Genomic DNA, 107,968 nt, shown 5'->3' with positions numbered 1-107,968 from the left:
ACCTTTGAACTTCAATAGTGAACGAGTAATCTAGTAATTATTGGCGGTATCAGCCGTTATCTGAACTTGAGCAATCTAGAAGGAGATACGTCTAGATTGGAACAAGGGTGGAACCACGAAAACACATTCGTCCCTTTCCTAGGGATGAGTGTGTTTTTTATGGTATAAGAGATTGAAAATTTAAAATAATTAAAAAATAGTATTGATTTTGTTTTTTATGCGAGTATAATGAGTTAACAAATAAACATGAACGAAAAAGTAACGATAAGGACACGAAATCATTTTTACGGTTTACAGAGAGGGAAGCCAAGGGTGTGAGCTTCCTAACACGAGAAATGATTTTACCACCTTTGAACTTCAATAGTGAACGAGTAATCTAGTAATTATTGGCGGTATCAGCCGTTATCTGAACTTGAGCAATCTAGGAGGAAATACGTCTAGATTGGAACAAGGGTGGAACCACGAAAACACATTCGTCCCTTTCCTAGGGATGGGTGTGTTTTTTTACTTTGAAAGGAGGTGCGGTAATATGAAACGATTTATAAGTACGGAAATAACCACCACCTGCATGACAAAAAAGCAGAGTAAGGTGATTTATAGATGTAACAATTAAACTTTTAGGAGGAGATTAGAAGATGAATAACGTTATAAATGTTGGGGTATTAGGTTTAGGTACGGTCGGAAGTGGTGTTGTTCATATTTTGAAAGAACATTATAAAAAAATCGCACTTGATACAGGATACGAAGTGAAAGTGAAAACAGTCGTTGTACGTGATTTGGAAAAAGAACGCGATGTTTGTATTGATGGAATTGCAGTAACAAGTCATGCAGATGAAGTTCTAAATGATTCAAATATTGATATTGTAGTAGAGGTAATGGGCGGAATTGAAGAAGCAAAACAGCATATTGTTAAGGCTTTACGAAATAAAAAACATGTCGTAACAGCAAATAAAGATTTAATGGCTGTATATGGTGCAGAGCTTCTTCAACTGGCGAACGATAATGATTGTGATTTATGTTACGAAGCGAGTGTAGCGGGCGGTATTCCAGTGTTAAGAGGACTAACTGATGGGTTAGCATCAGATCAAATTGAAAAAATAATGGGAATTGTAAATGGTACAACAAATTATATGTTAACAAAAATGAGTCAAAATGGATGGTCTTATGAAGAGGCTTTACAGGAAGCACAAAAATTAGGCTTTGCAGAATCGGATCCGACAGCAGATGTAGATGGACTAGATGCGGCGAGAAAAGTAGCAATTCTTGCAAACTTAGGTTTTTCGATGAATGTTTCATTAGATGATGTGCAAGTAAGAGGGATTCGAAAGGTCGAAAAAGAAGATTTACAAATGGCTGAAAAGTTAGGATTTACTATGAAGTTAATTGGTAAAGCTGAAAAACAAGGACCAGCCATTCATTTAAGTGTAGAACCGACGCTTTTACCGAGCCAGCATCCATTATCAAATGTGAATAATGAATTTAATGCGGTGTATGTCCATGGCCAAGCGGTAGGAGAAGTGATGTTTTATGGACCCGGAGCTGGGAAGTTACCGACTGGTTCTGCTGTAGTAAGTGATATTATTTCAATCGTTAAAAATATGAATCAAGTTCCGAAAAATAAAAGTGCGTTAAAAGAACCAGTTCCTTATGAATTACAAGGTGATGAAGAAGTAGTTTCGAAATATTTCTTACGCATTTCATTACAAGATGAGCCTGGGATGTTACAAAAAATAACAGAATGTTTCGTTAATTATTCTGTAAGTTTAAAAGAGGTTATTCAATTACCTTTAAACCGTGAACTGGCAGAAGTCGTTGTTGTGACACATCGAACTTCCAAGTATCAATTTGAACGAGTTTTAGAAGCGATAGAAGCTGTCGCAAGTGAAATAAACAGTTACTACATTATTGAGGAGGAAAAACAATATGTATAAAGGACTATTAAAACAATATGCGTCTTATTTACCGGTGAATGAAAATACACCTGATGTCAGCTTAATGGAAGGAAACACACCACTTATTCCATTATTAAATATATCAAAACAATTAGGGATTCAGCTATATGGTAAGTACGAAGGAGCGAATCCGACAGGTTCTTTTAAAGATCGTGGTATGGTCATGGCAGTTGCTAAGGCGAAAGAAGAAGGTTCAGAAGCAATCATTTGTGCATCAACAGGTAATACATCAGCGTCAGCTGCAGCATATGCAGCACGTCTTGGGATGAAATGCATTATCGTAATACCAGAAGGAAAGATTGCACATGGAAAATTAGCGCAAGCGGTCGCTTATGGAGCTGAAATTATTTCAATAGAAGGGAATTTCGATGATGCGCTTAAGGCTGTAAGAAATATTGCTGCAGAAGAGCCGATTACGTTAGTAAACTCAGTAAATCCTTATCGAATTGAAGGGCAAAAAACAGCAGCGTTTGAAATTTGTGACCAATTGCAAAATGCACCAGATGTTCTAGCTATCCCTGTTGGGAATGCAGGGAATATTACAGCGTATTGGAAAGGCTTCTGTGAATATGAGAAAGAAAAAGGTTATAAAAAGCCAAGAATTCATGGCTTTGAAGCGGAAGGAGCAGCTGCAATTGTAAAAGGGCATGTAATTGAAGAGCCTGAAACAATTGCAACAGCGATTCGCATCGGTAACCCAGCAAGTTGGTCGTATGCAGTAGAGGCTGCCGAGCAGTCTCGTGGTGAAATAGATATGGTATCAGATGAAGAAATTTTACATGCGTATAGGTTATTAGCAAAAACTGAAGGAGTTTTCGCTGAACCAGGATCAAATGCTTCATTAGCCGGCGTAATTAAACATGTTCAATCTGGGAAAATCAAAAAGGGAGAAACAGTTGTTGCGGTATTAACTGGAAATGGTTTGAAGGATCCTGATATCGCTATTTCTTCAAATCAACTAGACATCGCAAGTGTGTCAAATGATATAGAACAAATTAAAGATCATATTAAAGGGGTGATTATGTCGTGATACCATTTAGCGTTCGTGTCCCTGCTAGTACGGCGAATGTTGGTCCTGGATTTGATTCAGTTGGAATAGCTTTGTCATTGTATTTAGGTGTGGTGGTTAAAGAAAAAGCTGATAAATGGCAAGTAATCCATTCCTTTGCAGAATCAATTCCGACAGACGATAAAAATTTAATCGTTAGCACGGCATGTAAAGTATGTCCTTCTATATCACCCCATATAATAGAAGTTACTAGTAATATCCCATTAACGAGAGGGCTAGGAAGTAGTGCATCAGCGATTGTAGCTGGGATAGAGCTTGCGAATCAACTAGGCAATTTGAACTTAACTGCTGATCAAAAAGTTCAAATTGCTACAAATTTTGAAGGACATCCTGATAATGTTGCTGCTTCTATATTAGGTGGAACTGTAATTGGAGCACTTGATGGAAAGGATGTTTCCGTCGTAAGAATTGAGAGCAAGGAATTGGGTGTAATTTCTCTCATTCCGAATGCAGAATTAAATACAGATGAAAGTCGATCTGTATTACCAAAGATGTTTCCGTTTCATGAGGCAGTTAAAGCTAGTGCGATAAGTAACGTATTAGTAGCTGCATTATGTCAAAAGCGGTGGGAAGTTGTAGGTGAAATGATGGAGAGAGACCATTTTCACGAGCCATATCGTTTAGAACTCGTACCGTTATTACCATCTATTCGTAAATGCGCAAAAGAATTTGGTGCGTACGGCACAGCACTTAGCGGTGCGGGACCATCTATTTTTATATTAACACCATATGAGAAACGTCAAGAAATCGCTGAGCAATTAGCGAGAGTATTTACAGATATGAAAGTATGTGAGCTTGAAATCGACCATAAAGGTATTATTGTAAATAAGGAAGAGCATATTGGATCGTAAAGAAAGCTGGCATGGCTAGCTTTCTTTACGTTGCAAACCTATTTTAAATTAGGTTTTTTCGGAAAAATATAAAACAAATGTTGATTTTGAATAATGGAAGTAAAGAGTGCATTCATTTTGGAGGTGATTAAATGAATAAAGAGTCACCAGAAGAAAAAAGAGAGCGTATGAGACAAAGTGAATTAAAAAGTAATCCTACGGGTTCTTTACGTGACGGACTCAATAGAGCGGAAACGGGTAGTCCAGTTGATATAGCAGGCGGTATGAATTGGAAAGGTACAGGAATAATCATTTTAGTACTACTTTTAGGATACATTGTATACACTTATTTTTTCAGTTGAAGAATGCTTGTTAAAATTTTGATTTGTTTAGTTTCATAATTGTTGAGAAAAAATGCAGTTACTGTATTACATATCTTCTAAGCGAATTATAGTTGTTCATATCAACTTTTAATACTCCAAACAGAGCTAGCAAAATGCTAGCTCTATTATTTTTTGCCACATTCCTGTAACAAAGCATCTGTATATTCATTGGTGGAGGTGCAGAGGATGAAAAAAATGATAGCGATATGTCTTCTTACAACTATGTCGTTTTCGACTTTAGTCGGTTGTGACGTAAAAGGTAGTAATGCTGTACAAGAGTCTAAAATAAAGAAAGCGACGTATAAAGATTTTACTTATGATGTAAATCCAGAAACATTCACATTAACTGTAGAACATGAGGGGGTAAAGGAACAGGCATCACAACCCCTACCGAAAATGAAGGTATCGAATGTAAAAAAAGAAAAGGATCGTACATCGTGGGAATATCCAGATCAAAAAGTAAAAATAAAATTAGAAAAGAAAAAAGACCACTTAAACATTGAAGTGGAATCGACTGGTGCAGAAAGCTTTACATGGCCGAAAGTAGAAGCTGAAAATTATACACTTCCGTTATGGGAGGGTAAGCAAATTCCGAGCAATGATGAGAATTGGAAGAAGTTTTTAAAGGATGATGCATATTCATTTGCTGAATCATTTTCTATGAAGTTTTTCGCATTAAATGGTTCGAAATATTCAATTGTATATATTGCAACGAATATGTTTAATAATGAATTGAAATTTCATTCGGATCCGAAAATAGGATTTGATTTTACACATGAATTTCCGAGCATAAATAAAAATAAAACATATGGATTTCAATTATATGTGACAAATAATGATGCGGTAAGCATTGCTAAACTGTATAAGGATGATATTGTTCGAAAAGGTGAATTTAAAACATTACAAGAAAAGGCTAGAAAAAATAAAGAAATCGAAAAGTTATATGGAGCGGCGCATTTTTATTTTTGGAATCAAAATGGTTTATTAGAAAATAATATAAATTGGCCAAAACTAAGGGAGCAAATAAATAGCCCGCTGTTTAGTCATATAAAAGAACTTATTCAAAAGAATAGTTCCGAGCCTGGGGAACTGAATGTATTGGATCAAGTAAGTAAACAAGATTTCATTGATAAGTATCAAAAAAATGTTATTTTACGTTATATAAACGAAGTATTATCGATGAAGGAATTTTATAAAGAGGATATTTTTCAAAACGTTAATCAGGAAGCTAGTGTGCTATTAAAGAAAGGTGTAGGTCACTTAACGAATACAGAATTGTATAGCTTAAATAAGCATTTATTAAAGTCGCTACTTGGTGATGCGGTTGAAGAGGTAAGTAAATGGGGTAATGCAGATGGAACGGATATATTAAAGGAAATGAAAGAGGCAGGAATAGAAAAAGCGTGGATTGGTCTGCCGAACTGGGAACAAGGATTTATGCAACCTAATTTCGTGACAAAAGCTAAGGAAATGGGGTATTTAGTTGGTCCGTATGATTCGTATCATTCCATTCACGAAAAAAGTGATGAAAATTGGAACACAGCATCCTTTAATGACCCGTCATTATACGAAGAGGCTACTGTAACGAAGAAAAACGGAGAAAAGGTGCAAGGCTTTTTAGGAAGAGGTCGCAAGTTAAATCCGACTTTATCGCTGCCTAGTGTAAAGGAACGCATGAATGATATATTACAAAATGGTCCTAAATATAATTCATGGTTTATTGATTGTGATGCGACAGGTGAAATTTACGATGACTATTCAGCGAAACATATAACGACGCAAGAGCAAGATTTAAAAGCACGTTTAAAACGAATGGACTACATTGCGCAAGAAAAGGGTATGGTCGTTGGTTCTGAAGGCGGAAATGATTTTGCTAGTAGTACGATTGCATTTGCACACGGAATTGAAACACCTGTTATTAAATGGGACGATGAAGATATGCGGAAAAATAAAACAAGTCCGTATTATGTCGGTGGATATTGGTCACCAAATCAAAATGTGCCTGAAAAATATGCAAAACAAGTACCATTGAAAGAAGAATATAAACAAGTATATTTAAACCCAGTATATTCGGTACCATTATATAAATTAGTATACAATGATTCCGTTATTACAACGCATCATTGGGAATGGGGAAGTTTAAAGGTAAAAGATGAAGTTGGAAATCGAATGCTGTCTGAATTATTGTATAATGTTCCTCCGTTGTACCATTTAGATGAAGTAGAGTGGAATAAGCATAAAAAAGAAATTACAGAGCATCTAAAAGTTTGGAATGAAGTTCATGAAAAAGCAGTAAAAGAAGAGATGACGAATTTTGCGTATTTGTCAGAAGATAAGCTAGTACAATCTGTTTCTTATGGAAAAGATATTAAAATCATTGTGAACTTCTCAAATGAAGACATGGAAGTAGAAAAAACGAAAATAAAAGCAAAGTCGGCTTACATTGATAATCAGGGGAAGAAAAGTGTGTATACGCCGTTTGAGAAATAATAAAGTTAAATATACTGTATTCATAGAGATTTTATAATTAGCTGGATTCTTTATTCATATCGTTTGTTAGGAAAAAGACATTCTAATTTAAAATGAAAGAGTTAATAAATTTGTAAATCCGTATGTTGCGAAGTGTTAAATTTTTGAAATTGGTAAATAGTGACTTGCCAAAAATAAGTACGAGAGTATAATGTGAAATGGAATACGTATTGGGTTTAAGTAGTAACCTTACAAAATTGTAAGGTTAGTGAAAGGAAATTCAATATGAAGATAAATAGACTTACATTATACTTGGTAAAGAGAAAGAGAGGCGAATGGGTATGAGCTCTGAATTAGAACAAAATACGAGAAGTAATAAAAAGCGTTCTAAAAGAAAGTCAATAAAATGGTTCATATTAATTCCATTTTTCCTACTTATTTTTGGAGGAGTAGGATATGGTTCGTTTATATATAATAAAGCAAAAGCTGTTGTAAATGATGCGTATGCAAAAATTGATAAGTCATCAAAGCGTGATAAAGAAGTTGAACCTTTAAAGGATAATATTTCAATATTAATCATGGGTGTAGATGGAAGTGAAATGAGAAAAAGCCAATATGGCGAAGCAGTTCGAACAGATGCACTTTTATTAGCAACAATTAATAAAGATGATAAGTCTGTTAAGCTAGTAAGTATTCCACGTGATTCACGTGTTTACATTCCAACTAGAAAAAAATTAGATAAAATTACTCATGCTCACGTATTTGGTGGCGTAGAAAGCACACGTGATACGGTGGAAAGATTTTTAAATGTCCCTGTTGATTATTATGTGAAGTTTAACTTTGAATCATTCGTACAAATTGTCGATTCAATTGGTGGTATTGATATTGATGTACCAGTTACTTTCACTGAACAAGATAGTAAAGACCAAGCTGGTATGATCCATTTAGAAAAAGGTTACCAACATTTAAATGGAGAACAAGCACTTGCACTTGCAAGAACGCGTAAAATTGATAGTGACGCAATGCGTGGACAGAGACAGCAACTTGTAATAGAAGCAATTGCTAAAAAAGCGATGTCTGTTCAATCAATTAGCAAAATGGGCTCTTTACTGGATGCGGTTGATAAAAATATGAAAACGAACTTAACATTTGACGATATGCTGGCCATTACAAAAAATATGGCAGGATCTAATTTGGAAATGGAAAAAATGCAAATAGAAGGTACAGATAAACGTATCGGTGGTATTTATTATTACATTCCAAATGAAAAAAATGTAAAAGACATTTCCAAAAAATTAAATGATCATTTAGGTGTAACGCCAAAATCAGTCCGAAACGAATAATAAAAAAAGATTGGCTTTTGCCAATCTTTTTTTATGGGAATGTATTTGTAACTTTTCTGTAACGATTTTTTAGTTTAGAAAAATTATACTCATATGTATGAGTATAATGGATAGGTAAAAAAGTAAAAGGACATATTCAAAATTTGTGGTAAGGAAAGATATCATATGCAGAAATGGTTAAGCATGATGGGAATTATCTTTATATTGACTGGATGTAAAATGTCTGAGGCTCCAACAAGTCTAATGGAAGCTCCTACAAATGAAAAATGGATTAATGAATTAAAGGAACAAATTGATAAAGATTTACCTGTTAATTATCGCTTACTTACTCCAATGTCTAACAAAGATAAACAGATGATTTGGTCAATGAATTTTAAACAAGATAATAAGAAAGAAGCCATCTTATTTTATAAATTGCCGAATGAAGATCATAGCGTATATTTAGCCGTATATGAAGAAATCGGAAATGGCTGGAGAATAAAGTCCACACATAAATTTGATGGAGGAGATGTAGATATCGTTGAAGTCGGTGATTTTACAGGGAACGGGAAGAGAGAGTTGTTAATCGGAATCTCTGTAAATCGTGAATCGTTAGAACATGTTATGTATGTTTTTTCGGAAGAAAATGAAGAGATGAAGGAAATATATAATCGAAGTTATACGAAGTTATTCATAGAGGATCTAAATGAAAATGGACTGAAAGATATAAGCCTTGTTACATTTGAAAAAGATGAGAAGCTGACAGTTGAGTTCATGGAACAATTTAAGACTTTATCTGAAGTGTCATACGATCCATTTATAAATAGTATTCAAAGAATACAAATGGGTCGTATATCTAAATCACTAAAGGCGGTAGTAATTGATGCAGGAGTTGGCGCTCATTCAGGTATAACTTATGTAGCAAAATTTGATCAGGATCATTATGAAGTATTACCTATAGATGGGAAAGAAGATTTATTTAATGAATATGTTGTAGAAAGTAAAGATGTTAATGAAGACGGCATTATTGAATTTGTTCGTACTGTACGTCCAAAAGGTTGGGAGGATAAATCACATGGCGATAGTCCGCTTTTTGAACGTTACATACAGTGGAGTGAATCTGGAATTAAACCAATTGAAGAACGATATATAGATATAGAAAAAGGATATTATGTGAAAATTCCTAAAGAGTTAATAGGGAAAATTACAATACCAGATCAGCAAAAAGAATCAAATTCTCAAAAGTTTTTGGATACAAGAACAAATGAAATATGGCTTGAAGTTCATATTTTTAAGCGGAAAGAATGGTTCAATATAAAAGGCTACAGCGCAGCAATTAAAACAGCTTCTCACGTATATGCAGTACCGAAGCAATCGAAATTTGAAAAAGTGAAAGAATATATAAAACCGCTAGCGGATTATCAACAAGAGTAGGAGGTGGGAATTATGTCAAAAATTTTAGTTTTAGAAGATGAATTAACAATCCGTAGCTTTATTGTTTTAAATTTAAAACGTGCTGGATTTTATGTAATAGAAGCTACTACTGGAGAAGAAGCGTTACAGATTTTGAGTGAACAAACTGTTGATATAGCACTGCTGGATGTTATGTTACCGGGAATTGATGGTTTAGAAGTTTGTAAGGCTATCAGGAAAGAAAATGAAAAAATGGGTATTATTATGTTAACCGCACGTGTACAAGATGAAGATAAGGTGCAAGGACTAGGAATAGGGGCAGATGATTATATTGCAAAACCGTTTAGTCCAGTAGTATTAACTGCACGTATACAGTCTTTATTAAGAAGAATAGAAGTACATGAAGAAAAAACGAATATTGTTACGTCAGGTCCATTTTCGTTAAATATTATAGAAGAAAGATTGTATAAAGATGGACAATTAGTCGATTTAACACCTACAGAGTATATGATATTACAGTATTTAATGAATCAGGCTTCAAAGCCAGTTTCGCGTGATGAAATTTTAAATATGATTTGGGGAACCAATTACGTAGGTGAAACGAAAGTAGTAGATGTAAATATGAGACGGTTACGTCAAAAAATAGAATGTAATCCATCAGAACCTGAATTTATTCTTACGGTGTGGGGAAAAGGATATGTGTGGAAGGAAAGTATAAGATGAAACGGAAAGTGACTCTATATTTTATGACGGTCATTACACTTATGCTTGTATTATTTGAAGTTGTATTTTCAGTTTCAATTTATCGATACTATTATAATGGTATTGTGCAATATATAGAGTCTCATGCGAAAACGAGTACACGTTTTTTTTCAGAATACAATTCACTATACTTTATTCGATTACAAGAATATAGTGGTGACATAATTAGTAGCTTTCAATTAGAAGGAACAGAATTACAGTTAATTGATCGTCACGGCTCGGTTATACAATCTTCAAGTGGTGAAAAGGTAGAAGGTAAAGTGAATATTCCACAATCATTATTAGAAGGTGAAATGTATAATCAAGTTACTACGAAAGGTAATAAAAAACAACTAGAGGTGCTAAGCCCACTTATACATCAAGGACAAACTATTGGTGTTTTAAAATACACGACTGCTTTAACAAATGTAAATAAAAAGATTATTGAAATTATTACGTTTACTATTTCTGTAGGTATTGTTATTTCAGGAGTTGCCTTCTTAATTAGTAGACGTTTGGCAAATTCATTTGTTGAGCCAATTGAATCCATTATTCAAGCCTCTTCACAAATTGCAGAAGGCACATTAAAGCAAAAAATTAAAGAAGATTATCCTGGAGAATTAGGTGACTTGGCACATAGTTTAAATTATATGGCCTATAAAATAGATAAGGCTGAGCAGATGAAAAATGAATTCATTGCTTCTATTTCGCACGAAATACGAACGCCTTTAACAGGAATTAAAGGTTGGAGTGAGACGTTAAAAACAGTAGATCATTTAACAGAAGAAGAAATAAAGCAAGGTATGGGCATTATTTCAGGTGAGACAGATAGGTTGATTCATTTAGTAGAAGAATTGCTAGATTTTTCAAGATTACAATCAAATCATTTTAATTTATATAAACAAAAGGTGCAATTGTACGATATACTAGAGGAGACGATTTGGCAATTAACTCCTAAATCGGAAGAGAAGGAAATTCAATTTATTACTACTATAGACCGAATTGAATTGATGGGAGATCGAAATAGGCTAAAGCAAGTTTTCTTGAATATTGTTCAAAATGCAATTAAGTATTCACATGAAAAAAGCACAATACACATTGAAGCGACTAAAATAGAAGGACAAGCAGTGATTAAGGTAAGAGACGAAGGGATTGGAATTGCTAAAGAACATTTACCATATATTGAGCAATCATTTTACCAAATTAATAATCATGCTGCAGGTGCAGGTATTGGTTTAGCTATCGTTAAAAAAATGGTAGAGCTTCATGGCGGTGCGCTTAGTGTTACAAGCAAAGAAGGAATAGGAACAACAATTTTGATAAAACTCCCATTATAATACAAATAAAATCTATTTATATGGTGAAATAAAAATAAATAGATGTATAATTATATTGGGCGATTTATATATAAGATTAATAGGGAGAGGAATTCGATAGAATGGAAAAAGCTTTAAAAATTAAACAAATAGTAGTCGTTTTAATAGCGATTGCCGCAGTAGCTATTGGGTATTACATGTTTCAATCAATTACTTCACCAGCAAAAGCTGTTGCGAAACAAGAAAATGTAGTGCAGCTTGCAAGTGAACAGCCGAAAGTTGAAATGAATAAAACGGCACCAAGTCGTTTTAATGGAAAAGAAAGAAAAGTTGCTTATCTTACATTTGACGATGGGCCAGGGAAATATACGGCTGAATTATTAAATACGCTAAAACAACATGATGCGAAGGCGACGTTCTTTTTAATTGGAGCGAATGTAAAAGAATTTCCTGATTTAGTGAAACGTGAAAATGCTGAGGGTCATTATGTAGGCATGCATAGTATGACACATAATTTCGCAAAGTTATATAAAAATGGCGAGTATGTAAATGAGATGAAAGAAGATCAAGGTTTAATCGCTAATATTATTGGGAAATCACCTAAATTAACACGTCCTCCATATGGTTCGATGCCTGGATTAAATGAAGGTCTTCGAAATAAAGTGGTAGAAGGCGGATTTAAAGTATGGGATTGGACAATTGATTCATTAGATTGGAGATACAATAAAATGCCAGTTGATGCAGCTGCAGCACAAATTGCTCAAAATGTATTAACAAACGCAACAAAACCACAAGAAGTAATTTTAATGCATGATATTCACCCGCAATCAGTTGCTGCTGTGCCAGCAATTTTAAAAGGGCTAAAAGAAAAAGGTTATGAGTTCGAAGCTTATCATGAAGAAAGTCACTTCCCAGTGAACTTCTGGCATGATAACCGTATGTAATGGAGGAATGAACGTTGAAGTATGGAAAAGTAGCAGTAGTTGGAGCATTATCAGTAGGACTTTTAACAGGTTGTTTCGGTGAAAAGCCAGAAGAAAATCTATATACAGCTTTTGAAACAGCAGCAACACAAGAAAAATCTTTAGTGGATGAAGCAAAAAAATTAGAGCAGTTAGAGAAACAAGGGCAAGAATTATATGCTCAAATTTTGCAAGAAGGTAAAGATCATAATGAAGCAGTTGTGAAGAAAATAGAGCAAGCTACTGCAAATGTAGATGATCGTGAAAAAGTATTGAAAAGTGAGAAAGAAATGCTAGAAAAAGCACAGAAGGAAACGAAATCTGTTCAAAGTAATATAGAGAAGATTGAAGATAAGAAGTTACAAAAACAAGCAAAAGCAGTAGAAGAGTCGTATAAGAATCGTTATGATGCATTCCAAAAGATGAATGAAAATTACACGAAAGTGTTAGCGACTGAAAAAGAACTGTATGAAAAATTAAAAGTAAAAGAAACGAAATTAAAAGAAATCGGTGAAAAAGTTAAAACTGTTAATGAATTAAATGTGGAAGCACAAAAGTCGAAAGAGCAGTTTAACAAATTTACAAAAGAGTATAATGACAGTAAATTAGCATTCTACAAAGATGCAGAAATTAAGATTAAAGATCAGAAATAAAGAAGAATCTAAAGTGTAATAAAAAGCCGGAGAAACATCGTTATAAATGTTTTTTCGGTTTTTTACGTTAAATGAATAGAAAAGACTGGAATTGATATCATAAAAGAGTTATAGTGAGTTATTCTAAGGGAAACATTGTAAAGTAAGGAGAATGGGAATATGTCATATGAATTTTTACTCAAATTAGGTTTAGCACTCTTTTTAGGATTATTCATCGGGATAGATAGGCAGCTAAAGAATAAACCACTGGGTGTGAAAACAAGTATGGTTATTTCTGTAGCAAGTTGTTTAATTACGATGGTTTCAATTGAATCTGTGCATGTATATTCTGTTCCAGGACATACAAATATGGATCCGATGCGACTGGCCGCTCAAATTGTTAGTGGAATTGGTTTTCTTGGCGCAGGTGTCATTTTACGAAGAAGTAATGACGTTATTTCTGGATTAACAACAGCTTCTATGGTGTGGGCTGCTTCAGCTTTAGGGATCGCAATTGGTGCAGGATTTTATTTACAAGCGACAGTTGCTATGGTTTTAATTATTTTAGCGATTAATGTACTTCCGCAACTTGTGAAAATTGCAGGACCGTATTCATTAAGACAAAAGGATTTATCTATAAAAATTACTGTTAAAGAGCATCATGAGTTAGATGGTATATTTAAGCAAATTAAAAATTTAGGCATGCATGTGAAACGCGTGAAAATTAAAGATATAGATAGTGGAGCATTTCAGCAACTGGAGATGGTTATTTTAGCTCCAGAAGATTTATATACAACAGAGTTATATAGTTCCCTGAAAGAGATTGATCGAGTAGTTTCAGTTGAAGTGGAAAGTAGATAATTGTGATAAAAAAGAGTGAAGTTCAAATTCACTCTTTTTTATTTGGATTTTTAAGGAATGAAATTGATATAATGATGAGTAATAAGGGGGGAGAAATGATGGGAATACATATTAGAAGAGCAATAAAGGATGATATACCAGGTATAGCAAAGGTGCATGTTGATAGTTGGAAGACAGCGTATAAAGGGATATTTGCTGACGAAATTCTAGATAATATAGCATATGAGAAACGAGAAAAACAATGGGAAGATATTTTTCAAAAAGAAGGTAATCATCAATTTAGATTTGTAGCAGAGAATTTAAATGGAGAAATAGTTGGATTCATCGATGGGGGAGTAGAAAGAACTGGTACATATAATTGTGATGGAGAATTATATGCAATCTACCTTTTACAACAGTATCAAGGAATGAAAATAGGACAAAAGTTATTTCAAGCTTTATTATCGGATTGTATAAACAATGATATGCAATCACTTTTAGTTTGGGTTGTTACGAATAATCCTTCTAAAAAGTTTTATGAAAAATTTAACCCTGAAAAAATTGATACGAAATTTTTAGAGAGAGTAAGGGTAGAAGAAACAGCGTATTGTTGGAGAGATTTAAATTTGTTACAAAAACAAACAGCTATATAGATTTATACATATAATAATATTATGTAAACATATCATAGGGAAAGGTATACCTCATTTGGTGTACCTTTTTATTAATCCATCAAAAAATGGATTAATAAAAAATAGTAGGTAATTAGTTTGAAAGCAAGAAATTTTCTAGTGTACTTTTAACTAGATTAAAGAAAAGAAAGAAAAAAATAAAAATTTAATTTGATAAAAAATTCCGAAATATACTCTTGAATTGAATATCATTATCAATTAGAATCAGGATTGATAACGATATTCAATTATCGTTTATTATATAAAATTTCGATAGCTTTAATATAAAGAGGAGGACCAACATGCAGCATGCGAAACAAATCGCAGAACATGCAACATTACAAAGCTTTTTAAACTGTTATTTAAGAGAAACAGGGAGTGGAGAATGGATTACAGAGGATGAAAGAATGAAAAGTATCTTCAGTAATACGTTGAATAGAGATACAGTCCCCACATATTTATGTTGTCGGCTATCGGCACAGAACGTTACTTTGTATGGAGAAGTTATATATAAATCATCAACAGATCGCCATTTGTTTGGAGAACAATTTTATTATCAAATTGGAGATAGTAATTCCGTTATTACAGCAGATTACGTTACAGTTATTACGTTTTTAATAAAAGAGATGTCGATCAACTACGGAGAAGGAACGAATCCTGCGGAACTTATGCTTCGAGTTATCCGCAGTTGTCAAAATATTGAGGAATTTACAAAAGAGAGAATAGAAGATACATCCGCATTATACGGTTTCCATACAACTTTTATAGAAGCGGAGCAGTCTTTATTATTTGGGCATTTAACTCATCCTACACCAAAGAGTAGACAGGGGATATTGGATTGGAAAAGTGCAATGTATTCTCCAGAATTAAAAGGGGAATGTCAGCTTCATTATTTTCGGGCACATAAAAGTATAGTAAATGAAAAATCATTATTATCAGATTCTACAACAACGATTATAAAAGAAGAATTAAGTAATGATGAGATGGTTAGTAAGGAATTTATAGCGAAGTACTGTAAGGAAGATCAATATGCATTAATTCCAATTCATCCGCTTCAGGCAGAATGGCTCTTGCATCAAGCTTACGTACAAGATTGGATAATTCAAGAATTGCTTGAGTATATTGGTCCTGTAGGTAAGTATTATATGGCAACATCATCACTAAGGACGCTATATCATCCCAATTCGAAGTATATGCTTAAGTTTTCATTTCCGGTGAAAGTAACGAATTCAATGCGTATTAATAAACTGAAAGAACTTGAGAGTGGTCTTGAAGGGAAGGAAATGTTAAATACGGCTATTGGTGAAGTACGAGAAAGATTTCCAGGATTTGATTTTATTTGTGATCCAGCCTTTATTACATTAAATTATGGAACACAAGAATCTGGATTTGAAGTGATTATTCGTGAGAATCCTTTTTATAGTGAACATGCAAACGACGCAACATTAATTGCTGGGCTAGTTCAAGACGCTATACCTGGGGAGCGTACGCGGTTATCGAATATTATTCATCGCCTAGCAGATTTAGAAAGTAAAAGCTGTGAAGAAGTAAGCTTAGAGTGGTTTAGACGATATATGAATATTTCTTTAAAGCCAATGGTATGGATGTATTTACAGTATGGTGTTGCATTAGAAGCTCATCAGCAAAATAGCGTTGTTCAGCTAAAAGATGGTTATCCGGTCAAATATTATTTCCGTGATAATCAAGGATTTTATTTCTGTAATTCAATGAAAGAGATGCTTAATAATGAATTAGCTGGTATTGGAGAACGTACTGGAAATTTATATGACGACTATATTGTGGATGAGAGATTTCGTTACTACTTAATTTTCAATCATATGTTTGGCCTCATTAATGGTTTTGGCACAGCAGGATTAATTAAGGAGGAAATTCTTCTCTCGGAATTAAGGTCTGTACTTGAATCATTCCTTCCATATAACCGGGAACCTTCTACATTTTTAAGAGAATTATTGGACGAAGATAAGTTAGCGTGTAAAGCAAATTTACTAACGAGATTTTTCGATGTCGATGAGTTAAGTAATCCATTGGAGCAAGCTATTTATGTGCAAGTACATAATCCACTCGTTAGAGAAGTGGCTGTTCGTTCATAAATAACGTTAAAATTTCACGTAATACAAATAATGGTATTTTGTCATAAGGTGGAGGGTTTTATGAGAGTGGACATGTATCATACGAAAGTATTGAAGGCGCTCGAATCAGAAGATTACATTTCAGTACGAAGAAGAGTGCTACGTCAATTAGTAGAATCGTTAATTTATGAGGGGATTATTACACCGGTTCGCATAGAAAAAGAAGAACAACTTCTTTTTCTAATACAAGGACTTGATGAAGAAGGCAAAAGTGTCACGTACAAATGCTATGGCAGGGAACGGATGACATTTGGACGTATTTCGTTAGACTCATTAATAGTAAGAGTTCAAGATGAACAGCAAGAAATACAATCTGTCTCGCAATTCCTAGAAGAAGTTTTTCGGGTTACTAGTGTAGAACAAGCTAAATTAGATTCTTTTATACACGAATTAGAACAAACAATATTTAAAGACACGATTGCACAATATGAAAGAAATAATAAGAGAGAATATACTCAAAAATCTTACGATGAGTTTGAAAGCCATTTAATAGACGGCCATCCATATCATCCTAGTTATAAAGCACGTGTTGGATTTCAATATCGTGACAATTTTCAATATGGTTATGAATTTATGCAGCCAATAAAACTCATATGGATTGCAGCGCATAAGAATTATGCGACTGTAGGTTATGAGAATGAAGTGATGTATAACAACCTTTTAAAAGAGGAGATTGGCGATCGTAAATTAGAAGAGTTTATGGAACGAATTCGTAATAAGGGATGTAATCCAAAACAGTACGTGTTTATACCTGTTCACCCATGGCAGTGGGTGAATTTCATCATTTCAAATTATGCGGATCATATACAGGGGAAATTTATTATTTATTTAGGAACATCTGAGGACGATTATTGCGCGCAACAGTCAATGAGAACATTAAGAAATATTACGAGTCCAAAGAAACCGTACGTTAAATTATCGATGAATTTACTCAACACTTCAACACTTCGTACGCTGAAACCATACTCTGTTGTGAGTGCACCAGCAATATCAAATTGGTTAAATGATGTTGTAAGTAATGACGCCTATTTAATGGATGAAGCACGTTTAATCTTGTTAAGTGAGTTTTCAAGTGTAACGTATGACACGAATAAAAAAGCTATATATGGTTCATTAGGATGTATTTGGCGCGAAAGCATTCATAAGTATTTAGATGCACAAGAAGATGCAATTCCTTTTAATGGTTTATACGCTAAAGAGAAAAATGGTACACCAATTATTGATGCGTGGTTGAATAAATATGGAATGAAGGATTGGCTACAATTACTTATTCAAAAAGCGATAATACCAGTTATACATCTTGTTGTAGAGCATGGCATCGCACTGGAATCACATGGACAAAATATGATTCTAGTCCATAAAGAAGGGGTGCCTGTTCGTATTGCGTTAAAGGATTTTCATGAAGGGCTTGAGTTTTATCGTCCATATTTGAAAACGGTTGACAAATGTCCCGACTTTACTAAAATGCATAAAACATATGCGAATGGAAAAATGAATGATTTCTTTGAAATGGATCGCATTGAATGTTTGCAAGAGATGGTGTTAGATGCACTATTCCTGTTTAATTTAGGAGAATTAGCATTCGTACTTGCGGATGAATATGGATTGAAAGAAGAACATTTTTGGATGATGGTTGTTGAAGAAATTGAAAATCATTTAAGAATATATCCACATTTGAAAGGTAGATTTGAAAATATTCAATTATATGCACCTACATTCTATGCTGAACAATTAACGAAACGTCGATTATATATGGATCTGGAATCGCTTGTTCATGAAGTTCCAAATCCATTGTATAGAGTAAGACAACTTATGAAACAAAAATCAGCTGTTACAGGGGGAAATTATGCTAATCGTTAATAAACAAGAGTATAGCAAAAGTGATTTTAAATCGAGATTACAAGTTTATGAGGAAATGGAACAATTTAAAGAAGCAGAAGGAAATAGATTTGCACTTTGTCTGAAAGATCCATTCGATATTATTACGATTGTGTTTTTCTTAAAAGAAAAGAAATCATCAGTATTACTTATACATGAAGATACACCAAAAGAAACAGCTATTGAAATGGCAAAGCGTGCAAATTGTGTAGGAATTTTATATGGAGAATATGGCGATTTTACAAAATTAGAAGTAGGGAACTTTTTACTAGAAGAGCCTTCTTTATTGCAATATAGTTCTGGAACTACAGGGGAACCGAAACTAATTCGTAGAGCATGGACGGAAGTTGATACGGAAATTACCGCTTATAATGAAGCTTTAAACTGTGAAGTAGATGAAGTGCCAATCGTTATGGCTCCTGTTTCACATTCATACGGACTAATATGTGGTACTTTATCAGCAATTAAGAGGGGGAGCCAGCCTGTAATCATTACGAATAAAAATCCTAAATTCGCATTAAATATAGTTCGCAATATAGAGAAACATATTATATATGCAGTACCACTTATGTTACACATTATGGGGAGTTTTCCATTAGGAACGTTCCAGTTTCATAAAATTATGACATCAGGATCGCCTTTGCCAGAAGCACTATTTTATAAACTAAAAGAAATGACAACATATATGATGCAGCAATACGGTTGTTCTGAAGCAGGTTGTATTAGTATATGTCATGATATGAAGAGCCATTTAGATTTAGGAAACCCTTTACCTCATGCGAGTATAAGCATAGGTTCAGATGAAAATGCACCGGAAGAAATCGTCGTGAAAATGAATGATAAGGAAATCTTCACGAAAGATTTAGGGTATAAATCTGAGCGTGGCATTCATTTTATGGGGCGTATGGACGATGTAATTAATGTTTCGGGATTAAAAGTCTTTCCTATAGAGGTAGAAGAAACGATGCTTCGATTGGAAGGTGTTCAAGAGGCAATTGTATATCGAGGGAAACATCCTGTCATGGGCGAAATAGTTAAAGCGAAAGTGATCTCTCATGTTGATCCAGTACAAATAAGAGAATGGTGTATTCAGCACTTACCTTCTTATAAAGTTCCCCATGAAATTGAAAGTGTAAATGAAATTCCTAAAAATAAAACTGGAAAAGTAAGTAGAAAGTTACTAGAGATGGGAGAGGTTACAACATGAGACGGGAAGCGTTAAAGAATGCCGTGTTAAAAATTATGATAGAAAAAATGGAACTGAAAAATGTAACGCATTTAGAAGAAACGATGCGCTTAAATCAAGATTTATATATAGATTCGGTAATGATGTTACAGCTTATTGTATACATAGAAATGGATATAAAGCTATGCGTTCCAGAGGATGAGGTAGATCCAAAGGCATTTCTTACTGTAGGATCTTTGCTTGATTTTATGGAGGAGTTACAAGAAGTAAATGTGAATAACTAACCTTTAGGAAAGTGGATGAGAGTATGACTTCAATAAAAGTGCACTGTTTAGTGAGTTGTTTTTGTGAAATTATAAAAAGGCGTAGCGACATTGATTTTCGTCCATTTTATTTTGGACTATGGGATGGAGATTTTGATATAACAGAAGGCGGAATTATTTCATATCACTCTGAAAACATTAACCATGATCATTATTTACTTTGGTTTGAAAAATTGTACGGTATTAAAGTAAACGAATGGTATGATCATGCAAAAGATAAAGATAGCAATGTAGAAACGTTTTTAGAATTAGTAGAAAACAAGCCGGGAAATCGTTATGTCATTGTAATGGTTGATATGTCTCTATTACCAGAGAGGGAAAATAAATTTCATCAAAAACCGTTTCCACATTATTTAATGATATCAAAAACAGAGAAAGAAGAAGAGTGGTTCATGCTAGATCCTGATTTTCGTTGGGAAGGAAATATGGAAAGAGAAAAAGTACTTCACTCTATTCAAGATAACCCATTTGGTGGAGGGTATTTCATTGATATAGAAGGAATTGGGGAGCCAACGCAAGAAACAGTAGCTAGTTATTTCACAGAAACATTCAAAAAGAACGACAATGAACTGACTATGGAGCTGAAAAATTTAATTGTAAAAATGGCAAATGAGGAAGAAGGATATGCGCTTTCTGGACTTGTAGCAGCAGTAAAACAAATACCAGTACTTGCAATTCGTAAATATAGTTATGAGCATGCCTTTGCATACTTCCGTGAAACGTTGCAATATTCGGAGCAAGAATTTGATTATTGGTGTGATCGGGTAGAGGATATTGTACAAGGATTTACAAATGTACAGTATCGTGCAATTAAAATGGCAATGACGAATAATAAAGGTATGCTAGTATCGATTATTGAAAAACTGGATGAAATGAATGCGATTGAACTGCAAATTAAGAAGGAATTAGAGAGACAGTTTCTATCATGGAAAGGTATGAAAACAAATCAGTCTGTCGCAACTTTTTAATAAGCTAACTGAATTTAAGATAGGGGAGTTTAATGCTATGAAATATTCGCTATGTACCATTTCATTTCGTCATCAATTAATTTCATTTACTGATATTGTTCAATTTGCATATGAAAACGGTTTTGAAGGAATTGAATTGTGGGGGACTCATGCACAAAATTTGTATATACAAGAACGCGAAACGACAGAACGAGAATTGACTTTTCTAAAGGATAAAAACTTAGAAATTACGATGATAAGTGATTACTTAGATATATCATTATCAGCAGATTTTGAAAAAACGATAGAGAAAAGTGAACAACTTGTAGTACTAGCTAATTGGTTTAATACGAATAAAATTCGCACGTTTGCTGGGCAAAAAGGGAGCAAGGACTTCTCGGAACAAGAGAGAAAAGAGTATGTGAAGCGAATACGTAAGATTTGTGATGTGTTTGCTCAGCACAATATGTATGTGCTGTTAGAAACACATCCCAATACACTAACGGACACATTGCCTTCTACTATAGAACTATTAGAAGAAGTAAATCATCCGAATTTAAAAATAAATCTTGATTTTCTTCATATATGGGAGTCTGGCGCAGATCCAATAGACAGTTTCCATCGATTAAAGCCGTGGACACTACATTACCATTTTAAGAATATATCTTCAGCGGATTATTTGCATGTGTTTGAACCTAACAATGTATATGCTGCAGCAGGAAGTCGTATTGGTATGGTTCCGTTATTTGAAGGTATTGTAAATTATGATGAGATTATTCAGGAAGTGAGAGGTACGGATCTTTTTGCTTCCTTAGAATGGTTTGGACATAATGCAAAAGAGATATTAAAAGAAGAAATGAAAGTATTAATAAATAGAAAATTAGAAGTAGTAACTTCGTAATGTGAAATGATGTGAGAGTCTCGTTTTAGAGGCTCTTTTTTTATGGTAAAAAATAACCAAAAATTTCCATGTATTTTAATTTGAATTTAACACAATTTATATATAAATAAGGAGGTGATTGGTAATGGCTAGAAATCGTAATTCTAATCAATTAGCATCACATGGAGCACAAGCAGCTTTAGATCAAATGAAATATGAAATTGCACAAGAGTTTGGTGTACAACTTGGCGCTGATACTTCTTCACGTGCAAACGGTTCTGTAGGCGGTGAAATTACAAAACGCCTTGTAGCGATGGCAGAACAACAACTTGGTGGCGGATATACTCGCTAATTGTAGAAGGTTATAGGAGAAAGGAAGGATTCTTCCTTTCTTTTTTTTTCAATTAATTGGTATGGATATATTGTGAACTGGATTCGAAGAATAGGAATAATACTATAATTTCCCCAATTTCTTTTGTTGTGAATGGGAAGTAGTAAAGATGTAATAGCCCTGGTGGAATGAAAAGTTACGTTCCAGCGGGGCTATTATATGGTAAGAAATATATGATGAAAGGTTTCGAAGCCAACATGTTAAAAAAAGAAAACTGTTGTTTAATTGCGCTTGCATCAGTTCCACTTGTTATGACATTAGGGAATTCAATGCTCATCCCAATTCTGCCGACTATTGAAAAGAAATTACATATTTCATCGTTTCAAGTATCCATGATTATTACAATTTACTCTATCGTAGCCATTCTACTTATACCGATTGCTGGTTATTTATCAGATAGATGGGGACGAAAGATGGTAATGGTTCCGAGTTTGCTGATTGCAGCTATAGGAGGAGCGATAACTGGTTGGGTATCTTGGAAAGTTGATAATCCCTACAATTGGATATTGATTGGTAGAGCGATTCAAGGTATTGGTGCTGCTGGTGCAATGCCAGTTGTTATACCGTGTGTTGGTGATTTATACAAAGACGAAAAACAAGTTAGTACAGGTTTAGGAATCATAGAAACATCCAATACATTTGGGAAAGTGCTGAGCCCTATTTTAGGGTCTGCTCTTGCTGCCGTTGTATGGTTCTTACCATTTTGGGCGATTCCAATTTTATGCGTAGTATCAATTGTTTTATTACTTGTTCTAGTAAAGGCAAAGAAACAAGAAGGAGAAGTACCACCACTTAAAGAGTTTATAAAATCTATTCTGTCTACGTTTCGAGAAAAAGGAAGATGGTTAATTGCCATTTTTGCATTAGGTGCAATTATTATGCTTATTTTATTCGGAATTCTCTTTTATTTGTCGACTATACTGGAATCAAAGTATGACATTCATGGTATATGGAAAGGGTGTGTGCTTGCTATCCCGTTACTTGTACTGTCACTTAGTTCATATATGGCCGGTAAAAAAATTGGAGATAATCAAAATGTTATGAAGAAGTGTATCTATATTGGTTTTTTAATGGCAGCTGCATCAGTCATCATTCCTTTATTTATAAAAGGGATTTATTTACTACTTCTTTGTCTCGTTATTATGGGGATAGGGATTGGTATGGCACTCCCATGTTTAGATGCCCTCATTACACAAGGAATTGAAAAGGAGCAAAGGGGAACAGTTACGTCATTTTACAGTTCAATGCGATTTATCGGTGTAGCAGCTGGACCACCTTTATATTCTTTTTTCATGAAAGGGGCGGACCATGAAGTGTTTTATTTGACTAGTATTTTCGCTGCCATTGGTGCTGTCATAGCAATCATTTGGATTAAACCAGCAAAGGATGCAAAGGCGGTAAAACAGAAACCGGAACCTACTTCATAATTTGTAAGAGAATTGCATGATGTTTTGAGTAACATGCAATTCTCTTTCGTTCATTAAGAATAAATAACTTGTTTTAACATATAAAGTGCGACACCCCATATGATGAGACCAGAAAATTTATTTAATAATAAAATTGTCTTTCCGGTTGAGTCTAGTCTTTTTAGAAATTTCCCCGCTAAAGCTAAGCTTATAAACCAAATCCAAGAAACGATAATAGTTGCAAGTGTGAAAGCCCATTTTTCACTTCCTATGTATTGAATAGAATTTGTTCCAATTACACCGATTGTGTCTAAAATAGCATGTGGATTTAATAACGAAACTGATGCTGCGAAAAGGATTTGCTTTTTTAAGGGCATACTTTTTTCTTGTGTTACATCGTTGGAAGGGCTACTTCTCCAAATAACAAAGCCCATGTATAGGAGAAAGAAAAATCCAATTATATATAATGAGTTAGTTAGCCAAGAAAAAGTAAGGAGTACAAGGGAGACACCTTGCACTGCAATCAATATGAGTAACGTATCACATATAGAGGCAGTTAATACTACAGGGGCTGCCCTCCAAATGTTTGGTTGGCTCGCACCTTGGTTAAAGATAAAAACATTTTGTACACCTAATGGAATGATAAGTCCAAATGCAAGAATGATACCATGAATAATTGCTTCACTCATCATATTACCTCCTATTTTAATTCATTATGATAGTGTATATTGTATAGAAGAAATGAAAATTTGTATCCATCCATATGGTTGGGGAGGTTACCAACCAAAAAGAATATAAGGTGATATGATGGAAAGATTCGTTTGGAAACCGGATATGTCTCTAGCGACGCCGCTGTATAAACAAATAGAAACGTATATAAAAGAAAGGATCGTTAATGGAGAATGGACCGTTGGAACGAAATTACCTTCACAAAGAGATTTGGCCCATACATTTGGTGTGAATCGAAGCACAATTGTAATGGCTTTCGATGAACTAGTTGCGAAGGGATATATTGAAGGGAATGGCAGGAAAGGAACAATTGTTGTAAATAATAATGAGAATGTTTCAACTTACGCACCCCCGCCTAATTGGCAGTCTTATGTAGAAACAGGACTTCATTATCCGAATCTCCCAGCTATTCAAGAGATTAATCAAGCTGAATTTTACCCACATGTAATTCGGTTAGGAACAGGTGAGCTCGCGCCGAGTCTCTTACCTGAGAAAAAGATGAAAGAAATTATGAATAACCTTTTAAAGTCAAATGTGACGCTTGGGTATGAAGAGCCGAAAGGAAATCTTTATTTAAGGGAAAAGATTTCCGAATACTTAAAGGAGCATGGCGTATATGTATCTCCTGACTCTATATTAATTGTTTCAGGAGCAATTCAAGCGCTGCAACTTATTTCTATGGGGCTTCTTTCGAAAGGGGCATCAATCTTATTAGAGAAACCATCCTATTTATATTCGCTTAATGTTTTTCAATCAGCAGGAGTACGTTTAATTGGAATCCCAATGGATGAAAGCGGGTTACATACATCATATATTAAGAAATATAAGAAGCAATTTAATGCCTCTATTTTATATACAATCCCGTCTTTTCATAATCCAACGAACTTTAGTATGAATGCGAAGAAACGAATAGAAGTGATGGAAATATGTAATGAAATTGGATTACCTATTATAGAGGACGCAGTGTATCAAGACTTATGGTTTGATGCACCTAGTTCGAAACCTTTAAAAGCCTATGATAAAAATGGAATCGTACTACATATTGGAAGCATGTCCAAAGTAATTAGTCCAGGTTTAAGAATTGGATGGATTGTTGGACCCGAGCCAGTAATTCAAAGATTGTCAGACATAAAGATGCAAACAGATTATGGTTCAAGCACTATATCCCAGCAAATTGCAGCAGAGTGGTTTACAAATGGTCTATATGATGAGCATTTGCGATTTGTAAGAAGGGAATTGAAAAAACGAAGAGATTTTATGTTACTAATGTTAGATAAATATCTTCGTGAAATAGCAACTTGGCATGAACCAACAGGCGGGTTTTATATATGGGTACATATAAAAGTACCCATTTCATATCGCAGTTTATTTGATAAAGCTCTGCAAGAAAAGGTTTTATTAAACCCAGGTACTTTATATGATAGAAGTGCAAATCAATTTTTGCGCCTATCGTATTCATACGCAACGTTAGAAGAAATTGAAATAGGTATAAAAAAACTTGCACAACTAATGAAAAAGTAAGAGGAGAAAGTAATGAAACAATATGTAATTTGCCAAATGATCAATGGAGAAAAATATTTAGCTGCTTATGCGGAGACGAAGCAAGAGGCGATTGAAAAAGCAGAACTGTTAGGATTAAGAACGGGAAATCGTTACATAGTTATAACTGCAGAAGAAGCCGAAGGCTTAACGTATCCTTAAACAATGTATGAGATTATATAGGAAGTAAATAAGTCTAGTAATATAAGAATTTACTAGGCTTATTTACTATTAAGTTGTTAAACGTTCTCGTATTTATACGCAAAGTAATAATATTATGAGTCAAGTTGACGAAAAAATCGATTTGTCTTTCGGTCTTGATTTCCTTTTCTATACTCATCAATATATTGCCTAAAGTTCCAAGCTTGTAAAAATTTATTAGCAGAGTTATAACCAGAATTGTAAAGCCAGTCTTTTTCTTCCTTCGTCAGTTCAAAATTAGTACTTGTAATCGTTCCTGTTGGAATTGTAATCGTTCTTGCTTTTGATTCTTTATCTAAATGACGTAAATCATGAGCTTGCATCATTGTTTTAAATAGTCCTTTGAACATAGAAATAGGCTCGTTATAGTGAGCAGGGTCAGCTTGAATCTCATCTTTTACAAAATGAAATCCGAAAGTCGGCCAGCGAGGAGCGGTAGGTGAATCGAAGATCCAAATTGGATAATTACTTAGAATTCCTCCGTCAACCATATAACAAGGCTGCTTCCATTTTGGAGTTCTCCATTTTACGGGTTCAAAGAAGAAGGGGATTGTACTACTCATTCTTACCGCTTTAGCGATAGAGAAGCGATAATTTAAAAATCCATAGTTTGGTAAGTCGTCAGGAAAGACAACCATTTTACCATTACTAATATCAGAAGCGATGATTTTGAGTTTGTTTAGATCCGGTAAATCAGTAAATAAATGAACACCTTTTTTTCGAAGTAATTCTTCAATCCATTCTTCTATAAATACATTAGAGTATATACCTAGAGTAGTCCATGCACTTAGTCCTTTTCCGATAAAGGGGATTTTGTCAATAAAGGTTTTCTTCGTAAATTTGTTATAATCGATATCAGTTATAATGGTTTTTAGCTCTGAACAAGAATATCCTGCAGCTAAAAGTGCCGCGATAATTGCACCAGCTGATGTTCCAGCTACACGTTCCCATTCATAACCTTTTTCGGCTAACGCGCAAATTGCCCCAACATGCGCAATACCGCGCACACCGCCTCCTTCAAAAACACCATCAATCTTCATTAAACATACTTCCTTTCAAATAAAAGATTTGGAAATGGCAAAAAAGCACGTATTGTACGTGCTTTTTTACAATGGTTTTTAAGTTTACTAGCAGCCTACAAAGCCGCCCCAACAGCTAGCTCCGATGATGATTAGAAGGATGAATAAAACGATTAATAAAGCGAAACCTCCGTAACCACAACCACCACAGCTACCGCCGTAACCGTAACCGCCGCAACTATATCCGTAACCCATGTGGAATTCCTCCTTATATTAAAAATAAAAATGAACGAGGGGAAAATGTACTGGAAGAACTAAAGAACTATCGTGTTTGTAGGAACAATGTATAGTATGCTTTTTTAAACTTGTTCGCGTACGAAGGATAAGCCCGTTTTTGGAGGCTTGTTGATTTTGTAAAGAATGAAGTATAATCTTTGTACTATGATATAAATAAGTATGTAAATGTAAGGAGAATTTATGAATAAAAAAATTGAAGTATTAATTGATAAATATGAACTAACACACTTGAAAGAGGAACTTATTAATACTGTATTTCCTTGTATAAAAGTTGTGCCAAAGCAGCAGGAAACTGTTGCGAGAGGTAGTTCGAAAATGGGAGGAGTTCCTGATTTACCAGCTTTATTTGAATATCCAAAGCATAAAGGAAATCCACTACAATTTATCGCGCAATTTAACTTAAGTGATTTACAAAACGTTGGTATGGATCACAATCTTCCTAAGACGGGGATGCTGTATTTCTTTTGCATTGAAAATTATTTTGAAGAAAATGTGAAGCTAACAGAGGGTGGGCGTGTACTTTATTATGATGTTCCTGTAGAGCAATTACGAAGAGGAAATGAAGTACAAGCGAAATATAACCAGTGTGCAATTACTTTTGAACTGACATACAAATTACCAGAACTTTTCATTGAAGATGAGGCTGATTCAGATCGTTTCTTGCAATTACTTGAAGAGCTAATTCCGGATAACTACGATAACCATCAAATGTTTGGTGAGCCATTCTCTGTACAAGAAGAAGTGTTATATGAGACGGGAGAATATATGGGAGTAGACCCGCAGCAAATGACTCTTTTATTCCAAATTGATTCAGATCATAAAAATTGTAATATGGTTTGGGGAGAACTAGGGATGCTATATTTCTGTATTAGTAATGAAGATTTGAAAAATCAACGTTTTGAAAATACATGCTGCGTATTACAAACATGCTAATGAAAAAAGGTTGTTCTTTTTAAAAGAACAACCTTTTTATGTGAATTAGTTAATATGCATAATCTCATATGACCTATACGAAAAAGTATTGTATACTCTGAAACTATACGATACTTTTTCGTATAGTTATAGAATATAAGGAGTGACAAGATGGGAAAGACAAGTAAGTATGTGACAGCTGCCGCACTTTGTTCAACTATAGTAATGGGAGGCTTACAAGCGTCATCTGTATCTTATGCAGCTACAAATCCGACTACAGTGACAGCACAATCAGATGTAAAGTTATTAGATAATTTCAGAAAAGAATTAAAAAAACAGATTGATAATCGAGAAGAAAATATTACAATCACATATAAAACAAAAGATAGAAATGCTAGAAATATTATGGATCAATTGTATGGTGAGTTTAATAAAATTGTAGATGCTGATGAGTATGTAAAATATAATGTAGCGTCTACTAGATATTCCATTAAAGGAATGCCAGGGGACTATACGTTTACACTGCAAGTAAAATACCGTGAATCAAAAGAACAAACTCAATATGTAAAAGCTCAGGCGAAATCAATTGTTGGATCAATTGTAAAACCAGGGATGGATGAGCATGAGAAAGTAAAAGCTATTCACGATTACGTTGTTAAGCATGTGTCTTATGATACGTCTTATCAAGCGTATACAGCATATGAAGCATTAGCGAATCGTTCTGCCGTTTGCCAAGGATATACATTATTGACGTATGAGTTGTTAAAAGAGGCAGGTATTCAAAATCATATTGTAACAGGCACAGGAAACGGACAAGCTCACGCGTGGAATTTAGTGAACATTGAAAACAAATGGTATCACCTAGATACTACATTTGATGATCCAGTACCAGATAAAGCAGGGCGTGCAACTTACTCATATTTTAATATGTCTGACGAACAGTTAAGTAAAGATCATGAATGGGATCGTAGCAAATATCCAGCGGCAACTACAAGTTATTTTGGTGAATTAACAAATAAAATAAAAGCTGGTAGCTCAAAAACTGTCGTATATGAGCAGATGTTAAAAGAAACAAATTTACAATACTTATCTGCAGAATACGGAGCAGAAAATTATAATGAATTTAAGCAAAAGTTGCAGCAAAAGTTTGCAACCAAACCAGAAAAAGTAGAAGTACGATATAAGCAGTCCATGGATGGGACGATGCAAGATATAAAGAAAGTATTAAATGAAATAAATTGGCCAAAAGGTGCAAAGCGTGTGTCTTATCAAGTAGCGCCTTACAGTGCATTGGCGGGTTATTCATTAGCGACAATTACATTTACGTATTAAGCAATGAGAAAGAGCATCTGTAAAAGATGCTCTTTTTATATTTATCGATCACTTTAAAATTTTGGGAATTATGTGATAAAATAAAAAGGAGAGGATGTGAATGCTGAATGAACTTGTTCGAAAGTAATATTTTTACATTGATATATACTTGTTTAGTAATCGGACTTATCGTTTTGTTTTTCATATCATTTACTTTGTTTATTAGAAGAGTATTACAAAGCAGTGCTGCAAAGAAACACCACGTGATTAATATGAACCAGAAGCTAGATCGAATCATTGAATTGCTTGAAAAAGATAAGAAATAGCGATAGAAGAGGTATGAAAAGGGGAAAGAGAATGGCCAATTATATAAAAGAATTACGTGAAAAAGTAGGACATGATTATGTTTTCTTAAACTTTGCCGGTGGTTGTGTATTTAATAAAGAAGGAGAAGTATTACTGCAAAAAAGAGGAGACTTTAACGCTTGGGGATTTCCAGGTGGTGCAATGGAGATAGGAGAATCAGCTGCGGAAACTGCAATCCGAGAAATAAAAGAAGAAACCGGGTATGATGTAGAAATAAATGAGCTTATTGGAGTGTATACAAAATATTTTCAATCATATCCAAATGGAGACAAGGCCCAGTCAATTGTGATGTTCTTTTCATTCTCAATAGTTGGAGGTGACAAAAAAGTAGATGGTGATGAAACGTTGGATTTGAAGTTTTTCCCGTTAGACGACATGCCACCGTTATTTTGTAAACAACATGAAGATTGCCTGCAAGATTTATTGGAGAAAAGAGTAGGGGTATATCGTTAACATATAAAAAAGAAGCTAAATGAAGATTAGCTTCTTTTTTATGTTTCATTTATTTCCACCAATCATCAAACATTGACGCTGGTACTTGTCTTTTATGCTCACTCACTGTGTAACGTTTTTCAATTTTCTCTGCAACGTCAGCTGGAACTGCTTTACCTTCTAAATAATCATCTAATTGATCATAAGTAATACCTAACTCTGTTTCATCAGCTTGACCTGGTTTTTCATCTAATAAATCAGCTGTTGGCATTTTTAAGTACAGTCGCTCGTCTGCGCCTAACTCTTGTAATAATGCACGTCCTTGGCGCTTCGTTAATCCCGTTAATGGTAATAAATCTGCACCACCATCTCCGAATTTTGTAAAGAACCCTGTTACAGCTTCTGCAGCGTGATCTGTTCCGATAACAAGTAGCCCTTTTTGTCCACCAATTGCATATTGAGTAACCATACGGATACGTGCTTTCACGTTACCTTTATTGAAATCTGTTAATGATTCACCCAATAAGTTTTCATATTGATTTGAAAAAGCATCAACAGTTGAAGCAATATCAAATGCAACAGATTGATCTGCTTGAATGAATTGTAATGCTAATTGTGCATCATCTTCATCTTTTTGTACTTTATAAGGAAGACGCACGGCGATAAACGTTGCATTACCACCTTCGTTACGAATTTCTTCAACTGCAAGTTGTGCTAAGCGTCCTGCTAATGTAGAGTCTTGTCCGCCGCTAATACCAAGTACAAATCCTTTTGCACCTGTTTTTTTTACATAATCCTTTAAGAAATCAACTCGTTTACGAATTTCAACTTTTGGATCAATTACAGGCTGAACATGTAATGCTTTCATAATCTGTTCTTGTAATGTCATTATGTTTCCTCCTATTCATATTAAAGCGGTAATTAAGTTTATATGTATAATGGTACATACTTCTATCCTTTATTATTTCGCAAAATTAACGAATATACAATAGGATGTGTGTATGAATATGAATGTAGTCATTATAAATAAAGTACTACGTATAAGCAATTTTTTTAAACCTTTCAAAAATGTAAGGTTTTTGTCATTTGAATCGATGGAAGGTATTTCCGCACTTTACTAATATAAAAACATAGATAGTAGAAGGGCGGAGAAGTAATATGAACATTAGAGAACTAGCATATCGGAATGTAACCCGAAATAGACGGACATACTCAGCCTATTTTTTGAGTAGTGCATTTGCAATTATGGCCTTTTTTGTGTATTCATTTTTTGCGTTTCATCCGGCATTAAGTGCAGGAGAATTAGGTCAGTACGTATTCGTAAGTATGTCTTTTGCACAGTCTATTATTTACTTATTTACATTCTTCTTTATTTTATATTCGATGGGAATGTTTTTAAAAACGAGAAAGCGTGAACTAGGGATTTTAATGATGTTAGGTATGACGAAATATCAATTAAAGCGTCTAATCTTTTTTGAAAATATTATGATTGGAATAGGGGCAATTATTTTTGGTATTCTTTCAGGTATGTTATTTTCAGGGGGATTACTATTTGTCGCTCCGATGATATTGAAACTAGATATCTCCTTATCCTATTACATACCGATGAAAGCAATTGTTGTAACGAGTATTATGTTTTTTATTTTATTTATGATCATATCATTGTTTAGTGCAGGAATGATTCGTAAAAATAAGATTATGAAGTTGTTTAGAGGATCGGCAGAGGCGAAACCTGAACCGAAAGCATCAATCATTTCTTCCATATTAGCAGTAGTATTGCTTAGTGCTGGCTATGTAGGAGCTCTTCTATCACATGGAGCAATGGTATTTATTATGATGATTCCTGTTACAACGGTAGTTATTATTGGGACGTATTTGTTGTACAAGCAGCTGAGTGTCTTTATTATTCGATTATGTAAAAAAAGTAAACGTTTCTATTGGACACAGACTAATATTATTACGTTATCAGATTTAGCGTATCGCATGAGAGATAACGCAAGAATGTTCTTTATTGTAACCATTATTTCTACTGTAGCATTTTCCGCAATAGGGACATTAGTTGGCTTCGCATCCATGACGAAAGGGATAATGGAGAGACCGATTTCGTTTCATTACCATTCTAAGCAAGGGAATAGTAACGAATCACAGCATATACAAATGATTGACAAAGGATTAAAGAAACATAGTATAGCAGCTTCAAAAACTAATATTTCGACAAAGAAAACGGAGGAACAGTCGTTAAGAAGCGCCATTTTTATAAAAGAATCAGACTATAAGAAATATGCAAAGTTAACAGAAGAACCATTTAATACTGTAGCAAATAAAGAAGTTGTATTTTTGTCAGCTAATATACCAGGGCCAACGATGAAAGAAAGAAAAGAAATTACTTTACCTAATATGAATGAAAATTTAAAAGTGAAAAAAGTTACTTCATCTTCATTGGGGAAAATATTAAGAGGAAATGTTTATGTAATCTCTAATAGTCAATATGATTCATTACAAGATGGGTTTATAGAGACAAAAGATTATATGTATAAAACTGAAAGAACGAAAGATGAGATTGAAATTGGTAAAGAGCTTACGCATCAAATTAAACCGTATCAAGAATATTCAACGTTTAGTGCGGAAGAGTACGAGCAAAACCAAAGTTTACAAATTGCAGGACCGATTTTATTTGTAGGTTTCTTTATTGGTATAGTATTTTTCGTTTGCGCAGGAAGTTTCCTTTACTTCCGTTTATTCTCCGATTTGGAGGATGATGTTCGTTTGTTCGAAATGATTCGTAAAGTTGGATTGACAAGTAGGGAATTATCGAAGGTAGTTACAATTCGATTGGCGCTTTTATTCTTCGTTCCAATTGGTGTTGCAACATTACATGGAGCAGTAGCCTTAACGGCGTTAGGGCAAATGTTTGAGTACTCATTGTTTAAAGAAAATACAGTTGTATTAAGTATTTTCATAGTTATTCAAGTTGTATACTTCTTACTTATAAGATCCCGTTATGTAAAACAATTGAAAGAGAGATTACGTATGCATTAAATGTGTTTTTTTAACTCGAGTACAAAATTTTCTAAAAAGAGGCAAGCATTGTCAAAAAGTGATAAAATGGAAAAAGCGAGGTGAAAAAATTAATAGAGAGTAAGGGGGGAGAAATATGAAAGCAACAGGAGTTATTCGAAAAGTAGACGAATTAGGACGAATTGTTATCCCTAAAGAATTACGCGATGTATTGGGAATACAAATCAAATCACCGCTTGAAATTTTTGTAGAAGCAGATAAAATCATTTTACAAAAATATCAACCTTACAATGCTTGCCAAATCACAGGTGATGTTTCAGGGCAGAATATTACATTAGCAAATGGAAATATTACAGTTGGCATAGAGGGAGCGGAATATTTAGTAAAAGAAATAGAAAAGTTTTTAAACAAGAGTGAGGTTTAGTCTTAATTTATATTATTTTTCAAATACATATCATTCTTTTAAAAGACTGTAAGAGGACCATTAATTGGTCCTCTTATTTTGGTTATTAGTTGAACGACTCGGGTTGTTACTTCCTACAAATCATAGGGAAAATAAAGAAGTATTATAGAGGTAGTAAATGATGTTGAGAAATATTTGAAAAGAAGGAAAACAAAAAGAATAAAACGAATGTTACATTTACACGTATTCAAAAGTGGTCTGAAATGAAAATAATACATTTTCAGGAGGGATTACGATGAGTAGTACAGTGAATAAACAAAAAGGTATACAATTGATTCCGTTTACCGTAAATAAGGTGGTAGAACAAGTAAATGAAATTCCACCAGGTGTACAACTGATTCACGCTCCGCAAGTATGGGAAAAGAGTATGAAGGGGCAAGATGTAGTCGTTGCCGTATTAGATACAGGGTGTGATACTAATCATATAGATTTAAAAGATCGTATTATCGGCGGAAGAAATTTCACAAAAGATTATGAAGCTGATCCAAATGTGTATCTTGATAATAACGGACATGGTACTCATGTTGCGGGAACGATTGCCGCGACTGAAAATGGTGTCGGTGTATTAGGAGTTGCACCACTTGCTAAAATGTTAGTATTAAAAGTTTTAGCGGGAGATGGTTCTGGAAGTTATGAGCAAATTATTGAGGCAATTCATTATGCTGTAAATTGGAGAGGGCCGAATCAAGAGAAAGTGAGAATTATTTCAATGTCACTTGGTGGTCCGCAAGATGTTCCAGAATTACATGAAGCAATTCAAAATGCGGTAAAGCAGGATGTTCTCGTTGTATGTGCTGCTGGAAATAATGGAGATTGCGATGATGAAACAGAGGAACTAGACTTTCCGGGTGCGTACTCCGAGGTAATTGAAGTTGGTGCCGTTAATTTAGAGCGGAAGATTGCATGTTTTAGTAATTCAAATCAAGAAATTGATCTAGTAGCGCCAGGTGATGAAATATTATCTACGTATCCAGAAGGAAAATATGCTGTGCTAAGTGGAACTTCCATGGCGACGCCGCATGTTGCTGGAGCGCTCGCCTTGCTCATTAAACAGTGTGAGAAAGAATACGGTCGAAAGTTATCGGAGCCGGAAATATATGCACAACTCATTAAAAGAACTGTACCTTTAGGGTACGAACGTACATCTGAAGGGAATGGATTAATAGATTTATTAAAAGAATAGCCATATTAAAAAAACATCTCATATTCATATGAGATGTTTTTTTAATATGGCTCTGTCGCATGTAATACAACTTGTAATAAACCTGGGAATCTAGCATTTAAATCTTCTTCACGAATTGAAATGAAACGTTGTGTTCCTTCAAGGCGCGTGTACATAACACCTGACTCACGTAAAACTTTGAAATGGTGAGATAAAGTTGATTTTGCAACAGGGATGTTTAAAGCACCACAAGATTGTTCATTTTTCTCTAGTAACATATTTACAATTTGTAAACGAATTTGATCGCTAAGTGCATATAAGACAGAAGAAAATTGAATTTCTTCTCGATTTGGATGATAGAGTGTACGCATATTTCACCTACTTGTATAAGTTAAGATATTTGCACTATAACATATAAAGTGGTATATTTCTATTGTTCGAATATATTCGAACAATAGAAATATAGGGGGAGAAAAAATGAAGTATATAAAATTGCAAAAGGCAGGATTAAATATTTCAAAGTTGGGTTTAGGTACAAATGCAGTAGGGGGACATAATTTATATGCTGATGTGAATGAAGAAGAAGGAAAGCGATTAGTAGAAGAAGCTATTCAGCAAGGGATTACATTTTTTGATACAGCAGATTCATATGGTTTCGGTAGATCGGAGGAATTAGTAGGAGAAGTATTAAAGGGAAAACGTCATGAGTTTATACTTGCTACAAAAGGTGGAATTCAACCGTTGTTAAATGGAGAAACTTATATTAACAATGAACCAAGTTATTTAAGGAATGCTGTGGAAAATAGCTTAAGAAGATTACAGACTGAATATATTGATTTATATTATTTACACTTTACAAATCCTGAAACAAGTTACATAGATTCAATCGGAGAGCTTACTCATTTAAAAGAAGAAGGGAAAATTCGTTCAATTGGAATATCGAACGTAAACATAGAACAATTAAAAGAGGCGAATCAACATGGTCATATAGATGTTGTACAATCTCCATACAATATGTTAGAACGTACAGCTGAGGAAGAACTGTTGCCGTATTGTATAGAAGCGGGTATTTCATTTATTCCATATGGGCCTCTTGCTTTTGGAATATTAGGCGGAAAATATACAGAAGATTTTAAATTAAATGAAGTCGATTGGCGTCAAAATGTAAATCTATTTGAAGAAAATACATATAAGAGTAATTTTAAGAAAGTGAATAAGTTAAAAGGGCTAGCTAAAGAAAATGATATTGAAGTGTCTCATTTAGCGTTAGCATGGTTATTAAATAAAGAAGGGATTGATACTGTTATACCTGGTGGAAAGCGGGCAGAGCAGGTAAGAGAAAGTGTGAAAGCGGTAGATGTTGCATTGAATGAAAGAGTCATGAAAGAAAACCAATCTATTTTAGAAGATTAGTTAAACAGAGGGAGAGTACCCTCTGTTTATATAAGGAGAAGGTCTAAATGAACAGAGTACTAGCTGTATTTTTTATGATAATGTTTATGATCGGTACAGATACTTTCTTAATTTCACCACTGTTGCCGACATTGCAACAGGTGTATCATGTTTCAACTGAGTTGTCAGGATGGATGGTGAGTTCGTATGCTTTAGGGTATGCTGGATTTGCGCTTGTGGCTGGTCCTATATCAGATGGATTAAACAGAAAAAAAGTAATGGTACTAGGTATGAGTTTTTTTGCAATAAGTACGTTTTTTTGTGGAATTGCACCGAGTTTTTTATGGATGCTAACATTTAGATTTTTAGCAGGTGTAAGTGCAGCTTTTGTATCTCCACAAGTGTGGGCATCTATTCCGCTCCTTATAGAGAAGAAGCAAATTGTGAAAGCAATTGGGGTTGCAACAGCAGGGTTATCAATCTCTCAAATTTTAGGGCTGCCACTGGGAGCTTATTTAGCAACGATACATTATACAATTCCATTCTATTTCATTGGTATATTATCAGCACTACTTGTCATTCTTATTTATGTTGTATTACCAGAAATACAGTCGGTTCATATAGGTGGAAATAAAAAAGCGATTTTACAGCGTTATAAACAATTACTTACAGATTCAAAGGTTTCACTTTCTTATTTTGCATACTTTGTTTTTCAAACCGGAAATTTTGCTGCATTTTCATTTTTTGGTGTATGGCTTTCCATTCAATTTGGCTTACAAGTTCATGAAGTAGGTACAGCTATGCTCGTATTAGGATTAGGAAATTTAATTGGTAATATTTTTGGTCCTAGAATCGTAAATAAAATTGGTTATAACCTTTCTTTCTATGGTGGAATTATATTTACAGCAGTGCTATATGTATTACTTCCTCATGTAAAGAACATTGTATTGGTGGAGTTATTGTTCTTTGCTTTATTTTTTGTGACAGGAATTTTGTTTGTATTAATGATGAGGCACTTACAAAACATGTCTAGTGTAGCAAGAGGAACAGGAGCCGCGCTTGCAAATGCTTCTATGTACATTGGTCAAATGATTGGTGCGGCAATAGCTGGAATGTTATTTGCAATATCTCACAATTTTATACTTATAGGTAGTTTTACTGCGTTACTATATATAGGAGCTTTATTTTTGTTTAGAAAAAGTGAAAAAATTACTGAAAATAGTGAAACAGGAATTGCATCATAAAGCTTGTATAAATATTTCGCAAATCAGAATTAATAAGAGTGTGAATACATGAATGTGCTTTTAATTAAAGTGGTTACTAAAAGTATAGAAATAGTAGAAGAAATGTATTGTAACAAAGTTATGAGGAATCAAAAAATAAAAATCCCTATAAAGATAGGGATTTATATATCGGCATATAGTTCCTTGGAAAAGGATATACTTAGTTTAACATATAGGAGTACTTATAATTGTGAAATAGATGTGAAAGTAATGTGAAAAGTATTGTAATAAAAAGCACTGTTTTAGCTAATGTAGCTAAAACAGTGCTTTTCTCTTTGATTGAACAGTTGCAGCATTTTCATCATGTATACCTGCATCTTTTATAATTCGTTGTTTTGCTTTATTTAATAGATGGTTTACTGCTTCGCCAAAATAGTTAGCTTCGCTTTTTGTGCGGGCTTCTCGTAAACATTTATAGTTTTCTAGCAGTTCCTCTTTTTCGGAGTTTGTTAAGAAATCTTCTATTTTCTTTTTTGTCATACGAAACACCCTTTCTCCTGACAAACGACGCAATAGAAAATATTTATTTCTCATTATAACAATAATTTTAAAAGAAAGTATACACTAACGTCGCAATAATTTGTCAATTTCTTGAATCTTCTCATCAGCTTTCCCAATTTGCGTATTTTTAGCCTGTTCGCCACCAAGAGCTTGATGTAGTAAAAAAGTTTGACCGGAAATAGCAGTTACAATGGATACTTTTATAATTTCTTTTATTGCGGTGACATCGAATAAAACGAGCCCAAGAAGTGCGGCTAGGCTACCAGTAAAAATATCAGTTAAAAATCCAAAATGAAAAAATGTTTTCAAACGGCGTGGAAGCAATAACTTACCTTGGTTATTGATTAGATGGGAAACGAAGCCGGTAATGCCACCAACGAGAACAGCGGTTAGCCATTGATACATTTCCATCGAATCCACTCCTTTTAGTGAATAAGATTCGATTATTTCATATTGATTCCTTTTAATATTTCATATAAGCATATTGAGAAAGTTTGTTTGGGTATATTTTGTATTCAAATTAATTATAACAGAAAATTTAGATAGATTTCAGTCTATTATATGAATCATTTTTACAATAATATGAATGCAGAAAGGGGTGCGTGATATGAATATAGATTATCGAATAAGAAGTGTAGATGGTTATACAAAAAAAATAGGGGAATTAGTAAGCCTGCTTGAGCATACGAGAGCTGTAACATTAGGCGAAGTAAAAAATTTATCAGTTGAGCAATTAGATTTAATTATGCAAAGCAGCGGAAATTCAATTGGCGCCTTATTAAAGCATATAGCAGCTATTGAAAAAGTTCATCAGCTTATTTCATTTCAAGATCGTGACTTTACAAAAGAAGAATTAGAAATATGGGAAGATGCACTGTATTTAGGGGAAGCGGGTAGAGCAATCCGTGGTCATGAAATAAAGTATTATGTACAACTTCTACAAAGTGTTCGAGAAGAATCTCTGAAGTATTTAAGTGAACAAGGTGATGAGTGGCTCATGTTAGAAAGAAAGTGGCCTAACGGTGTAGCATATAACCAGCACTATCTATGGTTTCATGTGCTAGAAGATGAAATTAGTCATCGAGGACAAATTAGAATGCTCAAAAACAAGTTATTTGAAAATTACGTAAAATAATGTAGCTTTTTATAGGAGAATTCCATATAATGAGAATAATTAAAATAAGAACGGGGTGATGTATTATGGCGAAAATAACTTATATGAATAATCAACCAAATACAAAGGTGGATGGAAAGGGCGATATTATATAAGGTAATTCGCAATCCTTCCACTTAGTACAAACTAGGGAGGATATTTATTTGAATCAAAATATTTTAGAATCTTTCGGCTGGGATTCATTTTTTGAAGAACAAGTTACAGAGAAAAATTATGAAGTAGGTCGTATTTTACTTGAGCATAAGCATATATATCGCATTATTTGTAATGATGGTGAATATATGGCAGAACTGTCTGGGAAGTTTCGGCATGAAGCGATTACGAAAGGCGATTATCCAGCAGTTGGTGATTGGGTGTATATAAAGAAAATAGAAGATGAAAAGAAAGCGATTATTCATCGTATTTTCCAGCGAAGAAGCTCTTTCTCAAGACAAGAGGCTGGAACAAGAACAGAAGAACAGATTATAGCAGCAAATGTAGATTATTTATTTTTAGTGAATGCACTTAATCATGATTTTAATGTTAGAAGGATGGAACGTTATTTATTATTAGCGTATGAAAGCGGCGCTATGCCAGTTATTGTTTTAACAAAGAGTAGTATATGTAATGATGTGGAAGAGAAAATTGTAGAAACGGAAGCTATAGCAATTGGTGTTCCTATTTTCGTTGTTGATAGTTTAGAGCATACAGGTATAGATTCGTTGAAACAATTCGTTTCTTCAGGGAAAACAATTGCTTTAGTTGGATCATCAGGGGTAGGAAAGTCAACTTTGTTAAATGCTCTAATAGGAATTGATGTAGCAAAAACGGGAGATATACGTGAAGAGGATAGTAGGGGGAGGCATACGACAACGCATCGAGAATTATTCCAATTGCCTAGTGGCGCTCTCGTGATTGATACGCCTGGCATGAGGGAATTGCAACTTTGGGAAGGCAGCGAAGCGATTCAAACAGCATTCTCTGATATTGAAGAATTTGCGACAACATGTCGTTTCCGTGATTGTAAGCATGAGAATGAACCAGGATGCGCGGTGTATAGTGCAATTGAAAATGGACTTATTACGATAGATCGTTTGAAAAGCTATAAAAAATTACAAAGAGAACTGGCGTATTTTATGAGGAAACAAGATGCAATCCTTGCCAGAGCAGAGCGTGATAAATGGAAGAAAATTTCTAAACAACATAAAAAAATGTAAAAACCAAAGGGGCCCCTTTGGTTTTTTCTATTTGTAAATTTTATAATAATATTATTCGTATATATAGACAAAAGGAAATTAATTGTTTAAACTTTACAAAGTATTCACCATAATAGGTTATGAAAATAATAATTAGGGAACGGGAAATATTCATAATTAACTCAATTTAACTTTTAAATTTGAAAATTAGGAGGTTCATAATGGGTAAACTATTAAATTTGTTTCGTGATATGAAAGTAGCAAAAAAGCTATTAATTTCATTCTTTGTAATTTTAATTGCAGCCGTTTCTATAATCGGGGGCATGTCTTATCAAACTGCTAAAAAGAATTTTGAATCACAAATTACGAGTAGTGCTAACGATAATATAAAAATATTAGATAATTTAATCAATCAAATGATTGAAGCAAAATTTAACGATGTGAATAACTTTGCACGAGTAATTCAAGGGAATATGTATCAAGGGGATAATCAGGATGAGCTAAGAAAGACATTATCTCAGTATATCAATTTGAATATAGATGTTGAACAAGTGTATGTTGCCGGTAATGATAAGAAATTTGTACAGGAACCAAATATACAAATGGCAGCAGATTATGATCCAACAACACGACCTTGGTATAAAGATGCAGTGGCAAAACAAGGTGGTATTGTTGTTAGCGAGCCATATAAGGCAAAAGGAAATGGACATATTGTCGTAACGATTGCAAAACAAACAGAAGATAAAAATGGGGTTGTTGCGCTAGATTTAAGTTTAGACAATTTATTAAAAACAACAAAGTTAATCAATATTGGTAAAAAAGGATATGCCTTCATTTTAGATGGAAAGCAAAAAATCATTGCTCATCCACAAGAAAAATCAGGGGATAAAGCAGCTGATTCTTGGGCAAAGAAAATTTATGAAGATAATCATGGTGCTTTTACATATTCTTATGGTGGTAGTGAAAAGAATATGGTATTTGCTACAAACGTAAAAACAGGTTGGAAAATTGGTGGGACGATGTACGCAACTGAAGTAATTGAAGCTGCTCAACCTGTATTTTATAATATGTTAATTGTTATGCTTATTTCGTTAGTAGTAGGTGGAGTACTTATTTATTTTGTGACACTTTCAATTACGAAGCCTTTAAAGAGATTAGTTATCACTTCTAAAGAAATAAGTGAAGGGGATTTAACGCAAACAATTGAAATTCATTCTAATGATGAAATTGGTCAACTTGCGAAAGGTTTTAACGAGATGACAAATTCATTACGGACGTTAATTGGAAGGATTAACACTTCGGCAGGACATGTTGCAGCAGCATCAGAAGAACTAACTGCAAGTGTAAGACAAGCGAGTGAAGCAACTGAGCAAATTACAACAGCAATGGATGAAATATCAAGTGGGGCAACGACGCAAACAACAAGTGTAGAAAATGGTGCTATGTTACTGTTTGATGTAACGGAAGGAATTCAGCATGTAGCAAATAGTTCATCATCTATTAATATCGCTTCTGCTCATACTCGTGAAAAAGCAGAAGATGGTGGGAAACTAGTAGGAAGAACAGTAAACCAGATGCAGTCTATTGCAGAATCGGTTTCACAATCAGATGCTGTTATACAGTTATTAAATAATAAATCAAAACAAATTGGTGATATATTGGAAGTAATTCAAAACATTGCAGATCAAACAAATCTTCTAGCTTTAAATGCGGCAATTGAAGCGGCAAGAGCTGGTGAACATGGAAGAGGTTTTGCAATTGTTGCAGATGAAGTACGTAAATTGGCAGAGCAGTCTAGCATATCTTCCAGTGAAATTAGTAAATTAATAGGCGAAATACAAGACGATATGGGTAAGACAGTCAAATCAATGAATCATGTAAATGAAGAAGTTCAATCTGGACTTGTTATTGCAAATGAAACGAAGCAAAATTTTGCTGAAATTTTACAATCTACAAATGAAATAGCTAATCAAATTAAGACGATGGTTGAAACGGCTAATGGAATGTCAAAAGGGGCAAATGAAGTATCTATTTCAGTAGGACAAATTGCAATGACAGCACAAAATAATGCGACAAGCACACAAAATGTTGCGGCTTCAGCTGAAGAACAGCTAGCTTCGATGGAGGAAATTGGATCAGCGGCGGGTACGCTATCTCAAATGGCTGAAGAATTGCAAGTATTAATTGAGAGATTTAAAGTTTAATAGAGAACAGACTCCCCCTAGTAGCATTATGACACTAGAGGGTAGTCTGTTTTATTATGTAAAATCAAATGGAGATGTAAACTTCCTTTATGACGTTTAAAATGGTATTTTGCATAATATTTGTCGAAAAATAGAGGTGTTTGTTAGCTTTGTGTATAATTATTAACCTATAGAATACAAATAAAAGGAGAGTATTATGGGAGTGTATTGGGGGACAAAAAGACATTCTTGGCTTAGTTACGTCTCATTTTGGCTAAGTATTTCATTTTTTATTGTTTTTCTAATTGAAGTGTTTATATTAAAAACACTTTCGAATAGCTCGGTGCAAATTGTTAAATATTTTTATTTTATACTTGTACCAGTAAATATTTTTCTTAGTTTAAAGTTACTATTTAAGAAGAATGAAAAGAAAGCGTTACCTATTTTTAGTTTCATTGTCTCATTATTATTTGCAATTTTAATAATCGTATTAGTTTTAGCAGCTATAGGGAAGTTCTTTTAAGGGGAGTGGTATAAGTCACTCTCCTTTTTTATTTGTGGTAGTCTTACTATATGTAAAAGTGTGAATGCTGTGAGCTAATAAAAGCGGAGAGTAGACAATATTTGCATGGATTAAAGTCTGTCGTTATTTGAACTTGTAAGAGTGTATGGAGTAATGAGGTAATATACATAATAATGGAGATAGAATTAGTTATTTTATAAGTGTGTATGAAGCAAATGAATACGGTAAGAACGGTGATATATGGTACAATAGCTATGGATAGTGATAGAGATAAAGGGTATATAAAATACTCATCGTTTTTTAGTAAGAGAGGGGTTATCTTATGCTATACGAGGATTTGGAGACATTATTTCAAACAGCTCCGAAAGAAGATAGAGGCGGATGGAAATATATAATCCAAGAACAAAATGATACATTTAAAATTGGTGATGAAATACTGAAAAATCAAATGAGTGTCGAATTGTATTTTAATGAATACGATGAGGTGAAAATCACTTTATATAAAGATGGAATTCCCATTACGACTATGCAAAAAATTACGATTTCAAAAGTTGAATTAGACGAAGATGAAGAAGGTATTCAATTTGTTTTAGAACGCATGCCTAGTCGAATGATTCGGTTGCAGTTAAAGCCGTATTTAGCATTAGAAATGGGACCGTACTGGGAAGTATGTGATGATTGTGAATGAACATAAAAAAGCATCCAATAACATGGATGCTTTTTTATGTTTTTTGAAGTTGTTTAAACGCAATGATTGGAAGTATAACAATACTTACCCATCCGATGATAGGATATAGAATGTGAAGTAAGTCACTGTAACCGATGTAACTAAAGCAATAACTAATTAGTAAAATGAAGAAAATAATATTGTGATTTTTCCACCCAGTAATAGATTGCATCTGTTTTGTCATTCCGAACACATTACCAACTAAAGTTGTGAAAACTTCACCGAAAATAATGAGAACGAAGAAGAAGTGAAAAGTTGCATTAAATCTTCTTATGACTTCAGCCATTGGGATATTATATTGATAAAATTGATCGACTGATAAGATTGCTAAATGGCTGCATAATAAAATTAAAGAAAGTCCAGCACCACCTAAAATCCCACCCCAAAAAATGGCTTTTCGATCCTTTACTTCACTGGCTAATGGGACGAGAACACTTTGGGCGAGAGAAAGGTTTAAGGCGACATATGTAATAGGGCTAGTAATCCATTTCATATTCCAGCTCTCTGCAGGAATAGTGTTATTAATAGGAGGTGTACCGTGAAAAAAGGTTGTAATAGCAAGTCCTATAATAAAAATCATCATAATAGGTACGACAAGTGTATTTACTTCAAAAACACCTTGTAACCCGCGGCTACTTATAATGAGACAAGCGATAACTGTAATGAGAATACCGAGTTGTCTTGGTAAGCGAAGTTGCTCTTCAAATACTGCACCGGCCCCTGATAACATAACGCTCGTTACGCCGAATAAAACGAGTAATAATAATGTGTTTACAACATTCCCAAATACATCCCCAAATAAATATTTGTTAAATTCTTGCGCTGAAAATGCCCCGATTTGTGATGAAAGTAACATCATCTTTGTGCCAAGCCAAATAAAAAAAAATCCACTTACACATATGCCAATTGTCCCGTATAATCCATTCACTGTGAAAAATTCAACAATTTCTCGTCCAGTAGCAAATCCAGCTCCAACGACAGTTCCGATATAAGTAGCAGCTACTTTCTTTGCTACTTGCCATTGTTGATTGTCCATGTTATCCCTCTTTCTACTATGATGAGCTTGATGTACTATTATGCATATGTATGAGCTTGGACAATTAGACGTATGAAGTGGTTGAAAAAATACATGAATTAAATGATATTAGGGAAGCATTAAAGGTGTTAAAACTTTGTTACATATAAGCCAATTGTTCGAAAGGAAAGGGAATGTATGGTAAAATGTAATTAAGTTATTAAAAGATAAACATTACAAAATGATAAGAGGAGTGATTGTATGAGTACGAAAACAAATGTTGTTGAAGTATTAAACAAGCAGGTAGCAAACTGGAATGTGTTATATGTTAAATTACATAATTATCACTGGTATGTGACAGGGCCACACTTCTTTACATTACATGAGAAATTTGAAGAGTTTTATAATGAGGCTGGAACGTATATTGATGAGTTAGCAGAACGTATTTTAGCTTTAGAAGGTAAACCATTAGCGACAATGAAAGAATATCTCGCAACATCTAGTGTCAGCGAAGGGACAAGCAAAGAATCTGCAGAAGAAATGGTGCAAACATTAGTGAATGATTATTCTGCACTTATTCAAGAATTAAAAGAAGGTATGGAAGTTGCGGGTGAAGCTGGCGATGAAACATCAGCTGACATGCTGTTAGCAATTCATACAACATTAGAACAGCATGTATGGATGCTAAGTGCATTCTTAAAATAACGATAAATATATAGAAACCCATTGAAAAATTATTTCAATGGGTTTTTTTATGATTTTTCAGTTTTCTTTTATGCTATAATATAGTAAAAAGGAGGCGATGCGATGTTTCGCTTTTTCAGAACTGGAAAAGAAGAGCGGGAAATTACGAAAGATGAATTAGAACAAGCGATGGCTCAGTTTTTAGAAACGAATGCTAATATCGTTTATACAGTATTAGTAAATGATGATTATACAGTAAATTATGATTTGTTAAAACCATATTTACCTGCATTTCCAACAAATGTTTTTCTCATAACGAAGGAAACGCTTGAGGTATTTGAACATACAGCAGAAAATTTAAACCTAGTGAAAGAAATTGATGTCGTACAAAAAGCAGTAGATCAATACGTAACAGAAAAAGAAATGTTCCCAATTGTTGAAGGTAGCGAAGATCGCCTCATATGTGGAATGAAATTAGGACCTTACTTAAATCGTAGCTTAAAAAGAGACTTATATATTTCAGAAAAACATTATTTAGTTTCAAGTAAACCAGATAGAAAAAAACAAAAGAGTGGGTAGACGTAATGAAAACAACAATACATATATTGTTGTCTTTTTTTGTTTGTTAAAATATTGATTTTTCAGTCTATTCTTATTTATACTAAATGTATTGGACAGGGAAGAGCAACTATTAAGCATCATTCTGAGAATAAGGTATTGTTAGCGTGGGTTATACAAAGTGGTATAAAGATTCGCAAACAAATATTATAAAAGGTTTCGGGGGAATTGGTACATGAAAAATAGTATGACTTACATTCAATTATTAAATGAAACGTTACGTTGTTATGCAAATAAAGGAAGTTTTGAAGCGTACAATTATATAATGGAAAACGCTACAGGTGTAATAGGGAATGAGGCGCAAATATATAATTTTAAGTATGCACTCGCAAGTGCATCGGGACTTGAAAAAGAAGCATTACATTTAATGAGAGAGGCCATTATAGAAAAGGGATTCTGGTATGGAAATGAGTATTTAATTTCCGACGAAGATTTAAAATCACTACATAAATTTGAAGAATTTCATACAATGGTGCAATTATGTAAAGAAAGAGAAGAATTAGCACATAAAAAGGAAAGACCAGATGTGAAATATATATACAGTAAGAAAGAGGGAAATCTACTACTTACATTGCATGGTAACCAAGAAAATATACAAATAGTAGAACCATATTGGAAATCTGTTTTGATACAAGATTATATGTTAGCTTTACCACAGTCTTCACAAATTGAGTTTTCAGATGGATTTGTTTGGGAGGATATAGAGAGAGGGAAAGAGGAATTAAAAGAGCATTACAATAAGTTTATAGAAAATCATACAGTAGAAAGTGTAATCATTGGTGGTTTTTCTGCAGGGGCGAGAGTAGCTTTATATACGATTTTACAACAAGATATAAATGTAGATGGTTTTGTTTTTATGGCACCATGGCTTCCCGAGATTGAAGAATGGGATGAGTTGCTAAGAGTGCTGAAGGATAAACATATAAAAGGATATATAGTATGCGGGGATCAAGATGAAGATTGTTTCGAATCCACGCAGCAATTTGTACAACTATTAAGAGAGAAAAATATAGAACATAAGTATAAAGTTGTGCCTGACTTAGATCATGATTATCCTATTAACTTTGAAGAGCTATTAAAAGAAGCTATTGAATATATAGGAAATGAAAACAATAAGTAGTAAGAAAAAGAGATGCATCACATGTGATGCATCTCTTTTTAGAATTATAAATTAAAAGCATTTGCTAGTAAGCGATAAGACTTTAATTTATGTTCAAATTGATGGGTAATACTGACAATCATAAATTCGTCAGTATTGTATGCTTTGCTTAAGTTTATTATTTTTTCTTTTACAGAAGACGGATCACCAACAATCATACGTTGACGATTTTCTTTTATACGGAATAAATCATAAGCACTGTATGAATAATTTTGAGCAGTTTCAATAGAAGGTGTACCAGTAGTTCGTTTTCCTTGCTCTAATAATAAGATTGATAAATCTAAACTAGAAGCAATTTTTTCCGCTTCTTCATTTGTTTCTCCGCATATAACAAAGATGGCAACGATTGAATCAGGCTTATCTCCTAAAAATGAAGGTTGATATTGTTCTTGGTAAGCCCTCATAACTTCAGGGCCTCCGAAGCCATTAATAAATTGTGCAAATGCGAAAGAAGCTCCGTTGTTTGCAGCAATTTTAGCGCTCTCTCCGCTAGAACCGAGCATCCACATTTCAGGAGATGTTGGGATAACTGGAGTGGCTTTTAAGTTTGCATAGTGATGGTTTTCTGGTATTTGATCATGTAAGTACATTGCAACGTCTGCAATTTGTTCTGGATATTGATCAAGTGAGACCATTTTCCCTTCTTGAAGTGCGCGAGTTGCTATTGGCATACCACCAGGTGCTCTACCAACACCGAGATCGATGCGGTTCGGATACAATGCTTCTAGAACACGGAAATTCTCAGCAACTTTATATGGGCTATAATGCGGTAACATAACACCACCTGAACCGACTCTAATACGGTCCGTTTTTGCGGCAATATGAGAAATAAGTATTTCTGGACTTGAACCAGCTAAGCTTACGGAATTATGATGTTCGGATACCCAAAAACGTGTGAATCCGAGTTTTTCAACTTCTTGTGCAAGCGTAACTGTATGTGAAAAAGCTTGGGCTGCTGTGCTACCATCTGAAATAGGTGATTGGTCTAATACACTTAACTTGATCATAGAATATACCTCTCAATCTTAATGTACATCCTATTATATATTTACTTATGAAAAATGCGTAGTGAAATGCTCAAAATGAAAAGCGGATAATCTTATTTCCGCTTTTAACGAGAAAATCCGCGTTCATAATGATTCATTTCGACTAGATTTAAAATATATTCATAGTTGTCAATTTCACGCTTTAGTTGTTCACGTTCTTTTTCAGATAGTGTCATATTGCTAAGTTTTTTACATAAGTTTTGTTTCTTTAATTCTAAATGTTTTTTTGTAGCATCGTAGTCATAAGTATGTTTCATTTTTAACCACTCCTTCTTTGTAGTTGCTATATTATACGAAGTATAAAGAAAAGTGAGATCTGTCTCTTATGTACTTTTAGTGAATATTCAAATTGCAATGGTGTTATGTTTATGGGGATTTATGAATAAAATGCACTAAACCACTAACGTCCATTTGATGAAGTAAGGGGTGGAATTGTGCAGAAAGATATAATGTATAACACTGAAATGGATGAAGCGTTAAAAGTTATAGATAAAGGATTGAAGAAGACGATAAGCCCAAAACAGATTATTGTAGTGGGAGCTGGTATGGCTGGGTTAGTTTCAGCATCTTTATTAAAGGCTGCAGGACATGATGTGAAAATTTTTGAAGCAAATAACCGGGTAGGTGGCCGTATAGAAACAGTGAGAATGGAAGATACCGGATTATATTTAGATGTTGGAGCAATGAGAATTCCGTATTCGCATACATTAACGATGGCATATATAAGAAAATTTGGGCTACAGGTGAGTCCTTTTATTAATAGGAATGAGACGGATATTATATACGTAAATGGACGGAAAACGACGTTAAAACAATATGAAAAAGATCCAAGTATTCTAAGATATCCTGTGGAAATGAATGAAGTTGGAAAAACGTCAGAGGAATTATTATTGTTAGCGGTACAGCCCATTATAAATTTTATAAAAAAGAACCCAGAAAAAAATTGGGATATTGTTGTAAAGGATTTTGGGAGATACTCTACTGGACAATTTTTAAAGTATCATCCTTATCAGTATAATACTTACTTTTCGCCAGTAACAATTGAGATGATTGGTGTTTTATTAGATTTAGAAGGTTTTTTGGAACGATCGTTTGTAGAGACTTTACGCTTTCTATATATTATGCAAGAGGAGAGCGGATTTTGTGAAATTGTGGGCGGGAATGATAGATTGCCAAAGTCATTTTTACCGCAATTAGAAGAGAATATTATATATAATCAAAAATTAATGAAGTTACATCAACACGATAATGGTGTGACAGCTTTCTATCGGAACGAGGAAACTTTTGAATATAGTAGTATTACAGGAGATTTAGTTATTGTTACCATTCCGTTTTCGACAATGCGTTTTGTAGAAGTAGATCCGTTTGATTCTATATCTCATGAAAAATGGAAAGCAATTCGTGAATTACATTATATGCCTGCGACGAAAATAGGAATTCAATTTAAAAGCCGATTTTGGGAAGAACAAGGACAATTAGGTGGCAGAATTATAACAGATTTGCCAATTCGTTATGCCTATTATCCAAGTTATGGAATTGGGGAGAAAGGACCGGCTATGATGTTAGGTAGCTATACATGGTCTTATGACGCGTTGTTATGGGATGGTTTATCAAAAGGGGATCGTATTTATTACGCATTACACAACTTAGCAACAATATTAGGTGGTCAAGTGTATGATGAGTTCATATCTGGAATTTCAAAAAGCTGGACATTGGATCCGTATGCGCTTGGAGGATTTGCACTTTTTCAAGCAGGTCAAGAATCTGAGCTGCAACCAGCGATTGTCAAACCAGAGGGGAGAATATTCTTCGCTGGAGATCATACAACGCTATATCACGGATGGATTCAAGGTGCGATTGAATCTGGAATTCGTGTAGCGGTGGAAGTGAATGAGTAAAAGGTTTTCAATTCAGAAAATTCTTTACTATATAACTTCAGATGGATATTATTATATATAAAAGAAATATAGGGAGTGTTTACAGTGAATCCATTATTATTCGATTTTCCTTCTGAATTTTATACTGACAGACTTTTTATTCGAATGCCGAAACCAGGAGATGGTAAAGTTGTATATGATGCAATTCAGGCTTCAATACAAGAACTAAAACCTTGGATGGTGTTTGCACAAAAAGAGCAAACAGAGCAAGAAGTAGAAGAAAGTATTAGAAAATCACATATTCAATTTTTGCAACGTGAGGATTTAAGATTATTAGTATTTTCGAAAGAAACAGGTGAATTTATTGCTTCAGCCGGATTACATCGTATTAATTGGGATATACCTCAATTTGAAATCGGATATTGGATTGATACAAGGTTTAGCGGAAAAGGCTATATGGTAGAGGCTGCGAAAGGTATAACGGATTACGCTTTTTCTGAATTAAAAGCAAACCGTGTAGAAATTCGTTGTGATTCTTTAAATAAGAAGAGTAGAGCGATACCTGAGAAATTAGGTTTTAAGTTAGAAGGTACGTTAGAAAGTGCGAGTGTTGCGGTAGATGGAAACGGATTAAGAGATATGTGTGTATTTGCCATGACTAGAAATACATATGAAAAAGAAGAGCTGTAAGAAAACAGCTCTTCTTTTTATGCATTATGGTACAGGATGTCCATTAGAGCTTTCGAAAATTGTAAACCATTGTTGACGGTCTAAGTTAACTTTTGTAGCAAGAGCGGCAGTTTTTACGCGATCTAATTTACCAGAGCCAACGATTGGCATCATATTAGCTGGATGAGCAAGTAACCAAGCATACATAACCGTATCGATACTAGAAACACCTAGCTCAGTAGCAACTTTTTGCACAGTTTCACGTACACGTACGGCGCGTTCTGATTGACCAGTAAAGATCTCCCCACCAGCAAGAGGTGACCAAATCATTGGATTGATTCGTTTTTCTTGGCATAAATCAATTGTCCCTTTTTCAAAATGCTCAAGCTGCAATGCAGAAACTTCAATCTGGTTCGTAATAAGCGGGAAATCTAAGTACGAACTTAACATATTAAATTGTGAAGGTAAGAAGTTAGATACACCGAAGTGACGAACTTTCCCTTCTTGTTTTAATTGTGAAAATGCTTTTGCCACTTCATTTGGATCCATAAAAGGATCGGGACGATGAATAAGTAATACGTCAATATAATCTGTATGTAAATTTTTAAGTGATGCTTCTAGACTTTGCATAATATGCTCTGCACTAGTATTGTAGTGAGCAACATATCGCTCTGGAAATTTCGGTGATGGGGGAGCGATTCCACACTTTGTAATAATTTGCATGTTTTCTCGTAAGGAAGGCTTTAATTGTAAAGCTTCGCCAAATAACCCTTCACACGTATATGCGCCGTAAATATCAGCGTGATCAAAAGTAGTGATTCCCATATCCATACAATCTTCAATGAAAGAAAGTAATTCTTGTTTCGTCATATTCCATTCTGCTAAACGCCAAAATCCTTGAATAATACGAGAAAATTCTAGCGTTTCAGCCATTTGAACTCGATCCATTATAAGTACCCCCTTGATGAATAATAATGTTTTGAAAAGGCTTTCTTACTACATGTTATTATATAGTTAATTAGGTGTAGAGACAATAAATATGTTTTGCTACAAAAACGATTTTCTCTATATGCTATAATGTAGAAACATATAGCTATAAGGAGATGTACGAAATGATTCCAGTAACAATATTAACTGGTTTTCTTGGATCTGGGAAAACGACATTATTAAATCGTATTTTATCAGAAAATCACGGTAAGAAATTAGCGGTGATTGTAAATGAAATAGGGCAAATTGGCATTGATAATCAGTTGATTATGAATGTGGAAGAAGAAATTATGGAAATGACAAATGGCTGTTTATGCTGTACTGTACGTGAAGATTTACTCGTTGCTTTAAAACAGTTACTGGACGTAAAAGCGGAAGGGAAAATGGATTTTGATGGTTTAGTAATTGAAACGACTGGCCTTGCAAATCCAGGCCCGATTATTCAAACATTCTTTTTAGATCCAGTCATTCAATCTGCTTACCAAATTAACGGTGTTGTAACGGTAGTAGATAGTTATCATATACATAAACATTTTGAAAAAGGATTAGAAGCAAAAGAGCAAATTGCGTTTGCTGATGTCGTTTTAGTAAATAAATTAGATTTAATTGAAGAGAATGAGAAAGAAAATCTCTTGCATGAAATTCAAGGAATTAACCCGACTGCAAAGTTAATTGAGGCGACTAACTGTGAGGTAGATATACCATCTTTATTACAAATCCAAACGTTTAAAACGAAAGATACGTTGCAAATTTACCCTCATAAAGAACATAACCACTTAGAAGGTGTGAAATCATTTGTATTACGTGAAGAACGTCCGCTGGATTTACAAAAGCTTAATGAGTGGATGTCAGCTGTCGTTCTAGAGCTAGGGGAATATTTATATCGTTACAAAGGAATTTTATCGATAGATGGAGTAGATAAACGTATCGTTTTCCAAGGTGTACATACGTTATTTGCTGCTTCGTACGATAGAGAGTGGCAAGAGGGCGAAGAGCGAGTAAGTGAAGTAGTTTTTATCGGAAGAGATATTAATAAAGAGTGGTTCCAAGAACATTTCGAGGAGTGTGTGAAATAAGTCTGCGTAAATTGCAGGCTTATTTTTTATGAGCATTCTATTAGATTGCAAAACAGAATTAAATAAGGGGGAGAAACTAAAAATTGATAAATGTATAATAAAAAGCCTGTTTTCACAGGCTTGTATTTTCGTCTATTAGTAACTCCATTACAACACCTACAACTGGACCTTCATCATCAATATCCCCATTTAAGCGGAAACCAAATGATTCATACAGTCCCATTGCAAGTTTGTTGTCTGGATGTAAACTTAAGTAAATTATTTTGCATTCAAATTTTTCTTGTAAGAATTGAATGAGTAAGCGAAGGAAACGTTTTGCGTATCCTTTTCCTTGATATTGTTGGTCAATCATAAAGCGATCGAGCCATACACTTTTATGTTTTACTGAATACCATCCATACATTGCGTATCCTACAAGTGTTTCTCCATCATATAAACCTACTGACGTTCCGTTTCCTTCATATAATGATTCTGCTAAAGAAAACGCGTTACTTTCAATAAATTGTTGCTGATCTTTTGCGACGTCTAAAGCAACTACTGAACGCCAATTTTTTGCTGTTACTTCACAAATGTGAAGATTCATAATTCCAACTCACCTTCTAAATTAATATAGCTTTAAAGCTAATATGGATAATTTTACTTGTTATTTTGGTCAAGTCAAGGATAAATACATAAAAAGGCAGCTGAATAACAGATTCAGCTGCCTAGAAAATATAATGGATTAGTTTGTTGCTTCTTTCAATGTATTTACGTTTTCTTCCATTAAAGTGAAGTAATCTTTATTATTTTTTGCATCATCTTCAGAAATAGTAGCTAAGTGATTTAAGCGTAAAACTTTTGTACCAGTTTCTTTTTGAATTACGGATGCTACTTTTGGAGTAGAGAATGTTTCGAATAAAATATATTTTAGATTATGTTCTTTTACTGTTTTTGTAATGTCAGCAAGCTGCTTTTGAGATGGTTCATCAGAAGCTGAAATTCCAGCGATAGGAATTTGTTTTAGGCCGTATCGTTGTTCCCAGTAACCATAGGCAGCATGAGAAACTAAAATTTCTTTCGTTTTTGCGTTCGCTACAGCTGCCTTAAATCCATCGTCTAAATCAGTAAATTTAGTTTGAAGTGCTGCAAAGTTTTTTTCGAATTCTTGTTTATGTTCAGGTTGTAATTCTACAAGTGCATTTTTAATTTTTTCTGCCTGTTTCATTGCTAGAGTAGGATCTAACCAAACATGCGGGTCTTTATCGTGATGATGTTCATCTTCTTTATGGCCATCTCCATGATCATGATGCTCTTCTTCAGTAGAAGCACGAAGCTCAATACCTTTAGATGCATTTACAATTTTAACATTTTCTTTTTGTAATGTTTTTTCCATTTTTTCAGCAAATGGTTCTAATTCAGCGCCGTTATAAACAAATAAATCGGCTTTTGCAACTTGTACTGTTTGTTTTTGACTTGGTTCAAATGTATGTGAATCTGCACCAGGTGGGTAAATCGCTTCAACATTTACATAGTCGCCACCGATTTTCTTTGCGAAATCAGCAAGTGGGAAAATCGTTGTATAAACTGTTAGCTTTCCATCTTTCTTGGCATTACTTTCTTTTTTATTTGAGCAGCCAGCGAAAATTAAGGTAAAAATAAGTAAGAATGAAAATATAGTCAATCTTTTAGGCATGAAGTTCTCCTCTTTTCTTTTTACGGATATATTTTCCCCAATTATAGAAGAAAAATATCATTTTAATACAAAACGGAATAATTACGTTTTAGTTTGCGAACTTAGTATAATACATCTTTAATAAAGTTGCAATAAATAATAATCATTCCGATTTGTTTTTGTTATAAAGTTGTCAAATATAGGGGTATTATTTTTGCAAATGCATGCATATGTGACAACGCTGTTTTCATATATTGAAAAGGAGGTAAAAAGGGGGATGAGCGCTTGGGTTACTTAATGGAAGCTATTTTATTAATATTAGCGGTAGTATTGCCATTATCTTTCGTATTAATTTTTTTAAGAAGATTAATAAGTAATTTAGGGGACGCTACAACAATAACGAAATTACAAGAGAGAGATGAGAAAAAAGAGTGAGTAAAGCACTATGCGTACGCATAGTGTTTTACTTGTGGTAAAATAAGAGCAGGAAACTCCTAAAGGTTGTATTTTACTAAAGGAGAGAAAAGTAAAATAAGAGGTATATGCATATATGAATAAGCGAACAGCGTTAATACTCGGTGCAAGTGGTTTAGTTGGACAAGAGATAACGCGTCTATTACTTGAATCAGATTACTACGATTCGGTTACTATTTTTGTAAGAGAGCCAATGCAATTGCAACATGAGAAGTTACAGCAGAAACAAGTTGATTTTTCGGTATTAGAGGAATATAAAGAGTTCTTTGCTGTGGATGATGTTTTTAGTTGCTTAGGAACAACAATAAAAAAAGCAAAAACAAAAGCAAATTTTAAAAAAGTAGATTATGAATATACGTTACGAGCTGCTTGTTTAGCTGAAAAACAAGGGGTACAAAATTTCCTTGTCGTGTCTTCTATGGGAGCGAATCCTAAATCATTCTTCTTTTATTCACAAGTGAAAGGAAAAATGGAAGAAGAATTGCAAAAGTTAGTGATTGGTGGTATTCACATTTTTAGACCATCATTATTAGTAGGAAATCGACAAGAATTTCGTTTCGGCGAACGAATGGCTGAAAAGTTATCTCGTATTATTCCGTTTATCTTTAAAGGAGCTTTCAAAAAATATAAACCAATTTCAGCTAAAGATGTGGCGAAAGGGATGTATATAACCGCGCTGCGAGAAGAATCGGGTATCCATACTTATAATTCAAATGAAATTACAACGATAGAATAAATAAAACCGAGAAGAATGACTTCTCGGTTTTATTTATTCGTATGAATTTTTCCTGATGCTCGCTTATATTGGTGAGGTTCTTGCAATTCAAAGCCAAGTTCATTGGCCGCTATTCTCGGGAAGTACGGATTGCGAAGTAACTCACGTCCGATAAAAATTAAATCTGCTTCGTTATTATTTAAAATTTGCTCTGCTTGTACTCCGGTCGTAATTAATCCAACTGCACCAGTTGCAATGTTAGCATGCTCTTTAATATGTTTGGCATATTGTACTTGATAACCAGGATACACATCAATATGTGCTGGTACAACTGCGCCAGAACTACAATCGATTAAATCTATTCCCTGTTCTTTCATCCACTTTGTATACTGAACGTAATCTTGAACCGTTAGCCCGTCAGGATGATAATCATTTGCTGAAATACGGACAAATAACGGTCCGTCCCAAACTTCATTTACAGAGTCGATGATTTCGCGTAAGAAACGATAGCGGTTTTCAGGTGAACCACCATATTCATCAGTCCGCTTATTGGAAAGCGGAGAAAGAAATTCATTAATAAGATAACCGTGAGCACCGTGTATTTCAATAACATCAAATCCAGCTTGTTTTGATCGTACTGCAGCTTGCTGAAAAGCTAATACAGTATCTTTAATTTGGTGTTTGCTCATTTCTATTGGCATTTTCATTGTTTCATTAAATGGAATGGCTGAAGGAGCTAACGCATCTGTTTCTAATTCTGCTTTTCTTCCGGCGTGAGCGAGTTGAATGGCAGCTTTTGCACCATTATCATGTATAAAAGTAGTCGTTTTATGTAAGCCTTCAATTAGGTTGTCATCCCAAATGCCTAAGTCTTTATTTGAAATTCGACCTTCAGGTAACACGGCTGTTGCTTCAATCATAACTAAACCAACTTGACCGGCAGCTCTTGTTCCATAATGAATGAGATGGAAATTCGTTACTTGGCCATCCCCGTTTTCCGATGAATACATGCACATAGGTGACATAACAATCCGGTTTTTTAATGTAACGTCCTTAATTGTATAAGGTGAAAAAAGTTCGGAATTCATCCAATAGCCTCCTAGATTGAATTTTCTTACATTGTATCATTCTCTTTTTTGTTTCTCTAATAAAACGCTTATACGAAAAATTTTGTATATTCGTGTTACAATGACTAATATGAACTGAATTGGAGGATGGCATATGTACCAGGCTTATTATGAAAGCGAAGTAGGTTTGCTTGAAATTACAGCGAATCAAGAAGGAATTACGTCTGTTATATTTGTTGATGAACGACAAGAAGAAAATAAAAATGAAATGATAGAACAATGTATAAATGAGTTAGATGAATATTTTAAAGGGAAAAGAAAAGAGTTTACGGTCCCGCTGTCTGCGGAGGGAACAGCATTTCAAAAAAATGTATGGGATGCACTTTATACTATTCCATACGGCGTAAGTGCTTCATATTTAGATATTGCAGAGAAAGTTGGAAATACAAAAGCTGTACGGGCAATAGGAGGGGCAAATAGTCGGAATCCAATTTCAATAATTGTTCCATGTCATCGTGTAATAGGAAAGAGTGGAAAGCTTGTTGGATATGCTGGTGGTTTATGGAGGAAAGAGTGGTTATTAAAACACGAAGGTATTTTGAAATGACGTATGGATGGGAAGAGGGATTGTTTTGAAATGTATAAATTGTGGGCAACCTTGCGAGGAGGAACAGTTAAATTGTGCAAGTTGTCAGCGAAACTTGGATAATGAACAAGAGGAAGGTAGCTCGTTAATAGATAAAGAACTAGAAGTATATGTAGGGAGACAATATCCGTATTACAAAAGGAAATGGGAACTTGAGAATAAGCGGATTGCTAGGTGGAGTTGGAATGGTTGGGCTGCTATTTTCAATATAGGCTGGCTAGGATATCGTAAGTATTATGTACCAGCTGCTTTATTTATGTTGTTATTAGTAGCGTGTGATGCATTTTCGTATTATATGGGATTTAATGTAGCGTTGCCAATCATTAATATGGTGCCTCTTACGTTTTTATTACTTATTTTTATTCTGTTTGGAATGGGGATTTTTGCAAATGGATTATACTATCAATTTGCGGAAAGACGTATATACCGAATAAAAGCAAGAGAAATAAAAGATAAATCAGTTGAAAACTATCTAATCAATGATAGCGGCGGAACGAGCAAAATGGGAGCGACAATTGTTACTATTTTAGCAGTTGCTAGTATATTTTTTAGTCATTTCTTTTTTCCGACTGATCGAGACGTTATTCAAAAGGTTCGTACAAGCTCGCTTTATGAATATCCTTTCTTTTCAATAGGTGAATCTTTCGAAAATTATTTTCAAAATTCAGGTTGGATATATTATCGTGGAACGGAAGGGTTAGAATTAGTAGAATTCCAAGGATATAACACCGGAACGCCAAGACAAAAGGTGAAGATTCAATTTGTTGTCGATTATAAATTAGGTGAAGTGGAACCATACTCATTTATGGTTAATGGTGAATCTAAAACTGAAGAAGAGTTTTTGAAGCTGATGGAAGAAATATTTAAAGTTCAAAATCCATTTGATATAGAGGATGGATTACAAGTAAATGCTATTCAAGAAAGCGGCTGGAAAGAAATTTCCGATCGCTTTTTTCTATGTTTGTTAAAATAAATATTTAAAATAATCAGAATCTTTTGTATAATGAAATATATTATATAGGATTTAACTTATACATATAGATTGGGGGAAGGAAGAATGAAGAGAAAGACAACAACAATTGCTGCACTTGCGTTAACGACGAGTGTATTGGTTGCAGGATGTGGGAATGGTGAGAAGGCTTCGACAACGAAGAAAGAATCGAATAAGGGAATGGCCGATAAACAAGTTTTAAATTTGCTAGAAACAGCTGAAATTCCTTCAATGGATACATCTAAATCAACGGATTCTGTATCTTTCCGTGTATTTGTAAATGCAATGGAAGGTTTATATCGTCTAGATAAAGATAATAAACCAACACCAGGTATGGCAAAAGATGTGAAGATTAGTGAAGATAAAAAGACATATACATTTGAATTACGTGATGCGAAATGGTCAAATGGTGATCCAGTTCGAGCACAAGATTTTGTATATGCATGGCAACGTACATTAGATAAAGCAATAGCGGCAGAATATGCATTCATTTTATTTGATGTGAAAAATGCACAGAAAGTAAATAAAGGTGAATTACCATTAGATCAACTGGGTGTTAAAGCGAAGGATGATAAAACGTTGGTAGTAGAATTAGAGCAACCAGCACCTTATTTTCTTGAACTTACGTCGTTCCCTACATTTTTCCCATTAAATGAAAAATATGTGAAAGAACAAGGAGATAAATACGGATTAGAAGCAGATAAATTAGTATATAATGGACCATTTACAATGAGTCAATGGAAACATGAACAAAATTATCAGTTGAAGAAAAATCCTAATTATTGGGATAAAGATACTGTAAAGTTAGACGAAATTAATGTAAGTATTGTGAAGGAAACAAGCACGGGAGTAAATTTATATGATAGTGATCAAGCAGATCGAGTTATTTTAACTTCTGAATTTGTTGATAAATATAAAAAGAATAAACCAGATGAATTTAAAACGAAGTTAGACCCGCGTATGTATTTCTTACGCTTTAATCAAAAAAATGCAACATTTAAAAACCAAAAAGTACGTGAAGCGATTGATTTAGCATACGATAAAAAAGGAATTGCTGATGTCATTTTAAATGACGGTTCATTGCCAGCATATTTCTTAGTACCTGAAAAATTCACGACAGGTCCGGATGGAAAAGACTTCCGCTCTGTAAATAAAAATTTCCGTGATAGTAAAGATAATGCAGAGAAAGCAAAAAAATTATGGGAAGAAGCGAAGAAAGAGCTTGGTCAAGATACAATTACGGTTGAATTACTAAACGATGATAACGGTAGCCGTAAAAAAGTAGGCGACTTTATTAAAGAAGAATTAGAGAAAAACTTGCCTGGTATTAAAGTGAATTTGAAACAGCAACCATACAAGCAGAAGCTAGATTTAGAAAAGAAATTCCAATATGAATTCTCATTATCTGCATGGAGCCCTGATTATCCGGATCCAATGACTTATATTGATATGTTTGTTACTGGAAGCTCATTTAATGAAATGGATTATTCTAATCCGAAGTATGATGATTTAGTAGCGAAATCAAAAGGAGAGCTATTAAAAGATGATAAAGCACGCTGGAATGCACTTGCGGAAGCTGAAAAAATCTTAATTGGTCAAGACGCAGCAATTTCTCCTACGTACCAACAAAGTACAGCTTATTTAGAGAAGCCATTTGTAAAAGGCATTGCTAACCATACGTTTGGCGGGGACTTCAGTTATAAATGGGCATATATTACAAAAAAATAGTATAATAAAAGATGAGTGAATTTTCGCTCATCTTTTATTTGTATAAGGAGGAATTATAGTTGTTAAGGGGAATCAATCACATTTGTTTTTCGGTATCTAATTTAGAAAACTCTATTATGTTTTATGAAAAAGTATTAGAAGGAGAATTACTAGTTAAAGGAAGAAAATTAGCTTATTTTAACATATGTGGAGTATGGATAGCGCTTAATGAAGAGACGCATATTCCGAGAAATGAGATTCATCAATCTTATACGCACATTGCATTTTCTGTTGAACAAGAAGACTTTAAATGTCTAATACAGCGATTAGAAGAAAATGATGTTCATATTTTACAAGGAAGAGAACGTGATGTAAGAGATTGCGAATCTATATACTTTGTTGATCCTGACGGTCATAAATTTGAGTTTCACTCAGGGACACTGCAAGACCGTTTAAATTATTATAGAGATGAGAAACCTCATATGACATTTTATTAGGGAGGGATAGCATTTGCATGCACTTGTAATTGGTGGGACAGGAATGCTAAAGAAAGTTTCTATGTGGCTTTGTGAGAAAGGATTTTATGTTTCTATTATCGGGCGAGATGAAGTGAAATTAGAAAATGTTAAGCGAATGAGTTCTGCACCAGAAAATATTACATGCCTTTCGTTAGATTATCATAATGATGAAGATGTAAAGCTAGCTATTAAAAGTACAATTAAGAAAAATGGCCCGATCACATTAGTTGTTGCATGGGTACACACAAGTGCAAAGCATGCACTATCAAATATTTGTAAAGAACTAGATTTGTCGTCTAAAACATATAGTTTATTTCATATTTTAGGTAGTAAAGCATCACGTATGCCTGCACAAAAAATAGGGAGTACGCGATGTATTTATCATAGAATTATTTTAGGTTTTATTTTAGAAGATACATATGGAAGATGGCTTACTCATGAAGAGATAGCTGATGGAGTTATAAAAGGGATTGAAAGTAAACGAGCGGAGTGGATTGTAGGGAGAGTTGAACCGTGGGAATTACGACCAACATGGTGAGGGGGAGTAAGAAATGAAAACAACTATATATGTAACAAGGCATGGTGAAACAGAGTGGAATGTAGCGAAGCGAATGCAGGGACGGAAAAATTCTGCTTTAACTGAAAATGGTATAGTTCAGGCGAAACAATTAGGGAATCGAATGAAAGATTTACCAATCCATGCGATTTATAGTAGTCCGAGCGAAAGAACACTTCATACGGCAGAGTTAATAAAGGGGGAACGTGATATACCTATTATAGCGGATGAGCATTTCTATGAAATCAACATGGGTATATGGGAAGGACAAACAATCGCGGATATAGAAAAGCAATTTCCAGAAGAAGTACATCTGTTTTGGAATGAGCCACATCTTTTTCAGTCAACATCAGGCGAAAATTTTGAGGCCGTTTATGAAAGAGTAATTGAAGGGATGCAGCTTCTTTTAGAGAAGCATAAAGGACAAAACATATTGATTGTTTCTCATGCGGCAGCAGCAAAATTACTTGTAGGGCATTTCGCGGGAATTGAAATAGAAAATGTGTGGGATGATCCATTTATGCATAGTGCCAGTTTGAGCATAATAGAATTTGAAGAGGGTATTGGTAAAGTGAAACAATTTGCAGATATAAGTCACTTTCAATAAATGTAAAAAAGGCCGCAAAACGGCCTTTTTTGGGTGGTATAAAAACTAGCAGTTACGTTTTTTATACCAGAAGTGATCGAATTTCTTATTTTTGCAAGATGGGAATTTATGTCCGCCTTTGCAATCATTCCATTTGTGTCCGCTATCGTGACAGTCTTTACCATGATCACATGAATCATCGCAAGAGTGACCGTGTCTGTTAGGGAAGAATTCGCATTTTTTACAGAAACTTCGTTTTGTCCAGAAAAATTTCTTTTCAAAGCGTATGCATTTTGTAATGAATGTACAATGTTTTCTGCGAGTACGTTTTGTAACTAATACGCATTCTTTTCTACGCGTTACTTTCGTAACGAACGTCCATTTTTGAACACGTACACGTGTACATTTCGTAACAAATGTCCATTTTTTTACATGCGTACATTTTGTAACGAACGTACAATGTTTCACGCGAGTACATCTTGTTCTAGGACATTTACCCCCAGTTGTACATTTACATCCAGTTGTACAATGATGATGAGTGAATTTATCATCATCGCACTCAAATGTACTTGGATCTTGGTGTAAGAAATCCTCCATCCCAGCACTTTTGATTTCTTCGACAGCTTTTCTAATATCACGTTTCATAGAAATCCTCCTTATCATGTATTAAAGTGAAAAGGTATTCTTTTTCCTTAACATGATATGTATGTAGGCATCTTTCTGAACAGGACAAGAGTGTAATTTTATATAAATAGATGATTGCGGATGTATGGACAAGACAAGGCGCATACATTGAATGAAGAGAACTGAGAAGGGATGAGAAAACATGCTGCCTTCATATGATTTTTTTGTTCATCCAATGTACTTAGTGGAATTGAAAAAGGACATTTGGTCAGATAGTCCAGTACCAGCAAAATTGACTTATGGAAAAAAGAAGTATGATATTGATATCGTATACAGAGGAGCTCATATTCGCGAATTTGAGAAAAAGTCTTATCATGTTATGTTTTATAAGCCTAAAAAATTTCAAGGTGCGAAAGAGTTTCATTTGAATTCGGAGTTTATGGATCCGTCTCTCATACGAAATAAATTATCTTTAGATTTTTTTCATGATATTGGTGTACTTTCGCCAAAATCACAACATGTATTTATAAAAATTAATGGTCAAATTCAAGGTGTGTATTTACAGTTAGAATCGGTTGATGAAAATTTTTTAAAAAATAGAGGATTACCGAGTGGTTCTATTTATTATGCGATAGATGATGATGCGAATTTTTCATTAATGAGTGAACGAGATAAAGATGTTAAGACAGAGCTCTTTGCGGGTTATGAATTTAAATATTCGAATAAAAATAGTGAAGAACAGCTGAGTGAATTTGTATTTCAAGCGAATACTTTGACGAGGGAAGCCTATGAAAAAGAGATTGGGAAGTTTCTACATGTAGATAAATATTTACGATGGTTAGCAGGAGTTATTTTTACGCAAAACTTTGATGGTTTCGTTCATAACTATGCACTATATCATAACGATGAAACAAATTTATTTGAAGTTATACCGTGGGATTATGATGCGACTTGGGGGCGAGATGTACAAGGGAGACCACTTAATCATGAATATATTCGCATTCAAGGGTATAATACGTTAAGTGCAAGATTGCTAGACATACCTGTATTTAGAAAGCAGTATCGAAGTATTTTGGAAGAAATATTAGAAGATCAATTTACAGTTTCGTTTATGAGGCCGAAAGTAGAAGGGTTGTGTGAATTGATTCGTCCATATTTACTACAAGATCCATACATGAAAGAAAAATTAGAAACATTTGATCAAGAGGCTGATATGATTTATGAATATATAAATAAGAGAAGAAAGTATATACAAGACCACTTACATGAATTGGATTAATTTTGAAAGAGATTGAAACGTTATCAATCTCTTTTTTTTTGTATAATAAAGATGTATCAATAAAAATGAAGTAATATATTTGATAGAGAATGGGGATGCGGATATATGACGATTAAATGGATTGATTGGGTAAAACAAATACAATCTATAGCTCAAGCAGGTTTAACGTATTCTAAGGATGTGTATGATATTGAACGTTTCCAGCAATTACGAGATATTTCTATTTCAATGATGTCACATTACACGAAAACAGATTGGGAAATCGTAGAGAAGTTATTTGCAAGTGAGACAGGCTATCAAACACCTAAAGTTGATATAAGAGCGGTTGTTTTTCAAAATGAAAAGTTATTATTTGTGAAAGAAAAAAGCGATGGGAAATGGGCATTGCCAGGTGGATGGGCTGATGTCGGTTATACGCCAACCGAAGTTGCAGCAAAAGAAGTTTTCGAAGAGACTGGTTATGAGGTAGATCATTTTAAGTTACTAGCTATATTTGATAAAGAAAAACATCAACCATCTCCATCGGCGACGCATGTATATAAGATTTTCATTGGATGCGAGATTATTGGTGGAGAAAAGAAAACTAGCATTGAAACAGAAGAGGTGGAGTTTTTTGGTGAAAATGAATTGCCTAATTTATCAATTGCTAGAAATACAGAAGACCAAATTAAAGAGATGTTTGCCTACATGAAAGACCCGCAGAAAGAGAAATTAATAGATTAATCCTGCTTGAATTGTACATATTGTTAAAATGAAGATATTGGCAGATTGCAGCCTTTATGTAATAATGGGATGGTATGTGAAGAAAAAAGGAGATAAAAAAGAACATGTTAGCAAACATAATAGATCAGTTATTGCAATTTTTTGCAAGCTTAGGTTACTTTGGAGTAGCTCTTGCTTTAATGATTGAAGTAATCCCGAGTGAAATTGTACTTTCGTATGCTGGCTTTTTAGTAGCAAATGGTAAAATTAGTTTTGTGGGTGCAGTTATCGCCGGAACGATTGGTGGTACTTTAGCGCAAATCTTTTTATACTGGCTTGGATACTACGGAGGGCGTCCGGTTGTAGAGAAATATGGGAAATATCTACTTATTAATAAACATCATTTAGACATAGCGGAAGGTTGGTTTAAGCGTTATGGAGCAGGTGTAATATTTTCTGCGCGCTTTATCCCAGTAGTACGTCATGCGATCTCTATTCCAGCAGGACTAGCTAAGATGCCATTAAAACTATTTACACTTTATACGGTTGTAGCGATCATTCCATGGTCAATTCTATTTATATACTTAGGTGAAAAACTTGGTGGGAATTGGCGACAAATTAAAGAGTATGCATCTGATTACACACATTACATAATTATAGGAGCTGTTCTTTTTATTGCTCTATACTTTGGTTTAAAGTATTTCAAAAAGAAAAAAGCAGCGCGTTAAAGTCAATGATTTTTCATTGGCTTTTTTTGTTTGTTTCGGTTCTAAAGAAAAGGAGTTGTCCATAATGTGTAATAATAAAGCGTAGCGGAGGAATGTGATGAAAGGGTCACCGTTTATACGTGGAACGATATTTTTAACGATGGCAACGATGATATCAAAAATGTTAGGGTTTATATATGTTATACCATTTACAGCGATGGTCGGTACGAGTGGTTACGTTCTATACACATACGCATATCGTCCTTATACCATCATGCTCAGCATAGCAACAATGGGATTACCGCTAGCTGTTTCAAAGATGGTATCAAAATATGATCAACTGAATGATTATCATACGGTTAAGAGAGTGTTGAAAAGTGGAATCGTGTTTATGTTTATAATGGGAGTCATTTCGTGTTTTACGTTATATATGCTAGCTCCGCATTTAGCTAAACTTGTCATCGATGGGAATGATCAAACGGGGAATAGTGTAGGAGCGGTTACTACTAATATTCGAATTGTAAGTTTTGCGTTAATACTTGTGCCAGTAATGAGTTTATTAAGGGGCTTCTTTCAAGGATTCCAATCGATGGGGCCTTCTGCATTAAGTGTCGTTGTAGAGCAATTTTTTCGGGTTTTAACCATTTTAATAGGAAGCTTTGTCGTTTTATATGTTTTAAAAGCTTCTGTTTCGCTAGCAGTTGGTATTTCAACGTTCGGTGCCTTTATGGGAGCTGTAGGTGGATTAACTGTTTTAAGTGCGTATTATATGAGAAGGAGAAGGCACTTAAAGAAAAAAGAAATGGCAAGTATACCACAAACAACGAAATCTTTTTTCTCGCTTTATAAGGAGCTCTTTACATATTCTATTCCTTTTGTTGTAGTAGGCTTAGCAATTCCGTTGTATCAGACGATTGATACATTTACAATTAATAAACTACTTATACAGATAGGGTATATGCAAGGCGAAGCGGAAAAAATTAATGCGATAATTGGCCTTGTTCAAATGGTTGTGCTTATCCCGGTATCCGTTGCGACAGCTTTTAGTATGTCTCTCGTACCAGAGATGACGAAAGCTTACACAGCAGGAAATACGAAGCTATTGTACAAACATTTTACGAGAACAAATGTATTAGTAGTAGCAATTACGGTACCGGCGGCAATTGGAATGATGGTGTTAGCCAAGCCTGTATATACCCTTTTATTTGGTGCTGGAAATGATCCAGAGATGGGGAGAATCATTTTACAGTATTATGCTCCTGCTTGCATACTATTTTCTCTTTTTACAGTAACGGCTGCTATGCTACAAGGAATCAATCAACAGCAGAAGACGGTGCTAGGACTAGTGATTGGAATTATTGTGAAGATAGTTTTAAATATTGTATTGCTTCCGTATTTCGATTATGTAAGTTTTATCATTTCAACATACGCGGGCTATACGATTTCAGTCGGGTTTAACTTGTGGATGCTTTCTAAATATGTTATAAAGGCAACATAAGCTTTTAAGGCAGAGAGCACTCTGTCTTTTTCTATGTTTATCCCGCTCTAACGGGCAGTAAGATCCTCATCTCAAAATTCAGCGAAAGAAAAGAAGTTTGGTTGGGGGCGGGCAGCCTGTAAAAGCCCGATTGGTGAGGGCTGAAAATCAGTGGGGGGATGAAGCCCCCACTGATTAAAGTTTCACTTTATAATATTTTTCTTATAAAAACGTTTTCAAAATAATTTTTCTATTGAAATTTAAACGTATGTTTCATATGCTGAGAATGGCGGTTTAAAAACTGTGATTTAAGAGAGGTAGATTCCTACATGTAAAAAGAATCGGGGTGATAGTATGTTAAATATATATTTAACAGACCGAAACGGAAAACTACAAGAGATTGAGGAAATGCAAAAGGGGTGCTGGATTAATGTACTTCATCCAACAGAAGAAGAAATTCAATATCTAGTACAAACTTTAAATGTAGACTTAGATTTCATTAAAGACCCTTTGGATGATGAAGAACGCTCTCGTATTGAAAAGGAAGACAATAATACTTTAATTATCGTCGATATTCCGACAGTTAGACATGACGAAGAAGGAAATTCGATTTATGACACGATTCCAATAGGTATGATTGTGATGCCGGATTGTTTTGTTACAATCTGCTTAGAAGAGAATCCAATTTTTGAACGTTTTATTAATCAACGTATTAAAGAATTTTATACGTTTAAGAAGACGCGCTTTGCACTTCAGCTCTTATATACAATTTCTACTTATTATTTAAGATACTTAAAGCAAATAAATCGAAAAACAATTGATTTAGAGCATCAATTAAATCAGTCAATGAAAAATAAAGAGATTTTCACATTGTTAGGCCTTGAGAAAAGTTTAGTATACTTTACAACGTCATTAAAGGCTAATAAAATTGTAATTCAAAAGTTAATGCGTAATAGTACATTTTTAAAAATGTATGAAGACGATCAAGATTTATTAGAAGATGTATTAATTGAAAATAAACAGGCTATTGAAATGGCGGAAATATATAGTCACATTTTAAGTGGAATGATGAATACTTTTAGCTCCGTTATATCAAATAATTTAAATAGTGTTATGAAACTGTTAACGTCAATTACGATCATTTTATCTTTACCGACGATGGTTTCTAGTTTCTTTGGAATGAACGTAAAGGTTCCGTTTGAAGGAGAAGCCCACGGTTTTGTAATTGTACTCATCATATGTGTAACACTATCTTTCACGTTAGCTTTTGTTTTTTGGAAGAAACGTTACTTTTAACGATAAGAAAGCTGCTCTAGCATAGTTATATAACTACGCTAGAGCAGCTTTTTTGCTATGAAATCTCAAATTTTGAATAGAATATAACTTGTACAATGTAATGTATATAAAGGGTATGTATGTCATATAAACCTTGTCCAATTAATGAAATGGGGTTAAAATTACATATTGTTAATGAAAAGTTGGAGGAAATACATCATGGAATTGTTTCAATTACCGAAAGCATTCCTGCAAATGAATACAATTTTTATTTCCATATTAATCGAAGCACTTCCGTTTGTGCTCATTGGTGTATTTATTTCAGGATTCATTCAAATGTTTGTGACAGAAGATATGGTGGCAAAATGGATGCCGAAGAACCGATTTCTGTCTGTTTTATTAGCTACTTTTTTAGGCATGTTGTTTCCAGGTTGTGAATGTGGGATTGTTCCGATTGTAAGACGATTAATTGGAAAAGGCGTTCCACCATACGCAGGGATTGCATTTATGTTAACTGGACCTATTATTAATCCAGTTGTATTATTTGCTACTTATGTTGCCTTTGGGAGTAGTATGCACATGGTATGGTATCGTTCTATTGTAGCGATTATCGTAGCCATTATCGTTGGAATTATATTATCCTTTATGTTTAAAGAACATCAATTAAGAGATGATCACTTCCCAGAAGTGAATAATAAGCGTCCACTGCGTAAAAAAATGTGGGATGTATGTACACACGCTGTTGAGGAATTCTTCTCAATGGGAAAATATTTAGTACTAGGTGCGTTAATTGCAGCAGCGGTACAAACGTTTGTACAAACTTCAACACTTCTTGCTATTGGACAAGGTCCGTTTTCTTCATCAGCTGTTATGATGGGACTTGCTTATATATTATCACTTTGTTCAGAGGCAGATGCATTTATCGCTTCTTCGTTCCAAAGTACGTTTTCAACAGCTTCACTTGTCGCGTTCCTCGTTTACGGACCGATGGTGGATATTAAAAATATGTTTATGATGCTTGCGACATTTAAAACGAAATTTGTAATTGTTGTTATAGTTACAGTTACTCTTGTTGTTTATGCAAGCTCACTACTCATTTATGCGATGGGGTGGTAGGTTATGTTTCGAGCATATATATTATTAGGTTTTACAATATTAATTGCGCAACTGCATATTTCCGGTAACATTACGAAGTATATCAATATGAAGTATGCCTATTTATCAACAACAGCAGCAATTATTTTAGGTTTCTTAACGATTATACAAATTATCGTCGTTTTCCAAAAAGAGCACCAAAAGGAAAAAGAGAAAAATGATTGCAGTTGCGATCATAGCCATTGCGGGCATGATCATTCAAAAGATGAGAATACATGGTGGAAAAAAGCATTTTCGTACTCATTGTTTTGTTTTCCAATTATCTCAGGGTTATTTTTCCCAATTGCGACGCTAGATTCGGATATTGTTAAAGCGAAGGGCTTTCACTTTCCTGTTGCACAAGCAGAAAGTAAGGATCCATTTATGACAAGACAATTCCTAAGACCTGATACGAGCATTTATTACGGGAAAGAAGGATACCGCGGTGTAATGGAAAAAGGGAAGAAAGAGTTTGTTACGAAAGACAATATTAATTTGAAAGATGAAGACTTCCTAAAGGGTATGGAAACAATTTATAATTATCCTGGCGAGTTTACTGGGAAAAAATTATCTTTTAAAGGGTTTGTTTTTAGAGATGATTCTTCTAAAAAAGAACAATACTTCTTATTCCGTTTCGGTATTATACATTGCGTAGCAGATTCTGGTGTGTATGGTATGTTAGTGAAAAAACCAGAAGGCGTAGAGTGGAATAATGATGACTGGATTCAAGTAGAAGGAGAGATAACTACTGAGTTTTATCAGCCGTTTCATGCGAATATTCCTGTATTAGAAGTAACAAAATGGAATAAAGTTGAACAGCCGAAAGAACAATATGTATTTAGAGGAGCCGATTGATAAAATCGGTTCTTTTTTGTGGACTAAAAGTTCTGAATGTTGTTAATATTAAACGTGTAGTTCATTTAGTATAGTGATTATTGAAATATTAGGGATAGATCATTAAAGGGGTGATAACAATGACAGAAGTAAAGGGGAAAACAGCCAATGAGTCAAGGGTGTTCAAAACGAGCCGAGTCTTCCCAACGGATTTAAATGATCATAACACGCTATTTGGTGGGAAGATATTAGCGGAGATGGATATGGTTGCTTCTATTTCAGCATCCAGACATTCAAGAAAGGAATGTGTCACAGCATCTATGGACTGGGTCGATTTCTTACATCCTGTTCGTTCTTCAGATTGTGTTAGTTATGAATCTTTCGTAATTTGGACGGGAAGAACTTCGATGGAAGTGTTTGTGAAGGTAGTGGCTGAAGATTTAATTTCAGGTGAGAAGCGTATAGCGGCAACGTCATTCGTTACTTTTGTGGCACTTAGTAAGGAAAATAATCCAGTTCCAGTACCGCGTGTTATCCCTGAAACCGAAGAAGAGAAAGAATTACATCGTATTGCTGTGTTACGTGCAGAACAGCGTCATATACGTAAGGCAGAGAGTAAGAAAGTAGCCACATTGTTAACCTTTTGAGATGAATATTTAGCCATTTAAGTTACTATAGCAGTCGGAAATGGTTTTAAAATGAAAAGCGGACACCTAAAATAGGTGTCCGCTTTTATAGTTTTTTCATCCACATATCATATGACAGTAGCTACTTAGCAGAAGCAAGCAGCACCGACGATGATTAAGAGGATAAATAATACGACTAATAGCGCAAATCCATTACCATGTGCGAAGCCCATTGTTATTTCCTCCTTTTATTTTAAGATACAACATACAATATGCAAATGAGCTATTGTTTGATATGGACATATATCATGCAATGACATATTTTCTTGAATGATAATGTAATAAAAAAGGGAAGATATAGAAATAACAGTAAGTGGAGAAAGGAATTTATCCATGAAGCACTTTTTCGCTATAATCCTTTGTTTAATAGGTGTATTCATTTGGATGAACATCGATGTGGAAATGGGGAAGGAAATGGCTAGTGAATATGAATTAGGACAAGTTCGATTAGGTGAATTTCAACTATATACGAACGGTGAAGAGTTATATAGAAAATTATTTGACGATATAAACGATGCAGGAAAGTATATATATATCCATTTTTATATTGTAGGAAAAGACGAAATAAGCCAAGAGTTTTTACAGTTATTAGAGAAAAAAGCATCTAGCGGAGTAGAAGTGAAATTGTCAGTCGATCGGGTAGGCGGATATAAGCTGAAGAAAAAGGTAATTAGCCGATTAAAAGAAAACGGTGTGAAGTTTACATTTAGTAAAAAACCGAAACTGAAAAATATGTTCTATTCTTTGCATCAACGAAATCATAGACGTATTGTTACGATAGATGGAAAGGTATCATACGTCGGTGGCTTTAATATCGGAAAGGAGTACCTTGGACAAGATCCAAAGTTTGGGCCATGGCGTGATTATCACGTGCGTATCCATGGTGAGGGTGCAGTGGATATGGAAAGAAAGTTCGCCGAAGATTGGAAAGAAGATACAGGAGAAAAAATGCCTATACATGAAAGTATACCTACATTAGGGAATGTGAAATATCAATATTTATTTTCAAATGGAAAAGGCTTATGGGAAAAATATGGAGCACTATTAAAGCAGGCTAAAAAGTCTTTAATTATCGCTACACCATATTTTGTACCAAGTAAAGAAATGGTGAAAGAGTTAAAAGCTGCATTAAATCGTGGTGTTAATGTGAAAATTCTCGTGCCATTTAAAAGTGATGCCATATTGTTAAAACAAGCTGCCTATCCATATTTGAAAGATATGTTACATGCTGGAGCGGAGATTTATCAATATCGAAATGGATTTTTTCATGGGAAAGTAACAATTATTGATGGAGAAATTGTTGATATTGGGACAGCGAATTTTGATAATAGAAGTTTTTATTTAAATTGTGAGTCTAACTGTATCATATATGATAAAACCGTTGTTGATGAAGTATGGAGTCGATTACAGGTAGACTTTCATAAATCAAAACGATTTTCTGAAGAAGATTTTGAGAAAATTAGTAGATGGGATTGGTTTTTAGCAAGAATAGCGAATGTTTTAGCATCATATTTATAGTATATGGACAAAAGAGAAGGGAGGCGCTTTAATGGACTGTATGAAAGAATTAATGAGATATAGTTATATACTAATATACAAGGTTGGAGAGTATGCTGGAAAGGTCAGAGACGAAGAATTAAAAAATCTATTACAGCACCATTTACCATATATGTTACAAGCATATAATGAACAAGTAAATTTTCAAGAAGGAGAGAATGTGCAACATATAACCTGTGAAACAACGGAGTTTGATTTGCATGAAATGGAAAAGGAAACAGTTAGTAAATATACAGGGGATATTCATATTGCAACCAGTTATATTGCGCACTTGAAACGATTAGCTTTAAAGTTTGCTCAAGTTGCAGTGGAAGTTGCTAATCCAGAGTTTCGCTCATTTTTGGAAAATTGTTTCCTGAAAATGAACCGTTACGCTTATAGTGTGTGGCAATATGTTATGAAGAAGGAATATAAGATTACACATCTATATGAAAATGAAAAGTTTGCATGAGAAACTAAGGCGAAATGGTATGCGCCTTAGTTTTTTTACGTCCATTGAGAGAAAAAACTAGTTTTATTGTGTATCGATTGGAAATGAAATATATAAATTAAAATTAGGATTTGTTATCAGAAGATTTACAAAAATTTACCGTATATTTACTGTTTTTCAATCTCTCCTTTAAAAATAGAGAGTAATATGAGGTTGTACATATTCTATCACAAGGAGGAAACGCAAATGAATAAATGGGTTAAATCATTAACTGCTATGGCACTTGCAAGTTCTTTATTAATGGTAGGTTGTAGTAAAGGTGAGGACAAGAAGAAAGAAGACGACACAACAACACAACAAGAGGATAAAAAGGATAAAGAAACAAGCGGAACCGAGAAGTCTACTGATTCTAAAGAAAAGAAATAAAGTAATAATAAAGCTTCCTCTCATATATGAGGAAGCTTTTTTGTTGTAAATTGACTGAGATTATTGAAAAATAGAAAGAGAATGAAAGAGGGGGAAAACAAATGAAAGTATGTATATTGGGAGCAACAGGACGAGTAGGTTCAAACATAATTAATTTAGCATTAAAGGATTCAGCTGAAGTGACTGCATTAGCGCGTGATTTAAATAGAATAGAAATACAACATGAAAGGCTACGAGTGATAGAAGGTAATGTATTGAACGAAAATGATATAAAGAAAGTGATAGAAGGAAGCGATATAGTAATTAGTGCACTTGGAACGGATCAAAATGGAACATTAGGGAAGAGTATGCCACAAATCATTAAGCAAATGGAAGAAGAAGGAGTTCGTAGAATCATAACAATAGGAACAGCTGGTATTTTACAAGCAAGAACAAATCTAAATTTATATCGTTTTCAATCAACGGAATCAAAAAGGAAAACGACAACGGCAGCGGAAGATCATTTGGCTGCATATAAAGTACTAAGTAATAGTAATAATTTATGTTGGACAGTTGTTTGTCCGACACATTTAATAGATGGTGAGGCGACAGAGGTATATCGAACTGAAAAAGATATATTGCCAGAGGGTGGATCAAAAATTACAGTGGGTGATACAGCACACTTTGCATGGGATCTATGTAAGAAAAACATATATGAAAATAGTCGAGTAGGTATTGCATATTAAAAAACCATCCCGAAGTCGGGATGGTTAAAAGATGATATAACACAAGAAGATGATAATCATAATGATTTGGAGAATTGCTTTCGCTACTGTACTGCTTAAAAAACCAACTACAGTAGCGACTCCAACTAGAAAGGCATCTTTTGGCGCTTTTTTATGCACTAGTTCTGTTATAAATACTGATAAGAACGGTATGATAATAAGTCCGAATGGTGGGAAGAAGAACGATCCGACAATGATAGAAATCATTCCGACACGTTCGCCCCATTTAGAACTACCGTATTTTTTTAAGAAATATCCATTTGCAATAAAATCAGCAACGAAAATGAAAAGAGTAAAAATGACTTGAATAATCCAAAAAGAAGTTGTTAATTCGCCTCCATTTATACCGAAATGGTAAATCAAATATCCAGCCCAGACAGCTAGTATGCCAGGGATAATTGGATAAATAAAGGCGAGAAATGAAACAACGAAACAGGCAATGATACAAATTGTTAATAAAACAGTCACTTTATAGCTCCTTTTTAATATCTAGTTTATGTACAGCAACTTTTTTGACTTGATGGCCATCAAGTTCTAATACTTTAAATTGAAAACCAGCATATTCAATGGAATAGCCAGCTTCAATATTTAAGTCAACTGCTTGAGAAAGAAGCCATCCTCCGATTGTATCTAAATCACTATCATCAATATGTAGGCCAAACATATCATTTACTTCAGAAATAAGCACCTTTCCATCTAAAACAGTAAGCTTAGGTGTACGCTTTTCAATCATAGGTGATTCATCCGCATCGAATTCATCTTGAATTTCTCCAATGATTTCTTCAAGAATATCTTCCATCGTTAAAAGTCCGGCAGTACCACCATATTCATCCATAACGATTGCCATCTGAACGCGATTTTTTTGAAGATGGACTAACGTTTTACGAATTGGAACTGTTTCAAATACAGTTAGAACAGGATGTATATAAGATTCAAGTGGTTTATAAATACCTTTCGTTTGATCATGGAATACTTCTTTCGTATTGATCATCCCAATGATATCATCTTTATCTTTTTCGATAATTGGATAGCGTGTATATTTTTCAGTAGCGACGATATCCATATTTTCTTCTAACGTATTTTCAGTAGATAAGCAAATCATTTCGGTACGAGGAACCATAATTTCTTTTGCAACTCGATCATCAAATTCAAAAATGTTATTTACATATTTATATTCGGTTTGGTTTATTTCACCGCTTTTAAAACTTTCACCTAAAATGAGTCGCAATTCCTCTTCAGAATGAGCAAGTTCACTTTCTTTCGCAGGTTCTAATCCGAGTAATTTTGTGAAAAATATAGCTGTACTATTGAGTAGCCAAATGAATGGGTACATAATTTTATCAAATAAAATAAGCGGTCTTGCAAATTTGAGTGTGATTGCTTCTGCTTTTTGAATTGCGAAAGACTTTGGAACTAATTCACCTAATACAACGTGGAAAAATGTAATAACACTAAAAGCAATAACAAAAGATAAAGTGTTAGCCATTGTTCCAGTAATATTAATTTTTTCAAAGAGCGGTCGTAGTATATGTTCCACAGTCGGTTCACCAAGCCAACCAAGCCCTAAAGAAGTGATTGTAATTCCGAGCTGACAAGCTGATAAATAAACATCTAAATTAGATAGGACGCTTCTTGCAGCTAAAGCTTGTTTATTACCTTCATTTGCAAGTTGGTCAATTCGACTTTTTCGTACTTTTACAACAGCGAATTCTGATGCAACGAAAAAGCCAGAAATAAGAATAAGTACAAAGATGAGAAAAATATTTAATATGTCCAAGCGTGTTCTCCATTCCAAGGTTTGGAATAAAGATGTCACCTCCTGCAATTATGTTATACTTTTATAATAAATCCAAATGAAAAGAATAGTCAAAGGAAAAGGGTAAATATTGGTATGTTTCTGTAATAGTTTTTGAATTTGCTGTTATTTTGTCCGCTATACAAAAGGAATAACCCCCTACTTTTAGATTATAGAGGGTTATTTTAAATTAAGGTTTTGGAACACTTCTCGTTAAAGTGTATGACTGTTGCTTGGAGTAGTTTGTGGTCCATAGTGTTTGAAGGAAAGAAAGTATGCTATATGGGATATAGAGTAGTAATAAGCCGATTGTAACAATTATGGGTGAATTTCCGCCAAATTGAACGATAAATTGTAACAGTCCATTTGCATGAAAAACGCATTCCATAAAAACGAATGAAAGAATAATGGAACCTAAAATTGATTTATGATTCGAAGTAAGCGCCAAAAACAATGTATCCACAAGAAAAGAATCATGTTTTATTTCATATTCATTTGTGTTTTTTAAGAAAGGAATCCATTTTTTTACTGCTTGCATAACGATAATCATGGAAGTACTACATACGATGATAAATGATGAGTAGTAAGGAAGGTTTATAAATTGTGCGATGTATAGAAGTAGTAATAAGACTGAACATTGTAATACTACAGTGCAAAAAGAGTAAGGTATCCATTTCAATACAGTAGTAAACTTTTTAAACGAATTAGGTACTTTGAAAAATAAATGGCCGATACCCAAACTTATGAAAAATCCGATCGCAAGGGTAAAAGTAAAACGAACAATCGATATAAAATATATTTCCCATATGTAAGGGAATAATGGTGTTGAATGATTAGAAGTATGTATCATTTGGTTTGCTGAGAAAAAGATAGATTCATGCATCCAATCAACCTTTGGAATTGATATAGAAGAAAGCTGTGCGAAGTTTTGAAAAATGCTAATAAATCCATTTTGATAAGAATAATTGTGTGTAATAAAAAGAGCTGGAATAGGACTTATGGCAAAAATAACAATAATACCAATTATAAATTTACATATATGTGAGCGTAATAAGGACATATAACCACCTACTCTTAGAATATTCAGAAAATTCTTATTCTTATTTTAGCTTTTTTTGAAAGAAGTTACAATATATTTTTCATTCAGTAATTCAGAGAGAAGATTTGATAGCAAAAATATGCAAGTGAAGGATTCATGAATAAATTATGACAAGAAAATGAATAATTTTCAGAAAAATAAAATAAATTATTTATTTTTTTCTGAAAATATAATATAGTTATGGCACAGAAAGTATTTTAACATAAGGAGGCTTTTTATGAGGATTAAAGGGAATTACGTGCCGAAAAGGGAAGTTTTACTGTGCTCAAGTTCGATTACGATAGGGGAAGCGTTAGAGCATTTAAATAAAACGGGGTATCGTTGTGTACCAGTTTTAGATGAAAAAAAAGAGAAATTTTTAGGGAATATATATAAAGTAGATATTTTAGAATATAAAGGATCACTTGATGAGAGTGTAATACAATTATTAAACGATAAAGAAGGATTTGTGAGAGAAGATTCATCTTTCTTTAAAGTATTTTTTACAATAAAAAAATTGCCTTATTTATCAGTAGTTGACGAAAAAGGGGTTTTCCTTGGAATTTTAACGCATAAAAAAGTTTTTGAGTTATTAGAGGATGCATGGGGTGTTCACTCTAGTAAATACTCTGTCATGATTGGAACGCAAGACTATAATGGAGCAATCCAAAAGTTATCGACAGTTTTAAAGAAATACACTGGTATTCAAAGTTTGATGACTTTTGATAATGATGCCTTATTAGTTCGTAGAATTATGTTTACATTAGGAGAAGAGTTTAACGACGGTGAATTAGAGACATTATTGAAAGATTTAGAAGATCACGGATTTAGAGTTGTGTATGTGGAAGAGATGAAAAATCCACGTGAAGTTGAAACGATAGAGTAACATACAAAAGCCATCTAAATTATATTAGATGGCTTTTGTATGTTACGTGTATAAAGTTATTTGAAAATAACGATCGAATAATAGGTGAGATTATAACAATATTTGTGTAAGAGAATAAAAAATGTAGATAATTTCGATTTTCAAAAAAATCAATTTGAAAATATGTTTTTATTTTGCAACTAAATATGTTACTATATGTGTGATAAAAACAAAGAGGTCTGACATCTACACTCCACGTAATAACACTCTAATGATTTAAAAATTCAAAAAAATCAAAAATTAAAATAATAATTATATTAATGATTAGAGTAAAAATAAGGGGAATGGAGAAATTATGGAGAAAGACACTGCTTTGTAAGGGGCATATTTTATCATCTTGAGCAGAGAGGAGGATGCATAGCATATTGTAAAATATAGAGATAAACAATGAAAAAGTGCTATGCAAATGAAGAGCATGAAGGGACGTTTAAGGCCAGGTGATACGGTAGCAATTGGTTTAATGCTATTTGCATTATTTTTAGGAGCAGGAAATTTAATTTTTCCGCCAGTTTTAGGTCAACAAGCAGGAGAGAATGTTTGGATTGCTACAATAGGATTCCTTGTAACGGGAGTCGGATTACCCCTACTAGCTGTAACAGCTGTCGCGTTTGTAGAGGGGGACTTGAAAGCGCTATCTTCTAGAGTCCACCCTATATTTGCGTTTATTTTCCCATTGATTAGTTATTTAGCAATTGGACCATTTTTCGCGATTCCTCGTACTGGAGCTGTTTCGTTTGAAATGGGTATGAAGCCTTTTTTATCAGAGGCAATGGTTTCAGAGTGGTACATGCTATTTCTTTTCACGATAGTTTTCTTCGGAATAACGTGGTATTTATCATTAAATCCATCTAAATTAGTGGATTGGTTCGGAAAGTTTCTTACACCATTATTAGTATTAATTGTGGCTGTTATTGTCGGAAAGGCAATTATTGATCCAATTGGAGAGCCAGCTGCGCCGTTAGCTGCTTACAAAGAAAATGCTTTCTTTGGTGGATTTATTCAAGGATATTTAACGATGGATGCAATTAGCGCGCTCGTATTCGGAATTGTCGTTGTACAAGTTATCCGCTCTAAAGGGATAAAAGAGAGTAGTCAAATTGCAAAAATAACAGTAGTATCAGGTATTATTGCTGTACTTGGTTTAACGTTAATTTATTTATCACTTGCTTATCTTGGTTCAACAAGTACATCACTTGGTATCTCAGAAAACGGTGGTCTTATTTTAACGAATGTTGTAAATGAGCTATATGGGACGAGTGGTAAAATTTTATTAGGGCTTGTTATTATACTCGCTTGTTTAACAACTTCTGTTGGGTTAACATCTGCGTGTGCGGGTTTCTTTACAAACTTATTCCCAAAACTTTCGCATAAAACGATTGTAACAATGGTATGTGTATTTAGTTTAATTGTATCTAACCTAGGTTTAACACAATTAATCGCAGTAACATTACCTGTGTTAATGATCATTTATCCAGTTGCAATCGTATTAATTGTACTTTCGTATTTCCATAAGTGGATTGGGAAGCGTAATACAATTTATATTGGAGCTATTTTAGGTGCATTGTTAATTAGTTTCTTTAACGGTTTAGAAAGTGCGAAAATTAAAATTGACGCGATTTCTAATGTACTACAAATGTTACCGTTATATAACGAAGGAATCGGATGGTTAATTCCATCATGTATTGGCGGGATTCTCGGTTTCTTCTTCTATAAATCAAATGAATCAAGTGAATTACAAAAGAAAGGTGCTTAGGCACCTTTCTTTTTTTGAAGGGGATTTTTGTATTTTGTCTAAGTAATAAGTGGGGGGGGAATGATAAATGGCTAATTTTGAAGATTTTTTAAATTTGGATTTGAGAATTGGAACTGTAATACATGCAGAGGAATTTAAAGAAGCGAGAGTACCAGCGATTAAACTAGCAATAGATTTTGGAGAAATCGGGATAAAGCAGTCAAGTGCTCAAATTACGAAAAGGTATAGTCCAGAAGATTTAATCGGTCAACAAATCGTTGCTGTTGTAAACTTTCCACCAAAGCGTGTAGCTGGATTCAAATCAGAAGTACTTGTGCTTGGTGGTGTTCCTGAAGCTGATGATGTTGTGTTACTTCAGCCTAATATGGAATTGCCAAATGGAACAAAAATTAGCTAGGGTGAAGGTAGGGGCTAATATGGATATCGGACGAGAATATTTGCAATGTGCGATTTCGAACTTTAAAGCAACAAAGAAACAAGGGGAACGGGCACTTTCTCAATTATCATATGAACAAATACAATGGTCTTCTCATGAAGAAACAAATAGTATAGCGATTATTATTAAGCATCTGCACGGTAATATGCGTTCTAGATGGACGGATTTTTTAACGTCTGATGGTGAAAAAACAGATCGTAATCGAGATGGTGAATTTGAAGGATGCTATCACTCAAAAGAAGAAACCCTTATAGCTTGGCAAGAAGGATGGAAATATGTTTTTAATACGATGAATACTTTAACGCCGGAACACTTATTGAAGACGGTATACATTCGCGGTGAAGCACATACTGTCATGCAAGCAATTGAAAGGCAAATTGCTCATTATGCATTGCATATTGGTCAGATTATTTACATTGGGAAGATGTTAAAAGAAAATGAGTGGGAATGTTTAAGTATTCCGAGAGGTCAGTCTACGCGTTCTGTAGAGAAAAAACGTTCAACATAATAATAAGAAAGAAACCGATAAAAAATGGGAAAAAAGAAAGTCAGCCAAATAATAGATGGTTCTGTAATCATAAGAATACTGCCAAAAATAAGTCCATATATAATAAGAAAGAAATTGAAAAGTGTATTCACAGGGAGAAATCGTGAGATAAACACTTGCTGTCGTTTAAAACAATCACTGTGAAATAAATAAAAGCGGAAGTACCATGTGGCTGTAATAAGGTCTTTCTTTCTCACAATTCTTTTTTTGCATGTATGACAGATAAATGGTGGTTGCATTTCATTACGCTCCATTTTTTATTTTCATAATAATGTGAGACAAAAGTAGGTACAAAGTGTATGTTCCTATATACGCTCCTGCAATAAGGAAAAATGGATTCAGTAAAATTCCATGAATGCTCGTCATGAAAACTAAATCTTGTATTAAAACATCGTATATATTAATGGAAATAATTATACCGAGTACATACAGTGCCAAGTACGCAGAAATATGTAGCACAATAGCGATTTTTGGTTGCTTAGCGGACAAATAAAAAATGAATGATAGAGCGATTGGTAATATTCCTATTAATAGCTTCAATTCATTTCACCTCATTAACAATATAGCCGAAATTTTAACGGTCTATTCTCTAGGGCTTGTACATAACTTGAAATAGAGAGGTGATAGTATGAATCGGGGCTTTTTTTTTATGAAGTTTACAAGTATGCGTAAGTTAGTTTTATTTGTTATTACTACAATGCTAGCGACTTTTTTTCTTATTAGTATGATGGTAACCTCTATGAAAGAGACAAAGTCAACGTATTTATATAATTGGTTAAATGAGTTATCGATGAATGGTTACATGTATGTACTTGGAAAAGAGAATCATTATTTTACACAGGAGTATCGAAATTTGAATCAAGATTTTTCAATTTCTTCTTTTCTCTTTTCTATGGCTACAAATATTCGCTTTAATGATGTACGCAGTTTCGTCGGGAAAGAGCTCCCGGGGTTTGGTAAGTACGATACAGAAATTGTTATTGCGGGTGAGGGTACAAATTATTCTAACTTACCGATAGAGTCGAGTGTTCCTCTTGAAGAAGTGGTGAAGGAACGGACTAGTGGAACTGGACAAGTACCTAAACAAGATACGAGTAAAGAGAAAAAACAGCCGTCCCAAACGACTGGGAAGAGACAAGTTGCGTTTATTTATCATACACATAGCTGGGAATCTTATTTACCTTTACTTAACTTAACGAATGACCCGAATCCGAATAAAGCAACGAGTTCTGTATCGAATATTTCTATATTAGGAGATCGTTTCCGTGAACAACTAGAAGGTGAAGGGATTGGAGCTACTAACGATAAGAGTGATGTTGGTCAAAAGTTAATAAGTAAAGGTTTAAACAGTAATAGTTCGTATAAAATGTCACGAGAAATTGTGCAGCAAGCTATGGCTGGAAATAAAGATCTTCAATACTTTTTTGATTTGCATCGTGATAGTGCCCGAAAGAATGTAACGACAAAAACAATTGGAGATAAGTCATATGCAAAGCTTGCATTTGTAGTAGGGAAAGGAAATAAAAACTATGAAAAAAACTTACAATTAGCGACAGCTTTACATGAGGCGATTAATAAGAAATATCCAGGAGTGAGTCGTGGGGTCATTCAAAAAGGGTTCCAGACAGGAAATGGAATCTATAATCAAGACCTATCAGGACAAGCAATATTAATTGAAGTTGGCGGTGTAGATAATACAGAGGAAGAATTGAATCGATCAATTGATGCACTTGCTAAAGCATTTGGTGAATATTTTTGGCAGGCAGAAAAAGTGAATGGATAAAGTGAAACGTGAATTAGCCAGGACATCTATCGATAATTATTAGCGCACTTCAATCTTGAAAAAACGTAAGTGTAATGCTTGCGTTTTTTCTTTGTAATGGTGAGACGTCACAGAATAGACATAATTTGTCGTTGTTATAGTAATATCGAAATTTGTCAATTTATAGTAGGAGATTTACAAAGGAATTTTCGGGAAAGTAGAGAAAATCTTTTTATAAGGAAAACTTTTTATTATGAAACTGGTAGGGTGATTGAAGTGATTAGGGAAATCGAAATAGAAGATGCAGCATCATTTTTGCAATTAAGTAAGCAATTAGATGAAGAAACGAAGTTTATGCTATATGAACCAGGAGAAAGGAAAACTACAGCTGAGCAACAAGAAAAAATGATCCATCGATTTATGGAAAATGAATATGCAACAATATTTGTAGCAGTTGAAGATGAGAGGATAGTAGGTTTTATATTAGTGAATGGAAATAACATTCAAAGAAAGAGGCATGTGGCAACCATTGTAATTGGTATTTTGCAAGAGTATAACGGGCGAGGTATTGGAACGAGATTGTTTAAAGAGGTTGAGAAGTGGGCAAAATTACATGATGTATGGCGTTTAGAATTAACAGTAATGGCCCACAATACAAGAGCTCAGGCACTATATAAAAAAGCTGGATTTGAGAAAGAAGGTGTCAAAAAAGCTGCTCTTATTATCGATGGAAAGGGCATCGATGAGTATGAAATGGCCAAATTATTAAAATAAGAGGTCGTTATATGAAAAAAAGATGGGCACTACTTGGTATTGTAGCTGCAATAATTATTATTGGAGTAGCAGGAATCAATTATAAAATGTATAAGGATAAGCAGGCGCGGGAAGTAAGTGTAAATAGCATATTTCCGAAAGCGAAAGAAACGATTGCTAATATGGATGGGGATATTGCGGTAATTAATAATCCGAATTCAATGCTTGTACTTGTAAATAAAAGTAGGCGTTTACCAGATGGGTATAGACCGCCAGATTTAGTTATTCCGAAAGTGCGCTACTCAAGTGAAGGTGATCAAGAAAAGAAAAAGATGAGAAAAGAGGCAGCGAGGGCGCTTGAGGATATGTTTCAGCAGGCTGACAACGAGCGTATTTTTCTTTTTGCAGTTTCTGGATTTAGATCTTTTGATCGACAAAAAGCATTAAATACGATGTATAAAAAACAAGACGGGGAAGCAAAAACAGCAATGTCTAGCGCGGTTCCTGGCACAAGTGAGCATCAAACTGGACTAGCTATGGATATTACGTCTCAATCTGCTAAATTTCAGTTAGAGACGGTTTTTGGGGAAACGAAAGAAGGTCAGTGGCTTTCTGAAAATGCCCATAAATTTGGTTTTGTTGTTCGATACACAAAAGCGAAAGAAACGATTACGGGTTATCGGTATGAACCATGGCACGTAAGGTATGTGGGAAATCCACAAGCTACATATTTGTATGATAATCAACTGACGCTTGAAGAAGTAACAGAGTAAATGATTGAGGGGAGAGACGTATAATGACGATGTTATATAAGAAAAAAGTACATGCATATATTACAAGAGAAAAAGAGGGGGTTATGCAATTACTTGTTTTTAAACATCGTGATATACATGAAGCTGGTATTCAAGTGCCAGGAGGAACGGTTGATGAAGGTGAAACGTTAGAAGCGGCTATATTGCGTGAAGTACAGGAAGAATCCGGATTGCGTCATTTATGCATAGAACGTTTTTTAGCAGATTACATCATACATATGAAAGAAAAACAGGAATATGAAAAACGCCACTTTTTTCATGTAACTTTACTAACAGATGTAAAGGATACTTGGGAACATATTGTAAGTGCTGGTGAGGAAGATAAAGGATTAGTATTTTGCTACGAATGGGTTGATATTGCAAAATGCCCTGAATTAGCTGGGAAACAAGGTGAGTTTTTACATTTGTTAGATGAAGTATACGCACAGTAATGTAAGAGTCTGAAGCGAAGTTTAATCCGTTTCAGACTTTTTTTATTTTTCGGGAAATTAAAGGTGTTTAAATAAGGAAAGTGAATTTCTTTAAAGGAATATTAATTTAGGATGTGTTGAGGTGAAAAAAATGAAAAAGTAAGGGGTATACGCTAAAAAAGTTCATATAAGGGAGAATATAAATGGAAATTCAGTTTAATCCAATCTTAAAAAAGGAATTAACAATTCAAGATATTCAAAATGAAATGGAATCAGGAAAGTTAACTTCAAAAGAGCTAGTGATGTATTATCTTTATAGAATCGCAAAGTATGATCAAAACGGACCGAAAATCAATTCAATTTTAGAAATCAATCCAGATGCAATTTTTATTGCAGAAGCGTTAGATTATGAAAGAAAGACAAAAGGTATAAGGGGTCCATTACATGGAATACCTGTTTTGCTTAAGGATAATATTGAAACGAATGACTCCATGCATACAAGTGCAGGTACAATAGCTCTAGAACAAAATATAAGCAGTGAAGATGCATTTCTCGTTACTCAACTGCGAGAAGCAGGAGCGGTGATAATAGGAAAAACAAATATGACAGAATTAGCAAATGCAATGTCTTTTGAAATGTGGGCTGGATATAGTGCAAGAGGTGGTCAAACAATCAATCCATACGGAACGGGCAAGGATCCTATGTTTGTTGGCGGATCTAGTACAGGATCTGCAATAGCAGTTGCTGCTAACTTTACAGTAGTATCTGTTGGAACAGAAACCGATGCTTCTATTTTGAGCCCCGCTGTTCAAAATTCTGTAGTAGGTATTAAACCGACTGTCGGTTTAATTAGTCGTAGAGGAATTATTCCATTTACTTATTCGCAAGATACAGCTGGACCATTTGCTAGAACGGTAACCGATGCTTCTATTTTGCTAGGGAGTTTAATTGGGGTAGATGAGAAAGATGTTGCTACTCATAGAAGTGAAGGTAGGGCAGAGCATGATTATACAAAATATCTTGATGTTAATGGCTTAAATGGAGCGAAGATTGGTGTGTTTAACGCTGCACCAAAAGATTATTACGAAAATGGTGAGTATGATGAAATCTTGTTTAAGGAAACGATCCAAGTATTACGTAATGAAGGAGCGACAGTAGTAGAAAATATTGATATTCCTTCTTTTCATAGAAAATGGAGTTGGGGAGTTCCGCTTTATGAACTGAAGCATAGTTTAGATAACTATCTTTCTAAATTACCTTCTACTATTCCGGTACATTCTATTTCGGAGTTAATGGAGTTTAATAAAAACATAGCAGAAAGAGCTTTAAAATATGGACAAACCAAGTTAGAGGGAAGAAAAGACTTTCCAAATACGTTACGAAATCCAGAATATTTAAATGCGAGATTAGAAGATATATATTTTTCTCAAGAACAAGGCATTGATTTTGCATTGGAAAAATATAATCTTGATGCGATACTGTTTCCTTCCTATATAGGTTCTACTATATGTGCGAAAGCGGGTTATCCGTCTATAGCAATACCAGCAGGGTATATGGAAAGCGGGAGACCTTTTGGAATTACGATTGCAAGTACTGCCTTTAGTGAAGGGATATTAATTAAGCTAGCTTATGCTTTTGAACAAGCGACAAAGCATAGAAAAATCCCCAACTTATCATGAATAGAATAAACAAAGAGGACAGGAATCCCTGTCCTCTTTGTTTTAGTGATTAAAGTGAAATATCGTTCTGCTCTGTCTTATGATATTTTAATAAACTAAAAGATAAACAAGCGGAACATAAAATAAGAATAGAAGCGATGATATAAATTGTACGAACACCGAACATATCAGTAATAATGCCAATGCTAAGCATAGATAGTCCAGAGGCTGTTGAAAGAAGTGCACCATGTGCTGTATACATTTTGGATAATAAAGCAGGGGCGACACTTGATTGTAAAACAGTCGTTTGGGAAATATCTCTAATTTGATAACATGGTCCCATTAGAACACATAGAAAAAGCGCAATAAATCCGCTACTTGTCATACCGTATAAAAATGTAAGAATACTAAACATAAGAGAGCCAATCGACATAGATCGTATTAAATTGTTTTGAATATAGGAACTCATTTTCCAGGCTAATAGACCACCGATTAATGTGCCAACATAATAACTTGTATTAATATATCCCCACCATTCTTCGCCCTTATGAAGGATAGTCGTAACGTATGCCATCGTAATAGCACCAATCCATATTGTCCCTGCGAAAGTTTCGATTAAGTCCATATATGTAACGGTACGGAGAGAAGGATTTTGAAATAGGAGTTTCCAACCTTCCAATAAAACAGTACTTTTGGAAGAGGGAGAATCTGCTATTCTTTCAGTATGTATGGAACGTAATGAAAAATGTAATGCAATGCATCCGAAAATCATTAAAATGTTATTAATCATGAGTGTAGAAGTAGCGCCAATGAGAAGAACGACAATACTCGTAAATGAATAAGCAACGGCTTGCACAATTTGTGTTGAAAAGGAAAAGATACTATTTACTTTTACTAATTTTTCTTTCGGTGTAAGGCGCGGGAGAATACCGTATAATAACGGAGCACTCCACCCACTACATAATGAAATGACAAAAATAAAAGTTAATAGAGCTATAATGTTTGTGGATAAGACCGGGAACAAAATCATTAATAATAGTAAAAAGACTGTTTTCAGCCATTGGAGCGTATATAACAGCGTATAAGATGGAAAACGATTTATTATAAGTGGTGCAGAGATGTTAGCAATTAGATTTGTGATAACTTGTAATAATGGAAAAAGAGCAGTAATAGTAGCTGATTTAGTTGCTATATAAATATGAGTTGTAATAATCATTACATATACGATGTCAGCGAGAGTAATGCATATTTTGGAACCTAAATAGTAGATTAGTGACAGGTTTCTCAATAAGATTATCACCTCTATAAAAAATAGTGTTTAGTAATTAGAATAATTGTAATTTAAAAATTAAAATTTTTAAAGAATTTAATTTTTTGTCACTTTTTGAAAGGGATTTTCATGTATAATGAAGAATATATTGATATAGTATTATATTAATGATCATTGTAACAGTGAGTATGTACAATAGCTTGTAGCAAACGCCCAAGTGTAAGAAAGGGCGGATAAACCATTCTTTTCTTCATATACATATAGAAAATGAGAAAGAAAGTGAGGGTTGCATATGGCTGCTTGGGTAATTTGGTTTATAATAGCTGGTATTTTATTTATCGCAGAAATGTTGTCGATTACATTTTACATGCTTTGGCTTGGAATTGGAGCTGTTGTCGGAGGTCTTATTGCTTTGTTTGCTCCTGATGCACTACTGTTACAAGTTACTGTTGGTGCAATTGTAAGTTTAACTTTGACATTCTTTACGAAAAGAATTTCAAAAAACTTTCGAGAAGCAAAAGGTTTTACTGATACAGTAGATATGCTTGTTGGTAAAAAAGGGATTGTTATGCAAGCGATTACAAATGAAGCGAATGGTATTGTGAAAGTGGATGGAGATACTTGGACAGCTATTGCAGATTCTTCAATTGATGCTGGAGAAAAAGTCGTTGTTATAAAGAGGCATAGTACTATATTACAAGTGAAAAAGGAGAGTGAATAAATATGGTAGCATTAACGTTAACGATTATATTCGCACTAATTGTAGTTACATTTATCGCATTAACAATTAAAATTATTCCTCAGCAAAAAGTTGGGGTTGTTGAAAGATTTGGTAAGTTTCAACGTATCATGCACCCAGGGTTAAATATTTTAATACCAATTGTAGATCGTGTTCGTGTATATCATGACTTACGTATTCAACAAACGAATGTACCACCGCAAAAGGTAATTACGAAAGATAATGTTCAAGTAGAAATTGATACTATTATTTTCTATCAAATTGTTGAACCAGAACTTGCGACATATGGTATTTCAAACTATGAATATGGTGTTCGTAATATTACTTCAGCAACGATGCGTCAAATTATCGGTAAAATGGAACTGGATGAAACGTTATCTGGTCGTGAAAAAATTTCAACAGAAATCCGCTTAGCGCTTGATGAAGCAACAGAAAAATGGGGCGTACGTATTGAACGTGTCGAAGTTGTTGATATTAACCCGCCAAAAGATGTGCAAGCATCAATGGAAAAACAAATGAAGGCTGAGCGTAATAAACGTGCGATTATTTTAGAAGCTGAAGCAGCAAAGCAAGATAAAGTCCTTCGTGCTGAAGGGGAAAAGCAAAGTAAAATCTTGATGGCTGAAGGGGATAAAGAAGCGCGTATTCGCGAAGCTGAAGGTATAAAAGAAGCAAAAGAATTAGAAGCGCAAGGGGAAGCAAGGGCAATTGAAGAAATCGCAAAAGCAGAACAAAATCGTATTGAATTGCTTCGTGAAGCGAATTTGGATGAGCGTATACTTGCTTACAAATCATTTGAATCATTAGCTGAAGTTGCAAAAGGACCAGCAAATAAAGTCTTTATTCCGTCTAATGCAATTGAAACACTTGGTACTCTTGGGGCAATTGGAGAAATATTTAAAGAAAAACAAGTGAAGAAACTACCTTCAAATGATACAGGAAAAGAACAATAAAAGTGAGGAAGAGAAATGGGATACCATTTCTCTTTTTTTTGCGTATATTCCGAAAAGCTTGTACATATCCATGTATAAAGAAGGTGATGCAGTGAAAAAGTATGCAACTCGAATACATGGGAAGAAACTGATTTCGTTACTCCTTTTATATGCGCTAATAGTAATTATGATAGCGTCGATTTTGACGTCATTTTTACATACAATGAAATCGAATTATGCAAATCAATGGTTTGGAAAAGTATCGATGCAAGGTTTTGTTCAAATGATAGAAAGTGAGAATCGCTATTACGGATTTGATTATTTTAAGAAGAATAAAAGAGAGTCAGTTGGAAATTTAATGTTCTCTATTGCGACAGATTTGAAAATTAAAGATTTAAGAACATTCGTCGGTAAAGAAGTACCTGGTATGTCAAAGTATTATTCTAATATTATCGTAGCTGGGGAAGGGACAAACTTGACGAATATCCCAAATGAATCTAGTGTACCGATTGAAGAAGTAACGAAAGAACGGGAAGTAGCAAAAGATAAAGTTACAGAAGCGGAAAAGAATAATCCGGTTCAGAAAAAGAACGGAGCGAAAAAAGGTGAAAGTGCAGTATATATTTATCATACACATAGCTGGGAATCCTTCTTTCCATTATTACCAGGGGCTACGGATCCATCAAGTCCAGATGTAAATGTGTCCTTACTAGGGAAACGTATGAAAGAGCAACTTGAAGGACAAGGAATTCCGGTAGTTCACGATAAAACGAATATGGGTGATTTATTAGCGAGTAAAAAATGGAAATGGCCGCAATCATATAAAGCGTCTCATGAATATGTAAAAGAAGCATTAGCACAAAATAATAAAATTGCGTTTCCAATTGATATACACCGTGACGATCAGCGTAAGAAAGTAACAACAAAAGTAATTAACGGAAAATCGTATGCAAGATTATATTTTATAATTGGGATGGAAAATGAAGGCCGTGCTGAAAATGAAAAAATTGCAAGAGCGATCAATAGTTATTTAGATGAAAACTACTACGGATTAAGTAGAGGGATTTTTCCCAAGTATAAAAAAGATGGAAATGGCGTTTATAATCAAGATTTATCGAAAAATGCGATGTTAATTGAAGTTGGTGGTGTTGATAATACGTTAGATGAATTATATAACACAATTGATGTGTTAACAGAAGCGTTTAGTAAATATTATTGGAATGATGCGGAGAAAGTGAATGGATGAGGGACGGGAGACCGTTCCTTTTTTATTTTCGAATCTTAAAAAGTGATATAATGGAATTTTATGAATGTTAAATAAAGGGAGAGAGAAACATGCAAATACTACTAATACGCCACGGAGAATCAGAAGCTGATATTTTACATGTGCATGAAGGTCGAGCTGATTTTGAGTTAACTGACAAAGGGAGACAACAAGTACAAAGACTTGTACAGAAAGTGAAAAAAGATTTTGCGCCAGATTTCATTTGGGCAAGCACATTAAAACGCGCTCGTGAAACGGGTGAAATATTAGCAGAAGCAATTGGTTGTCCAATTCAATTAGAAGAGGAATTAATGGAGTTTAATAATGGAGTGCAAGCAGGCTTATCATTTGAAGAAGCAAAGAAATATCCAGAGCCAAAGTTTCTTCATGACCGTTTTGAAAACGGAGAATCATTTATTGAGTTTCGAATGAGAATAGAAGGAATCTTTTCTAAAATTATGATAGAGAATACATATGATCGAATTGCAATTGTTGCCCATGGAGGCGTAATTAATAGTCTATTACGTGCATTTTTCAAAATGCCAATTTCAATGGACTACTATTTCAAAATGGGAGATACGGGAATAAGTTTAATTGAAATTGAGGGTGAACAAAAAACGGTGCATTTCATTAATGATACGAATCATTTGGACGGGATGTAAAGACTTATGTACAAAGTTGTATTTTTCGATGTTGACGGTACGTTATTAAGTGAGATTGATAGAAGCATGCACGAAAGTACAAAAGAAGCGATACGAAGGTTAATAGATAAAGGAATTCACGTAGTTGTTACAACTGGAAGACCGTATAGTTTATGCTCACAATTTAAGGAACTAGGTATAAATACGTTTATTTCAGCAAATGGTGCACATATAAAATGTGGGAAAGAAGTTATACATAAATCAGTACTTTCAAGCGAAATCGTTCATGATATTTCAAATTTTGCTGAATTACATGGTCACAGTGTTTCTTACTTTACAGAAGAATTTGCAATGAATAATATTGCTTCCAAAGATGAACGTGTCATGCGAGCGTTAAATGAAACTTTAAATTTAGAGCGGTATCCTGACAAAGTTAGAAACTTATCAGATGAGATGTATTGCATATGTCTGTATGCTGATGATACAGAAGCTCAAAAATTCATTGAAAGATATCCAGCACTTACGTTTGAGCGTTTTCATGGTTACGTTATAAATGTATTGGAAGATAGTAAAGTATCGAAGCTAACTGCAATTCAAAAAGTATTGGAACATTTAAACATTAGTAAATTAGAAGCCATTGCTTTTGGCGATGGTGGAAATGATATTGAGATGTTGCAGTATGTAGGATTAGGAGTTGCGATGGGAAATGGTGGAGAGGAGTTGAAGAGAAGGGCTGATTTCGTTACAACGAAGGCGAGTGAAGGCGGAATTTCTTATGCCTTAAAGAAGTTGCGAATTATTTAAAACTAATAGTTAGTCAGTGTGAAAAATCCTGTTTTAATAATGGCTTTTGTTAATATGTATACTGTTTTAGGGAATTATTTGAGCTCTCCTACTTACAATTTAACTGCAGAACAAATCCTTTATTTTCGCTTAGCAGGGCTGTTTGGTATGTTGCTGTCACCACTTGCAGGTCTTTTAACAAAGAGGTTTGAAGTAAGGAAAGTTCTTCAAGGAGGATTGTTGATTGTTATTTTTAGTCTAAGTTCAATGGGCTTTGTTTCGGATCTATCTCTACTTGTAATGATGAGTGTCTGTTTTGTAATAGGTATTGCTATATCCGTTCCGTCTTTAGTTTCTCTTGGAGGTCAATTAGGAGGGAAAGCAAGGGGAATATACTTTTATTTTATTTTTAGGTACTAGTATAGGACCTATCATTTCTATTTATCTTATGAAAATAGGAGGTTATGCTCAAACATTTATTTTATTAGGAATGATACTTTTTATTGGTTTTGTAGCTAATTAATGAATGAGTGGAAAATCACTCAAATAAAGGAATGCGAGGATCTTTCATATGCTCGCATAATAAAATATGAATTTGTCCACGATGATGATAAAAGTGTGCAACGATTTCAAGTAACCATTCAAAGCGCGAATAAGAAATCCCCCAATAGGCAGTCATAACTTCTGCTAATTCTATTTGGGAGTAGGAAAGAAATGTTTTAGAGAGAAGGTTGTATCCTTCAATCATCGTTTGTTGCATGTGAGCAACTGTTACGGGTGTATGTTCTATATAAAAGGTATGTAATTCTTTTTCTGAAATACCATTTAAAATGAGTAAATCAGCATGACAAATAAGAGAAAGATGTGCACACATTTCAAATAATGATCGTTTTGAGTGAATCGGTTGTATTTTTAAATCGTTTTCACTATATTGGTTAAGCATATAAATAGAAGTATCAATAGCAACTTTTAGTTGATGCAATGCAGATTGAACAAACATTGTAATTCTCCTCGTCTCCGTATATAATAGTTTCTTGAGGATATTATATCATACTCAAAATTCCGAAAATTCTAGTAGTTTGACTAGCATAATGAAAAGTATTATATTGTAAAAGGTCATATGAAACGTGAAATAGAATGGAATGCAATTATTGAGTTAGGAGTTAGACCAATGAGTTTGAAATATGGAAGAGATACAATTGTAGAAATTGACTTAAATGCTGTAAAACATAATGTAAAAGAATTTAAAAAACATGTAAATGATGAAGAAATTAAGATGATGGCTGCTGTAAAAGCGAATGGGTATGGCCATGGGGCAGTTGAAGTTGCCAAAGCTGCAATTGAAGCGGGAATACATCAACTTGCAGTTGCATTTGTAGATGAAGCAATAGAATTAAGAGAAGCAGGAATTACTGTACCAATTTTAATTTTAGGATACACACCAGTAGCGGCTGTAGAAGATGTAATTCAATATGACGTTATGATGACTGTTTATAGAGTAGAAGATTTACATGGTATAAATGAAATTGCAAACCGTCTTCAAAAGAAAGTACAAATTCAAGTGAAAATTGATACAGGAATGAGTCGTATCGGTTTACAAGAAGAAGAAGTTAAACCATTTTTAGAAGAATTAAACCGTATGGAGTATGTAGAGGTAGTAGGGATATTTACGCATTACTCTACGGCAGATGAAATCGATAAATCATATACGAATATGCAAACAAGTTTATTTGAAAAGGCTGTTAATACAGCGAAAGAATTAGGAATTCAAATACCATATATTCATAGTTCAAATAGTGCGGGATCAATGGAATTAAGTAACACATTTCAAAATATGGTACGCGTTGGAATAGGAGTGTACGGTATGTATCCATCAAAAGAAGTGGATCATTCAGTCGTTTCTTTACAGCCTGCGTTGTCGTTAAAATCAAAAGTAGCTCATATTAAACATGCGAAGAAGAATCGTGGTGTAAGTTATGGGAATACGTATGTAACAACTGGTGAAGAATGGATTGCGACTGTACCAATTGGTTATGCTGATGGTTATAATCGTCAATTATCTAATAAAGGCTATGCGTTAATTAACGGGGTTCGAGTACCTGTTATTGGCCGTGTTTGTATGGATCAGTTAATGTTGGATGTTTCAAAAGCGATGCCAGTACAAGTAGGAGACGAAGTAGTATTCTACGGTAAACAAGGTGAAGAAAATATCGCAGTAGAAGAAATAGCGGATATGTTAGGTACAATAAACTATGAAGTTACATGTATGCTAGATAGAAGAATTCCGCGTGTCTATAAAGAAAATGACGAAACAACTGCAATTGTAAATATATTAAGAAAAAACTGAATCATTTCGATTCAGTTTTTTTATTTTTTTATTCATATCAAATGCGAATATACCCTCGTTATGTAATACGGAGTAAACTTTGCGAAACACACTTTTTAGTTCAACTAAATTAAACTATCACCGGCAGAGATGACCAGTCCCGCAACAAAGATCTAATATACGAGAGTAGGGAAGAGCATCTTGTAAAACGAGGCTGGATAGGAGTATTCAACAAAATGTCCCCAATGTTTATTATAGATGTCTGCTAAAATATCATAATTAGAATAAATTGTTTTTTTAACATATGTATTCACCTAAAAATTAATTAAATTATAATAGTCATGCCTCGTGTTAATTTCAAAACCACATTGTGTATATAGTTTTAAAGCGTGGATATTTTTCGTTTCGACGTCTAACTCAATTGTTGAAACTCCTTCTGTAATAAGAGTATGTACTATATTACAAAGAATATCTTTTCCGTATCCTTTACCTTGATAAGAAGGATGAACGGCGAATCCTGATAGTGTAGTAGATTGCTCTTGTTTAGAAACTGTAATTGTTCCTATCACTTTTCCAGCAATAAGGGCACTGTAAACTTGATGGGAAGATGAATTCATCATTTTTTGTAACCATGTAGCCGTATTTTCTACTGAATCACCAAAAGCTTTACTAGAAATTTCAATAAGATCAAGAAGTGATTCTGAAGGTGCAAGAGTAAGCTGTATATTATTATCTGTTGTTTTTTGAATTTCGTTTGTTTTGAACTCCATACTATATTCACTATATAAATATGGTAACTTCATATGTTTTACAAATTCATTCCCAGAAATAGAATCCCCATTAATAATAAGAAGAGCTTCATCTGTCTCTCTATTTTGTATTTCTTTCATTGCAGTTTGTAAAAGGATAGTTCCGAAACGTTGTTTTCTAAAATGAGGATGTACAAAGCCTATTAGTTCAAGCTTTGTTGGTCTTTCGAAATCATACATATTTAAAGCGCCAATTAATTGAGTACCGTTATAAAGAAGAAAATCGTTTATATAATCTTCATTTCGATTTTTTAAAAAGTTGATATGTAAATCTGAAGAGTAATCAAGATTGTCTTGTTGCCCACAAATATAAGCCAAATCCTTCATTTGCTGTATTTCACTTTCTGTTACAGAATGCTTTTTCTGAATATCCATTGTATACTCCCTCTCATTCGTATTTAAAAATAGGATGGGTGACTTAACCATTTTTTTAATTCCACATTACCTTGCACAGATAACAGTCGGTATAAATAACGATAAGGCTGTCTATATTCTTCTAAGTGAGGAATAGACATAATTGTTTCGTAACCACTTTTAAAGGCATGTGCTTCTTTTTCGGTAAGTACATATTCTAGTCCGATAAAATCAAGTTCTCGCGGAGCAACAGCGTAAGCTTCACTATCTACTAAACCCGTAATAGTTGTACCGTCAGATAAAAATTGAGTAGGATCCATATCAATTAAGACGAGTGTAGATTCCTTTGGTACGGACAGGGAAGAAAGTTGTGATTCAAAGGTAGGGAATGCATTTTTTATGCTTTCATCATCGGAATAAAACATATTCACAAGCTCTTTACTCACGTTTAAAATATGTGATTGGAATTCATCTAGTGGAACTTGGAACGTGCCTGACGGATTTCCTATGAAATCGGCTTTAAATTTATGTATTTCTGCAAGTCCTTTTCCTAGGCTGAATAAAATAGAATCTGGTTGCTCGATAAAAGATTGAACTGTGTTACCTACTAACTTTTCGACCACCACAAATTCACGGCTATTTAAAACATGTTTTTCTAATATTGTTGGGATAGGAAGATTCGTATGTTCTTGCAGCAATGTATGTACAGTTTCTAAATGATGGACGTTCCTTGGATCAATTCCAAATAGATTTTTACATCCCCACCAAAAATCATTATTTGGTTCTTCATTCATTTTAGAAGCACGAACGATAACTTCTGTATCTTCTGTTTGAACGAGAAAAACATCACTTGCATGATCTTCATAACCTGGGTGCAAGGCTTGAACGGATAGAATAGGTGAATTGAATAGTTGTTGTAACATGAAAAGACTCCTTTTTCTGTAAATTCCATAAATTCATTATATAACAGATGATGTGTTATGAGGATAAAGATAAAAAGATAGACAGCATACTAACATTTATAGTGAAAACTCATTAAAAATATTATATTTCTCTATTTTTGTATGAATTGTCTAAAAATAATGGTGGTAATACTTGAATGTAAGACTCGTATCTTTAAATCTATGAAGAGTAAAAGTAAAATTAAGCATTCATTTATAAGATTGTGAATCACAATAATGTAGACTATAGAAAATATTTCTCAATAATAAAATGAAGAGAAAAGCATGAAGAAGTAGAATGCATTCATTTATAATAGACTTAAATTAATTAATATAATTAATTGTTAATTTTATTATATTAATTGGATAGGAGAGAATGTTATGGCAAATGTACTCGTAATAAATTTTCCTGGGGAAGGTCATATTAATCCGACTTTAGCTGTTGTAAGTGAGTTAATTCAGCGAGGGGAAACAGTTGTTTCTTATTGTATTGAAGATTATAGAAAGAAGGTTGAAGCAACAGGTGCGGAATTCCGAGTGTTTGAGAATTTTCTCTCTCAAATTAATATTATGGAACGAGTAAATGAAGGTGGGAGCCCTTTGACGATGCTATCTCATATGATTGAAGCATCAGAGCGTATTGTTACTCAAATTGTAGAAGAAACAAAAGAGGAAAAATATGATTATTTAATATACGATAATCATTTTCCAGTAGGACGTATTATAGCGAATATTTTACAATTACCAAGCGTTTCATCCTGTACAACGTTTGCTGTTAATCAGTACATTAATTTTCATGATGAGCAAGAATCGAGACAAGTAGATGAAATGGATCCATTATATCAATCTTGTTTAGCGGGAATGGAAAGATGGAATAAGCAGTATGGAATGAAATGTAATAGTATGTATGATATTATGAACCATCCTGGTGATATTACGATTGTATATACTTCAAAAGAATATCAGCCACGTTCAGAGGTATTTGATGAATCGTATAAATTTGTAGGTCCATCAATTGCTACTCGAAAAGAAGTGGGGAGTTTTCCTACCGAAGATTTAAAAAATGAAAAAGTGATTTTCATTTCTATGGGAACAGTTTTTAATGAACAACCTGCTTTGTATGAAAAATGTTTTGAAGCGTTTAAAGATGTTGATGCGACAGTAGTATTAGTCGTTGGTAAGAAGATAAATATAAGTCAATTTGAAAATATCCCGAAAAACTTTAAGTTGTATAATTATGTCCCGCAATTAGAAGTTTTACAGCATGCTGATGTATTCGTGACACATGGTGGTATGAATAGTTCGAGTGAAGCGTTATATTACGGTGTTCCATTAGTTGTAATTCCGGTAACAGGAGATCAGCCATTCGTTGCAAAACGATTGACTGAAGTAGGGGCAGGAATAAGACTTAATCGCAACGAGTTAACTTCTGAATTGTTACGTGAGACTGTAAAGAAAGTAATGGATGATGTGACGTTTAAGGAGAATAGTCGTAAAGTGGGAGAGTCGCTTAGAAATGCCGGTGGATATCAAAGGGCAGTTGAGGAAATATTTAAATTAAAAATGAAGCCGTACGTAAAGATTAAATAGATGTTAAAAACACACTTACTTTTAATTTGTAAGTGTGTTTTTAGTATTACGCGTTACATGTGTTACATAAAAATAGCGATAAAGGAGAAACTTTTGTGTATATAAATCGATACCTTTGAATTAGTAGTAAAATTACGTTAAAATAATACTAAGAAAATATATAAGTTTTGGGGGTAATGAATGAAGAAAGTATTTGAATACGTATTATTAACAATTGGCTCAATTATAGTAGCAGGTTCATTAGAGCTTATTTTAGCACCTAATGGATTAGTAGATGGCGGGGTAACGGCTATTGCTATTATGGCAAATAAAGTTGCAGGATTGCCGCTTTATGGTGTGTTCTTAGGAATTAATATCCCAATTTTATTATTTACTGCAAAAGTAATGGGAAAGAAATTTTTTATCCGTACATCTTATGCGAATGTAGTTACAACACTCGGATTAATTTATTTAAAACCATTTCCAGCAATTACGACTTCTGAGTTATTAATTGTACTTTATGGTGGAGTACTGTTTGGAATTGGTGTTGGGATTGTTGTTAAAATGGGTGGAGCAATTGACGGTTCGGAAATGTTAGCAGTTTGGATGAATAAACACTTTAATGTACCGATTAGTACATTTTTACTTGCAGTAAATGCAGTTATTTTCATCTTTGTTGCCATTTTATTTTCAATCGAACAAGCGATGTTCTCATTAGCAATTTTCTATATTGTTACGAAGATGATTGATTTTATATTAGATGGTATTAATCAAGGTAAGAGCGTTATGATTATTTCTGGTAAGAATAAAGAAATAGGCGATTTACTTATGAAAGAATTGCAACTATCTGTTACGTATCTACATGGAGAAGGTGGTTTTTTAGGGGAGCATAAGAGAATCATTTATTGCATTACAAACCGATTCATTTATCCGAAAATGAAAGATCTCGTTCTCTCTGTAGATCCAGCCGCTATAATCGAAGCTTCCTATTCAACAGAAACGACTGGTGTGAAACGTCCGGGAAGGAAAGCTAGGTCAGGTGAATAACTAGAAGAAGGCTGTCCAAAAAGTTATTTTGGAACAGCCTTCTTTTTTATTTTGTTGAATTGTTAACATGTTACAAATTAAATCCACTGTTAAAAAGTTTCCTTGCAACTAGGAAACCAAGCGTCTTTTAATAATGTAGCCAACGTTTCAATTTTATTTTCTGGAATACTACCAAAGCCGAGTAATACGTATGATTCCTTACGTAAATCATTCACGAAATCATATGGAGAAAGTGGGTATAATTTAACGCTTTGTTTTTTAGCGGATTCAATCAGTTCATTTTCATTCATACTGTTATGGACACATAAAACAATATGAAGTCCGGACTGTTCGCCAAGAATTTGAACATTAGCCCCCATTTCTTTCATAATGGATTTTACTAACGCATGATGTTTTCTTTTATATAGTGTACGACTCCGATTAAGGTGACGTTCCCAATTCCCGCTTTGTATAAAGTTAGCAAAAGCAAGTTGTTGTATTGTAGCGACTGTTTGTTTGAAAATTCCATGCAGTTCTTGATACGTTTTTAAAAGGTGTGGTGGTAAAACAACATATCCCATTCGTAAAGAAGGTAAAAAAGATTTTGAGAAAGTTCCCATATAAATAACGCGTTTATTTGAATCAAGACTTTGTAAAGAAGGAATCGGCTTACCAGCGTAGCGAAACTCTCCGTCATAGTCATCTTCAATAATGTATCCGCTGCAATCATTAGCCCACTTTAACAATTCTAATCTTCTAGATAAAGGCATAATAATCCCGAGTGGAAATTGGTGTGATGGTGTAACGTATGCGACATTGGAATTTGTATTGTATAAACTAGAAATATCAATACCTTTTTCATCCAATGGTATGGGATGAATTTGTCTATCACAGCTTTTAATGATTGCGTGTATACGGTGAAATCCAGGGTTTTCAATGCCGTATTCTTTTGTAGGACCAAGCAGTTGAAGTAGTAGCCAGAGAAGTGGCTGCGTTCCGGCGCCAATCACAATTTGATCAGGTGAAGAATGGACACCGCGAGAATGATATAAATATGTTGATATATGCTCTCGAAGAGCGAATTCACCTTGAGGGTCTTCTTTGGCAAATAGTGCATTTTCGTATGTAAGTATGGATTCTTGTAATGCTCGTTTCCAATTTGTAATCGGAAATGCATTTTGATCAATAAGTCCTTGGCTACAATCATATTCAAATTTTTCGTCTATCAAATTGCTCGTCTTCTTTGCTGCATTTCGCTTTTTATTTGGGATAACGTCAATATCGAAATTTGCTACAAAAATACCACGTTTCGGTTTACTTTCTACATAACCTTCAGCTAATAATTGTTGATAAGCTGATTCAACAGTAATGCGGCTAATATTAAGTTGTGATGCTAAATTTCTGTGTGAGGGTAGACGTGTGCCAACAGAAATAGTCCCTTGTATAATTTCAGCTTTTATATATTCGTAAATTTGCAAGTAAATAGGTGTGTTACTTTGTAATTGCAATGGGATAGTAAAATCCATATAAAACTCTCCTTTAAAACTGGCCTTATAAAAAACACTTAAACTGTCACTTAAGTGAAGGGCAGTTACTTTCTATAATAATGATATAACATTTAGAAAATTAAATAAATAGTTAGAGGAGAGTTAAAAATGAATGTTAAAGAAGTAGTAACAGAAGAGCAATTACATGAAGTATTACCTGTTTTACAGCAATTAAGAACGAAACTTTCAAAAGAGGAAACAAGCTCTTTATTTCGAAAAATGAAAGAAGAAGATTATAAACTATTTTCGCTGTGTAATGAGAATGATGAAGTTGTTAGTCTTGCAGGTGTAGCAATTTGTACGAACTTTTATAATAAGAAACACGTTTTCGTATATGACCTTGTAACAGCAGAAGCACATCGTTCAAAAAGACATGGGAAAGTATTACTTTCGTATATAGAGAACTGGGGAAAGGAAAACGAATGTGAGTCTATCGTCCTCACGTCAGCATTTTCAAGAATTGATGCTCATCGTTTTTATGAAAGAGAAGGGTATGATAAGGTGAGTTATTCTTTTCATAAAGAATTATAAATAATAATAAGAAGAAGTTGTCCCGCAAAAGTTGGGAACAACTTCTTCTTATTTATTAAGTTATTATTGAACCGTAAATAGGTTGTAAGTTATGGTATATGTATTTGAAAAGGTTATATAGTGTATTTTGTCGAATTGTTTTAATTTAATAAAGAGAATGATTGGAGCGGCTTATACTTGAAAAAAATAAAGAAACTATCAATCCCTAATGATGCTAGAGTTATTGTCATATCTGATATTCATGGAGAATTAAATCTTTTAAAAGAAGCACTACATAAAGTTAACTTTAAAGATGAAGATTATTTAATTATTAATGGAGATCTTTGCGAGAAAGGACGAGATAGCGTAGGCGTAGTAAACTACGTTATGAATCTTGTAAAGAACAATTCAAAGGTTCACGTTGTTGAAGGGAATTGTGAAGTTTTAGTTGATGCTCTTCTAAATGAAAATCCTGGTCTTATTAATTATTTATGTACGAGGAAGCATTCAATTTTTAATGAATGGCTAGAGCAATTGGTTTTTTCAGTTCATGAGGGCACTTCAATTCGTGAAGTGAAAGAAGCATTGTTAAGTGAATTTTCACAAGAACTATATTGGCTAACAGAGTTGCCAACAGCGATTGAAACAGAAGATTATATTTTTGTGCATGCCGGTCTAGAAGATAGAGTAGATTGGAAAGAAACTGAGCGCAAAAATGCGATAGCAATGCCGGAGTTTTTCAATCAATCACATAAAGCAAATAAGTATGTAATAGTCGGTCATTGGCCTGTCGTGAACTATTCTGAAGAAGCACCGTCTAATAATCCAGTTATTGATAAGGAGAAAAAAATTATTGCAATTGATGGAGGAAATGCAATTAAAGAAGCAGGACAATTAAACGTATTTATTATTCAGAGGAAACAAACGGGCGATACGTTTTCTTATACATATGTAGACTATTTTCCAGAGTACGAAGTAATAGCGGATTTTAATGCGAATTCAGAAATGCAGGGCGGAGTGACATATCCGTATTATTACATAGAGCCTATCGAGAAGATGCAAGATTACACCGTATGTAAACAAAAGGAAACGAATAATGTGCTCACTGTAAAAAATGAATATATGAAACAACTTAAGTCAGGTGAATATACAGTGAAAACCGATATTTCTTGTGCGCAAATAAGCGTTAGGAAGGGAGATATCGTTTCTCTCATTGATGATAGCTGTTCAGGATATGATTTAATTAAAAAAGATGGCGTAGAGGGTTGGATAGAGAAAGGGATTTTAGTTGAGATAGAAAAAGTGAAAAATAAAACATTAAGCTGAAATAGGAGGGATATAACCTCCTATTTTTTTAAAGGAGTAGATTGCTTGCTGTCTTTAATAAGTAAATAAATCGTACTCGGCAGAATGATAAGCGTCATTCCTAAAAGAATTGCTAGTATGCCATAACCTCTATAGGGAGCAGAAACGATAAAAGGAAGTATCGCTAAAAAAATACCTGCTATCATCATTGAAATACTACTAATATTTGAAGCTCTTTTTTCAAGGTGCTTATCATTCCATTCTAATGAAACGGTTGATTTAGTCGTATCAATTTTGGAACTGAAATAACCTATTAATATAAATAAAAGCCCTAATGCTAAAAATATGAAATGATCAAGAGGAAGTGAAAAGCCAAGAGCGATGAGGGCGATGACAATATCGACAAAAAATAAGAATAGTAACATTGTGTTGCCGATCCAATGGAGAAATTTCTGGTTACTCGCTGCTTTAGATAAAGCTAAAAATACAAAGAATAAGAAGGAACATATAATTATATTTACGATTACAAAAGTGCTTTTATCCATTGTTGATGTAGGCGTTCCATTAAAGTCCCATTTCGTAACAATATTTGATGGTAAGAAGAAATATAGAATAATATTTGTCGTAACAATAGTGAGAAATAAAGCAATACTAAATCGATTCTTCACTGAATCACCAGCTTTCTAAATCAATAATTGGTATCTAATAACAAAATTATACAATATAATAAATGATATTAGTTTTGATTTTTCTGAAAAAATATTATAATTATATATGAAATAAAGAGGAATGCAGGAGGGAATTATGCAAAACGTTGTATTAATGGGGAAGAAAGTTACAATTCGTACAATAGAAGAATCAGATATAAAAACATTATGGAATCTCGTGTTTAAAGAAGAAAATCCAGAATGGAAAAAATGGGATGCACCGTATTTTCCGTTTTCAATGCAAGAATACTCTTCCTATAAAGAGAAGATGCAAACTCGTTTGCAAGAAGAACCACTGTCAAATTTAATTATAGAAAATAACGGTCAAATTATAGGGACGGTCGGATTTTATTGGGAGCATAAACCGACGCGTTGGTTGGAGATGGGAATTGTTATTTATAATCCAACTTACTGGAATGGTGGCTACGGTACAGAAGCGTTAACGTTATATCGAGATTTATTATTTGAAAAGATGGAAATTGGTAGAGTAGGGCTCACGACTTGGTCTGGTAATGAACGAATGATGAAAGTAGCGGAGAAAATAGGAATGAGCTTAGAAGGTAGAATGCGAAAGTGTCGTTATTATAACGGAACATACTATGATTCTATTCGAATGGGCATGATTCGTGAAGAATGGGAAGCGCTATGTGTAACGAAGGGGTGAGAAAGATTGTACGCTATTATTGCTACATTTGATCGTGTGTTTACTAATAAAATTACAGAACTGCAAAATGAATTAACAAATGTAATTGGAACAAATCAACTAGCTGGAGTAGAACCTCATATAACGATTGCGGATTATAATGAGTTAGATGTTCATTTGTATACTGAGAAACTAGGGGAGTTTGTAGCTATTCAAGAAAATATGGACGCAGTAACTTTTCCTTCTGTTGGAATTTTTCCTACTAATGGAACGGTCTTTCTAGCGCCGACCGTTACCGATGAATTGTTAAAACTTCATTATTCTTATCATGATTATTTTAAAACTTTTCATGACAACCCAAATTCATATTACGTACCGGGAAAATGGGTTCCGCATTGTACAATTGCAAATAGATTACATACAAAGCAGTTTTTAAGTGTAATGGAATATATTTATGGAAAGTTTGATTTTGCAACAGCTTCAATTGAGAAATTAAAATTAATTAAGGTGAATTATGAAAATGGTTTTGCCGTTTCTTCTAGTATATTAGCAGAATATAATTTAAAGAGAATGGAGACATCGAGATGACATATATAATTAGAGAAATGAAGCAAGAAGACATTCATGCTGTACAATCAGTAGCAAAAATAGCTTGGCATGATACATATGAAGGCATTATTCCGAGAGAAATTCAAGATAGTTTTTTAGACGAGGCATATTCTGATGAAAAAATGAAATATCGTCTTAAAAATACACATTTATTCGTTGCGGAAGAAGAGGGTGAAGTAATAGGGTTTGCGAACTTTTCACCTGTTAGACTACAAAACGAAGCGGAATTAGGTGCGATTTATTTGTTGCCAGATCAGCAAGGAAAAGGGATCGGAAGTGCTTTATTACAAAAAGGAATTAAAGCATTAAATGGGATACGGAAGTTGTACATACATGTAGAAGCTGCAAATGAAAAAGGAAAACGCTTTTATGAAGCGAAAGGTTTTGCTGAATTAGAGCAATTTGAAGAAGACTTTGAAGGACATATGATGCAGACAGTAAGGATGGTTTTATACGTATAAGGAGGACTAGTAATGAAAATTTTTGATTTTAGTGAAAAAGTAGGAAAGCACCTATCAGTATTTCAATCTAATTTCATCATGTCGAAAATAGTAAACCATCGAGGGAATATACATATCGGTGCTATGCATTTACACGAGAATGGAATCATCGGTAATCATGAAGCAGTTGTATCTCAACTGCTTCTTATTGTGAAAGGAGCAGGATATGTATGTGGGGTAAATAAAGAAAAGATAAATATAGAGGCGGGACAAGCTGTGTTTTGGGAAAAGGGAGAGCTCCATGAAACAAGTACAGAACACGGATTAACAGCAATTGTTATGGAAGCGGAGAATCTTGAACAAGCGATAGTAATGCCTATTATTCAAGGGGAGTTGTAAAAATGATAATTAAGGCGAATCAAGAAGATACCAATGAAATATTAAAATGTGCCGCTCAATCGCTTTTTGAAGGGACGAGAGGCAATTGTCAATTAAGTACCGAGAAAGCGATTGAAATTACAAAGCCGATTGTAGAAAAAGGAGCATACTATTTAATCGTTAAAGAAAAAAATAAAGTAATGGGATGGATATTGATAGGGGAAAATACAGACTATTTTTCTCGTGAAAAACTTGGATTTATATATGAATTGTACGTTTTCCCAGAATATCGCGGGAGAGGATTATCGCGAGAACTGATGGAAGCTGGTATTAAGGAATTAAAGGAGAAGTATTTAGAAATTCGGTTGAATGTATTTGCTGGGAATTTTGCAAAAGAGATGTACGAAGAGTTTGGGTTTGTTGAAAGGCAGGTAATTATGACTTTGAAGTGAGTAGAATAGTCTGAATGAGAGAAGAGAAAATAATGATTTAGTGGCTACTTTATCGCTGGAATTTAAAGCGATAAAGTATAAAATAGATGGTTTGCCTTTATTATATAGTCGATTTATAGAGTGTGCTTAAAAAACAAATAAATTAGTATTATACAATATATCGTTATTATAGTAAAAGAGAAATTTTGGAAAAATATCATTTTTTTGTTTAGAAATTTTTAAATTATTGATATAATCAATTTGTAGAATTGATTATTGGTTAATTTTACTATTTTTTAATTTTAAGGGGGATTTAATAATGGCAGGACAAATTCGTATGTCACCAGAGGAGCTTAAATCGAAAGCGACTCGATATGGACAAGGTGCAAATCAAATTGAGGACATTTTACGTCAACTACAAAACTTACAAAATGAATTAAGAGGAGAATGGGAAGGTCGTGCTTTCGAAGGTTTTGACCAACAGTTCAATCAATTAAAGCCAAAAGTACAAAACTTCGCACAGCTATTACAAGAAATTAATATGCAGCTTAATAAAACTGCAGAAGCTGTTGCTAGACATGACGAAGATCTTTCTCGTAATTTCGGTCTACAATAAGACAGATAAAAAGAAATATATAATTTAGCCATGCAACCATACGTTGTATGGCTAAATTACTTTAAAACTAGAGTAAGATACGAAGTCTTTCATCAGATAGACTCGCAGTCGCAGGAGTGATAAGTAGTGAAAAAGTTCAAATGGAGCATCTTGTTGTTTATTATTTTAGCTCTTGTACTATCGACAGGGGTCTCCTATTTAGCATTAAATCAAAATGTTAAGAAAGCTAATGAGAATACTACACCAAAAATGACAGTTGCGTTGGTAAATGAAGATCAGGGCACTGTATTTGAGGGCAATAAAATAGCGTTTGGAGATCAATTTGTTAAAAATGTAAATAAAAATACGAAACAAGAATGGTACGTAGTTAGTCGCGGGGTAGCGGAAAATGGATTAAAAAATAATAATTACAATATGATGATTGTTATTCCAAATGATTTTTCTAGGAAGGCAGTTGCGATTGATTCAGAGATTCCAGAGAAATTAACGTTAAACTACAAAGTAAATGCAACTGGGAATAAGGATTTGAAAGCTGAGGCAGAAAATACAGCTTCTGTTATTTTAGAAGATTTCAATAAGCAAATAATCGACGTTTATTTTGCGAGTATTATCGGTAAGCTACAAGGTGCACAAGATAATATAGGTAAAATAATTGAAAAAGGAAACGTTCAAACAACTATGTATAAAAAAGATATACATAGTCCGTTAGCAAATTACACAAATCAATTTAAAACAGTACAGGATTATACAGGTGTTTCTGTTAATAGTTTCAAAGGATTTCAGGATGTTTTAAAAGGTTTCGGTCAAGCATTAGATGAAGGGAATAAATCTAACAGTACGTATTTAGATGGTTTTAATAACTTTCAAAAAATGCAAACTGATAACAATTTGTTAGCGAATAATTTCACAAATCAATTCAATCAATATATGAATGATATGAATACAGGCGATGCTTTAAAGCAATTAAGTGCATTGGAATCCGCTAATAAAATTATTTCAAATCAATTTACGTTTTCAGAGAAAGAACCGAATATTTTAACTGATGCTGCAGCGATTCAAAAATATTTAGCAGATGTAAAAAAACAAGTGTCTGAATATGATACAGAACTTGCAGGAAAGTTAGAAAGTGATATTCAAGAGACGGTAATTAAGAAGTTAAAGCAATCTATGTCGAATGATGGAAAGCAAGAAATCTTTATAAATACATTAATGAAACAACCAGATGCTCGAATAAAGAAACAAATCGAGAATTTAATTGCGAAATTACCTAGTTTAAACATGGAAGAAATCGGTCAAAGTGATTTGCCAGATACAACGAAATTACAACTGCAAAATGTAATTCAATTTACAAAAAAATATAATAAAGAAAATAATTTTTATTATGATCCTGTAAATAAAATATCTTTAGGAAACGCTATTAAAGAAGTAAAGGATAGACTTTATACAGAGGGAATTACATTTAGTGATACTGCGAAAGTAATTAAAATGGAATCTGCACAAACTTTGAAGATAAGTATTCCAGAAGAATTTAAACTAGATGGAAGTACAGGATTCTTACATATTGATGGTGAGGATCGTACAAGTGATTTTCTTCAAAGCGAAGCAGGAGAAATTACAATAGCTCCTCGTAATGAAGGGGATATAAAGATTGATCTGCATGTGAAGTTAAAAGATCCAAACATCAATATAGATGTTTTCTCTCCTGTAATGTGGCAGTGGGAATTGAGTGGGACTCATAAAAAAGAAACTAGTCCTGAAAAAGAAAAACCTAACAAAGAAGATAAAGGAACACAAACGGAAAATAGCAAGGTGGAAAATGTGGTTCATAAATCACAGTATGGCATAATGCCGTTAGTACACAATGCTAAAAAACCTATTATCAAAAAAATGGAAAACACAACAGGCAATAATGAAGGAAGCCAAGGAGGCGGAACAGGGAAAGATAACGGAACTGGAGGAAACCCAGGAGGCGGAACGGGAACAGATAACGGAACTGGAGGAAACCCAGGAGGCGGAACGGGAACAGACAACGGAACCGGAGGAAACCCAGGAGGCGGAACGGGGAAAGATAACGGAACCGGAGGAAACCCAGGA

118 protein-coding genes, 1 pseudogene and 1 other annotated feature are annotated in these 107,968 nt (G+C 34.0%); of the genes and pseudogenes, 91 read left to right on the top strand and 28 right to left on the bottom strand.

Annotated elements, in window-relative coordinates:
* Positions 1 to 252 precede the first annotated feature (252 nt).
* Positions 253 to 484 (top strand) — a binding site (T-box leader).
* Positions 485 to 635: 151 nt separating this feature from the next.
* The 21 genes from AB6801_RS02490 to bcbE all read left to right on the top strand — a co-directional run bounded on the left by AB6801_RS02490 (position 636) and on the right by bcbE (position 23,782).
* The gene (locus tag AB6801_RS02490; RefSeq protein ID WP_001066899.1) at positions 636 to 1,931 is read left to right on the top strand and encodes a homoserine dehydrogenase; all 1,296 of its coding nucleotides are present in this window, start codon (positions 636 to 638) and stop codon (positions 1,929 to 1,931) included.
* Positions 1,924 to 2,982 carry a threonine synthase gene (thrC, locus tag AB6801_RS02485; protein WP_000276439.1) on the top strand — a complete coding sequence of 353 codons (1,059 nt, stop codon included), beginning with the start codon at positions 1,924 to 1,926 and terminating at the stop codon, positions 2,980 to 2,982. The genes AB6801_RS02490 and thrC overlap by 8 nt, the downstream gene beginning before the upstream one ends.
* Positions 2,979 to 3,872 carry a homoserine kinase gene (gene thrB / locus AB6801_RS02480; RefSeq protein ID WP_097999032.1) on the top strand — a complete coding sequence of 298 codons (894 nt, stop codon included), beginning with the start codon at positions 2,979 to 2,981 and terminating at the stop codon, positions 3,870 to 3,872. The genes thrC and thrB overlap by 4 nt, the downstream gene beginning before the upstream one ends.
* A gap of 131 nt (positions 3,873 to 4,003) precedes the next feature.
* On the top strand, positions 4,004 to 4,213 hold the full coding sequence (locus tag AB6801_RS02475) for a DUF6366 family protein (protein WP_001031483.1): 210 nt from the start codon (positions 4,004 to 4,006) through the stop codon (positions 4,211 to 4,213).
* 207 nt (positions 4,214 to 4,420) lie between these two features.
* The gene (locus tag AB6801_RS02470; protein ID WP_097999033.1) at positions 4,421 to 6,724 is read left to right on the top strand and encodes a glycoside hydrolase; all 2,304 of its coding nucleotides are present in this window, start codon (positions 4,421 to 4,423) and stop codon (positions 6,722 to 6,724) included.
* A 320-nt stretch (positions 6,725 to 7,044) separates the two neighbouring features.
* Positions 7,045 to 8,046 (top strand): LCP family protein, encoded by a 1,002-nt coding sequence (locus AB6801_RS02465; protein WP_001987131.1) that lies wholly within the window; start codon positions 7,045 to 7,047, stop codon positions 8,044 to 8,046.
* A gap of 165 nt (positions 8,047 to 8,211) precedes the next feature.
* Entirely contained in the window at positions 8,212 to 9,459 is a 1,248-nt protein-coding gene (locus AB6801_RS02460; RefSeq protein WP_001174863.1) for a hypothetical protein, read from the top strand.
* A 12-nt stretch (positions 9,460 to 9,471) separates the two neighbouring features.
* Positions 9,472 to 10,161: a response regulator transcription factor gene (locus tag AB6801_RS02455; RefSeq protein WP_000036068.1), complete on the top strand. Its 690-nt coding sequence runs from the start codon at positions 9,472 to 9,474 to the stop codon at positions 10,159 to 10,161.
* Entirely contained in the window at positions 10,158 to 11,516 is a 1,359-nt protein-coding gene (locus AB6801_RS02450) for a sensor histidine kinase (RefSeq protein ID WP_097999034.1), read from the top strand. Before AB6801_RS02455 ends, AB6801_RS02450 begins: the two co-directional genes overlap by 4 nt.
* A gap of 101 nt (positions 11,517 to 11,617) precedes the next feature.
* Positions 11,618 to 12,439: a peptidoglycan-N-acetylglucosamine deacetylase gene (locus AB6801_RS02445; RefSeq protein ID WP_000409484.1), complete on the top strand. Its 822-nt coding sequence runs from the start codon at positions 11,618 to 11,620 to the stop codon at positions 12,437 to 12,439.
* A gap of 14 nt (positions 12,440 to 12,453) precedes the next feature.
* Positions 12,454 to 13,110: a YkyA family protein gene (locus AB6801_RS02440; protein WP_000873565.1), complete on the top strand. Its 657-nt coding sequence runs from the start codon at positions 12,454 to 12,456 to the stop codon at positions 13,108 to 13,110.
* Positions 13,111 to 13,269: 159 nt separating this feature from the next.
* Positions 13,270 to 13,950, top strand: coding sequence for an MgtC/SapB family protein (locus AB6801_RS02435; RefSeq protein WP_000119510.1), 681 nt, complete (start codon positions 13,270 to 13,272; stop codon positions 13,948 to 13,950).
* Between the two features lie 95 nt (positions 13,951 to 14,045).
* Positions 14,046 to 14,582 carry a GNAT family N-acetyltransferase gene (locus AB6801_RS02430; protein WP_033667347.1) on the top strand — a complete coding sequence of 179 codons (537 nt, stop codon included), beginning with the start codon at positions 14,046 to 14,048 and terminating at the stop codon, positions 14,580 to 14,582.
* A 320-nt stretch (positions 14,583 to 14,902) separates the two neighbouring features.
* Positions 14,903 to 16,711 carry an IucA/IucC family protein gene (locus tag AB6801_RS02425; protein ID WP_001163356.1) on the top strand — a complete coding sequence of 603 codons (1,809 nt, stop codon included), beginning with the start codon at positions 14,903 to 14,905 and terminating at the stop codon, positions 16,709 to 16,711.
* A 60-nt stretch (positions 16,712 to 16,771) separates the two neighbouring features.
* The gene (locus tag AB6801_RS02420; protein WP_139894409.1) at positions 16,772 to 18,610 is read left to right on the top strand and encodes an IucA/IucC family protein; all 1,839 of its coding nucleotides are present in this window, start codon (positions 16,772 to 16,774) and stop codon (positions 18,608 to 18,610) included.
* Positions 18,597 to 19,835 carry an AMP-binding protein gene (locus AB6801_RS02415; RefSeq protein ID WP_370941029.1) on the top strand — a complete coding sequence of 413 codons (1,239 nt, stop codon included), beginning with the start codon at positions 18,597 to 18,599 and terminating at the stop codon, positions 19,833 to 19,835. The genes AB6801_RS02420 and AB6801_RS02415 overlap by 14 nt, the downstream gene beginning before the upstream one ends.
* Complete coding sequence (gene asbD / locus AB6801_RS02410; protein WP_001250558.1) at positions 19,832 to 20,098, top strand: petrobactin biosynthesis protein AsbD; 267 nt, start codon at positions 19,832 to 19,834, stop codon at positions 20,096 to 20,098. The genes AB6801_RS02415 and asbD overlap by 4 nt, the downstream gene beginning before the upstream one ends.
* 23 nt (positions 20,099 to 20,121) lie before the next feature.
* Positions 20,122 to 21,105, top strand: coding sequence for a DUF6005 family protein (locus tag AB6801_RS02405; protein WP_000200708.1), 984 nt, complete (start codon positions 20,122 to 20,124; stop codon positions 21,103 to 21,105).
* A gap of 37 nt (positions 21,106 to 21,142) precedes the next feature.
* Positions 21,143 to 21,985: a sugar phosphate isomerase/epimerase family protein gene (locus tag AB6801_RS02400; RefSeq protein ID WP_000877670.1), complete on the top strand. Its 843-nt coding sequence runs from the start codon at positions 21,143 to 21,145 to the stop codon at positions 21,983 to 21,985.
* 124 nt (positions 21,986 to 22,109) lie between these two features.
* Positions 22,110 to 22,316, top strand: a complete 207-nt coding sequence (locus AB6801_RS02395; RefSeq protein ID WP_000113545.1) for an alpha/beta-type small acid-soluble spore protein — start codon at positions 22,110 to 22,112, stop codon at positions 22,314 to 22,316.
* Between the two features lie 236 nt (positions 22,317 to 22,552).
* Complete coding sequence (gene bcbE, locus AB6801_RS02390) at positions 22,553 to 23,782, top strand: bacillibactin exporter BcbE (RefSeq protein WP_033667350.1); 1,230 nt, start codon at positions 22,553 to 22,555, stop codon at positions 23,780 to 23,782.
* Positions 23,783 to 23,835: 53 nt separating this feature from the next.
* Here the strand turns inward: bcbE and AB6801_RS02385 are convergent, their stop codons facing one another.
* Positions 23,836 to 24,450 (bottom strand): LysE/ArgO family amino acid transporter, encoded by a 615-nt coding sequence (locus AB6801_RS02385; RefSeq protein ID WP_097999036.1) that lies wholly within the window; start codon positions 24,448 to 24,450, stop codon positions 23,836 to 23,838.
* A 118-nt stretch (positions 24,451 to 24,568) separates the two neighbouring features.
* On the opposite strand from AB6801_RS02385, the gene pdxR (AB6801_RS02380) reads away from it, so the two are divergent.
* Positions 24,569 to 26,011 (top strand): MocR-like pyridoxine biosynthesis transcription factor PdxR, encoded by a 1,443-nt coding sequence (gene pdxR / locus AB6801_RS02380; protein WP_370941028.1) that lies wholly within the window; start codon positions 24,569 to 24,571, stop codon positions 26,009 to 26,011.
* Between the two features lie 12 nt (positions 26,012 to 26,023).
* Entirely contained in the window at positions 26,024 to 26,191 is a 168-nt protein-coding gene (locus AB6801_RS02375; RefSeq protein ID WP_000816389.1) for a DUF3933 family protein, read from the top strand.
* A gap of 113 nt (positions 26,192 to 26,304) precedes the next feature.
* Here AB6801_RS02375 and AB6801_RS02370 read toward each other — a convergent pair whose 3' ends face one another.
* Together AB6801_RS02370 and AB6801_RS02365 are read right to left on the bottom strand one after the other, a co-directional pair.
* A complete protein-coding gene (locus AB6801_RS02370) occupies positions 26,305 to 27,270 on the bottom strand; it encodes a patatin-like phospholipase family protein (protein ID WP_000686789.1) in 966 nt (321 codons plus the stop codon).
* Positions 27,271 to 27,357: 87 nt separating this feature from the next.
* Complete coding sequence (locus AB6801_RS02365) at positions 27,358 to 27,504, bottom strand: YjcZ family sporulation protein (protein WP_000540425.1); 147 nt, start codon at positions 27,502 to 27,504, stop codon at positions 27,358 to 27,360.
* 222 nt (positions 27,505 to 27,726) lie between these two features.
* Between AB6801_RS02365 and AB6801_RS02360 the strand changes: the two genes are divergently transcribed.
* The 4 genes from AB6801_RS02360 (at position 27,727) to AB6801_RS02345 (ending at position 30,588) form a co-directional block, all read left to right on the top strand.
* Positions 27,727 to 28,479, top strand: coding sequence for a YwqG family protein (locus AB6801_RS02360; RefSeq protein ID WP_097999037.1), 753 nt, complete (start codon positions 27,727 to 27,729; stop codon positions 28,477 to 28,479).
* A gap of 150 nt (positions 28,480 to 28,629) precedes the next feature.
* A complete protein-coding gene (locus AB6801_RS02355) occupies positions 28,630 to 29,790 on the top strand; it encodes a transglutaminase domain-containing protein (protein ID WP_097999038.1) in 1,161 nt (386 codons plus the stop codon).
* 107 nt (positions 29,791 to 29,897) lie between these two features.
* Positions 29,898 to 30,095: a DUF4083 domain-containing protein gene (locus AB6801_RS02350; protein WP_001048102.1), complete on the top strand. Its 198-nt coding sequence runs from the start codon at positions 29,898 to 29,900 to the stop codon at positions 30,093 to 30,095.
* Between the two features lie 31 nt (positions 30,096 to 30,126).
* Positions 30,127 to 30,588: an NUDIX hydrolase gene (locus tag AB6801_RS02345; protein WP_000024999.1), complete on the top strand. Its 462-nt coding sequence runs from the start codon at positions 30,127 to 30,129 to the stop codon at positions 30,586 to 30,588.
* A 49-nt stretch (positions 30,589 to 30,637) separates the two neighbouring features.
* On the opposite strand, the gene nadE is transcribed toward AB6801_RS02345, so the two are convergent.
* Positions 30,638 to 31,456: an ammonia-dependent NAD(+) synthetase gene (gene nadE / locus AB6801_RS02340; RefSeq protein ID WP_000174901.1), complete on the bottom strand. Its 819-nt coding sequence runs from the start codon at positions 31,454 to 31,456 to the stop codon at positions 30,638 to 30,640.
* Between the two features lie 269 nt (positions 31,457 to 31,725).
* Here nadE and AB6801_RS02335 point away from each other — a divergent pair, with 269 nt between their 5' ends.
* The 3 genes from AB6801_RS02335 (at position 31,726) to AB6801_RS02325 (ending at position 35,231) form a co-directional block, all read left to right on the top strand.
* Positions 31,726 to 33,606 carry an FtsX-like permease family protein gene (locus AB6801_RS02335; RefSeq protein WP_001025977.1) on the top strand — a complete coding sequence of 627 codons (1,881 nt, stop codon included), beginning with the start codon at positions 31,726 to 31,728 and terminating at the stop codon, positions 33,604 to 33,606.
* A 115-nt stretch (positions 33,607 to 33,721) separates the two neighbouring features.
* A complete protein-coding gene (locus AB6801_RS02330; protein WP_000648325.1) occupies positions 33,722 to 34,009 on the top strand; it encodes an AbrB/MazE/SpoVT family DNA-binding domain-containing protein in 288 nt (95 codons plus the stop codon).
* Between the two features lie 274 nt (positions 34,010 to 34,283).
* Positions 34,284 to 35,231, top strand: a complete 948-nt coding sequence (locus tag AB6801_RS02325; RefSeq protein ID WP_000099753.1) for a serine protease — start codon at positions 34,284 to 34,286, stop codon at positions 35,229 to 35,231.
* 41 nt (positions 35,232 to 35,272) lie between these two features.
* On the opposite strand, the gene AB6801_RS02320 is transcribed toward AB6801_RS02325, so the two are convergent.
* Positions 35,273 to 35,581 carry an ArsR/SmtB family transcription factor gene (locus AB6801_RS02320; RefSeq protein ID WP_001259906.1) on the bottom strand — a complete coding sequence of 103 codons (309 nt, stop codon included), beginning with the start codon at positions 35,579 to 35,581 and terminating at the stop codon, positions 35,273 to 35,275.
* A gap of 106 nt (positions 35,582 to 35,687) precedes the next feature.
* Between AB6801_RS02320 and AB6801_RS02315 the strand changes: the two genes are divergently transcribed.
* Genes AB6801_RS02315 through AB6801_RS02305 form a run of 3 tightly spaced genes read left to right on the top strand, consistent with a single transcriptional unit; the run spans position 35,688 to position 38,101 of the window.
* Positions 35,688 to 36,623 carry an aldo/keto reductase gene (locus AB6801_RS02315; RefSeq protein ID WP_097999039.1) on the top strand — a complete coding sequence of 312 codons (936 nt, stop codon included), beginning with the start codon at positions 35,688 to 35,690 and terminating at the stop codon, positions 36,621 to 36,623.
* A 47-nt stretch (positions 36,624 to 36,670) separates the two neighbouring features.
* Positions 36,671 to 37,846: an MFS transporter gene (locus AB6801_RS02310; RefSeq protein WP_001082497.1), complete on the top strand. Its 1,176-nt coding sequence runs from the start codon at positions 36,671 to 36,673 to the stop codon at positions 37,844 to 37,846.
* 48 nt (positions 37,847 to 37,894) lie between these two features.
* On the top strand, positions 37,895 to 38,101 hold the full coding sequence (locus AB6801_RS02305) for a hypothetical protein (protein WP_001101742.1): 207 nt from the start codon (positions 37,895 to 37,897) through the stop codon (positions 38,099 to 38,101).
* A 39-nt stretch (positions 38,102 to 38,140) separates the two neighbouring features.
* Here AB6801_RS02305 and AB6801_RS02300 read toward each other — a convergent pair whose 3' ends face one another.
* Both AB6801_RS02300 and AB6801_RS02295 read right to left on the bottom strand, forming a co-directional pair.
* On the bottom strand, positions 38,141 to 38,365 hold the full coding sequence (locus AB6801_RS02300; protein ID WP_000162602.1) for a hypothetical protein: 225 nt from the start codon (positions 38,363 to 38,365) through the stop codon (positions 38,141 to 38,143).
* Positions 38,366 to 38,449: 84 nt separating this feature from the next.
* A complete protein-coding gene (locus AB6801_RS02295; RefSeq protein WP_000426317.1) occupies positions 38,450 to 38,797 on the bottom strand; it encodes a DUF4257 domain-containing protein in 348 nt (115 codons plus the stop codon).
* A gap of 196 nt (positions 38,798 to 38,993) precedes the next feature.
* On the opposite strand from AB6801_RS02295, the gene AB6801_RS02290 reads away from it, so the two are divergent.
* The 5 genes from AB6801_RS02290 to AB6801_RS02270 all read left to right on the top strand — a co-directional run bounded on the left by AB6801_RS02290 (position 38,994) and on the right by AB6801_RS02270 (position 44,129).
* The gene (locus tag AB6801_RS02290) at positions 38,994 to 39,521 is read left to right on the top strand and encodes a DinB family protein (RefSeq protein WP_087875230.1); all 528 of its coding nucleotides are present in this window, start codon (positions 38,994 to 38,996) and stop codon (positions 39,519 to 39,521) included.
* A 182-nt stretch (positions 39,522 to 39,703) separates the two neighbouring features.
* On the top strand, positions 39,704 to 40,756 hold the full coding sequence (gene rsgA / locus AB6801_RS02285; RefSeq protein ID WP_001073074.1) for a ribosome small subunit-dependent GTPase A: 1,053 nt from the start codon (positions 39,704 to 39,706) through the stop codon (positions 40,754 to 40,756).
* Positions 40,757 to 40,956: 200 nt separating this feature from the next.
* Positions 40,957 to 42,939 carry a methyl-accepting chemotaxis protein gene (locus AB6801_RS02280; protein WP_000517294.1) on the top strand — a complete coding sequence of 661 codons (1,983 nt, stop codon included), beginning with the start codon at positions 40,957 to 40,959 and terminating at the stop codon, positions 42,937 to 42,939.
* A gap of 196 nt (positions 42,940 to 43,135) precedes the next feature.
* Positions 43,136 to 43,441, top strand: a complete 306-nt coding sequence (locus AB6801_RS02275; RefSeq protein ID WP_000539571.1) for a hypothetical protein — start codon at positions 43,136 to 43,138, stop codon at positions 43,439 to 43,441.
* 322 nt (positions 43,442 to 43,763) lie between these two features.
* Entirely contained in the window at positions 43,764 to 44,129 is a 366-nt protein-coding gene (locus AB6801_RS02270) for a DUF3979 family protein (RefSeq protein ID WP_000965059.1), read from the top strand.
* 34 nt (positions 44,130 to 44,163) lie between these two features.
* Here AB6801_RS02270 and AB6801_RS02265 read toward each other — a convergent pair whose 3' ends face one another.
* Positions 44,164 to 45,204: a YkvI family membrane protein gene (locus AB6801_RS02265; protein ID WP_000370203.1), complete on the bottom strand. Its 1,041-nt coding sequence runs from the start codon at positions 45,202 to 45,204 to the stop codon at positions 44,164 to 44,166.
* A 240-nt stretch (positions 45,205 to 45,444) separates the two neighbouring features.
* On the opposite strand from AB6801_RS02265, the gene AB6801_RS02260 reads away from it, so the two are divergent.
* The 3 genes from AB6801_RS02260 to AB6801_RS02250 all read left to right on the top strand — a co-directional run bounded on the left by AB6801_RS02260 (position 45,445) and on the right by AB6801_RS02250 (position 47,605).
* Positions 45,445 to 45,888 carry a Dps family protein gene (locus AB6801_RS02260; RefSeq protein ID WP_000105199.1) on the top strand — a complete coding sequence of 148 codons (444 nt, stop codon included), beginning with the start codon at positions 45,445 to 45,447 and terminating at the stop codon, positions 45,886 to 45,888.
* Positions 45,889 to 45,990: 102 nt separating this feature from the next.
* Complete coding sequence (locus AB6801_RS02255; RefSeq protein WP_000488206.1) at positions 45,991 to 46,446, top strand: DUF3939 domain-containing protein; 456 nt, start codon at positions 45,991 to 45,993, stop codon at positions 46,444 to 46,446.
* 214 nt (positions 46,447 to 46,660) lie between these two features.
* Entirely contained in the window at positions 46,661 to 47,605 is a 945-nt protein-coding gene (locus tag AB6801_RS02250; protein WP_000798319.1) for an alpha/beta hydrolase, read from the top strand.
* A 44-nt stretch (positions 47,606 to 47,649) separates the two neighbouring features.
* Here the strand turns inward: AB6801_RS02250 and AB6801_RS02245 are convergent, their stop codons facing one another.
* Positions 47,650 to 48,651 (bottom strand): LLM class flavin-dependent oxidoreductase, encoded by a 1,002-nt coding sequence (locus tag AB6801_RS02245; RefSeq protein WP_097999040.1) that lies wholly within the window; start codon positions 48,649 to 48,651, stop codon positions 47,650 to 47,652.
* Positions 48,652 to 48,755: 104 nt separating this feature from the next.
* Entirely contained in the window at positions 48,756 to 48,947 is a 192-nt protein-coding gene (locus tag AB6801_RS02240) for a DUF3896 family protein (RefSeq protein WP_000683359.1), read from the bottom strand.
* Between the two features lie 177 nt (positions 48,948 to 49,124).
* Here AB6801_RS02240 and AB6801_RS02235 point away from each other — a divergent pair, with 177 nt between their 5' ends.
* Both AB6801_RS02235 and AB6801_RS02230 read left to right on the top strand, forming a co-directional pair.
* Positions 49,125 to 50,588 carry a flavin monoamine oxidase family protein gene (locus tag AB6801_RS02235; protein ID WP_048568920.1) on the top strand — a complete coding sequence of 488 codons (1,464 nt, stop codon included), beginning with the start codon at positions 49,125 to 49,127 and terminating at the stop codon, positions 50,586 to 50,588.
* Positions 50,589 to 50,672: 84 nt separating this feature from the next.
* Positions 50,673 to 51,257 (top strand): GNAT family N-acetyltransferase, encoded by a 585-nt coding sequence (locus AB6801_RS02230; protein ID WP_001068750.1) that lies wholly within the window; start codon positions 50,673 to 50,675, stop codon positions 51,255 to 51,257.
* 24 nt (positions 51,258 to 51,281) lie between these two features.
* On the opposite strand, the gene AB6801_RS02225 is transcribed toward AB6801_RS02230, so the two are convergent.
* Positions 51,282 to 52,184, bottom strand: coding sequence for an aldo/keto reductase (locus tag AB6801_RS02225; RefSeq protein ID WP_097999041.1), 903 nt, complete (start codon positions 52,182 to 52,184; stop codon positions 51,282 to 51,284).
* Positions 52,185 to 52,348: 164 nt separating this feature from the next.
* On the opposite strand from AB6801_RS02225, the gene AB6801_RS02220 reads away from it, so the two are divergent.
* Positions 52,349 to 53,299, top strand: coding sequence for a CobW family GTP-binding protein (locus tag AB6801_RS02220; protein WP_097999042.1), 951 nt, complete (start codon positions 52,349 to 52,351; stop codon positions 53,297 to 53,299).
* A gap of 112 nt (positions 53,300 to 53,411) precedes the next feature.
* On the opposite strand, the gene AB6801_RS02215 is transcribed toward AB6801_RS02220, so the two are convergent.
* Together AB6801_RS02215 and AB6801_RS02210 are read right to left on the bottom strand one after the other, a co-directional pair.
* Entirely contained in the window at positions 53,412 to 53,882 is a 471-nt protein-coding gene (locus AB6801_RS02215; RefSeq protein ID WP_001048677.1) for a GNAT family N-acetyltransferase, read from the bottom strand.
* A 138-nt stretch (positions 53,883 to 54,020) separates the two neighbouring features.
* Positions 54,021 to 54,971 carry a metal ABC transporter substrate-binding protein gene (locus tag AB6801_RS02210; RefSeq protein WP_001126151.1) on the bottom strand — a complete coding sequence of 317 codons (951 nt, stop codon included), beginning with the start codon at positions 54,969 to 54,971 and terminating at the stop codon, positions 54,021 to 54,023.
* A gap of 264 nt (positions 54,972 to 55,235) precedes the next feature.
* Here AB6801_RS02210 and AB6801_RS02205 point away from each other — a divergent pair, with 264 nt between their 5' ends.
* Positions 55,236 to 55,385, top strand: coding sequence for a hypothetical protein (locus tag AB6801_RS02205; RefSeq protein WP_000540932.1), 150 nt, complete (start codon positions 55,236 to 55,238; stop codon positions 55,383 to 55,385).
* Between the two features lie 115 nt (positions 55,386 to 55,500).
* Positions 55,501 to 56,160, top strand: a complete 660-nt coding sequence (locus AB6801_RS02200; RefSeq protein WP_001042736.1) for an oxidoreductase — start codon at positions 55,501 to 55,503, stop codon at positions 56,158 to 56,160.
* A gap of 29 nt (positions 56,161 to 56,189) precedes the next feature.
* On the opposite strand, the gene namA is transcribed toward AB6801_RS02200, so the two are convergent.
* Positions 56,190 to 57,227 carry an NADPH dehydrogenase NamA gene (gene namA / locus AB6801_RS02195; protein WP_065704314.1) on the bottom strand — a complete coding sequence of 346 codons (1,038 nt, stop codon included), beginning with the start codon at positions 57,225 to 57,227 and terminating at the stop codon, positions 56,190 to 56,192.
* Between the two features lie 133 nt (positions 57,228 to 57,360).
* Here namA and AB6801_RS02190 point away from each other — a divergent pair, with 133 nt between their 5' ends.
* The 6 genes from AB6801_RS02190 (at position 57,361) to AB6801_RS02165 (ending at position 62,231) form a co-directional block, all read left to right on the top strand.
* Positions 57,361 to 57,813, top strand: coding sequence for a methylated-DNA--[protein]-cysteine S-methyltransferase (locus AB6801_RS02190; RefSeq protein WP_000283913.1), 453 nt, complete (start codon positions 57,361 to 57,363; stop codon positions 57,811 to 57,813).
* A gap of 7 nt (positions 57,814 to 57,820) precedes the next feature.
* Positions 57,821 to 58,825: a DUF2628 domain-containing protein gene (locus AB6801_RS02185; RefSeq protein ID WP_002061181.1), complete on the top strand. Its 1,005-nt coding sequence runs from the start codon at positions 57,821 to 57,823 to the stop codon at positions 58,823 to 58,825.
* 84 nt (positions 58,826 to 58,909) lie between these two features.
* Positions 58,910 to 60,571 (top strand): peptide ABC transporter substrate-binding protein, encoded by a 1,662-nt coding sequence (locus tag AB6801_RS02180; protein WP_000824274.1) that lies wholly within the window; start codon positions 58,910 to 58,912, stop codon positions 60,569 to 60,571.
* 59 nt (positions 60,572 to 60,630) lie between these two features.
* The gene (gene fosB, locus AB6801_RS02175) at positions 60,631 to 61,047 is read left to right on the top strand and encodes a FosBx1 family fosfomycin resistance bacillithiol transferase (RefSeq protein WP_000943769.1); all 417 of its coding nucleotides are present in this window, start codon (positions 60,631 to 60,633) and stop codon (positions 61,045 to 61,047) included.
* Between the two features lie 13 nt (positions 61,048 to 61,060).
* Positions 61,061 to 61,606, top strand: a complete 546-nt coding sequence (locus tag AB6801_RS02170) for a short-chain dehydrogenase (protein ID WP_000543118.1) — start codon at positions 61,061 to 61,063, stop codon at positions 61,604 to 61,606.
* Between the two features lie 13 nt (positions 61,607 to 61,619).
* Complete coding sequence (locus AB6801_RS02165; protein WP_000858827.1) at positions 61,620 to 62,231, top strand: phosphoserine phosphatase 1; 612 nt, start codon at positions 61,620 to 61,622, stop codon at positions 62,229 to 62,231.
* Between the two features lie 45 nt (positions 62,232 to 62,276).
* On the opposite strand, the gene exsB is transcribed toward AB6801_RS02165, so the two are convergent.
* The gene (exsB, locus tag AB6801_RS02160) at positions 62,277 to 62,855 is read right to left on the bottom strand and encodes an exosporium protein ExsB (RefSeq protein ID WP_000817498.1); all 579 of its coding nucleotides are present in this window, start codon (positions 62,853 to 62,855) and stop codon (positions 62,277 to 62,279) included.
* 181 nt (positions 62,856 to 63,036) lie between these two features.
* On the opposite strand from exsB, the gene cotH reads away from it, so the two are divergent.
* From cotH to AB6801_RS02120, 8 genes are all read left to right on the top strand, one after another.
* Positions 63,037 to 64,113, top strand: coding sequence for a spore coat protein CotH (cotH, locus tag AB6801_RS02155; RefSeq protein ID WP_000937999.1), 1,077 nt, complete (start codon positions 63,037 to 63,039; stop codon positions 64,111 to 64,113).
* Positions 64,114 to 64,218: 105 nt separating this feature from the next.
* Positions 64,219 to 64,836 carry an NUDIX hydrolase N-terminal domain-containing protein gene (locus AB6801_RS02150; RefSeq protein ID WP_000153576.1) on the top strand — a complete coding sequence of 206 codons (618 nt, stop codon included), beginning with the start codon at positions 64,219 to 64,221 and terminating at the stop codon, positions 64,834 to 64,836.
* 104 nt (positions 64,837 to 64,940) lie between these two features.
* The gene (gene uptA, locus AB6801_RS02145) at positions 64,941 to 65,543 is read left to right on the top strand and encodes an undecaprenyl phosphate transporter UptA (RefSeq protein ID WP_000880691.1); all 603 of its coding nucleotides are present in this window, start codon (positions 64,941 to 64,943) and stop codon (positions 65,541 to 65,543) included.
* 97 nt (positions 65,544 to 65,640) lie between these two features.
* Positions 65,641 to 67,020 (top strand): putative polysaccharide biosynthesis protein, encoded by a 1,380-nt coding sequence (locus AB6801_RS02140; protein WP_000678847.1) that lies wholly within the window; start codon positions 65,641 to 65,643, stop codon positions 67,018 to 67,020.
* Between the two features lie 333 nt (positions 67,021 to 67,353).
* Positions 67,354 to 68,295, top strand: coding sequence for a magnesium transporter CorA family protein (locus AB6801_RS02135; RefSeq protein ID WP_000932389.1), 942 nt, complete (start codon positions 67,354 to 67,356; stop codon positions 68,293 to 68,295).
* 198 nt (positions 68,296 to 68,493) lie between these two features.
* On the top strand, positions 68,494 to 69,390 hold the full coding sequence (locus AB6801_RS02130) for a permease (protein WP_000418716.1): 897 nt from the start codon (positions 68,494 to 68,496) through the stop codon (positions 69,388 to 69,390).
* Between the two features lie 3 nt (positions 69,391 to 69,393).
* Positions 69,394 to 70,263 (top strand): TIGR03943 family putative permease subunit, encoded by an 870-nt coding sequence (locus AB6801_RS02125; RefSeq protein WP_000488043.1) that lies wholly within the window; start codon positions 69,394 to 69,396, stop codon positions 70,261 to 70,263.
* Between the two features lie 119 nt (positions 70,264 to 70,382).
* Positions 70,383 to 70,889, top strand: a complete 507-nt coding sequence (locus AB6801_RS02120) for an acyl-CoA thioesterase (RefSeq protein ID WP_000141164.1) — start codon at positions 70,383 to 70,385, stop codon at positions 70,887 to 70,889.
* Between the two features lie 125 nt (positions 70,890 to 71,014).
* Here AB6801_RS02120 and AB6801_RS02115 read toward each other — a convergent pair whose 3' ends face one another.
* Entirely contained in the window at positions 71,015 to 71,101 is an 87-nt protein-coding gene (locus AB6801_RS02115) for a YjcZ family sporulation protein (RefSeq protein ID WP_000505094.1), read from the bottom strand.
* Between the two features lie 160 nt (positions 71,102 to 71,261).
* Between AB6801_RS02115 and cls the strand changes: the two genes are divergently transcribed.
* The 4 genes from cls (at position 71,262) to AB6801_RS02095 (ending at position 74,066) form a co-directional block, all read left to right on the top strand.
* Complete coding sequence (cls, locus tag AB6801_RS02110; RefSeq protein WP_061654776.1) at positions 71,262 to 72,446, top strand: cardiolipin synthase; 1,185 nt, start codon at positions 71,262 to 71,264, stop codon at positions 72,444 to 72,446.
* Positions 72,447 to 72,477: 31 nt separating this feature from the next.
* Entirely contained in the window at positions 72,478 to 72,936 is a 459-nt protein-coding gene (locus AB6801_RS02105) for a spore coat protein (RefSeq protein ID WP_000340535.1), read from the top strand.
* A gap of 225 nt (positions 72,937 to 73,161) precedes the next feature.
* Positions 73,162 to 73,341: a hypothetical protein gene (locus tag AB6801_RS02100; protein WP_001045960.1), complete on the top strand. Its 180-nt coding sequence runs from the start codon at positions 73,162 to 73,164 to the stop codon at positions 73,339 to 73,341.
* Positions 73,342 to 73,442: 101 nt separating this feature from the next.
* A complete protein-coding gene (locus AB6801_RS02095; protein WP_000861653.1) occupies positions 73,443 to 74,066 on the top strand; it encodes an NAD(P)-dependent oxidoreductase in 624 nt (207 codons plus the stop codon).
* 24 nt (positions 74,067 to 74,090) lie between these two features.
* Here AB6801_RS02095 and AB6801_RS02090 read toward each other — a convergent pair whose 3' ends face one another.
* From AB6801_RS02090 to AB6801_RS02080, 3 genes are all read right to left on the bottom strand, one after another.
* The gene (locus AB6801_RS02090; RefSeq protein ID WP_000217338.1) at positions 74,091 to 74,573 is read right to left on the bottom strand and encodes a DUF456 domain-containing protein; all 483 of its coding nucleotides are present in this window, start codon (positions 74,571 to 74,573) and stop codon (positions 74,091 to 74,093) included.
* 1 nt (position 74,574) lies between these two features.
* Positions 74,575 to 75,882 (bottom strand): hemolysin family protein, encoded by a 1,308-nt coding sequence (locus tag AB6801_RS02085; RefSeq protein ID WP_000353738.1) that lies wholly within the window; start codon positions 75,880 to 75,882, stop codon positions 74,575 to 74,577.
* A gap of 208 nt (positions 75,883 to 76,090) precedes the next feature.
* On the bottom strand, positions 76,091 to 76,960 hold the full coding sequence (locus AB6801_RS02080) for a hypothetical protein (protein WP_000055260.1): 870 nt from the start codon (positions 76,958 to 76,960) through the stop codon (positions 76,091 to 76,093).
* A gap of 256 nt (positions 76,961 to 77,216) precedes the next feature.
* Between AB6801_RS02080 and cbpA the strand changes: the two genes are divergently transcribed.
* The 4 genes from cbpA (at position 77,217) to AB6801_RS02060 (ending at position 80,600) form a co-directional block, all read left to right on the top strand.
* Positions 77,217 to 77,864, top strand: a complete 648-nt coding sequence (gene cbpA, locus AB6801_RS02075) for a cyclic di-AMP binding protein CbpA (protein ID WP_001220526.1) — start codon at positions 77,217 to 77,219, stop codon at positions 77,862 to 77,864.
* Positions 77,865 to 78,318: 454 nt separating this feature from the next.
* Complete coding sequence (gene brnQ4, locus AB6801_RS02070) at positions 78,319 to 79,656, top strand: branched-chain amino acid transport system II carrier protein BrnQ4 (RefSeq protein WP_011110049.1); 1,338 nt, start codon at positions 78,319 to 78,321, stop codon at positions 79,654 to 79,656.
* Positions 79,657 to 79,723: 67 nt separating this feature from the next.
* Entirely contained in the window at positions 79,724 to 80,053 is a 330-nt protein-coding gene (gene csaA, locus AB6801_RS02065; protein ID WP_001263015.1) for a chaperone CsaA, read from the top strand.
* Entirely contained in the window at positions 80,034 to 80,600 is a 567-nt protein-coding gene (locus AB6801_RS02060; RefSeq protein WP_000435829.1) for a DUF1572 domain-containing protein, read from the top strand. Before csaA ends, AB6801_RS02060 begins: the two co-directional genes overlap by 20 nt.
* Here AB6801_RS02060 and AB6801_RS02055 read toward each other — a convergent pair.
* Both AB6801_RS02055 and AB6801_RS02050 read right to left on the bottom strand, forming a co-directional pair.
* On the bottom strand, positions 80,561 to 80,878 hold the full coding sequence (locus AB6801_RS02055) for a hypothetical protein (protein WP_002098535.1): 318 nt from the start codon (positions 80,876 to 80,878) through the stop codon (positions 80,561 to 80,563). The two genes, AB6801_RS02060 and AB6801_RS02055, sit on opposite strands and share 40 nt — an antisense overlap.
* Before the next feature lie 4 nt (positions 80,879 to 80,882).
* A complete protein-coding gene (locus tag AB6801_RS02050) occupies positions 80,883 to 81,179 on the bottom strand; it encodes a hypothetical protein (RefSeq protein WP_000770734.1) in 297 nt (98 codons plus the stop codon).
* Positions 81,180 to 81,267: 88 nt separating this feature from the next.
* Between AB6801_RS02050 and spoIIP (AB6801_RS02045) the strand changes: the two genes are divergently transcribed.
* From spoIIP (AB6801_RS02045) to AB6801_RS02025, 5 genes are all read left to right on the top strand, one after another.
* On the top strand, positions 81,268 to 82,422 hold the full coding sequence (gene spoIIP, locus AB6801_RS02045) for a stage II sporulation protein P (protein ID WP_001079280.1): 1,155 nt from the start codon (positions 81,268 to 81,270) through the stop codon (positions 82,420 to 82,422).
* A 255-nt stretch (positions 82,423 to 82,677) separates the two neighbouring features.
* Positions 82,678 to 83,175, top strand: coding sequence for a GNAT family N-acetyltransferase (locus AB6801_RS02040; RefSeq protein WP_136986782.1), 498 nt, complete (start codon positions 82,678 to 82,680; stop codon positions 83,173 to 83,175).
* 11 nt (positions 83,176 to 83,186) lie between these two features.
* A complete protein-coding gene (locus AB6801_RS02035) occupies positions 83,187 to 83,927 on the top strand; it encodes a M15 family metallopeptidase (RefSeq protein ID WP_000747647.1) in 741 nt (246 codons plus the stop codon).
* Positions 83,928 to 83,950: 23 nt separating this feature from the next.
* Complete coding sequence (locus tag AB6801_RS02030; RefSeq protein ID WP_000178285.1) at positions 83,951 to 84,397, top strand: NUDIX hydrolase; 447 nt, start codon at positions 83,951 to 83,953, stop codon at positions 84,395 to 84,397.
* Between the two features lie 182 nt (positions 84,398 to 84,579).
* Positions 84,580 to 86,055, top strand: a complete 1,476-nt coding sequence (locus tag AB6801_RS02025; RefSeq protein WP_000405402.1) for an amidase family protein — start codon at positions 84,580 to 84,582, stop codon at positions 86,053 to 86,055.
* A gap of 49 nt (positions 86,056 to 86,104) precedes the next feature.
* Here AB6801_RS02025 and AB6801_RS02020 read toward each other — a convergent pair whose 3' ends face one another.
* The gene (locus tag AB6801_RS02020; protein ID WP_001245230.1) at positions 86,105 to 87,322 is read right to left on the bottom strand and encodes an MFS transporter; all 1,218 of its coding nucleotides are present in this window, start codon (positions 87,320 to 87,322) and stop codon (positions 86,105 to 86,107) included.
* A 274-nt stretch (positions 87,323 to 87,596) separates the two neighbouring features.
* On the opposite strand from AB6801_RS02020, the gene AB6801_RS02015 reads away from it, so the two are divergent.
* The 6 genes from AB6801_RS02015 to AB6801_RS01990 all read left to right on the top strand — a co-directional run bounded on the left by AB6801_RS02015 (position 87,597) and on the right by AB6801_RS01990 (position 92,083).
* The gene (locus AB6801_RS02015; protein ID WP_000741974.1) at positions 87,597 to 88,025 is read left to right on the top strand and encodes an NfeD family protein; all 429 of its coding nucleotides are present in this window, start codon (positions 87,597 to 87,599) and stop codon (positions 88,023 to 88,025) included.
* A gap of 2 nt (positions 88,026 to 88,027) precedes the next feature.
* Positions 88,028 to 88,996, top strand: coding sequence for an SPFH domain-containing protein (locus tag AB6801_RS02010; RefSeq protein WP_000226253.1), 969 nt, complete (start codon positions 88,028 to 88,030; stop codon positions 88,994 to 88,996).
* Positions 88,974 to 90,221, top strand: coding sequence for a stage II sporulation protein P (gene spoIIP, locus AB6801_RS02005; protein WP_000613905.1), 1,248 nt, complete (start codon positions 88,974 to 88,976; stop codon positions 90,219 to 90,221). The genes AB6801_RS02010 and spoIIP (AB6801_RS02005) overlap by 23 nt, the downstream gene beginning before the upstream one ends.
* Before the next feature lie 89 nt (positions 90,222 to 90,310).
* Positions 90,311 to 90,901 carry a histidine phosphatase family protein gene (locus AB6801_RS02000; RefSeq protein WP_001166433.1) on the top strand — a complete coding sequence of 197 codons (591 nt, stop codon included), beginning with the start codon at positions 90,311 to 90,313 and terminating at the stop codon, positions 90,899 to 90,901.
* Between the two features lie 6 nt (positions 90,902 to 90,907).
* Positions 90,908 to 91,684: a Cof-type HAD-IIB family hydrolase gene (locus AB6801_RS01995; RefSeq protein ID WP_000278964.1), complete on the top strand. Its 777-nt coding sequence runs from the start codon at positions 90,908 to 90,910 to the stop codon at positions 91,682 to 91,684.
* Positions 91,685 to 91,723: 39 nt separating this feature from the next.
* The gene (locus tag AB6801_RS01990; RefSeq protein WP_003284084.1) at positions 91,724 to 92,083 is read left to right on the top strand and encodes an MFS transporter; all 360 of its coding nucleotides are present in this window, start codon (positions 91,724 to 91,726) and stop codon (positions 92,081 to 92,083) included.
* Between the two features lie 118 nt (positions 92,084 to 92,201).
* On the opposite strand, the gene AB6801_RS01985 is transcribed toward AB6801_RS01990, so the two are convergent.
* Entirely contained in the window at positions 92,202 to 92,663 is a 462-nt protein-coding gene (locus AB6801_RS01985) for a DinB family protein (protein ID WP_000498002.1), read from the bottom strand.
* Between the two features lie 171 nt (positions 92,664 to 92,834).
* On the opposite strand from AB6801_RS01985, the gene alr reads away from it, so the two are divergent.
* Positions 92,835 to 94,010 (top strand): alanine racemase, encoded by a 1,176-nt coding sequence (alr, locus tag AB6801_RS01980; RefSeq protein ID WP_001987589.1) that lies wholly within the window; start codon positions 92,835 to 92,837, stop codon positions 94,008 to 94,010.
* A gap of 30 nt (positions 94,011 to 94,040) precedes the next feature.
* On the opposite strand, the pseudogene AB6801_RS01975 reads toward alr, so the two are convergent.
* The 3 genes and pseudogenes from AB6801_RS01975 to AB6801_RS01965 all read right to left on the bottom strand — a co-directional run.
* Positions 94,041 to 94,303 (bottom strand): annotated as a pseudogene (locus AB6801_RS01975) (class I SAM-dependent methyltransferase); the annotation flags it as partial.
* Entirely contained in the window at positions 94,304 to 95,173 is an 870-nt protein-coding gene (locus tag AB6801_RS01970; RefSeq protein WP_097999045.1) for a GNAT family N-acetyltransferase, read from the bottom strand.
* 23 nt (positions 95,174 to 95,196) lie between these two features.
* Complete coding sequence (locus tag AB6801_RS01965; RefSeq protein WP_000941374.1) at positions 95,197 to 96,075, bottom strand: nitrate reductase; 879 nt, start codon at positions 96,073 to 96,075, stop codon at positions 95,197 to 95,199.
* Positions 96,076 to 96,474: 399 nt separating this feature from the next.
* Between AB6801_RS01965 and AB6801_RS01960 the strand changes: the two genes are divergently transcribed.
* A complete protein-coding gene (locus AB6801_RS01960; RefSeq protein WP_000024492.1) occupies positions 96,475 to 97,683 on the top strand; it encodes a macrolide family glycosyltransferase in 1,209 nt (402 codons plus the stop codon).
* A gap of 180 nt (positions 97,684 to 97,863) precedes the next feature.
* Complete coding sequence (locus tag AB6801_RS01955) at positions 97,864 to 98,709, top strand: YitT family protein (protein ID WP_000755125.1); 846 nt, start codon at positions 97,864 to 97,866, stop codon at positions 98,707 to 98,709.
* An 89-nt stretch (positions 98,710 to 98,798) separates the two neighbouring features.
* Here the strand turns inward: AB6801_RS01955 and pdxR (AB6801_RS01950) are convergent, their stop codons facing one another.
* Positions 98,799 to 100,214, bottom strand: coding sequence for a MocR-like pyridoxine biosynthesis transcription factor PdxR (gene pdxR, locus AB6801_RS01950; protein WP_097999046.1), 1,416 nt, complete (start codon positions 100,212 to 100,214; stop codon positions 98,799 to 98,801).
* Positions 100,215 to 100,343: 129 nt separating this feature from the next.
* On the opposite strand from pdxR (AB6801_RS01950), the gene AB6801_RS01945 reads away from it, so the two are divergent.
* Together AB6801_RS01945 and AB6801_RS01940 are read left to right on the top strand one after the other, a co-directional pair.
* Positions 100,344 to 100,766: a GNAT family N-acetyltransferase gene (locus tag AB6801_RS01945; RefSeq protein ID WP_001101115.1), complete on the top strand. Its 423-nt coding sequence runs from the start codon at positions 100,344 to 100,346 to the stop codon at positions 100,764 to 100,766.
* 177 nt (positions 100,767 to 100,943) lie between these two features.
* A complete protein-coding gene (locus AB6801_RS01940; protein WP_000721388.1) occupies positions 100,944 to 102,071 on the top strand; it encodes a metallophosphoesterase in 1,128 nt (375 codons plus the stop codon).
* 20 nt (positions 102,072 to 102,091) lie between these two features.
* On the opposite strand, the gene AB6801_RS01935 is transcribed toward AB6801_RS01940, so the two are convergent.
* Positions 102,092 to 102,718 (bottom strand): DUF1648 domain-containing protein, encoded by a 627-nt coding sequence (locus AB6801_RS01935; protein WP_000797172.1) that lies wholly within the window; start codon positions 102,716 to 102,718, stop codon positions 102,092 to 102,094.
* Between the two features lie 136 nt (positions 102,719 to 102,854).
* Here AB6801_RS01935 and AB6801_RS01930 point away from each other — a divergent pair, with 136 nt between their 5' ends.
* The 7 genes from AB6801_RS01930 to esaA all read left to right on the top strand — a co-directional run.
* On the top strand, positions 102,855 to 103,421 hold the full coding sequence (locus tag AB6801_RS01930) for a GNAT family N-acetyltransferase (RefSeq protein ID WP_001181863.1): 567 nt from the start codon (positions 102,855 to 102,857) through the stop codon (positions 103,419 to 103,421).
* 6 nt (positions 103,422 to 103,427) lie between these two features.
* Positions 103,428 to 103,988, top strand: a complete 561-nt coding sequence (locus AB6801_RS01925; protein WP_000270887.1) for a 2'-5' RNA ligase family protein — start codon at positions 103,428 to 103,430, stop codon at positions 103,986 to 103,988.
* On the top strand, positions 103,985 to 104,470 hold the full coding sequence (locus tag AB6801_RS01920; protein ID WP_000221048.1) for a GNAT family N-acetyltransferase: 486 nt from the start codon (positions 103,985 to 103,987) through the stop codon (positions 104,468 to 104,470). The genes AB6801_RS01925 and AB6801_RS01920 overlap by 4 nt, the downstream gene beginning before the upstream one ends.
* 12 nt (positions 104,471 to 104,482) lie before the next feature.
* Positions 104,483 to 104,848, top strand: coding sequence for a hypothetical protein (locus tag AB6801_RS01915; RefSeq protein WP_000688083.1), 366 nt, complete (start codon positions 104,483 to 104,485; stop codon positions 104,846 to 104,848).
* A gap of 2 nt (positions 104,849 to 104,850) precedes the next feature.
* Positions 104,851 to 105,279 carry a GNAT family N-acetyltransferase gene (locus tag AB6801_RS01910; protein WP_000584232.1) on the top strand — a complete coding sequence of 143 codons (429 nt, stop codon included), beginning with the start codon at positions 104,851 to 104,853 and terminating at the stop codon, positions 105,277 to 105,279.
* 298 nt (positions 105,280 to 105,577) lie between these two features.
* Positions 105,578 to 105,874: a WXG100 family type VII secretion target gene (locus tag AB6801_RS01905; RefSeq protein WP_000918601.1), complete on the top strand. Its 297-nt coding sequence runs from the start codon at positions 105,578 to 105,580 to the stop codon at positions 105,872 to 105,874.
* Between the two features lie 126 nt (positions 105,875 to 106,000).
* The coding region (gene esaA, locus AB6801_RS01900; protein WP_370941027.1) for a type VII secretion protein EsaA at positions 106,001 to 107,968 on the top strand (1,968 nt) is incomplete at its 3' end.

Origin of the sequence: Bacillus sp. RCC_6_1, assembly GCF_041360755.1 — a bacterium.
Taxonomy (GTDB): domain Bacteria; phylum Bacillota; class Bacilli; order Bacillales; family Bacillaceae_G; genus Bacillus_A; species Bacillus_A cereus.
Note: the sequence above shows the minus strand (reverse complement) of the source record. Positions and strands in the feature narration are given on the sequence as shown.

What these genes read in the sequence shown, in the direction of transcription:
- AB6801_RS02490 (WP_001066899.1), top strand. Translation starts at nt 636, where the DNA reads ATGAATAACGTTATAAATGTTGGGGTATTAGGTTTAGGTACGGTCGGA.
- thrC (WP_000276439.1), top strand. Translation starts at nt 1,924, where the DNA reads ATGTATAAAGGACTATTAAAACAATATGCGTCTTATTTACCGGTGAAT.
- AB6801_RS02475 (WP_001031483.1), top strand. Translation starts at nt 4,004, where the DNA reads ATGAATAAAGAGTCACCAGAAGAAAAAAGAGAGCGTATGAGACAAAGT.
- AB6801_RS02470 (WP_097999033.1), top strand. Translation starts at nt 4,421, where the DNA reads ATGAAAAAAATGATAGCGATATGTCTTCTTACAACTATGTCGTTTTCG.
- AB6801_RS02465 (WP_001987131.1), top strand. Translation starts at nt 7,045, where the DNA reads ATGAGCTCTGAATTAGAACAAAATACGAGAAGTAATAAAAAGCGTTCT.
- AB6801_RS02460 (WP_001174863.1), top strand. Translation starts at nt 8,212, where the DNA reads ATGCAGAAATGGTTAAGCATGATGGGAATTATCTTTATATTGACTGGA.
- AB6801_RS02455 (WP_000036068.1), top strand. Translation starts at nt 9,472, where the DNA reads ATGTCAAAAATTTTAGTTTTAGAAGATGAATTAACAATCCGTAGCTTT.
- AB6801_RS02450 (WP_097999034.1), top strand. Translation starts at nt 10,158, where the DNA reads ATGAAACGGAAAGTGACTCTATATTTTATGACGGTCATTACACTTATG.
- AB6801_RS02445 (WP_000409484.1), top strand. Translation starts at nt 11,618, where the DNA reads ATGGAAAAAGCTTTAAAAATTAAACAAATAGTAGTCGTTTTAATAGCG.
- AB6801_RS02435 (WP_000119510.1), top strand. Translation starts at nt 13,270, where the DNA reads ATGTCATATGAATTTTTACTCAAATTAGGTTTAGCACTCTTTTTAGGA.
- AB6801_RS02430 (WP_033667347.1), top strand. Translation starts at nt 14,046, where the DNA reads ATGATGGGAATACATATTAGAAGAGCAATAAAGGATGATATACCAGGT.
- AB6801_RS02425 (WP_001163356.1), top strand. Translation starts at nt 14,903, where the DNA reads ATGCAGCATGCGAAACAAATCGCAGAACATGCAACATTACAAAGCTTT.
- AB6801_RS02420 (WP_139894409.1), top strand. Translation starts at nt 16,772, where the DNA reads ATGAGAGTGGACATGTATCATACGAAAGTATTGAAGGCGCTCGAATCA.
- AB6801_RS02415 (WP_370941029.1), top strand. Translation starts at nt 18,597, where the DNA reads ATGCTAATCGTTAATAAACAAGAGTATAGCAAAAGTGATTTTAAATCG.
- asbD (WP_001250558.1), top strand. Translation starts at nt 19,832, where the DNA reads ATGAGACGGGAAGCGTTAAAGAATGCCGTGTTAAAAATTATGATAGAA.
- AB6801_RS02405 (WP_000200708.1), top strand. Translation starts at nt 20,122, where the DNA reads ATGACTTCAATAAAAGTGCACTGTTTAGTGAGTTGTTTTTGTGAAATT.
- AB6801_RS02400 (WP_000877670.1), top strand. Translation starts at nt 21,143, where the DNA reads ATGAAATATTCGCTATGTACCATTTCATTTCGTCATCAATTAATTTCA.
- AB6801_RS02395 (WP_000113545.1), top strand. Translation starts at nt 22,110, where the DNA reads ATGGCTAGAAATCGTAATTCTAATCAATTAGCATCACATGGAGCACAA.
- bcbE (WP_033667350.1), top strand. Translation starts at nt 22,553, where the DNA reads ATGTTAAAAAAAGAAAACTGTTGTTTAATTGCGCTTGCATCAGTTCCA.
- AB6801_RS02385 (WP_097999036.1), bottom strand. Translation starts at nt 24,450, where the DNA reads ATGAGTGAAGCAATTATTCATGGTATCATTCTTGCATTTGGACTTATC.
- pdxR (WP_370941028.1), top strand. Translation starts at nt 24,569, where the DNA reads ATGGAAAGATTCGTTTGGAAACCGGATATGTCTCTAGCGACGCCGCTG.
- AB6801_RS02375 (WP_000816389.1), top strand. Translation starts at nt 26,024, where the DNA reads ATGAAACAATATGTAATTTGCCAAATGATCAATGGAGAAAAATATTTA.
- AB6801_RS02370 (WP_000686789.1), bottom strand. Translation starts at nt 27,270, where the DNA reads ATGAAGATTGATGGTGTTTTTGAAGGAGGCGGTGTGCGCGGTATTGCG.
- AB6801_RS02365 (WP_000540425.1), bottom strand. Translation starts at nt 27,504, where the DNA reads ATGGGTTACGGATATAGTTGCGGCGGTTACGGTTACGGCGGTAGCTGT.
- AB6801_RS02360 (WP_097999037.1), top strand. Translation starts at nt 27,727, where the DNA reads ATGAATAAAAAAATTGAAGTATTAATTGATAAATATGAACTAACACAC.
- AB6801_RS02355 (WP_097999038.1), top strand. Translation starts at nt 28,630, where the DNA reads ATGGGAAAGACAAGTAAGTATGTGACAGCTGCCGCACTTTGTTCAACT.
- AB6801_RS02350 (WP_001048102.1), top strand. Translation starts at nt 29,898, where the DNA reads ATGAACTTGTTCGAAAGTAATATTTTTACATTGATATATACTTGTTTA.
- AB6801_RS02345 (WP_000024999.1), top strand. Translation starts at nt 30,127, where the DNA reads ATGGCCAATTATATAAAAGAATTACGTGAAAAAGTAGGACATGATTAT.
- nadE (WP_000174901.1), bottom strand. Translation starts at nt 31,456, where the DNA reads ATGACATTACAAGAACAGATTATGAAAGCATTACATGTTCAGCCTGTA.
- AB6801_RS02335 (WP_001025977.1), top strand. Translation starts at nt 31,726, where the DNA reads ATGAACATTAGAGAACTAGCATATCGGAATGTAACCCGAAATAGACGG.
- AB6801_RS02330 (WP_000648325.1), top strand. Translation starts at nt 33,722, where the DNA reads ATGAAAGCAACAGGAGTTATTCGAAAAGTAGACGAATTAGGACGAATT.
- AB6801_RS02325 (WP_000099753.1), top strand. Translation starts at nt 34,284, where the DNA reads ATGAGTAGTACAGTGAATAAACAAAAAGGTATACAATTGATTCCGTTT.
- AB6801_RS02320 (WP_001259906.1), bottom strand. Translation starts at nt 35,581, where the DNA reads ATGCGTACACTCTATCATCCAAATCGAGAAGAAATTCAATTTTCTTCT.
- AB6801_RS02315 (WP_097999039.1), top strand. Translation starts at nt 35,688, where the DNA reads ATGAAGTATATAAAATTGCAAAAGGCAGGATTAAATATTTCAAAGTTG.
- AB6801_RS02310 (WP_001082497.1), top strand. Translation starts at nt 36,671, where the DNA reads ATGAACAGAGTACTAGCTGTATTTTTTATGATAATGTTTATGATCGGT.
- AB6801_RS02305 (WP_001101742.1), top strand. Translation starts at nt 37,895, where the DNA reads ATGAATGTGCTTTTAATTAAAGTGGTTACTAAAAGTATAGAAATAGTA.
- AB6801_RS02300 (WP_000162602.1), bottom strand. Translation starts at nt 38,365, where the DNA reads ATGACAAAAAAGAAAATAGAAGATTTCTTAACAAACTCCGAAAAAGAG.
- AB6801_RS02295 (WP_000426317.1), bottom strand. Translation starts at nt 38,797, where the DNA reads ATGGAAATGTATCAATGGCTAACCGCTGTTCTCGTTGGTGGCATTACC.
- AB6801_RS02290 (WP_087875230.1), top strand. Translation starts at nt 38,994, where the DNA reads ATGAATATAGATTATCGAATAAGAAGTGTAGATGGTTATACAAAAAAA.
- AB6801_RS02280 (WP_000517294.1), top strand. Translation starts at nt 40,957, where the DNA reads ATGGGTAAACTATTAAATTTGTTTCGTGATATGAAAGTAGCAAAAAAG.
- AB6801_RS02275 (WP_000539571.1), top strand. Translation starts at nt 43,136, where the DNA reads ATGGGAGTGTATTGGGGGACAAAAAGACATTCTTGGCTTAGTTACGTC.
- AB6801_RS02270 (WP_000965059.1), top strand. Translation starts at nt 43,764, where the DNA reads ATGCTATACGAGGATTTGGAGACATTATTTCAAACAGCTCCGAAAGAA.
- AB6801_RS02265 (WP_000370203.1), bottom strand. Translation starts at nt 45,204, where the DNA reads ATGGACAATCAACAATGGCAAGTAGCAAAGAAAGTAGCTGCTACTTAT.
- AB6801_RS02260 (WP_000105199.1), top strand. Translation starts at nt 45,445, where the DNA reads ATGAGTACGAAAACAAATGTTGTTGAAGTATTAAACAAGCAGGTAGCA.
- AB6801_RS02255 (WP_000488206.1), top strand. Translation starts at nt 45,991, where the DNA reads ATGTTTCGCTTTTTCAGAACTGGAAAAGAAGAGCGGGAAATTACGAAA.
- AB6801_RS02250 (WP_000798319.1), top strand. Translation starts at nt 46,661, where the DNA reads ATGAAAAATAGTATGACTTACATTCAATTATTAAATGAAACGTTACGT.
- AB6801_RS02245 (WP_097999040.1), bottom strand. Translation starts at nt 48,651, where the DNA reads ATGATCAAGTTAAGTGTATTAGACCAATCACCTATTTCAGATGGTAGC.
- AB6801_RS02240 (WP_000683359.1), bottom strand. Translation starts at nt 48,947, where the DNA reads ATGAAACATACTTATGACTACGATGCTACAAAAAAACATTTAGAATTA.
- AB6801_RS02225 (WP_097999041.1), bottom strand. Translation starts at nt 52,184, where the DNA reads ATGGATCGAGTTCAAATGGCTGAAACGCTAGAATTTTCTCGTATTATT.
- AB6801_RS02220 (WP_097999042.1), top strand. Translation starts at nt 52,349, where the DNA reads ATGATTCCAGTAACAATATTAACTGGTTTTCTTGGATCTGGGAAAACG.
- AB6801_RS02215 (WP_001048677.1), bottom strand. Translation starts at nt 53,882, where the DNA reads ATGAATCTTCACATTTGTGAAGTAACAGCAAAAAATTGGCGTTCAGTA.
- AB6801_RS02210 (WP_001126151.1), bottom strand. Translation starts at nt 54,971, where the DNA reads ATGCCTAAAAGATTGACTATATTTTCATTCTTACTTATTTTTACCTTA.
- AB6801_RS02200 (WP_001042736.1), top strand. Translation starts at nt 55,501, where the DNA reads ATGAATAAGCGAACAGCGTTAATACTCGGTGCAAGTGGTTTAGTTGGA.
- namA (WP_065704314.1), bottom strand. Translation starts at nt 57,227, where the DNA reads ATGAATTCCGAACTTTTTTCACCTTATACAATTAAGGACGTTACATTA.
- AB6801_RS02190 (WP_000283913.1), top strand. Translation starts at nt 57,361, where the DNA reads ATGTACCAGGCTTATTATGAAAGCGAAGTAGGTTTGCTTGAAATTACA.
- AB6801_RS02185 (WP_002061181.1), top strand. Translation starts at nt 57,821, where the DNA reads ATGGGAAGAGGGATTGTTTTGAAATGTATAAATTGTGGGCAACCTTGC.
- AB6801_RS02180 (WP_000824274.1), top strand. Translation starts at nt 58,910, where the DNA reads ATGAAGAGAAAGACAACAACAATTGCTGCACTTGCGTTAACGACGAGT.
- AB6801_RS02165 (WP_000858827.1), top strand. Translation starts at nt 61,620, where the DNA reads ATGAAAACAACTATATATGTAACAAGGCATGGTGAAACAGAGTGGAAT.
- exsB (WP_000817498.1), bottom strand. Translation starts at nt 62,855, where the DNA reads ATGAAACGTGATATTAGAAAAGCTGTCGAAGAAATCAAAAGTGCTGGG.
- cotH (WP_000937999.1), top strand. Translation starts at nt 63,037, where the DNA reads ATGCTGCCTTCATATGATTTTTTTGTTCATCCAATGTACTTAGTGGAA.
- AB6801_RS02150 (WP_000153576.1), top strand. Translation starts at nt 64,219, where the DNA reads ATGACGATTAAATGGATTGATTGGGTAAAACAAATACAATCTATAGCT.
- uptA (WP_000880691.1), top strand. Translation starts at nt 64,941, where the DNA reads ATGTTAGCAAACATAATAGATCAGTTATTGCAATTTTTTGCAAGCTTA.
- AB6801_RS02140 (WP_000678847.1), top strand. Translation starts at nt 65,641, where the DNA reads ATGAAAGGGTCACCGTTTATACGTGGAACGATATTTTTAACGATGGCA.
- AB6801_RS02135 (WP_000932389.1), top strand. Translation starts at nt 67,354, where the DNA reads ATGTTAAATATATATTTAACAGACCGAAACGGAAAACTACAAGAGATT.
- AB6801_RS02130 (WP_000418716.1), top strand. Translation starts at nt 68,494, where the DNA reads ATGGAATTGTTTCAATTACCGAAAGCATTCCTGCAAATGAATACAATT.
- AB6801_RS02125 (WP_000488043.1), top strand. Translation starts at nt 69,394, where the DNA reads ATGTTTCGAGCATATATATTATTAGGTTTTACAATATTAATTGCGCAA.
- AB6801_RS02120 (WP_000141164.1), top strand. Translation starts at nt 70,383, where the DNA reads ATGACAGAAGTAAAGGGGAAAACAGCCAATGAGTCAAGGGTGTTCAAA.
- AB6801_RS02115 (WP_000505094.1), bottom strand. Translation starts at nt 71,101, where the DNA reads ATGGGCTTCGCACATGGTAATGGATTTGCGCTATTAGTCGTATTATTT.
- cls (WP_061654776.1), top strand. Translation starts at nt 71,262, where the DNA reads ATGAAGCACTTTTTCGCTATAATCCTTTGTTTAATAGGTGTATTCATT.
- AB6801_RS02105 (WP_000340535.1), top strand. Translation starts at nt 72,478, where the DNA reads ATGGACTGTATGAAAGAATTAATGAGATATAGTTATATACTAATATAC.
- AB6801_RS02100 (WP_001045960.1), top strand. Translation starts at nt 73,162, where the DNA reads ATGAATAAATGGGTTAAATCATTAACTGCTATGGCACTTGCAAGTTCT.
- AB6801_RS02095 (WP_000861653.1), top strand. Translation starts at nt 73,443, where the DNA reads ATGAAAGTATGTATATTGGGAGCAACAGGACGAGTAGGTTCAAACATA.
- AB6801_RS02080 (WP_000055260.1), bottom strand. Translation starts at nt 76,960, where the DNA reads ATGTCCTTATTACGCTCACATATATGTAAATTTATAATTGGTATTATT.
- cbpA (WP_001220526.1), top strand. Translation starts at nt 77,217, where the DNA reads ATGAGGATTAAAGGGAATTACGTGCCGAAAAGGGAAGTTTTACTGTGC.
- brnQ4 (WP_011110049.1), top strand. Translation starts at nt 78,319, where the DNA reads ATGAAGGGACGTTTAAGGCCAGGTGATACGGTAGCAATTGGTTTAATG.
- csaA (WP_001263015.1), top strand. Translation starts at nt 79,724, where the DNA reads ATGGCTAATTTTGAAGATTTTTTAAATTTGGATTTGAGAATTGGAACT.
- AB6801_RS02060 (WP_000435829.1), top strand. Translation starts at nt 80,034, where the DNA reads ATGGAACAAAAATTAGCTAGGGTGAAGGTAGGGGCTAATATGGATATC.
- AB6801_RS02055 (WP_002098535.1), bottom strand. Translation starts at nt 80,878, where the DNA reads ATGCAACCACCATTTATCTGTCATACATGCAAAAAAAGAATTGTGAGA.
- spoIIP (WP_001079280.1), top strand. Translation starts at nt 81,268, where the DNA reads ATGAATCGGGGCTTTTTTTTTATGAAGTTTACAAGTATGCGTAAGTTA.
- AB6801_RS02035 (WP_000747647.1), top strand. Translation starts at nt 83,187, where the DNA reads ATGAAAAAAAGATGGGCACTACTTGGTATTGTAGCTGCAATAATTATT.
- AB6801_RS02030 (WP_000178285.1), top strand. Translation starts at nt 83,951, where the DNA reads ATGACGATGTTATATAAGAAAAAAGTACATGCATATATTACAAGAGAA.
- AB6801_RS02025 (WP_000405402.1), top strand. Translation starts at nt 84,580, where the DNA reads ATGGAAATTCAGTTTAATCCAATCTTAAAAAAGGAATTAACAATTCAA.
- AB6801_RS02015 (WP_000741974.1), top strand. Translation starts at nt 87,597, where the DNA reads ATGGCTGCTTGGGTAATTTGGTTTATAATAGCTGGTATTTTATTTATC.
- AB6801_RS02010 (WP_000226253.1), top strand. Translation starts at nt 88,028, where the DNA reads ATGGTAGCATTAACGTTAACGATTATATTCGCACTAATTGTAGTTACA.
- spoIIP (WP_000613905.1), top strand. Translation starts at nt 88,974, where the DNA reads ATGATACAGGAAAAGAACAATAAAAGTGAGGAAGAGAAATGGGATACC.
- AB6801_RS02000 (WP_001166433.1), top strand. Translation starts at nt 90,311, where the DNA reads ATGCAAATACTACTAATACGCCACGGAGAATCAGAAGCTGATATTTTA.
- AB6801_RS01995 (WP_000278964.1), top strand. Translation starts at nt 90,908, where the DNA reads ATGTACAAAGTTGTATTTTTCGATGTTGACGGTACGTTATTAAGTGAG.
- AB6801_RS01990 (WP_003284084.1), top strand. Translation starts at nt 91,724, where the DNA reads ATGGCTTTTGTTAATATGTATACTGTTTTAGGGAATTATTTGAGCTCT.
- AB6801_RS01985 (WP_000498002.1), bottom strand. Translation starts at nt 92,663, where the DNA reads ATGTTTGTTCAATCTGCATTGCATCAACTAAAAGTTGCTATTGATACT.
- alr (WP_001987589.1), top strand. Translation starts at nt 92,835, where the DNA reads ATGAGTTTGAAATATGGAAGAGATACAATTGTAGAAATTGACTTAAAT.
- AB6801_RS01970 (WP_097999045.1), bottom strand. Translation starts at nt 95,173, where the DNA reads ATGGATATTCAGAAAAAGCATTCTGTAACAGAAAGTGAAATACAGCAA.
- AB6801_RS01965 (WP_000941374.1), bottom strand. Translation starts at nt 96,075, where the DNA reads ATGTTACAACAACTATTCAATTCACCTATTCTATCCGTTCAAGCCTTG.
- AB6801_RS01960 (WP_000024492.1), top strand. Translation starts at nt 96,475, where the DNA reads ATGGCAAATGTACTCGTAATAAATTTTCCTGGGGAAGGTCATATTAAT.
- AB6801_RS01955 (WP_000755125.1), top strand. Translation starts at nt 97,864, where the DNA reads ATGAAGAAAGTATTTGAATACGTATTATTAACAATTGGCTCAATTATA.
- pdxR (WP_097999046.1), bottom strand. Translation starts at nt 100,214, where the DNA reads ATGGATTTTACTATCCCATTGCAATTACAAAGTAACACACCTATTTAC.
- AB6801_RS01945 (WP_001101115.1), top strand. Translation starts at nt 100,344, where the DNA reads ATGAATGTTAAAGAAGTAGTAACAGAAGAGCAATTACATGAAGTATTA.
- AB6801_RS01930 (WP_001181863.1), top strand. Translation starts at nt 102,855, where the DNA reads ATGCAAAACGTTGTATTAATGGGGAAGAAAGTTACAATTCGTACAATA.
- AB6801_RS01920 (WP_000221048.1), top strand. Translation starts at nt 103,985, where the DNA reads ATGACATATATAATTAGAGAAATGAAGCAAGAAGACATTCATGCTGTA.
- AB6801_RS01915 (WP_000688083.1), top strand. Translation starts at nt 104,483, where the DNA reads ATGAAAATTTTTGATTTTAGTGAAAAAGTAGGAAAGCACCTATCAGTA.
- AB6801_RS01910 (WP_000584232.1), top strand. Translation starts at nt 104,851, where the DNA reads ATGATAATTAAGGCGAATCAAGAAGATACCAATGAAATATTAAAATGT.
- AB6801_RS01905 (WP_000918601.1), top strand. Translation starts at nt 105,578, where the DNA reads ATGGCAGGACAAATTCGTATGTCACCAGAGGAGCTTAAATCGAAAGCG.